This is a genomic window from Halomonas sp. NCCP-2165 (assembly GCF_023708045.1).
Taxonomy (GTDB): Bacteria; Pseudomonadota; Gammaproteobacteria; order Pseudomonadales; family Halomonadaceae; genus Bisbaumannia; species Bisbaumannia pacifica.
Genome location: NZ_BRCY01000016.1, coordinates 1 through 81,912, shown reverse-complemented (window position 1 = coordinate 81,912; position 81,912 = coordinate 1). Strand labels below are relative to the sequence as shown.

Sequence of the window (81,912 nt, the reverse complement as noted above, 5' to 3'; positions counted from 1 at the left end):
CCGCCAGGTACGCCACCAGGCCACCATCCCCCCCAGCAGGTGCAGGGCATGCAGCAGGGTCAGTAGATAGAAGTAGGCACCCACGGGGCTTGCCTGGAGGGTGATGCCCCCGGCGGTCAGCTGCCACCAGGCCAGCCCCTGCCCCGCCAGGAAGGTCAGGCTCAAGCCCCCGGCCCAGGCGAGCGAACGGCGCAGCCGCCCGGGTTGGCGGCGCCGCGCCGCCCCCCAGGCGCGCTGCCAGGCCAGGCTCGCGATCATCAGCAGCAGGGAGTTGGCCCACAGCACGCCGGGCAGGCGCAGCGACACCGTCTCGCCGGCCATCCCCAGGCGCATCAGGTAGGCGCTGACCGTCAGCGCAAACAGCGAGGTGGCCATCGCCAGGATCACCCCCAGGCCGACCCGCGCCGGGGTCGCCCCCGGCGGGGCCTGCCGCGCCGGCGCCCGGCCGGCCACCTGGGCCTCCCAGGGGCGAGCCCCCCAGGTGTGGCGAAACAGCCAGGCGCCGAGCAGCAGCATCATCAGGCTGATCAGGGCCAGGGAGGGAATCATCGCGGCGCCTCCTCGCCCCGAGCCTGGGGCGGCTGGTTCTGGGGCAGGAAGTCCCGGGACGCCCCCGGCACGCTGTAGTCGTAGGCCCAGCGGTAGACCACCGGCAGCCGTTCGCCGAAATTACCGTGCCGCGGCGGCGTATGCGGCGTCTGCCACTCCAGGGTGGTGGCGCCCCAGGGGTTGGGGTCGGCCCGCTCGCCGCGGCGCAGGCTCCAGGCCATATTGATCAGGAACAGCAGCTGCGCCGCCGCCACCACCAGGGCCGCCAGGGTGATCACCATGTTCAGGGTGATCACCGAGTCGGGAATGAAGGTACTCTCGCCATAGGCGTAGTAGCGCCGGGGCACCCCGGCGAAGCCCATGAAATGCATCGGGAAATAGACCACATAGGTGCCCAGGAAGGTGAGCCAGAAGTGCCACTTGGCCAGTCCCTGGTGAAACATCCGCCCGGTCACCTTGGGATACCAGTGATAGAGGCCGGCGAAGATCACCAGCACCGGCGCCACGGCCATCACCATATGGAAGTGCCCCACCACGAAGTAGGTATCCGAGAGCGGCACGTCCACGGTGACATTGCCCAGGAAGAGGCCGCTCAGGCCACCGTTGACGAAGGTGAAGAGGAAGCCGATGGCGAAGAGCATGGGCACCGTGAGGCGGATATTGCCCCGCCACAGGGTCAGCACCCAGTTGTAGACCTTGATCGCCGTGGGCACGGCGATGATCAGGGTAGTGGTGGCGAAGAGGAAGCCGAAATAGGGGCTCATGCCGCTGACGAACATATGGTGGGCCCAGACCACGAAGCTGAGCACGCCGATCAGGATCAGCGCCCAGACCATCATGCGGTAGCCGAAGATATTCTTGCGGGCGTGACAGGCGAGAATATCCGAGACGATGCCGAAGGCGGGCAGCGCGACGATATAGACCTCCGGGTGCCCGAAGAACCAGAACAGATGCTGGTAGAGCAGCGGGCTCCCGCCCTCGTGGGTGGAGGGGTCGCCCAGGTTGAGCATCGCCGGCATAAAGAAGCTGGACCCCAGCAGCAGGTCGCTGAGCAGCATCAGGACCGCCACCAGCAGGGCGGGAAAGGCCAGCAGCGCCAGCACCGTGGCCATGAAGATGCCCCAGATGGTCAGCGGCAGGCGCATCAGGGTCATGCCCCGGGTGCGCGCCTGGAGTACCGTGACCACGTAGTTGAGCCCGCCCATGGTGAAACCGGCGATAAACACGATCAGCGAGACCAGCATCAGCACGACACCGCCTTCCGCCCCCGGGGTGCCGGCACTGATCACCTGGGGGGGATAGAGGGTCCAGCCCCCGCCGGTGGGGCCACCGGGCACGAAGAAGCCCGCCACCAGGATCAGCACCGAGGCCAGGTAGAACCAGTAGCTGAGCATATTGAGAAAGGGAAAGGCCATGTCCCGGGCACCGATCATCAAGGGAATCAGGTAGTTGCCGAAGGCACCCAGGAGGAAGGCGGTCAGCAGATAGACCACCATGATCATGCCGTGCATGGTCACGTACTGCAGGTAGCTGCTCGGGTCGATCAGCGAGAAGGTGCCGGGAAACCCCAGCTGCAGGCGAATCAGGATCGACAGCACCAGGGCCACCAGGCCGATGGCGGTGGCCGTCAGGGCATACTGGACGGCGATCACCTTGGCATCCTGACTCCAGATGTACTTGCCGAGGAAGGTCCTGGGGTGGACCAGCTCCATCTCCTCGTCGAGCAGCGCCTCGCGACTCGGTTCGCCCATGGGTCACTCCTCCTCCGTCCCGGTGCCGAGGCGGGTGATATGCGCCACCACGTCCTCCACCGCCCGCCGATTCACCAGCATCTGGGCCATGTCCACCATCTGGTTGCCATAGGGGTCGTCGGCATGACGGCCGCGGATGCCCTCCCGAAAGTGCTCCAGCTGTCGGATCAGGTACCAGTCCGGCAGCCCCGCCAGGGGTGGCCCCCGGGTCGCCGCGACGCCCTCCCCCCGGGCGCCGTGACAATGCGCACAGGTGCGATACAGGCCGGCCCCGCGCCGCGGGTCGCCGGCCTCGGCGGGCGGCGAGATCGCCGGCTCGAAGGAGGCGATATAGGCCGCCACATCGCCGATGGCGGCCTCATCGGGCAGCTGCAGGGCGAAGGGGCGCATCTGCTGGCCCTGGGTATCCTCGGCATGGGTGCCCCGGGCGCCGCGGCGGAACAGCTCGAGCTGACGATGCAGGTAGTCGGGCGTCAAGCCCGCCAGGGGCGGCGCCTGGATGGCGGCGTTGCCCCCACCGCTGGCGCCATGGCAGGCGGCACAACTGGCGTAATGGGCCCGGCCCGCCTCGAGATCGGGGTTGGCCCGAGCCAGCCAGTCGGCCTGAGTCGGCAACTCGTCCCGCCAGGCCTCGAAGACCTCCGGCGCCACCACCTCGATGCGCGCGCGCATGGCGAAATGGGCGATGCCGCACAGCTCGGCGCAGACCACCTGATAGTCGCCCGGTTCGGTGGGAGTCAGCCAGAAGTGGGAGACCTGGCCCGGTACCAGATCCATCTTGGCGCGGAAGTTGGCCACCTGGAAGTTGTGCAGCACGTCCTTGGAGCGCAGCCGCAGTTGTACCGGCTGCCCCTGGGGCAACAACAGGCGTGGCTCCATCACCAGGCGATCATCGAGGCCGGCGGGATCCTCGCCGAGGCCGAAGGGATTGTCCGTCTCGAGGGCGCGGGGATCGACGCGCCCGAACTCGCCATCCTCGCCGGGCAGGCGGAAACTCCAGCGCCACTGCTGACCCACCACTTCCACCCGATGCGCCTCCTCGGGGGCCCGGACGAAATCGCCCCAGACCCAGAGCCCCGGGGCCAGCAGGGCGGCGATCCCCACGCCGGTGATCAGGGTCAGCCAGCCCTCCAGGCGCTTGTTCTCGGGGTCGAAGTCGGCGCGGCGACTCGCGCGGTGGCGATAACGCAGGATGACCCAGGCGAGGAAGAGATTGACCGCGACGAAGACCGCCCCGGTGACCAGGGCGGTGATCTGGATGGTGGTGTCCATGGCCCCCCAGTTGGAGGCCAACGGCGTCAGTTGCCAGGGCGAGACGAGATAGAAGAGCACCGACCCCAACGTCAGCAGGATCACGACCCAGGCGAGAATCATCGGCCTCTCCTCGGCCCGCCAACCCGCCGGGCCCGGCAACCACACCTCTGTCACTATAGTGAGGGGGCCTGAAAGCCGCCAATGATGCTAAATCAGCATGCCTGGGTAGAAGGACGGGGGAGCCAGCGCCGGATCAGTTCTGGCGTGAATACCATTGTGGGACCGCGGCCAAAGCCAGCCCTCACGAATCGCCAGCTAAAGCTAGCTCCTACAATGGCATGCCGGAGAGTGGCCATGTCGTGACTTCACGCTGATCTGCGAAGAACCTGACTTATTGGCCGCGGCGCTTGGTGCGGGCGGTGGCCTGGGCGGATAGAGGATCCTCCGGCCAGGGGTGCTTCGGGTAGCGACCGCGCATCTCCTTGCGCACCTCGAAGTAGCCGTGGCGCCAGAAGCTCGCCAGGTCATGGGTGGTCTGCAGGGGGCGACGGGCCGGCGACAGCGGCTGCACCAGCACCGGCACCCGCCCTTCCACCAGCCGTGGGGTCTCGGCCAGCCCGAACAGCTCCTGGAGCTTGACCGCCAGCAGCGGCGACTCGCCCCGGTAATCGAGGCGCACCCGGGAACCACTGGGCACCCTGAGGTGCGTCGGCGCCAGCTGCTCCAGGCGCTGGCGCAGGGACCAGTCGAGGCCCTCCAGCAGTAACTTGCCCAGGGGCAGGCGGTCTACCGCCTCCAGGCTGCGCACCCCCGCCAGGTGCGGCCCGAGCCAGGTCTCCAGCGCGGTCAGCAGGGTCGGCGTCGACCAGTCGGGCCAATCCGCCTCGGGCAATTCACGACGCAGCAAGGCCATCCGCGCCCGGAGCTGTTCGCCCTCTTCATCGAAGGCAAGTTGACCCCGCTCGCGCAGGGCCGAGAGCAGCGCCGCCTCCACCGCCTCGGCGGGCAGCCTGGCCAGGGGACGCCGCGCCAGGATCGCCTCGTCCAGGGCCTGGACCTCCTCCCCCACTAGGCGCCCGGCCTCGGCGTCCCAGCGGATCAGCGGTTGCCAGGTCGCGATCTCCGGGTACCAGGCCGCCAGGCGCGAGCGATCCAGGCTCAGGGCGCTGAAGATCCGCGCCCCTTCCGGCTTGCCGTCCAGGGAGAGGGCCACCAGGAGCTCGGCCTGGGCCAGGGGATGGGCGTCCGGCAGCCAGGCCTGGCTGCCGCCGGCCAGCTTGAAGCGCCCCGGCGCCAGCCTGACGGCCACCCGCTCCGGCCAGGCGAGGGCGGCCAGTTCTCCGAGGGGCCCGAGATCCGCGACCTCGAGGCCCACCCCGGCGATCCGCGCCAGGCGCCGCGCCTCCCGGTACCACTGGGCCTCGAGGCCCTGGGCCCGGGGGCCGGGCAGCCGGCTCAAGGCCGCGGCCAGGTCATCGGCCTCGAGGCCCGTCTCCAGGGCGGCGGCCAGCCAGCAGGCCAGGGGCCGGGCGTCGATCTCGGCGGCACGCACCAGCATCGCCGCCAGGCGCGGATGACAGGGCCAGCGTTCGGCGTCGCGTCCCAGGCCGGTCAGGTGGTGATCGGAATCCAGCAGCGCCAGGCGCCGGAGGGCCCTGCGCCCCGATGCCAGGGCGGCGGCGGGGGGCGGCGTCACCCAGGCCAGCGCCTCGACCTCGACAACGCCCCAGCGCGCCAGCTCGAAGGCCAGGGGCGCCAGGTCGGCCTGAAGCAGTTCCGGTTCGCCATGGGCCGGCAGGGCCTGCTCCGCCGCCCACAGCCGGTAGCAGGCCCCGGGCCCCTGGCGCGCCGCCCGCCCCCGGCGCTGCTCGGCGCTGGCCCGGTTGACCCGGCGAGTCACCAGTCGGCTCAATCCGGTGCGGGCCTGGAATTCCGGCACCCGCTCGAAGCCGGCATCGATGACGATGCGCACCCCGTCCACGGTAACGCTGGACTCCGCCAGGGCGGTAGAGAGCACCACCCGACGCCGCCCCTCGGGATCCCGGGCCAGGGCGCGACGCTGCTCGGCGAGCGGCAGGCGACCATGCAGCTCCAGGACCCGAGCCTCGAGGTCACCGAGCTCCCGGGCCAGGCGGCGAATCTCCGCCACCCCGGGCAGGAACACCAGCATGTCACCCTGATCGGTGGCCAGGGCCTCGCGGATCACCGCCGCCTGGTGGCGCTCGGGTCGCTCGCGGGAAGGCATGGCCCGGTAGTGGGTGGTGACCGGGTAGGTGCGCCCCGGACAGCGCAGCACCGGGGTTGCCTCCCCCAGCACGCCGAGCAGGGTGGCCTCGTCCAGGGTCGCCGACATCACCAGCAGGCGCAGCTCCTCGCGCAGCCCCGCCTGGGCATCCAGGCTCAGGGCGAGGCCCAGGTCGGCCTCCAGGCTGCGCTCGTGAAACTCGTCGAAGATCACCCCGGCCACCCCCTCGAGGCTCGGATCGGCCTGGAGCATGCGGGTCAAGACGCCCTGGGTGACCACCTCCAGGCGGGTTCCCGGACCCACCCGGGACTCGCCACGCATGCGGTACCCCACCGTCTCGCCGACCGCCTCGCCCAGGTTGGCGGCCAGCTGCGCCGCCGCCAGGCGCGCCGCCACCCGCCGCGGCTCCAGCAACAGCAGGCGTCCCTGTCGACACCAGTCGCTCTCGAGCAGCGCCAACGGTACCCGGGTGGTCTTGCCGGCGCCGGGCTCGGCGATCAACAGCGCCCGGGGGTGCGCCTCCAGGGTGGCCTGAATCTCGGGGAGCTGGCTATCGATGGGCAGGGAATCACGCATGGGAGTCTCGGGGTCCGGACGATGGCTGGGCCGCCAACGACCGCGGCCCGACGAGTCGCCGGGCCGCGGGGGAAAACATGGCGCCGTATCAGCCGCCCAGTTTACCGAAAATCGCCGCCAGATCGATGCGGTTCTCCTGGGCGCGCAGGTCGAGGAGCTGCTCGAGGCTCGCCAGGTGCTGACCGATGGCGCGACGCGCCCCCTCGGCATCGCCATCGCGCAGGCAGGCCAGCAGGGTGTCATGATCCCCGTCCAGGTAGCAGGAAGCCAGGCTCGGCTGCTTGTAGAGGGCGATCACGATGGAGGTGCGCAGGATCAGCTCGGAGAGCATCTTGCCGAGGATGCGATTGGGGGCGTGATCGGCCAGGTAGTGATGAATGGCCAGGGAGTGTTCGATGCGGGCGCTCTCGTCGCCCTCGGCATAGGCGGCCTTCTCGGCCTCCACATGGTTGGCCAGCACCGCACACTGCTCCGGTTCCAGGGCGCCGGCCAGCAGGGCCACCACCTCGCCCTCCACCAGGCGCCGGGCGGCGAAGATCTCGTGGGTCTCGTCGATATCCGGGGCGCAGACCCGCGCCACCTGATTGGGCTGCTGGGTAATCACATGGTAGGAAGCCAGCCGCGTCAGGGCCTTGCGCACCACCGAGCGGCTGACGCCGAAGATCTCGCCCAGGGCCACTTCCGGTAGGCGAGTGCCCGGGGGCAGCCGCTGGCTCAGCACCGCCTGGCGAATCATGTCGACGATATGCTGATCACTGATGCGTCCGCCCGCCTTGACCTCGGCGAGCATGGTCTCCTGCCATTGATTATTCATCGCTTGGCGCCCACTCCACTCCGTCTTGTTGGTATCCCAGCCTGCCCTTTCCGGTGGCGCAGTCACTGAACATCATTGCCTGCCCATAGTGTATACAAAAACCGGCAGCGTCACACCGGGGTCGCGGCTCCGGCGGCGCTTTTGACACCGCAGCCCTTGAGAATCACTCGACAGAGGAAATCGGTGGCCCGCTCATAGTCGGCGTCGGAGAGGCTCTCCTTGCCGGTGATGCCGAGGACCTGGGCCTCGAAATCGGCGTAGTGCTGGGTGGAGGACCAGATCAGGAAGATCAGCCAGACCGGATCCACCGGATCCATCAGGCCCCGCTCGGCCCACTGCTCGAAGACCCGGGCCCGGGCCTGGACCCAGTCGCGCAGCTCGCCGTGCAGGTACTCCTGGAGGAAAGGCGCGCCGCCGAGGATCTCCGCGGCGAACAGCCGGGAGCCCTGGGGGTGGCTGCGACTCAGCGCCATCTTGCTGCGGATAAAGGCCTCCAGCACCTCGGCGGGATCATCCTCGACGCGAATATCGTCGAGCATGGCGTTCCAGCGCCCCATCATCCGCTCCAGCAGGGTGACATAGAGCCGGCGCTTGCTACCCACGTAGTAGAGCACATTCGATTTCGGCAACCCGGCGGCCTCGGCGATGGCCTGAACACTGGCACCACGGTAGCCGTGGCAGGCGAAGACGCGCTCGGCGGCCTCGAGGATCAGCTGCTCGTTGCGGGTGCGGGTCGGCGTCGAATCGACGGAATTCATGGAGGTCATCACTTACCGCTCGGCTGCAAAGCCACAAGCTTGCCGTAGCCCCGGGCCCGGTGCAACGCCTTGGCCAAGGGCCTGGCCGATTAAAGTCCATGACGCTATTGCCTAGGGCCGGGGCTACTCTGGGGACAGGCACTTCGCAAAGACGCTGTGAACCCATCCTTGGGCGCTCGACTTTTTCGTCCCTGAAAAAGACGCTTTGCTACGACCTGCCCCCAGAGCCCCTCAGCCATTTAGACTTTTGTATATCCAAACCTCCCGTCATCAGAGTCATGACGGGTGAAATTTCCCCTTGCACTTTCGGCGGGGATCAGCCACGCTTTCTGAAAGTTGACCAATCGGTCAAGACAACGACAGACGATAACAACCAGCGGATACGCCAATGATCGACTTCTATCTCAATGGCCAACGCCAGAGCGGCGTCGAGGTGCCCCCTGACACCAGCGTCCTCGAGCTGCTGCGGACCCGACTCGGCAAGACCGGCACCAAGGAGGGCTGCGCCTCCGGTGACTGCGGCGCCTGCACCGTGACCATCGGCGAACCCAACGCCGACGGCGAGCTGGAGTATCGCACCGCCAACGCCTGCATCACCCCGGCTCACCAGCTCCAGGGCTGTCACCTGGTCACCGTGGAGGGCCTGGCCCGGGGCGACGCCCTGCACCCGGCCCAAGCGGCGATGGTGGAGTGCCACGCCAGCCAGTGCGGCTTCTGCACCCCGGGCATCGTGATGTCGCTGTTCACCCTCCACGAGACCCAGCGCCGCACCCCGGCGCCGCTGACCCAGGCACGCCTGGAGCAGGCCCTGGGCGGCAACCTGTGCCGCTGCACCGGCTACCGGCCGATCCGCGACGCCGCCCTGACCATGAGCGACTACCCGGACACCCACCCCAGCTGGGCCGACGATCCGGGCCTGGCCGTGGACGTGGGCAAGCAGCGCCAGGAAAGCCCCGCCGAACTGGCGTCTCAGGGCCACTTCAGCGCCCCCCGTGACCTGGCCGCGCTGCGCCGCCTCAAGGCCGAGCGTCCCCAGGCGCGCCTGGTGGCCGGGGCCACCGACCTGTGGCTGGAGACCACCCAGCAGCTCAAGGCCCTCGACGACCTGATCGATGTGCGCCGGGTCGCCGAGCTCAACGAGATCGAGGCCACCGACGACGGCTGGTGGATCGGCGCCGCCGTGCCCCTGTCGCGGCTCGAGCCCTTGCTGGAGGAGGCCTACCCCGCCTTCGCGCATCTGCTGCACCGCTTCGCCTCCCAGCAGATTCGCAACCGCGCCACCCTGGGCGGCAATATCGCCAACGCCTCGCCGATCGGCGACAGCCCCCCCGTGCTGCTGGCCCTGGAGGCGCGGCTCTTGCTGGATGGCCCCGATGGCGAGCGGGAACTGCCCCTGGGCGACTTCTTCCTCGACTACAAGAAGACCGCCCTGGCCGACCACGAATTTATCCGCAGCATCTTCCTGCCGCGCCCGACGGCGGAGCAGAATCTCAAGGTGTGGAAGCTGTCCAAACGTCGTGAGGACGATATCTCCGCGGTGCTGGCGGCCTTCGCCTGGCGCCTGGAGGAGGGCGTGATGCGCGACGTGCGCCTGGCCTTCGGCGGCATGGCGGCGATTCCCCGCCGGGTGCCGCGTACCGAGGCGGCCCTGGAGGGGCAGGCCCCCAGCCTCGAGGCCTTCGCCGCGGCCAAGGCGGCCCTCGACCAGGAGCTCTCGCCGATGAGCGACGTGCGCGGCAGCGCCGAGTACCGCAAGCTGGCCGCCGCCAACCTCCTCGAACGCCTGCGGCTGATGATCGACACCACCCACAACGACACCAAGGTGACCCTCGATGCGTACGCTCACTGAACTCGCCCCCGAGGCTTCCCAACAGGCCCCGAGCCCCCGGGCCGAGACCGGCAGCGGCGCCGCCGGCCAGTCCCGGATTCACGAGAGCGCCGTCAAGCACGTCACCGGCCGGGCCGCCTATATCGACGATATCCCCTGCCCCGCCGACACCCTGCACGTGGCACTGGGCCTGTCGCCGGTGGCCCATGGTCGCCTGACCCGCCTCGACCTGGAGCAGGTCAAGGCCGCCCCCGGGGTGGTCGATGTCATCACCATCGTCGACGTGCCCGGCCACACCGATATCGGCCCGGTCTTCCCCGGCGACCCGCTGTTCGTCGACGACGAGATCAGCTACGTGGGCCAGGTGATCTTCGCCGTGGCCGCCGAGAGCTATCAGGCCGCCCGCAAGGCGGTGCGCCTGGCCGAGGTGGAGATCGACGAGCAGCCGGCCAGCCTCGACCCGGTGGCCGCCGCCGAGCGCGGTGAGTTCGTGCGCCCCACCCATCACCACCAGAGCGGCGACTGGGAGCAGGCCCTGCGCGACGCCACCTACGTGCTGGAAGGCGAGCAGTTCGTCGGCGGCCAGGAGCACTTCTACCTGGAGGGCCAGGCCTGCCTGGTCACCCCCAGCGAGGACGAGGGGGTGGTGATCCACACCTCCAACCAGCACCCCAGCGAGACCCAGAAGCTGGTCGCCGAGGTGCTGGATATCCCCTTCCACGCGGTCACCGCCGAGATGCGCCGCATGGGCGGCGGCTTCGGTGGCAAGGAAACCCAGGCCTCGCCCTGGGCCTGCATCGCCGCGCTGATCGCCCGGCGCACCGGCCGCGCCGCCAAGCTGCGCCTGCCCCGGGCCGAGGACATGCGCGCCACCGGCAAGCGCCACCCCTTCCATAACCGCTACCGCCTGGGCATCGACGACCAGGGCGTGCTGGTCGGCGGCGAGATCACCGTGATCGGCGACTGCGGCTACTCGCCGGACCTCTCCGATGCGGTGGTCGATCGCGCCATGTTCCATTCCGACAATGCCTACTCCCTGGGCCAGGCCCGGGTCACCGGCCACCGGGCCAAGACCCACACCGCCTCCAATACCGCCTTCCGCGGTTTCGGCGGCCCCCAGGGGGTGATGATCATCGAGCAGGTGATGGACGATATCGCCCGGCATATCGGCGAGGACCCGCTGACGGTGCGCAAGCGCAACCTCTACCGTCCCGGCCGCGACGTCACCCACTACGGCCAGCGGGTCGAGCAGTTGCAGCTGCTGCATGACCTGATCGCCGAGCTCGAACAGAGCAGCGACTACTGGGCGCGCCGTCAGGCGATCAGCGACTTCAACCGCGAGAGCCCGATCATCAAGAAGGGCCTGGCGCTGACCCCGGTGAAATTCGGCATCTCCTTCACCGTCCAGCACCTCAACCAGGCCGGCGCCCTGCTCCACGTCTATACCGACGGCAGCGTGCAGATCAACCACGGCGGCACCGAGATGGGCCAGGGCCTGCACACCAAGGTGTGCCAGGTGGTGGCCCGGGAGCTGGGCCTGGACATCGAGCGGGTGCGCATCACCGCCACCCGCACCGACAAGGTGCCCAACACCTCCCCCACCGCGGCCTCCAGTGGCGCCGACCTCAACGGCCAGGCGGCCAAGGACGCGGCCTCGAAGCTGCGCGAGCGGCTCTTCGACTTCGCCGCCGAGCACTACCGCCTGGATCGCGACGGCATGCGCCTGGAGGCTGGCGCCCTGGTGGCCGGGCAAGGCGAGGCCGAGCGCCGCCTGCCCTGGGCGGAGCTGGTGCAGGCCGCCTACCTGGGTCGCGTCTCGCTCTCCGAGAAGGGCTTCTACGCCACCCCGCTGATCCACTACGACCGCAATACCGGCAAGGGCCGCCCCTTCTACTACTATGCCCACGGCGCCGCGGTCAGCGAAGTGGAGGTGGATACCCTGAGCGGCGAATACCAGGTCACCCGGGTGGATATCCTCCACGACGTGGGCGACTCCCTGAACCCGGCCATCGATATCGGCCAGGTCGAGGGCGCCTTTATCCAGGGCATGGGCTGGATGACCAGCGAGGAGCTGAAGTGGAACGACGCGGGTCGCCTGGTCTCCGACGGCCCCGCCACCTACAAGATCCCCGCCTTCGGCGACCTGCCGCCGGTGATGAACGTCAAGCTGCTGGAGGGTCACCCCAACTCCCAGGCCAGCATCTACCGCTCCAAGGCCGTCGGCGAGCCGCCTTTCATGCTGGGCATCTCGGTGTGGTCGGCGCTGCGCGACGCCCTGGCCAGCCTGGCCGACTATAAGGTCGCCCCGCAGCTCGACACCCCGGCGACCCCGGAGCGGGTGCTGATGGTGGCCCAGGCCCTGCGCGACGCCCAGGGAGCGGCCTGAGATGGGCGCCCTCTCCTGGCACCAGGCCCTGCATCGCCTCCAGCGGGAGGCGGTGCCCCATGCCCTGGCCAGCGTGGTGGGCGCCGCCGGCTCCACCCCGCGGGAGCCCGGCGCCAAGATGGTGATCACCCCTGAGGGCGTCCACGACACCCTGGGCGGCGGCACCTTCGAGTACCAGGTGATCGACGCCGCCCGCCGGGCCCTGGCCGCGGACGAGTGCGGCCCGCGCCTGGAGGCCTTCCCCCTGGGCGGGCGCTCCGGCCAGTGCTGCGGCGGTTATGTGCATGTGCTGATCGAGGTGTTCGGTGGCGCCGAGATGACGGTGGCGCTGTTCGGCGCCGGCCATGTGGGCCAGGCCCTGGTGGGGCTGCTGGCGCCGCTGCCCTGGCGGGTGCTGTGGCACGACAGCCGGGCAGATGCCTTCCCGGCCTGGGCCGCCGACCAGCCGCGCCTCGTGTGTCGCCACGCCCCGGACTCCACCGAGGCGGTGGCCGCCCTGCCCGCCGGCTGCCACGCCCTGGTGATGACCCATGACCACGGCGAGGACCGCGCCCTAGTGGACGACCTGCTGGCCCGGGCCGACTGCGCCTCCCTGGGGTTGATCGGCTCCGACAGCAAGTGGGCCAGCTTCAAGCGCCGCCTGGCGGACGCCGGCCACGGCCCCGAGGCCCTGGCCCGGGTGCGCTGCCCCATCGGCATTCCCGGCGCCAAGGGCAAGCTGCCCTACGAGATCGCCCTGGCGGTGAGTGCGGAACTCTTGACCCTCAAGCCGGAGACGGCCCAGCCGGATCGCCGCGGGGTGGCCCCCGAGGTGCTGCGCGACGCCTTCTCGCAACCCAAGACATCATGATCGACGGGTGGCTCGACCACCCGCCCCTGGAGAATCCCATGAGCCATGCCCAGACTCGGGTCCTGCGCGGCCCCTTGCTGAGCTTTATCAATGATCCCGGCGAGGGCGACAGCCCCGCCGAGGGCAGCGTCCTGCACCTGGAAGATGGCGCCCTGTGGCTGGAAGACGGCCGCATCCGCGCCGTCGGCGACTACCGGGAGCTGGCCCCCCAGTTGCCCGCGGACATCGAGGTGGTCGACTATTCCGGCAAGCTGATGATGCCGGGCTTTATCGACAGCCATGTGCACTATGCCCAGCTCGATATCATGGCCTCTTATGGTCGCCAGTTGCTCGACTGGCTCAACGACTACACCTTCCCGGAGGAGTGCCGCTTCGCCGAGCGCGCCCATGCCGAGGAGGTCGCCGACGCCTTCCTCACCGAGATGCTGCGCGCCGGCACCACCAGCGCCCAGGTCTTCTGCACCTCGCACCCCAACTCGGTGGAGGCCTTCTTCGGCGCCTCCCAGAAGCGCGGCCTGCGCATGCTGGCCGGCAAGGTGCTGATGGATCGTCACGCCCCGGAGGCCCTCACCGACACCGCCGAGGGCGGCATCGCCGACAGCGAGCGGCTGATCGCCGACTGGCACGGCAAGGGGCGCCTCGGCTATAGCCTGACCCCGCGCTTCGCCCCCACCTCCACCCCGGCGCAGTTGGACGCCACCGGCGGCATCCTGCGCAACGCCCCGGACCTGCACCTGCAGACCCACCTCTCGGAGAACAAGGGCGAGATCGCCTGGGTGGCGGAGCTCTTCCCGGAGTGCCGGGACTACCTGGCGGTCTACGAGCGCTTCGGCCTGGTGGGCCCGCGCAGCACCTTCGCCCACGGCATCCATCTGGATCAGGAGATGCGCAATCGCCTGGCCGCCGCCGGCGCCAATATCGCCTTCTGCCCCACCTCCAATCTCTTCCTGGGCAGCGGCCTCTTCGACCGCCAGGCCTGTCGCGACGCCGGCCTCAACACCACCCTGGCCAGCGACGTGGGCGGCGGCACCGACCTCTCGGGCCTGGCCACCCTCAAGGCCGCCTACCAGGTGGGTCAGCTGCTCGACCAGCCGATGACCGCCTGGCAGGGCTTCTACCGCCTGACCCTGGGCAACGCCCGGGCCCTGCACCTCGACCAGCATATCGGCAGCCTGCGCCCCGGCGCCGAGGCCGATATCGTGGTTCTAGACCCCGCCGCCACGCCGCTGCTGGCACGCCGCACCGCCCGCACCCAGAGCCTGGCGGAGACCCTCTTCGCGCTGATGATCCTCGGCGATGACCGCACGGTCCACGCCACCTGGGCCGGTGGGCAGTGCCTGCACCGGAGGGACGCCATCGTCTAGCACATCCCGAATTTTCCTGTTGCCTCGCGCTATTGGGCGGCCATGCCATGCATGGACCGCCCCTTTTTTATGAAGGATCGCCACGGCGCCACGTCGATACCGCGTTGAAGCGGCAAAAAGGCTTGACGGGGCCCCGGCTATCGGGAAGATAGCCACCACTCACCTATACCAATAAATTTTCGGCCCCGGCGGCGAGCCATCGGCGAGACACCCGATGACCGCACGCCTCGGCCGGTACGCATATACGCAGGGAGGAGTTCGCTCTTGCCCCTACCCCTTACCCCCTGGGAGGCGCCGCGCCTGCCTCGGGAGAGTGATCTCGATGCGCTGACCGAGTTGACGGCCCTGGCCGCCGAGCTCAGCGACCACCCCTGGGTGCTGCTGACGCGGCAAGCCGGCGCTACCGCGCTGCCGCTCGCCCGACATGGCCTCTCCCCCGAGCGGGCGTCACGCATCGCCCGTGCCCTGGTGCAGGACGACGCTGACGCCATCGAGGGCGTCGCCAGTCACCTCGGCGTCCGGCTACCGCGGAACTCGGGCCAGGTCGACACCCTCTGGGTGCTCTCCCCGGAACCGCGCCGGCTCGATGCACTGACCCGGCAACGCCTCGACGGCCTGGCACGGCTCGCCGCCGGCCTGCTGGACACCCACCAGCATCTGGAGGAGAGTCGCCGCGCCGCGTCCCGTCAGACCCAATTGCTGGAGGCGATCAAGCGCGCCTCCGCCACCGGCTTCTGCCTACTCAATGCGCACGGCGAGATCCTCGACCTCAACGAGGAGGCGGCCCGCTTCCTGGACCTGCCCCAGGAGGCGCTGATCGGCATCGATCCGGTCAGCCTGACCCTGGACAGCGAGGCCGAACGCATTCGGCGCCTGCTCGGCGCCTGCCTGGAACACGGGCTACGGGTGCGTGGCAATTGGCCGCTGCTGGCCAGCGACGGCGCCCTGAGGGTCGCCGAGGTGAGCGTGGAGCGCCTGCGCCTGAACGACGAGGCCTATTTGTTCTGCGTGATCGCCGACAAGACCCTGGAGCGCCTCGACGAGACCCTGCGCGACGCCAAGGCACATACCCTGCGCGAGGTGACCCTGGAGAACGCCCTGCCGGAGATCCTCTCCTCCATCGGCGGCGCCATCGACTATCATCGGCCCGGGGCCGGGGTGCTGATCACCCATGTCCACGATGGTGACCTGGATATCGAGTTCGCCTCGGCAGCGACGCTGCGGGGAGGCGACTGCCCCGCTCCCGAGGCGAATCAGCGCCAGCCGGCCTTCTATGACGAGACCACGACGCCCTTCACCACCGCGTCGGGCTGCTGCGCCGTCCAGGTCGACTACCGGGCCTGGTGGCGCTATCCGCTGCTCAGCGAGGATCGCCGGCGGGTGCTGGGCGATCTCTGGGTGCTGGTCGAGGAATCGGTGCGCCCCGGCCCCGCCGAGGATAACTTCCTGACCAGCCTGGCCCAGACCGCCGCCTTCGCCATGGAGCGCCAGGATCAGTTCGAGGCGCTGCGCGAGCGCGCCGAGGTGGACCCCCTCACCGGGCTGGCCAACCGCAGCCAACTGGCCGAGGCCCTGGAGGCGCCGCGGGGGACACGCCCACCGGCGCTGATCCTGATCGACCTGGATGACTTCAAGGCGGTCAACGATACCCATGGCCATCAGGCCGGGGATGCGCTCCTGGTCGCGGTCGCCGAGCGACTGCGCAACAGCCTGCGCGATGGCGACACCATCGCCCGCCTGGGCGGCGATGAATTCCTGGTGGTGATTCCCGGCACCAGCGCCGAAAACGCCCAGCAGATCGCCGACAAGCTGCTCGCGGCCCTGAGGCCCCCGGTGCCCTGGCAGGGCGAGACATTGAGGGTCACCCCCAGCCTGGGGGTGGTCCTGGCCGAGGCCGAGGAAACCACCGAGCGCATGATACAGCGGGTCGATGAGGCCATGTACCGGGCCAAGCGCACCGGCAAGGGGCGGGTCCACGCCGAGCTTCTTTAAGGTCGCAGATCAGCGTAAGGCCACGGCACGGCCAATCTCCGGCAAGCTCTCGTGGGCGTTTGGCCGTGCCGAGGGCGATAAACCTGCTTCAAGCCATCGCATCCAGTCGGGCCAGGAGCTCGCTACGCCGCGACTCGGGCATAAAGGCCGCCTCCAGGGCGTTGCGCGCCAGCCCCAGGAAGGTCGCCTCGTCCCAGCCGAAGGCCTGCCGGCAGGCCAGGTAGTTGTCCAGCACGCCACCGCCGAAGTAGGCGGGGTCATCGGAGTTCAGGGTCAGGGTGAGCCCCGCCTCGAGCAGTTGCGGCAGGGGCAGCTCGCCGAGCTCCCGAACCACCCGGAGGCGCAGGTTGGAGAGCGGGCAGACGGTCAGCGGAATCCGCTCGGCGGCCAGGCGCCGCATCAGCTCGGGGTCCTCGATGGCCCACACCCCGTGGTCGATACGACACACCTCGAGAAGATCCAGGGCCTCGCGGATATAGGCCGGCGGCCCCTCCTCGCCGGCATGGGCCACCCGCGGAAGGCCCAGTTCCTTGGCGCGGCGGAACACCGCCTCGAACTTGCTCGGCGGATGCCCCATCTCGGCGCTGTCCAGGCCCACCGCATCGATCAGCTCCCAGTAGGGGGAGGCCGCCTCCAGCACGTCCATGGCCTCCTCGGCGGGGCGGTCGCGCAGGAAGGCCAGGATCAGCCCCGTGGAGAGGCCCAGCTCCCGCTCGGCGTCGCGCATGGCCCGGTAGAGGCCCTCCACCGGCACCGCCAGGGGCAGGCCCCGGGCCAGATGGGCCTGGGGGTCGAAATGCAGGTCCACATGCACCACGCCCTCGGCATGGGCGCGGCGGAAGTAGGCCATGGCCAGCTCATGGAAGTCCTCGCGGCGCTGCAGCACGCCCATGCCCTGGTAGTAGAGGTCGAGGAAGGATTGCAGGTCGTCGAAATCGTAGGCGCGTCGTACCGCCTCCACGTCGGCATAGGGCAGGCGCACCCGGTTGCGCTCGGCCAGCTCGAACATCAGCTCGGGCTCCAGGGTGCCCTCGATATGCAGGTGCAGCTCGGCCTTGGGCAGACGGGTCAGGAAGTCTCGCATGGCCATCTCCTCGTTGGGCTTTGTCCTATCCTGCTAGATCTTGACCACCTGCGCAAAGCTTCTGCGTCAAACGCTTTCGAGGCGCCCCTCCACCAGGCGGTAGCCGCGCTCGATGCCGGGCAGCGGCGCGGCGTCCTGCCATTGATGGATCAGATAGAGCAGGCTGCGCCCCTCGAGCCAGGCATCCAGGCGCGCGGCGATGCGCGCCGCCATGGCCGCATCGACCCCGGCGAAGGGCTCGTCGAGGATCACGATACGGGCCCGCTCGCGCAGCAGCACCCGGGCCAGCGACAGGCGCCGCGCCTGGCCCCCCGAGAGCAGGCCACCACTCTCCCCGACCCGGGTCTGCAGGCCCTGGGGCAGGGTCGCGGCCCAGTCGTCCAGTTCCACCAGCGCCAACACCCGCCACAGCGCCGCCTCATCGGCGTCGGGGGCGGCCAGGCGCAGGTTGGCGGCCAGGCTGTCATCGAAGAGCTCCAGGCGCTGGGTCTGCCAGGCCAGGGCCTCCCGCCAGGCCGCCGGCGCCAGCTCGCCGAGGGGCGTTCCGGCGACGCACACCCGGCCGGCGCTTGGCGACAGCTGCCCGGCCACCAGCGCCGCCAGGCTCGACTTGCCGGCCCCGGAGGCCCCCAGCAGGGCGATGCGCTCGCCCGGGGCAAGGCGCAGGGTGACGTCGTGCAGTGCCGACGTCAGGGCCCCCGGGTAGCGTAGGCCGACCTTGTCCAGCGCGAGCTCCGGCACCTCGCGTCCCAGGGCCCGCTCGCCCCCCAGGGGTGCGGGTGGCGCCGCCTCCAGGGCATTGAGCCGCTCGGCGGCGGCCAGGCTGGCGCCAAACTGGGTAAAGGCCGCGGGCAGGGCCCCCAGGGCCTCGCCCATGGCCAGCAGCGCCAGGGGCATCATCACCATCACCGGTCCCGACAGCTGGCCGGCCTGAAACGCCGAGGTGCCTAGCCATAGCGCCAGCAGCGCCGTGCCGCCGACCACCAGGCCCACCAGGGCCGTGCCGAAGGCGCCGCGCAGCCCCAGCCGCCACTGATCGGCATAGAGCGCCGCCTCTTCGGCCTCCAGGCGCGTCCGCTGCCGCTCCAGGGTAGAGAAGGCGATCCACTCGGGGAGGCCCTGCAGGGTCTCCACCGCCTGCCCGCGCAACCGGTCGAGGCTGGCCACCCGGCGCCGGCTGGGGGCCAGCCCCCAGCGGGCCTGCCCCACCACCAACCAGCACCAGGCCAGCAGCAGGATCGACGCCACCCAGGCGCCGATCATGGGGGCGAAGAGCGCCAGGAAACCCGCCACCCCGAGGATCGCCAGCAGCGCCACCACGGGCGGGGCCAGCAGGCGCAGGTAGAGGCCGTCCAGGGTGTCGATATCGGCGGTCAGGCGATTAAGCCATTCGCTGGCCCGGCGCCGGGCCAGGGTCTGGCCATCGAGGCCGGCCAGTACCGCGAACAGGCGAGCGCGCAGATCCGCCAGCAGTCGCAGCACGCTGTCGTGGTTATAGAGGCGCTCCACATAGCGGGCCACGGTGCGGGCCACGGCGAAGAAGCGGATCCCGCCACCGGGGACATAGACATCCAGGCTGGCCGCCACCCCGGCGGCCAGCAGCATGCCGGTCAGGGCCGTGGCGGTAATAAACCAGCCGGATAGCGCCAGCAGGCCGATGGCCGAGCCCACCGTGACCAGCAGCAGCAAGGCGCCCAGTTCCAGGCGCCGACGGCGCCGCCCCAGCAACCGCAGCCAGGGCGCCAGGGTCCGGCGAAGCGAAGGGGTACTCATCACCGCCCTCCTCCCTCGTCCTGCGATATCGCGCCATCGTCCAGGCGAATCACCCGATCGGCCAGGGCCAGCAGGGCCGGTTGGTGCGACGCCACCACCAGGGTGCGTCCCTCGGCGGCCAGGGCCCGAAGGCCATGGATCACCGCCGCCTCGCTGTCGGCATCCAGGCTGGCGGTGGGTTCGTCCAGCAGCACCAGCGGCGCCCGGGAAAGAAAGACCCGGGCCAGGGCCAGGCGCTGCGCCTGGCCGCCGGATAGCCCGCTGCCACGCTCTCCCACCCGGGTCGCCAGCCCCTCCGGCAATTGCGCCAAGAGCTCGCCGAGGCCGGCCCACTGCAGCGCCTCGGTCATGGCCTTATCGGTGGCCTCGGGTGCCGCCAGGCGCAGGTTCTCCGCCAGGCTGCCCTGGAGGATCAGCGGTCGCTGATCCATCCAGGCCAGGGGCACGGCCTCGCGGCGCAGCTCGCCCTCGGCCGGGCCCATAAAGCCGGCCATCAGGCGCAGCAGGCTCGACTTGCCCGCCCCGGAAGGCCCGGCCAGGGCCAGGATCTCGCCCCGCCCCACGGCGAGATCCAGGGGACCGACCACCGGGCCCCGCCCGGGATAGGCGAGGCTCACGCCTTGCAGCTCGAGCAGATGATCGGCCCCGATCGGCGCCGACGGCGTGGCGCCCCGGGGCGGCGTCTCCTGCAGCAGGGCCACCAGCGACTCGGCGGCGCCCAGGGCCGCGGCGCGGTCGTGATAGTGCTGGGCCAGGCTGCGCAGCGGCTGGAAGAATTCCGGCGCCAGCAGCAGGATCAGCAGGCCGCTGAACAGCGTCAGCCGCGGCGAGGGGCCATAGTCGATATAGCCCAGCAACCCGAAGCCCACGTAGATGGCCACCACGGCGATGGCCACCGAGGCGAAGAACTCCAGCACCGCCGAGGAGAGGAAGGCCAGTCGCAGGGTCTTCATGCTGCGGCTCCGGTACTCGTCGGCGGCGACGTAGACCTCCTCGGTGGCGGCCCGGGTGCGATCGAAGAGCTGCAGGGTGGCGAGCCCCCGAACGCGGTCGAGGAAGTGGCCGGCCAGGCGGGTCACGGCGGCGAACTGCTCGCGGTTGAGCCGCTCGGCCCCCATCCCCACCAGGGCCATGAAGAGGGGAATCAGTGGCATGGCCAGCAGCAGGAAGAGCGCCGCCAGCCAGTCGAGCCAGAACACCACCGCCAACAGGGTCAACGGCAGCAGCAGCGCCAGGCGCAGTTGGGGGAGGAAGCGCGCGAAATAGCCGTCCAGGGCCTCGAGCTGCTCCACCAGTTGAGAGGCCAGGCCGGCGCTATGGCGCCCCGCCAGCCCCACCGGGCCCAGGGCGGTGAGATGATCGAGGAGCGCGGCCCGGGCTCGGCGGCGAATCGCCAGGCTGGCGGCCAGGGAGAGCGCCTCCTGGCCCCACTGGCAGAGGGCGCGAACCACCAATAGCGCCGCCACGGCCAGGAAGGCCGGCAGCAGCTCGGCCAGGGGACGATGCGCCACCAGCACGGCCGAGATCACCCAGGCCAGCAGCACCATCTGCGCTAGGGTCGCCAGGCCCACCCCAAGGCCCGCCAGGGTGGCCAGGCCCAGGCGCCGGCGCTCTCCCGCCGCCAGCCCGGCAAGCCAGCGGCGCGGCGTTAGCGTCTCCGACATGGGCTCAGTGATAGCCTTCACCCACCTTGACCTTGCCGCGGAAGACCCAGTAGCTCCAGGCGGTATAGGTCAACACGATGGGGATCACGAAGAGTACCCCGATCAGCAGGAAGAGCTGGGATTCCGGTGCCGAGGAGGCATCCCAGATGGTGTAGTCGGGGGGCACGATTACCGGCCACTTGCTGACCACCAGGCCCAGGTAGGTGAAGACATAGAGGCCCACGGTGGCCACGAAGGGCAGGCCCTCGCGGCGGCTGCGCACCGCCTGGTAGATCAGCACCGCACAGCCCAGGGCCAGCACCGGGAAGAGCCAGATCAGCTGGATATGGCCGAACCAGCGTTCCCAGACGTCGGGATTCACGAAGGGCGTCCACAGGCTGATGATCAAAAATACCGCCAGCACCAGGGCCAGCAGGGTCGGGGTGATGCGATAGGCCCAGGCCTGCACATGCCCTTCCGACTTCATGATCAGCCAGGTGGCGCCGAGCAGCGCATAGCCGGCCATCAGGCCGAACCCGGTCAGCACGCTGAAGGGGGTCAGCCAGTCCAGGGGACCGCCCACATAGACGAAGTCCTCCACGGCGAAGCCCTGGATATAGGCCCCCACCACGGCGCCCTGGGCGAAGGCGGCCACCGCCGAGCCCCAGGAGAAGGCGCGATTCCACCAATGGCGATTGGCCCGCGACTTGAAACGAAACTCGAAGGCCACGCCGCGGAAGATCAGTCCCGCCAGCAGCAGGAAGACGCCGATATAGAGGGCCGGCAGGAACACCGAATAGACCAGCGGGAAGGCTCCCAGCAGGCCGGCCCCGCCCAGTACCAGCCAGGTCTCGTTGCCGTCCCAGACCGGCGCCACCGAGTTCATCATCACGTCCCGGGCCGCCTCGTCCGGGGCGAAGGGAAAGAGGATCCCCAGCCCCAGATCGAAGCCATCCATCAGCACGTACATGATCACCCCGAAACCGATGATCACGGCCCAGATGATTGCCAGATCGATACCACCCATGCTCTCGTCTCCTTAGTGTTGCGTACCGGGGGCCGCGGCTCCGGGGCCATCGTCGAAGGGCGTATGGCTGGCCGACAGCGGACGCATGGGGCGTTCCACCTCGCCCTGGATCTCCTCGCCGTCCTGCATGCCCTGACGCACCACCCGGGTCAGGTAGTAGACCCCGGCCCAGAACACCACCGCATAGACCGCCGCATAGCCGATCAGGGTGAACAGCGCCATGCCCCCGGTCAGCGACGGGGTCAGCGCCTCGGCCTGGTTCATCAGGCCATAGACCAGCCAGGGGGCCCGGCCGGTCTCGGTGACGAACCAGCCCGCCAGCACGGCGACGAAGGGCGTCACGCTCATCAGCCGCAGCAGCTGCAGGAAGCCGCGATGCTCATAGAGGCGACCACCGCGACGCAGCCACAGGCCGGCCAGCGCCACCAGGATCATCAGCAGGCCCAGGCCCACCATGACCCGGAATGACCAGAACACCAGCCAGACCGGCGGCTGCTCCTCCGGGGCCACTTCGCTCAGCCCCGGCACCACCCCCTCGGGGTCGTGACGCAGGATGATGCTGGCCAGGTTGGGAATGCCGATCTCGACGGCATGGGTCTGGTTGGCCTGATCGGGAATCGCGAACAGCAGCAGGGGCACATGGCTCGAGGTCTCCCAGTTACCCTCCATGGCCGCCACCTTGGTGGGCTGATGTTCCAGGGTGTTGAGGCCATGGAAGTCGCCCACCACCGCCTGGGCCGGCGCCAGGACCAGCAGCAGCCACAGGCACATGGAGAGCGCCTTCTTGTTGGCTTCCACGTCACGCTTCTGCAGCAGGTACCAGGCGCTTACCCCGGCCACCACGAAGCCGCCGGTCAGGAAGGAGGCCAGCACCTTGTGGGAGAAGCGATAGGGGAAGGAAGGGTTGAAGATCGCCTCACTCCAGTCGACCACATGGAAGCGCCCGTCGATCAGCTCGACGCCGGCCGGCGTCTGCATCCAGCTATTGGCGGCGAGGATCCAGAAGGCCGAGATAAAGGTGCCGACGGCCACCATGATGGCGGCGAACAGATGCACGCCCTGGGGCACCTTGCCGCGGCCGAAGAGCAGCACCCCGAGGAAGCCGGCCTCCAGGAAGAAGGCGGTCACCACCTCATAGCTGAGCATGGGCCCGAGGAAGTTGGCCGAGGCCTGGGCGAAGTTGCTCCAGTTGGTGCCGAACTGGAAGGACATCACGATGCCCGACACCACCCCCATGCCGAAGACCACGGCGAAGACCTTGGTCCAGAACACCGCCAGGCGCTCCCAGGCGGGATTGGCACTCTTGTAGAAGAGGCCATGCAGCACGGCGATATAGGACGCCAGGCCGATGGTGAAGACCGGGAAGATGGCGTGAAAGGACACCACGAACGCGAACTGGAGTCGCGATAGCAGTAAGGGGTCGAGCTCCATGGTTGTCTCCCTGATGGCGACGTAAGCCGATGACGCTAATTGAGCCTAGTGACAAATTTCGGTTCGCGTCGTCGGCGAGCCTATTTGGATCTGCTTATGCTAGGCCCCTGAAGCATCAGGGGGAATGGACTGGCGCCCTCAAAGGTGTGTCCGGTTGCCGCAGTTGGCGGGGTTTCGGCTGTGGTCGATTGCCGCACGGCCCCTCGCGCACGCCGAAAAGGCGTGGCGGGGGCCTGCGACTCACCCAGGCGCCGGACCTGGGCAGGCGGATCTAGGCGGCGCCCAGCAGCCAGGCCAGGTAGCCCAGGTAGGCCACATAGATAGTCAGCAGGGTCGCCCCCTCGAGGCGATTGATGCGCCCGTCCCGGCCCCGCCAGCCGATGGCGAAGATGGCCATCAGCAGGGTCATGGCGGCCATCACCGGCCAGTCGCGCATGATCACCTCGCCGCCGGCATCGATGGGCGCAATCGCCCCCGCCAGGCCCACCACCCCCAGGGTATTGAAGAGGTTGGAGCCCACCACATTGCCCAGCACCAGGTCGTGCTCGCGCCGCCGCAGGGCGCTGACGGAGGCCGCCAGCTCCGGCAGGGAGGTGCCCACCGCGACGATGGTCAGGCCGATCACTAGATCGCTGACGCCGAGGCTCTCGGCGATCTCCACCGCGCCCCATACCAGCAGCCGCGAGCTGGCCACCAGCAGCACCAGGCCGATCAGGGTCCAGGTCAGGGCCTTGGGCAGGGCCATGGGGGCCTCGCTGAGCAGCTCCTCGGTCTCGTCGCCGAGGCTATCGGCCTGGCGCCCCTGCCACAGGCTGTAGCCGATAAACACCGCCAGCAGCCCCAGCAGCAGCCAGGCATCGCCATGCCCCACCGCCCCATCGCGCAGTTGCCACAGGGCCAGCAGGGTAATGGCGCCGAGGATCGGCAGTTCCCGGCGCAATACCCGGGAGTGCACCGCCAGCGGCGAAATCAACGCCACCAGGCCGAGAATCAGGCCGATATTGGCGATATTCGAGCCATAGGCGTTACCCAGGGCCAGGCCGGGGTTGCCCTGCCCCGCCGCCAGGGCCGAAACCGCCAGCTCCGGCGCCGAGGTGCCGAAGCCCAGCACCAGCATGCCGATCACCAACGGCGGTAACCCCAGGTGACGCGAGGTGGCCGCGGCCCCGGCCACGAACCGCTCGGCACTCCACACCAGTACCACCAGACCCAGCGCCACGGCGCCTAACCAAAGCAACATGATCTCTCCTTTCGCATTAGCGTTGGTTGTAGAACCCCGGCGACCTTGCATAATGGCAGCCAGAGCCCGACCACCCATTCAGGACGCCTACCGTGTCATCGCCGCCTTCGCCACAGGCCTCGACCAGCCAGGCCGCGCTCGACGAGCCGCGGCATGGTGCCACATTGCCGCCACGCCGGCTACGCGCCTGTCACGAGTGCGACTGGGTCGCGGCGCTGCCACCGCTGCGTGCCGGCGAAAAGGCCGATTGCCCGCGTTGCGGTCATACCCTGGTGCGCCGCCACTACCGCGCCGCCCAGCGCAGCCTGGCCCTGGCCATCGCCGCCCTGGTGGCGCTGGCGCTGGGCGTGAGCTTCCCCTTCGTCAGCTTTCAGGTCGGCGGCATCGGCAATCGCATCGAGCTGACCCAGACCGCCACCACCCTGATCGGCTTCCATCAGCCCCTGGTGGCGATCGTGGTGCTGTTGACCATCGTGGTGCTGCCGGCGGTCTACCTGCTCGGGGTCATCTGGCTGCAGAGCGGCCTGATGCGCGGCGCCCCCTGGCCGGGCAGTCGCGCCCTGGCACGCTCCCTGGATCACCTCAACCCCTGGATGATGGCCGACGTCTTTATCATCGGCGCCCTGGTCAGCCTGATTAAGATCGCCGGCATGGCGGAGGTCCAACTGGGCACCGCTTTCTGGGCCTTCTGCGCCTTCGCCGTGCTGCTGTTAATGACCACCCAGTCCATCGACGGCGACTGGATGTGGTTTACCCTGGCCGGCGAACCCCGCGCCCCGCACGGCACGCGCCCCGGCGAGCGGGCCGCCGCCCAGGGCCTCACCGGCTGCCCCACCTGTGGCCTGATCGGTCGCCTGGACGAGCGCGGGCGAGGCCAGTGCCGACGCTGCGGCGAGGGCCTGCGGGCCCGCCTGCCGCACAGCCAGCAACGCACCTGGGCGCTGCTGGCGGCGGCCTGCGTGATGTACCTTCCGGCCAATCTCTACCCCATCATGACCACCACCAGCCTGGGGCATAGTCAGCCCTCGACCATTATCGGCGGGGTGGTGGACCTGTGGCAGATGGGCTCCTGGCCGGTGGCCTCGGTGATCTTCGTCGCCAGCATCCTGGTACCGGTGGGCAAGGTCGTGGCCCTGGCCTGGCTCTGCCTGGTGGTGCGCCGCAGCGACGAACTGCATGCCTCGACGCGCACCCGACTCTATCGCCTGACCGAACTGATCGGCCGCTGGTCCATGGTCGACGTCTTCGTGGTGGCCATCCTGGTGGCCCTGATCCGTGCCGGCAGCCTGATGTCGATCACCCCCGGCCCCGCCGCCCTGGCCTTCGCCGGCGTGGTGGTGCTGACCATGCTGGCCGCCATGACCTTCGACCCCCGGTTGATCTGGGACGGCCCAAACCACTCGCGCCCCCAACATCTCGAGGAAGTTGCCCATGACCGCTAGCCCCCGCCAGGATGACACCCGTGCCCGGGTCAGCGCCCAGGCACGGATCTCGCCGATCTGGATCGTGCCCCTGGTGGCGGTGCTGATCGGCCTGTGGCTGATCTACGACAACTACAGCCGCCGTGGCCCCCAGATCACCCTGGAGATCCCCAATGCCGAGGGCATCGAGGCCGGCACCCTGATCAAGACCCGCAACGTGGATATCGGCCGGGTCGACCGGGTCGAGCTCTCCGATGACCTGGGCCATGCCGAGATCACCGCCCGCCTCTCTCCCGGCAGCGAGCGAATGCTGGTGGAGGACACCCGCTTCTGGGTGGTCAAGCCGCGGATCGGCCGCGAGGGCATCAGCGGGCTGAATACGGTGCTATCCGGGGCCTACCTGCAGCTGCAGCCCGGCAGCAGCGATGTCGCCCAGCGCCACTTCCGGGTCCTCGACCTGCCCCCGGCGTCGCCCGCGGATGCCGAGGGCCTGCGCATCATCCTGATCAGCCAGCTCGGCAACTCCCTGCGTATCGGCGACCCGGTCACCTACCAGGGCTATACCGTGGGCCGGGTGGAGAGCGCCGAGTTCGTCCCCGAGGCGCGACGCATGCGCCATCGCCTGTTTATCGAGAGTCCCTACGACAGCCTGGTCACCGACAGCACTCGCTTCTGGGCCGCCAGCGGCGTCGACCTGCGCCTCGACTCGGAAGGTTTCCGCGTCAACGTCGCCTCCCTGGAGTCGCTGCTCGGTGGCGGCGTCACCTTCGGCGTGCTCGAGGACCTGCCCCTGGGCAATGCGGTGGACGAAGATGCCACCTTTACCCTCTACCCGGACGAGGAGCACGCCCGCCAGGGCACCTTCAATCGCTACCTGGAGTATGTGCTGCTGGTGGATGACACCGTGCGCGGTCTCTCCCGGGGCGCCCCGGTGGAGTTCCGCGGGGTGCGTATCGGCACCGTGGCCGCGGTGCCCTGGCGCTTCAGCGCCCCCCAGCCCGAGGGGCGCCAGGGCTTCGCCATCCCGGTGCTGATCCGTATCGAGCCCCAGCGCCTGGGCCTGGAGGGCGAGCTCGACCTGGAGGAGTGGCGCCAGCGCTTCGAGCGCCTCTTCGGCCTGGGCCTTCGGGCCACCCTCAAGGCCGGCAACCTGCTGACCGGCGCGCTCTTCGTGGATATCAACTTCCATCAGGACAGCGAGCCCTATGCGGTCGAGGAGTTCGAGTCACGCCAGGTCTTTCCCACCATCTCGGGGGGCCTGGCGCAGATCGAGCAGAAGGTCTCGAGCCTGCTCGACAAGCTCAACGCCCTGGAGGTGGAACCCATTCTCGACGGCCTGGCCACGAACCTGGCCGGCACCGAGGCGCTGGTGGCGGAGGTCCGCGACCTCACCGAGCGGGTCGGCGCCCTGGTCGACAACCCCGAGACCCAGGCCCTGCCGGGCAACGTCAATCGTGCCCTGGAGGGCCTGCGGCAGACCCTCGAGGGTGTCTCGCCCCAGGGCGAGGGCTACCGGGAGCTGCTGCGCACCCTGGAGCGCTTCGAGCGGCTGATGCGCGATATGCAGCCGGTGATTCGCACCCTGGACGAGGATCCCCGGGCGCTGCTCTTCGACCGCGACGGCGGCGATCCTCGACTCGACACGCCGCGCCCTAACAAGGAGGTCTTATGCGACACCTGCTACTGCCCCTGCTGCTGTTCGCCCTGCTGGCCGGCTGCGCCAGCGGCGGCGCCCCGACCCAGCGCTATGCCCTGCCCGGCCCCGAACCGACAGCGACCGCCGGGGAGAGCCGGCTACTGATCGCCCCCTTGCAACTGGTGGAGTACCTCAATCAGGAGGGCATCGTCCTGCAGCTCGACGATATCAGCCGTCACCAGGCCCGGAAGCATCGCTGGATCGAGGCCCCGGGTCCGCACCTGGCCCGGGGGCTACGCGACCGCCTCGGCGAGCGCCTCCCCCGGACCCGGGTGACCCTGGCCCAGGGCGGCGATGCCTCGGCGCCGCGCCTGACGCTGACGGTAGAGCGCTTCGAGGGACGCTATGATGGAATGGCCATCGCCGACGGCAGTTGGCGCCTGGAGGACGCGGCGGGTCAGCCGCTGGCCCGGGGGCGCTTCCATGCCGAACGCCCCCTGGCCGATGATGGCTACCCGGCCCTGGTGCGTGCCCTCGGCGCGAGCTGGGACGCCGTGGCCGACCAGCTGGCGACGGCGCTGGCCCCATACCTCTCTGTCGACTCCTGAGGAGCCCCCCATGGACGAACATCGCCTCGGCGCCCTGCTGCAGGGCATCCGCGAGCTGTATCAGGAGCTGGAAGCGACCGAGGGGGTCGAGCCCGAGGCCCGCCGCCACGGCCTGAGCATGGCCCGGGTGCGACTCGCCACCCTGGGAGACGGCACGGCACTGCCCGCGGAGATCCACGCGGGCATCGAGCGCGCCCGCCGCCATCTCGCCGAGCTGGCCCTGGCGTTTTATCGCGAAGGCGGCTGTGACGACCTGGACGAGGCGGGCCGCCAGGCCTACCTGGACGAGCATGCCGAGCCGCTGACCCGACTGGATGGCATCGGCCCCACCCTGGCCCGGCGCCTCTTCGCGCATGGGCTGGTCACCCCGGAGCAGGTGCAGGCCAGCGACGAGGCCGCCCTGGCCGAGGTGCCCGGCCTCAATGCCGGCCACCGGGCACGGATCCTTAAATGAGCTCCATGAAGCGGGTACGCGCCTTAGGGCGTACTTCATCGATATTCCCAGTGTTCATGCCGAATTCTTGGCGGCTCTAGATCGTGGCTCCGTGATTAACCGAGTGAAAAGTGCCTGAGGTTGTCGATATCCGACGCCTGGTCGATCTGATCAAGCGACCCGGCCCCGAACGGCAAAGTGAGCAGGCTGGCATCGTCCCGCAGGCAGTGCCGTGGCGTGCCTGCTTCAAGATACTCCTGCCAGTAGCCATCGGTGCTGAGCAGCAACGTTTGGCCACGCTGCAGCAAGAAAACGTGGTGCTCGGGGGGACTAAAACGTTTGGCGTTCAGGCAACGAGTCAGTTGCTGTTTGTGCCGATCCTGCTCTTCGCTTGAGCCTGGGGGCGACAAACCGGGCTGCTGCGCCAGAATGTGAGGTGAGGTCAGCCATCGCGTCTCGGCTTGTAGCCGTAGGCCTACCCGGCAGTCACCGCAATGCCAGACTTGGGTCTCAAGCGTCACCAGGTCAAGGCTGACCATGCAGTAGCTGGCGATATCGCGGAGGAAGCCGTGCCGAAGCTGGGCCTGTTCTTGTTTGAGACGAGCATGAACCGTTGCCTGCGAGCGAGCAGATGCCTCGGCCAGCACTTGCAGTACGACATCGGCCCAATGCCGAGCCAGCTCGGCGCCTCGGGGGCCTTTCTCTGCGCCGTCGACCAACACCGCCAGGAGGTGCTGGTCTTGCCGCCCCACGGCCGCGGCATCGCTGTTGCTGCCACGCTCGCGGCCTTGCCGGCTGAACCAGCTGGCCCGCATCAGCCTCTCTCCCCGGCCAGGATCTCCAGACGCTCGAAGAGCAGCATTTCTCGATCCGGGTCTCCGGCCTGGCTCTGCACGGCATATCCAAAATCATCATTGCCGAGGAGCTCGCTGAGCTCGGCGGCAATGTAGGCCTGGAGTGCACTGTCGGCTGCTCGCACCTCATCGAGCAGCTCGGGGCGGCCATCCACCAGATTGAGGATGTCCTCGATGTCGTGGCTCGACAATGGATCACCCTCTCCGCGCCCCTTGTAGGCCTCCAGCTTGGTGGCAACGAACAGCGGCGGCGTGACCACGCGAATGGTGAGACCCCCGCCCAACGAGACGGGCTCTGCCGTTTGCAGCGCCTGGGGGTACCAGTGATTGCTGAAGCCGAGCACCTCGTCATGGTCCGGCATCAGGTCGACGCGCAGCTCCCCCAGCTTCATGGCGCAGATGGGCATCTCCTCGTCCAGTGAGGAGGGTTCCTTGAATCCCTTGGCATTCAGCGCGTCCTTGAAGCGCTGCAGATCGATATAGCTCATGACGCTGATGATCAGATCCACGTCGTCGGTGCTGCGCACCTGCTCGCGAGTGAACGCATCGGTCAGCAGCAGCCCGGTCGTGCAACCCCCGACGAAGGCCACTTGGTCACGAAGCTCGGCACCGAGAGCCTCGGCCACCTGGCGCAGCATGGCACGCTGATCGTCGAATAGGCTCATCCGTTACTCCAGATACTTTGCCAGCCGCTCGCTAGCGACCTTGCTCTCACGGGGATGGCCCAGTCGAATGGCATCGACCAGGGCCAGCATGGCATACAGCTCGCGGTCGCGACGCACTGCATAGGGCACACTCTTGAACAGCGGCTCGATGGCTTGGCCTTTGCTGTTGCCCCGGGCATCCGGCCACACCATCAGCAGCTCACCCGAGCTATACAGCTGGCCCTCTAGCACCGGCGCGGCGAAGGTCGTCGCGATTCCTCGGGTGATTTCGCCGGGCTTGGCCGGAAACACATAACGCACCCCATGAACGATGAAATGGAACAAGGCTCGGGTATTGGCGCGCGGCAGGCCTGTCCTGCGATCCTTGCGAATCAGGCCAACCTCCAGGCAGCGCTGAAGGGCCAGGCTCACCTGGCTCTTGCTGATCCCGGTTTCCTCGGCCAAGGCCCGCACGCTATAACGAGCCAGCAGCTGATCGTCATCGAGCCCAGACCAGCTCCCCTGGCGCAAGTTGCTGTCGACATCATCCAGCGCCCAGTCCCGCCAGTCATCGGGAAGCGCCTTTGATCCCTTACCGGCGTGCTTATCGGAGCCATGGCCTTCTCTGCTTCTCAGGGCCACCAGCTTCAAAAGCAAGCCAATATCTTGACCTTTCATATTCTCACCAATTCACTCTGTCCCGCGTCCTAGGACACGGGACAGAATTGATGCAACAGAATTTCAATGTCAAGAAAAATTGCGCAGCGCATACGAATTCGCTTATTGGCCTGGATAGCGCCGTCCGCCATTCCAGCTCACGCATGAGCACATCGCGGAAGGCATCGATTTCCTGCCGGCTTTCCAGGAGATCGCTTCATGGGTAACAGTAGCCTGCTGCCGCCCTACTGAGCGAGCCTGCAGCATCGAGGAGCTGCCCCCTTGGCTCTACCTGAAAGGGATCTCCACCGGCTGCTACCCGGAAGCCCCGGGGGCGCTGCTGGGCGACCAGGCCAACACGGTGTCACGGCAAGAGCCTCGCACTCTCGGGGCTTTTCTGTCATGATGCTGGCGCGGCCTATTTCGGTCCCTCCTGCCGCATCTGTCACCCGACGTTTCTTGCCCCGCCGCCCGGGACCCGCGCCGCCATTGCCGCGGCGGGTGGCGACGGGGTCGATGGAGTTTCCATGAGCTTTACCGATCTCGGCCTGCGTGCCGAATTGCTGCGTGCCGTCGAGGCACAGGGCTACACCACCCCGACCCCGATTCAGCGCCAGGCGATTCCCGCCGTGCTGGGCGGCGGCGACCTGCTGGCCAGCGCCCAGACCGGCACCGGCAAGACCGCCGGTTTCACCCTGCCGATGCTGCAGCGCCTGGCCGGCGGGCCGCGTCCCGGCAAGCGCCAGGTGCGTGCCCTGGTGCTGACCCCGACCCGGGAGCTGGCCGCCCAGGTCGGCGAGAGCGTGGCCGATTACGGTCGCCACCTGACCCTCAAGAGCCATGTGATCTTCGGCGGCGTCGGCCAGCAGCCCCAGGTAGACGCCATTCGCCCCGGCCTCGACGTGCTGGTGGCCACCCCGGGCCGCCTGCTCGACCTGCACCAGCAGAAGCACGTGGATCTCTCGCGCATCGAGATCCTGGTGCTGGACGAGGCCGACCGCATGCTCGACATGGGCTTTATCCACGACATCAAGAAGGTACTGAAGCTGCTGCCGGAGAAGCGCCAGAACCTGCTCTTCTCGGCGACCTTCTCCGACGAGATCCAGGCCCTGGCCCACAAGCTGCTGGATAACCCGGCCAAGATCGAGGTGGCACGGCGCAACACCACCGCCGAGACCGTCGATCAGGCGGTCTACCAGGTCGATCGCGAGCAGAAGCGCGAGCTGCTGGCTCACCTGATCACCCAGCATCAGTGGTACCAGGTACTGGTCTTCACCCGCACCAAGCACGGCGCCAACCGCCTCGCCGAGCAGCTCAGCAAGCAGGACATCCCGGCCATGGCCATCCATGGCAACAAGAGCCAGTCGGCCCGCACCAAGGCCCTGTCCGCCTTCAAGAGCGGCGAGCTGCAGGTGCTGGTGGCCACCGATATCGCCGCCCGCGGCCTGGATATCAGCGAGCTGCCCCATGTGGTCAACTTCGAGCTGCCCAACGTCGCCGAAGACTATGTGCACCGCATCGGCCGCACCGGCCGCGCCGGCAGCGAGGGCCAGGCGGTGTCGCTGGTCTGCGTCGATGAACACGGCCTGCTCAAGGGCATCGAGCGACTAATCAAGCGCGACCTGGACAAGCGCATCGAGCCCGGTTTCGAACCCGATCCCAATGCCAAGCCCGAGCCGATCGAGAATGGTCGTAATCGCGGTCGCGGCAATGGCGGCCGGGGCAATGGTGGCCGGAATAACGGCGGTCGGAATCAGGGCCAGCAACGCCGCCAGGGTGGCGAGGCGCGTCAATCCGGCAACCGCGATAACGACGTCGCCAAGCCCGCGCGTCGACGCCGCCCCCGGCGCTCGGCCCAGCAGGGCTAGGCGACCGGCCGAGCGTTATGCCGAACGACTGAACTCCCTGGCCAGCGGCAGCACCGCTGGCCAGATCTATTAGTTTGTGCGAATGTGAACTCTCGAATACCCCCTCATCGACCGGGGTGGAGGTGAGCGCCATGCTGAGCTTCTTCAAGGACAAGCCCCCCGAATGCTGGGTCATCAAGCAGGTCGACGACGACCTGCTTCACCTCTGTGGCCGCGGCCTGGCCACCGCCAGGGAGCGTCCCAAAAGGCTGCTGGCGAAGCTGCACGCCGGGAACTACCAGGGGCCCGTGAGCTTCGACAACAGCGGCCTGGTCCTGAATTCGCGACTCTTCGCGGCCCTGGTGCCGCTGGACGCGCTGCATATCGACGACCAGGACCGGGCCCGGTGGCGTGACCGCCTCTGGCGGGTATCCTGGGTCCCCCGACGCTGCTGGACCTACGAGGGTCGCCTCACCACCCAGGCCAGCGCCGCGGGCGGGCGCATCGGGCTGATCAGCGTCGAGGACGTGGCCAGCATCCGCGCCAAGGCCAGGCCACGAGCCACCGCGTCGCGACACAGCCTGCTTTATGGTCTCGAGCCCCTGGAAGGGGTGACCACGGAAAAAGGCGCCCAGCAGAGGCAGGCCGGCAATCGCTGGTCGGGCCCCGCCGCCGTGGGCGGCCGCGAACGACGAGACAGAAATGACCGCTGAACCGACTCAGCCATCCCGGGGACGCCTGATCGGCTTCCTCGCCCTGATGGTCCTGGTGGGCCTCAACCTGAGGCCCGCCCTCTCCTCCCTCTCACCGCTGCTCAACCGCATCCAGGTCGACACCGGCCTGTCGCCGCTGGGGATCGGCGCCCTGACCACCCTACCGGTCCTCTGCCTGGGTCTCTTCGCGCCCCTGGCCCCCTGGCTGGCCAAGCGCCTGGGCCCCGAGCGGGCCCTGTCGCTGGCCCTGCTGCTGCTGACCGGCGCCCTGCTGCTGCGTGCCAATTCGCTGACCCCGCTGCTGTTCCTGGGCACGCTAGGAGTCGGGGCGGCCATCGGCATCGCCGGCAGCCTGTTGCCGGCCCTGGTCAAGCGCGAACTGCCCAAGGGCGCCGACCTGATGACCGGCGTCTACACCATGGCCCTGTGTCTCGGCGGCGCCCTGGGCGCCGGCCTCGGCATCCCGCTCGCCGACTGGCTGGGGGACTGGCACCTGAGCCTCGCCAGCTGGGCGCTGCTGGCCGTCGCGGCCCTGGTCGCCTGGCGGTTGGGAATGCCCCACCCCAAGCCGCCGGCCCCGGGCAGCCTGCCCAAGGCCCCGCGGGTGCGCCTATGGCGCCATGGCCTGGCCTGGCAGGTCACGGCGCTGATGGGGAGCCAGTCGTCGCTGGCCTATATCGTCTTCGGCTGGCTGCCCGTGCTGCTCCAAAGACGCGGCCTGAGCGAGGGAGAGGCCGGCTGGCTGCTCGCCGGCTCGGTGATGGTGCAGTTGATCTCGGCGCTGGGTGCGCCCTGGCTGGCGCGCCTCCACCGCGACCAGCGTCCCGCCATGCTGGTGGTACTGGGGCTGACCACCGCCGGCTTCGTGATGCTGCTGCAGGCCCCCCTCTCCCAGCGCTGGCTGGGCGCCATCCTGCTCGGCCTCGGCCAGGGCGGCGCCTTCAGCCTGGCGCTGACCATGATCGTGCTGCGTAGCGGCGACTCGCGTTTGGCCGGCAAGCTTTCCGGGATGGCCCAGGGCTTCGGCTATACCCTGGCGGCCATGGGCCCCCTGGTCATCGGGCTGCTGCTGCAACTGGGCGCAGGCCTCACTAGTGTTACCGCCGTGCTGGTGGGTATCGCCGGCTTCGCCGCCGTCTTCGCCTGCCTGGCCGGACGCAACCGACGCCTGGAGTTCGACGCCGAGGGCTCCGTGATCACTCGGCGCTACGAGCGGCGGCGCTAGGCTGGCGCCACTCGTGGCGACGCTGGGCGGCCTGGCCCCGATCACGTATCATCGACCCGGCAAGGACGCTTACCCCTCGACGCCAGGAGTGTCATGACCACCGCCTCCCGACCACCCCTCAAGGCCGACCTGTTATTGCTTGGCGTGACCCTGCTGGCCGCCGCCGGCTGGATCTTCTCGAAGGAGGCACTCGACGGCCTGCCGCCGTTACTGTTTATCGGCAGCCGCTTCCTGCTGGCGGGACTCTTGCTGCTGCCCTTCGCCTGGCCCAGTCTCAGCAAACGCCGCCCGGCCCAATTCCGGGGCGCTGTGGGGGTCGGCCTGGTGTTCGCCGCCGCCATCGCCTTCTGGGTGCTGGGCCTGGCCCACGCTTCCCACCTGGGCGAAAGCGCCTTTATCAACAGCCTGGGGATCCTGCTGGTGCCGGTGATGGCACGCCTGCTGTTCGGTGACCGGCCGCCGAAGACCACCTGGATCGCCCTGCCGGTGGCGGTGGTGGGGCTGGCCTGCCTCTCCCTGGAGCGTGGCTTCCAGTTGGAGGCGAGCCAGTGGCTGTTCCTGGCGGCGGCCACCCTCTTCGCCCTGCTCTTCAACCTCAACTCGCGGGTGGTGCGCCAGCTCCCCGCCCTGCCCCTGACGGCCATCCAGCTGATCGTGGTGGGGCTGGTACTCACGGCCCTGTCGGCGCTTAGCGAGCCCTGGCCGAACCGCCTGGGCGGCGATACCCTGGCCTGGCTGGCCGCCAGCGTGCTGCTGGCCAGCACCCTGCGCTTCTTCCTGCAGGTCTATGCGCAGGGCCTGACCACCCCCAGCCATGCGGCGGTGATCATGATGCTGGAGGGGGTCTGGACCGCCATGCTGGCGGCCTTGTGGTTCGGCGAGACCATGACCGCCTGGCAGCTACTGGGCTGCGGGCTGATTTTTGCCGCCCTGTTGATCAACCGCTGGCGCTGGGTACGGGCGCTATGGCGCCGCTAGGGGGCGAGGCGCGGTGACGTCCCCCATCGAGGAGAGAACATGAGCAGAGTGCGTTATTCGGGGGACCTGATCGCCAGCCTGGAAGGGGTCGTCTGGCTGGGCCTGGCCTGGTCGGTGAGCCTCTCCCTGTGGCAGGGCACCCTGATGCCGAGCCTGACCGCACTCTGCCTGGCGGGCACCTGCCTGATCGTCGCCCTGGGGCACCGCCCACTGCGACTGATGCTGGGGCGCTACCGGATTCGCAAGCGGCGCACCGAGATGCTGATGCACCTGGTGGCCCTGCCGCTGCTCCTGGCGATGGCCCTGGCGATCCCCTTCGAGGCCCTGGTGACGCCCCTCAACGGCGACCAGCGGATGCTGCTGTTCAATGTGCTGGCCACCGCCGGCTGGCTGATGTTCCTGCTCACCATCCTCACCAAGTCGCTGATCTTCGAGGTGCGCCAGCGCCGGAGCGGCCGGCGCTAGGGCATCGTCGGTGCCTCGGCGATGATAGATCATGCTTGGGGCGCCTGCGGCGCCAATCGCTCGGCACAGCCGGAACGCCGGACCGCGAGCTCCCACAATAGGCTGGGTGGCCACTGATTTTGTAGGAGCGGGCTTTAGCCGGCGATAAGCAGTCGGCGAGTTACACCAGCTTCCAGTGCAGTCGCTCGCCGGCCATCAGCGGCACGATCACCTCGTCCCCATAGGGCAGGCTCTCGGGCAGGGTCCAGGTCTCGCGCTTGAGGGTGATGGTGCGCGCATTGCGCGCCAGGCCGTAGAAGTCCGGCCCATGATGGCTGGCGAAGCCCTCCAGGCGATCCAGGGCGCCGGCCTGCTCGAAGGCCGTGGCATAGAGCTCGATGGCCGCCGGTGCGGTGAAGGCCCCCGCGCAGCCGCAGGCGCTCTCCTTGGCGCCCTTGGCATGGGGCGCGCTGTCGGTGCCCAGGAAGAACTTGCGGCTACCGGAGCTGGCCGCCGAAAGCAGCGCCTCGCGATGGCTCTCGCGCTTGAGTACCGGCAGGCAGTAGTAGTGGGGACGGATACCGCCCACCAGCATCTGGTTGCGGTTGAAGAGCAGGTGATGGGCGGTAATGGTGGCGGCGATGGTCTTCGGCGCCGCCTCCACGAACTCCACCGCCTGACGGGTGGTGATGTGCTCGAATACCACCTTGAGGTCGGGGAAGCGGGCCAGCAGCGGCTTCATCACCTTCTCGATAAATACCGCCTCACGGTCGAAGATATCGATCTCGGCATGGGTCACCTCGCCATGCACCAGCAGCGGCAGTCCCAGGCGCTCCATGGCGGCGATGGCATCGGCGCACTTGTCGACGCTGGTCACGCCGGAATCGGAGTTGGTGGTGGCCCCGGCGGGATAGAGCTTGACGCCATGTACCTGGCCACTGGCCACGGCCCGCTCGATCTCCTCGGGCGAGGTGTTATCGGTCAGGTAGAGGGTCATCAAGGGCTCGAAGCTCACCCCTTCCGGCACCGCCGCGAGGATGCGCTGGCGGTAGGCCAGGGCCTGCTCGGTGGTGGTGACCGGCGGCTTGAGATTGGGCATGATGATGGCCCGGCCGAACTGCTGGGCACTGTAGGGCACCACCCGGTCGAGCACGGCGTCGTCGCGCACATGCAGATGCCAATCGTCGGGCTGGGTCAGGGTGATCTCGTTCACGGCATATCCTGTCAGGCTATAAAGTGGCGTCCCAGTATACCTTCCCGAGGGAGCTTTGCGGTGAATGCGCACGATTCGCCTCTGGTATTCCCGCTTCAGTCGGCTAAACTGGTTTGTCACTGACTCGCCACCCGGACGCCCGTCATGTCGATCCCGGCCCGCCCCTTCGCCCTGCTCTGCCTGCCACTGCTGCTGAGTCTGCCCCTCGCTGCCATGTCAGCCCAGGAGGAGGATGAGGCTAGCCTGCAGCTCGACAATGGCATGCAGGTGGATGGCGAGGAGATCGACTTCTATGACGGTTTCACCTCCGGCTTCCGGGTCGCCGCCGCCTACCTGGTCCCGCGCCTGCCGCGCTTCGAGATCGGTGCGGAATTCGCCTACCTCGAGAGCGAACAGCTACCCACCACCTATCAGGGCATGCCGGTGCAGCTCGACAGCACCAGCCTGCGAGGCGCCCTGATGGCGGGATTTCGCCTGGGTCAGCTAAGCCTCTACGGCAAGACCGGGCTCGCCGGCTGGCAGGCCGATATGGCGGGCAACCTGGGAGGCGACTGGCAACAGGACTCCCTGGATGGCACCGCCCAGACCTTCGGCCTGGGCGCCAGCGTGCAGCACAACGCCTGGCAGGGCCGGCTCGAATACGAATATATCGACGCCGACCGTCTCGACCACCTCAATATCACCAGTGCCCGCCTCAGCTACCGCTTCTAGTGGACGGCTGCCCTCAACTCCACCTCCTCCCGAGACGGGGACACCGCCGGTAACGCCCCAGGGGCCTCTCTCGACCTGTCGGCGTCAGACCGTTGAGCGGCCGATCGGGTACTGAACGCCCGGGCATTGATATTCAGGGCCTCGGCCTCGCCACGAAGCGACCGGGTCACCCCATGATAGCTCTGCATCTCGGCGGCACTCTCCTGGGTGGCCCGATCGATGGCATGGATCGACTGACCGACCTGCGTCACGCCTTCGCTCTGCTCGCGGGCGGCGGCGCTGATCTCCGCCATCAAGTCATTGACCCGATGACTGGCCTCGCGAATCCGCTGCATGGCCGCCTCGGTATCGCGGGTATGCTCCACGCCGGAGGCCACGCCCTTGCCCGCTTCGGCAATCAGCAGTTGTACCTTCTTGGCGGCATCGGCGGCCTGATTCGCCAGGCTACGCACCTCCCCTGCCACTACCGCGAACCCGCGCCCGTGCTCGCCGGCTCGGGCCGCCTCGACGGAGGCATTCAGCGCCAGGATATTGGTCTGGAAGGCGATATTGTCGATGGTCTCGACCACCAGCCCGAGCCCAGGAGCCCGGCCAGGGCCATGCCACCCAGCGGCCAAGCGACCAGGGCCGGCAATTGCGAGAACCAGGGGCTGGCAGCCGCGAGTGCCACGCCTACCGCGGCCAGAGAAAAGCTCATCAGCTTGCTCCGCAGCCCGCTCAATCGAGAGGGCTGCCACCACCCCAGCCACCCCTTGCGTCGCAGCTGGCCATGGTTAACCCGGTAGGCACAACGCCCCTCGCGCATCTCCCGGTAGAGGGCTTCGGCGCGCCGGGTCTGCGCTACGGAAACGAAGGTACGCAGGGAAGCGAAGCCCTCGATACGCCCGCCTTCCATCAACGGCACCACATGGGCATGCACCCAATAGTGGTCGCCATTCTTGCAACGGTTCTTGACGATGCCCTGCCAGCCCTGACCGCGCTTGAGCGTCGCCCACATGTCGGCGAACACCTCCGGCGGCATATCTGGATGGCGCACGATGTTATGGGGCGAGCCGATCAGCTCCTCGCGAGAGAAGCCGCTGATCCCGACGAAGGCCGGGTTGGCATAGGAGATCATGCCTCGGCGATCCGTGCGGGAGATCAGGAAGTCATCGGGCTCCAGGGGGTGATTACACTGGCTGACGTACCCATTGTTTCTCATGCTACCTACCTGGCTATTCTTGAGCGCTGGCGAAATCCCGTGGCAGGCCTCTGCCGCCGGGGGGTACAGGGGAGATTCACTCACTTCACCAGGCGGCCGTTGTTGTCGGAGTCGGTCCAGCACAGGAGAGGAATCAGGGTATTGTCACTATTTGGCTCCCAAGCCTACTTCACAAAAAGTAACGCAAAGTAACGATAAGCCCCCCCTGGCCAGGGGTTATTCCCGGCATGAAGCGCCCTGCCGCCCCTGCGACAATCTCCCCCGGGCGCGGATCCTGGCGACCTGCTAGAGTACTCGGCCCTACTCATCGCCGATGATGCCATGGTTACCTCGTTACGCCTCAATACGCTGATTCTCGTGACCCTGCTGATCCTGGGCGGCGCCTCCTGGTATGCCATGCAGCGCTTCGCCTCCCGCGATGGCATCGCCTGGCAGACCAGCGACACCCCCTGCGATCTTCGGCAGGCCCCCTGCCAGGCGACCCTCGCCGATGGCAGTCGGCTGCGCTTTGCCATCGACGGCGAGAAGCCGATTCGCGCCCTGACGCCGCTGACGCTGCGCGTGGAGAGCGATGCCGCCGAGGTGCGGCGCGTCCGCGTCGACTTCGAAGGCATCGGCATGGAGATGGGACTGCACCGCTTCCCGCTGGAGCGTACCGAGCCGGGTCACTTCGCCGGCCCGGCCCAGGTTGGCGTCTGTACCGAGGAGGTCATGCCCTGGCGAGCCAGGGTCAGGGTCGAGACCGAGGAGGGTTGGCAGGGAGCCTGGTTCGACTTCGAAGCGACACGCGGCCTGTAAGACGGCCAACGAGACCGGCCCCGCCAAGAGCGGGGCCGGTCGTGGTCAAGCGCCGGGGTGTCGGCAATGGCCGTTACGGCCTGCGATCGCTCACTCCCAGGCCGTCAGGGTCTTGGCCTTGTCCAGGTAGGACTGGCCGTGGGCCTTGACGGCCTCGCCATCCAGGCGTTCCGAGGCCAGGTGGACCTCCTCGAGCTCCATGGCCATCCCATCGACCTCCTCGGAGAGGGTCTGCAGGGCATTCTCCAGGGTGTAGGTCAGCTCATGGACCTGCCCCAGCTCCTCGTCGCTCAGGCTCTCCTGGGCCAGGAGGGCATCGAGGCGCCGATTGTATTCGGTGAAATTCGCCACCGCCGCCTCGAGGGTCTCGGCGGCTTCGCCCTGAAAGTGATCGACCCGCTCGGCCAGGGCCTCGCCCACCAGCCCGAAGGTCAGGGCCGCCAAAAACATAAAGTGCTTCATTGCAACTCCTCTTTGCCAATGAAAATGACTTGCATTTAGCAATCTATCAGCCGCCTGCCGTCCACACAAGCGTTTCGACCGTGGCGGATTGGCGCGGCCTTTCCGCCACACGGCAGGAGCTAGCTTTAGCTGGCGATTTACCCGACCTTATCGCCTACCCGAGCTTTTCGCCTGCTAAAGCAGGCTCTTACCATCCTGGGGTCTCGCCATCCTAGTAGGAGCTAGCTTTAGCTGGCGATTGCCTTGGAGTAGAAGCGGGCGTTAGCCGCGGTTTGTCACCTCGGCGATCGGGGGCGCTTCCCCATGCCGCCCTAGCCGAGCCCGTAGATGCTCCAGATACGAGAGCAGCGCCGGAATCACCAGCAGCACCAGCAGGGTGGAGAGCCCCAGGCCGAAGGCGATGGAGACCGCCATGGGGATCAGGAACTGGGCCTGCAGCGAGGTCTCGAAGAGCAGCGGCATCAGGCCACCGATGGTGGTCAGGGAGGTCAGCAGCACCGCCCTCACCCGCTGCACCACCGCCTCGTTGAGGGCGGCATCGATGGTCAGCCCCTGACGGCGCTGCTGACGATAGAAGGTCACCAGGATGATGGCGTTGTTGACCACGATGCCGGAGAGCCCGAAGAGGCCGAACAGCGACAGCACCGTCAGCTCGATGCCCAGCAGCCAGTGACCCAGCACCCCGCCCACCAGGGCGAAGGGAATGATCGCCATGACGATCAGCGGCAGGCTCCAGGAGGCGAAGACCCAGGCCAGCACCACATACATCAGCCCCAGGCCGACGATCAGGCCGGTGCGCATATCGGCCAGGGTCTCGCGCTGGTCGGCGGCGCGCCCCTCGAAGCTGTAGGCGATATGGAAGGTCCGGGCCAGCTCCGGCAGGGTCTCGCGGCTCAGGCTCGCCAGCACCTCCTGAGCGGAGGTCACGCCGCTATCCAGCTCTGCCCCCACCTGCACCGCCAGGCGCCCATCGGCATGCCGCAACGCCTCGAAGCCCTGGGCCGGCGACAGGGAGATCACCTGCGACAGCGGCACCAGCCGGCCATCCGGCACCTCGATGGCCAGCCGCGACAGGGTCGCCAGGCGTTCGCGCTGCGCCCGGGGCAGCATCACACGCACCTCCACCTCGTCGGCACCCTGCTGATAGACCTGCACCACCTGGCCGTCGAAGGCGGTGCGCAGCTGACGCCCCAGCTCGCTGGTGGTCAGCCCCAGGGCCTCGCCCTGGGCATTGACCCGGTAGATCAACTGCTCGCGGCCCCAGGGCATGTCGTCTTCGGTATCCAGTACCCCGGGCAGGCTGGCCAGCGCCTCGCGCAGCCGGTCGGCGGCATGCCGCAGGTCGAGGGCGTCGTCGCCGGTCAGGCGAATCTCCACGTCGCGGCCTGGCGGTCCGGCGGCCCGCTCGCTGATGGTCAGGGCCTCGAGGCCCGCCGGCATGGTGATGCGCTGCCGCCAGGCGCGGATCAGCTCGCTATTGCGCACCTCCCGGTCGTCCGGGGAGATCAGCTCGATCATGATCGAGCCCAGCTCATCGGCGCGCCGCCCGGTGCCCCCGGCCCCCAGGCTGGCCCCGTAGCGGGTCACCCGGGTGCGGATCAATCCGCCGCCGAGGTCGGCTTCAGCCGCCTCCAGGGTCGTCTCCAGGTGTGCGACGAAGCGCTCCACCCGCGCCGCCTCGGTCCCCGCCACGAAGCTGGCATTGGCATAGAGCACCGTGGGCTCCGGCGAGGGGAAGAAGGTAAAGCCGATGCGCCCCCCCGCCACCAGGCCGGCGGTGACCAGGGTCACCGCCAGAGCGGTGGCCAGGGTAGCGCCGCGGTGACGCAGGCTCAGCGCCGAGACGCGCCGGAAGGGCCCCTCGCGGAAGGCCTCGAAACGTGCCTCGAAGCCCTGGCGCAGGCGTTCCAGGCGGTGGCTCGGCGCCTCTCGGCGCGGGTCGAAGGCGTGACGCAGGTGCGCCGGCAGCACCACGAAGCACTCCAGCAGCGAGGCGATCAGCACGCAGATCATGATCACCGGAATATCGCCGAGGATATTGCCGATCACCCCACCCACCATCAGCAGCGGCATAAAGGCCGCCACCGTGGTCAGCGACGAGGCCACCACCGGCCACAGCATGCGCTTGGCGGCCCCCTCCGAGGCACTGCGCGGGGCCTCGCCCAGGCGGTAATGGGCATCGGCGTCCTCACCCACCACGATGGCGTCGTCGACGATCACCCCCAGCGCCATGATCAGGGCGAACAGCGACATCATGTTGATGGAGCCACCGATCCCCCAGAACACCAGCATGGCGGCCATGAAAGCGGTGGGAATCCCCACCGCGACCCAGGCGGCGACCCTCGCCGGCAGGAAGAAGTAGAGCAGCACGATCACCAGCACCAGGCCGCCCAGGCCGTTGCCGATCAGCAGCCAGATGCGCTCGGCGATCAGCTGCCAGCTCTCGTCATGCACCTTGAGATGCGCCGAGGGCGGCAGGCTCGGGCGCACCTCCTCGAGCCAGTCATCGAGAATGCGCGCCGCCGCCAGGGAGTTGCCCGCCTCGGCCCGCTGCAGTTGCAGCTCGACGGCGGGCTGGCCCTGGTGCGTCAGGCGCACCTGGCCGCGCCGCGGCTCCTGGCGAATGATGGCGATATCGCCCAGGCGCAGCCGCACCCGGTCGCCGCTGAGGATCGTCAGGTTCTCGAATTCTCGGGCGGCGCGGCGCTGTTCCACGGCGCGCAGCTCCCGGGCGCTGTCCTGCTGCCCCAGCAGCCCCGCCGGCAGGTCCCGGGACATGCCCTGGATACGCTCGACCACCTGCGCCAGGGACAGCCCCAGGGTCTGCAGTCGCTCGGCGGGCACCTCGACGCTGATCTGCTGCGCGGCGACCCCCTCCAGCTCGACCCGGTCGATGCCGCGTTGCAATAGCTGGGACTCGAAGCGCTGCGCCAGGGCCCGAAGCTCATCCTCGGCCAGGTCGCCATACAGCAGCAGGCGCGCCACCGGCTCGTAGCGGGCGACCCGGTTGACCCGGGGTCGCTCGGCGTCCGCCGGCAGGTTGGTGAAGCTCTCGACCTCCTGGCGCACGTCGTCCAGCGCCAATACCGGGTCGGTGCCCTCGACGAACTCCAGGGTGATGCTGGCCACCCCCTGGGTGGAGGTGGAGGTTATGCGCTTGAGGCCATCGATGCTGCGCAGTCGCTCTTCCAGGGGCAGGGTGATGCCCTGCTCCACGTCCTCCGCCGAGGCACCGCTCCACACCACCCGCACGCTGGCCACGTCAAGGGCGAAGGTCGGGAAGAACTGGATATTCATCCGCGACAGCCCCAGCACGCCGCCCACCAGCATCACCAGCATCACCAGGTTGGCGGCCACCCGATGATGGACGAAGAAACCGATCACCCCACGCCGCTTGCTCACGCCTCGGGCTCCTCGGGGGTATCGGGGGTATCGGGGGTATCTGCGGCATCGGCGACCTCGACCCGCAACCCCTGCATGGCATTGGGCAGGTGGGTGACCATGATGCGCTGACCGTCGGCCAGGGCCTCGCCGGTGACCAGGGCGAGCGGCTCGCCATCGGCGCCGCGGGCCTCGCCCAGGCGCTCCACGTCCAGGCGCACCAGGCGCCCCTCCTCCACCCGATACACCCGGTCGTTGCCGTGCAAGGCACCGTAGGGCAGCGCCAGGGCCCGGGGGTGGGTGGGGCGCGCCAGGGTCACCGTGATCAGGCTGCCGGGGCGCAGCCCGGGCGCGGCCTCACGCAGCGCCAGGATCGCCTCGCTGCCGCTGGCATCCCCCTCCCCGGCGAAGCCTATCAACTCGAAGCGCGCGCCATTGTCGGCCTCGGCCAGCAGCGTCTCGCCCCGGGACAGGGCCCCGAGCAGCTCGGCCTCGTGCTCACGGGGCAGGCGCGCCCGCAACTCCAGCCCCGCCTCGGGATAGAGCGATAGCAGGGTCGTTCCGCTTGCCACCCGGTCGCCGGGGGCCACCCGGACATCGCTGACGATGCCATCGAAGGGCGCGGTGACTCGGGCGCGCTCGGCGTCCCGGCGCACCGCCGCCAGGTTGGCCTCGGCGCGTGCCAGCCGCGCCTCCAGGCTGGCGCGGCGCGCGGGGTGTTCGGCGATGGCATTCTCGCGGGTGGTCAGGGTCAGTCGAGCCCGGGACAGGGCGTCCCGGGCGCCGTCCAGATCCGCCCGGGACGCCAGGTTGCGTTCCACCAGGCTGCGGGTACGCTCCAGTTGGCGGGCGGCGGTATCGCGGATCTCCTGCTCCCGGGCCAGGGCCGCCCGGTCGCTGGCCAGACGCAGCGCCTCGTTGGCCAACTGCGCCTCCAGGTCGGCCACCTCGGCGGCGGCCTGCGCCAGCAGCGGCGCGATATCCGCCTCCTCCAGGGCCACCAGCAGGTCGCCCTCGGCCACCCGCTGCCCCTCGCGCACCGGGCGCTCGGCGATATGAGCGGTCAGCGAGGCGGTCAGGGTGACCCGCTGCGGCGCCACCAGCTCGCCGAACAGCGGCAGGATCGGCACCTCCTCCCCCAGCCGCACCTCCTGCACCGCGATGCGCCAGCTGCGCTCCTGACTCGCCGCCGGGGGCGGCTCGGGGCGCGTCAGGCGCAGTGCCACGAAGCCCGCGATGCCGATCGCCAGGATCATCAGGGGAAGGAGTCGCTTGAGGGTCATGAGTCCGCCGTCGCCGTCTTCGAACCAGGGTCACCACTATACAACCCTTGGACAGCATATCGATATAACAGCGACAAACGGTCCCGTTTTACCCCATCACCGCCATTTTATCGCCTGCTGAAGCAGGCTCCCTCCACCCCGACAAGCCTTCTCACTCTGGTCCGTTCTGGGTCTCCTTCAAACATACGAGCTGGCTGTAGCCGGCGATTTGCGCCACCTCCACGGACATATTTTGGTAATATTCACCGCCCTTTTATAATCAATAAGCAAGATAATGACGCAGAGAACTTCTTCCCAAACGCCGGCGCTATTGCACAGCTGGCTGAAATTCCTCGTGATTCTCACCCTGCTGACCCTGACGCTGCGGCTGCTGGGCGGCGCCTGGATGGTCCCCGAGGCTCTCTGGCCCCGTGCCTGGTGGTGGGGCCTGCGTTTCGACCTGGCGATCTCCGCCCTGCTTTCCGGCCTTACCGTACTGGGCTTGTGGCTACCCAGTCGCCTGGGGCTGACGCCGCCGCGCCGCGGCTGGCTGGTCCCCGCCACCATCTTGCTGCTCGCCGCTCATCTCGGCGACTGGCTCTACTGGCAGGAGACCGGTCGTCATATCGGCTACGAGGCCGCCGAGCTCTTCAACTCCGCCGGCAGCGCGACCCAGATGCTGGTTCTGCACTGGCCCTGGCTGCTGGCGATTGCCGCGGCGACCGCGCTGATCGCCCGCCTGGCCTGGATCCCCAGCGGGCGGCCGGGGCGCGGCCTGCACCTCGAGCTGTCGCTGCTGGCGGTGGTAATCCTCAGCGTTCTGCTGGTGCGGGGCAGCGTCACTCAATTGCCCCAGGGCCCCCATGACGCCATGCGCCTGGCGGACGCCGGGGAAGCCACGGCCGCCCTCAACGGCGCCTATGCCGCCCTCTATGGCCTGCAGAGCGGCCACGGTGGCCTGCGCCAGTTGCCCATGACGTGGCTCGATGGCGAGGCGGCCCGCGACGAGGTGGCCCGGCTCTATGCCGATCGCCAGCCCCTGCCGTCAGCCACCACCGCGGAGCCCGTGAACCTGATCGTGGTCCTGCTGGAGAGCTGGTCCAGCGCGCATATGCGCCCGCTGGAAGACGGCACCCCGGTGACCCCGAATTTCGATGCCATCGCCGCGCAAAGCCTGGCCGGCCGCGAGCTGGTCTCCGGCGGCATGCGCACCACCGAGGGCATGTTCGCGGTCTTCTGCAGCTACCAGAATCCCCTAGGCCAGACCCTGGCCAAGACCGCCCAGGCCCTGGACGACCATGGCTGTCTGCCGGAGCGGCTGCGCGACGCCGGCTGGGATACCGCCTTCTTCCAGGGCTCCCACGAGAACACCAGCGGCGTGGGCGCCTATGCCCAGTCGCTGGGCTTCGAACTGAGTCAGGGCAAGGCCGATATCGACATCCGCCGCCATGACGAGAACGCCTGGGGCGTCTACGACGGCGACCTCTACCGCCATGTGCTGGCCCGCCTGCCCTCGCTCGACGAGCCGATGATGGTGGGCATCAATACCAACACCACCCACGATATCCAGCTTTATGAGGGCGCGCCGCGGCTGACCACCGGCGAGACGCAACTCGATATAGAGCGCAATGTACTTCACCTCGCGGACCAGGAGCTTGGCGATTTCGTCGCCGCCTTGGAGGCCCGGGAGTGGGAGCACCCCTGGGCGCTGCTGCTGGTCTCCGACCATACGGCCCGGGTGCACGGTAGCGCCCTGGAGCGGGCCCTGCTGCCCTTCGCCCTCTATATGCCGGAGCGGGTCTCCGCCGGAGAGCCCGGGCGCATCGCCCACCAACGCGACCTGGCCCCGACCCTGGCCGAGTTGGTAGGCCAGCCGCTGCCCCATGCCATGGGGCATTCGCTGTTCGACGACGAGGCGCCACAGATCGCCGACTTCTTCCTCAACGGCACCCTGCACTGGTTCGAAGGCACGGAGCGCCTGGTGGAGATCCCCCTGGCCGACCCGACCCAGGCACGCTGCCACGACTGGCGGGCATCTCCGGAGCTGGCGAGCCCCCTGCCCTGTGGCGAGGTGGATCGAACCGCCATCCGCCAGGCTTATGGCCTGACCCAGCAGGCCCAGGCGCGACTGTTCACCGGCGAGGCCCTGGCACTGGTACCCTGACAACTCGGTGATAAAGCATAATATCCCCCTCAGGGTATATTATGCTATTATCCTTCATAGAGGATATATAACTCACTATCCGCCATGAAGGATAACGATGAAGATCACCTCGCCGGAAATGCTGGCCCAATCCCTGAAAAATGCGCGGCGGGATCGCCACCTGACCCAGCAGGCAACCGCCGAGCTGATCGGCATCAAGCAGGCGACGGTATCCAGCATCGAGAATCATCCCGAGCGGAGCCGTATCGAGACCCTGTTCAAACTGCTCTCGGCCCTCGAGCTTGAGCTGCACCTCAGCGAACGCGCCTCGGCAGACGACGCCACATCGGACGATCACTCCTGGGACCAGGAGTGGTAGGCCATGGCTAGGCTTATCGTGGCGCTCAATGGCATCGAAGTCGGCGTACTGTCACTGTCGCAATCCGGCGCCATGGCATTCGAATACCTCGCGGAGTGGGTCAATCGCCCTGGGGCTCGCGCCATCTCCTTATCGCTGCCACTGACGACAACGCCCTATCGTGGCTCGGTTGTCTATAACTTCTTCGATAACTTGCTGCCGGATGCCGAGGCAATTCGCGCCAGGATGCAGGCACGTTTCGGGATCGCGACGCGGCATCCCTTCGACCTCTTGGCTAGCATAGGTCGCGATTGCATCGGGGCCATCCAGTTGTACCCCGAAGGCCAGGTCATTCCCGACGTCAAGACCCTCACCGCCGAGCCCTTGGATGATCACGCCATCGAGGCCTTGCTAGCCGGTTATCAGGATGCCCCCCTGGGCATGGCTCGGGATGCGGATTTCCGCATTTCCCTGGCTGGTGCCCAGGAGAAGACCGCCTTGCTATGGCATCAGGGCAGGTGGCAGCGTCCTGCCGGGAGCACGCCCACCAGCCATATCCTCAAGCTGCCGATCGGGTTTCTCGAGCACAGCAATATCGATCTTCGCCAGAGCGGTGAAAATGAGTGGCTTTGCCTCCGGCTCCTTGAGGCCTTCGGACTCCCCGTCGCCCGGGTGGAGCTGGCGAGTTTCGGGGCACAACGAACCCTCGTGGTCCAGCGCTTCGATCGACGCTGGTCGCAAGACGGCTCCTGGTTGATGCGCCTGCCCCAGGAAGACATCTGCCAGGCGTTGGGAGTCGCCCCCGCGCTGAAGTACGAAAGCGATGGCGGGCCCGGCATCGAGGCCGTCATGAAATTGCTGCTCGGCTCGCAGCAAGCACGCCAGGACCGGGAGGCTTTCTTCAAGACCCAGGTCATCTTCTGGCTATTGGCAGCGATCGATGGCCATGCCAAGAACTTCAGCCTTTTCCTCGAGCCCGGCAGCGCCTATCGCATGACGCCACTCTACGACGTGATTTCCGCGCATCCCCTGATGGCGCAAGGGAGCATCGCCGCCGAAAGAGCCAAGATGGCCATGGCCTTGAAAGGCAAGAATCGCCATTACCGCTGGGCCAGGATGGCACCGCGGCACTTCCTCAGCACCGCTCGCCAAGTTGGCTTCTCGACCGACCGGGCATCGGCCATCCTGCGGGAAGTTGCCGAACGCACCGAGCCGGTCATTGCCGAAGTGGCCAACCAACTGCCCGAGGAGTTTCCCGCAGCCATCAGTGAGCCAATTTTCGAGGGCATGCGGCAGCAGGCCACCAGAATCGCCGGCTAAAGCCAGCTCCCACTATGCAGGTAATGCCACTGGTGTTGTGGGAACCCGCGTCAGCGGGCGATGATAGGGCAAGGCCAATTCAAGGAGCGAGCCATGACCCAGGGTCACGCCAGCGAGTCAGGAATCCCGGTAGGCATCAGCGCCTGCCTGATGGGCGACCAGGTCCGCTACAACGGCGGTCACAAGCGTTCCCGTTACTGCCTGGAGGTCCTCGGTGAGCGCTTCGCCTTCGAGCCCTTCTGCCCGGAACTGGCGGCGGGCCTCGGCGTGCCCCGGGTGCCGATACGCCTGATGGGTAAGCTCGGCGAGCGGCCCCGGGTCGTCGGCACCGAGGACACCAGTCGCGACGTCACCGAAGACCTGGACCGGGTCAGCGAGCGCTTTATCGCCGGCCACCGCCACCTGCGTGGCTTTATCCTGATGAAGGGCTCGCCCAGCTGCGGCCTGGAGCGGGTCAAGGTCTACCACTTCAATGGCATGCCCAGCCACGCCGACTCCGGCGCCTTCGTCCGCGCCCTCAAGGAGCATTTCCCCGAGCTGCCCCTGGAAGAGGAGGCGCGCCTCAACGACCCGGTGCTGCGGGAGAACTTTATCACCCGGGTCTACGCCTTCGATGACTGGAAGCGCCGGGTGGAGGCCGAGCCGAGCTACCATGCCCTGCTGCAGTTCCATAGCCGCCAGAAGCTGCTGCTGATGGCCCACCATGTGGGGAGCTATCGGGAGCTGGGGCGCTATCTGGCCGAAGCCCACCGGGAACCGCTGGACGACGCCATGGCCCATTACCTGCGCCTCTTCATGGCAGCGCTGAGTCGCCGCGCCACCCGCAAGACCCACACCAACGTCCTCACCCATGTGCTGGGCTACCTGAAGCAGTGCCTGGATGGCCCCAGCCGCCAGGACCTGCTCCAGGCCATCGAGGAGTACCGCCTGGGCCAGGTCAACCTGGTGGTGCCGTTGCGCCTACTCACCCACTACGTCAAGCGCCACGGTTCCGACTATATCCGTACCCAGACCTACCTGGATCCGCACCCCTATGAGCTGGGGCTGCGCAATACCATCTGACCATGCCCCAGAAACGCCAAGGGCCCGGCGTTTCGCCGGGCCCTTGGATGAAGCGATATAATCGCTCGAGTTGTCGCCTCAACGCACCCAGTGGATGCCGTCGCGAACCACCCTGGCCGGGTTCCCCGCCGCGATGGCTCCCGCCGGAACGTCGCGGGTGACGATACTTCCCAGCCCCACCACGGCGTCGCGACCGATGCTGACACCCTTGAGCACCGTGACCTCGTCGGCCAACCAGACATGGTCGTCGATATGGATCGAGCGGGGGGCATTGATGCAGCGATCCCCCTCGAGGATATCGTGGCCATCTCCGGTCATGACCTTCACGTTTCGCGACAGCATGCCATCGGCGCCGATGATCAGCCGAGTACCGCTGCCCCGAGCGCTGAGATAGCAGTCGCCGCCGATCACGGTGCCCTCTCCTATCGAGAGGTGGTTGTCATCGCCCCGCAGTTCCAGCAAGACACCTCGCAGGTTGGCGCCGGGCGCGATACTCAGGGTATTCCCGCGTCCCTTGATATGAATCCGGCAGTCGCGAACCCGTGCATCCCGCGCGACCTCGAGCCGATTATGCGCATCGATACGCAGCCGATTCCTCAGCCGCAGCCTCCATCCCAGTCTCGTCACGCCGCTGATCCGCTCCGATGATTGTCCCTTGTTCTCGGGTGCCACCGGGCACCCCGCGCCCCACGGCATGATACAGCAGGCCGGCGGCATGCATCGATCCGGGGTCGTAGAGATTGCGTCCGTCGATGACCACCGGCAGCCGGAGCCGCTCCCTGAGCCAGTCGCCATCGAGGGTGCGAAACTCCTTCCACTCCGTGCAGATCACCAGGGCATCGGCCCCGGCTACCGCCTGACCACGGTCCGCGACCAGGGCCAGGTCGGCGCGTTCGCCGTAGAGGCGTCGACACTCCGGCATGGCCACCGGATCATAGGCTCGCACGCGAGCACCGGCCGCCCATAGTGCCTCCATCAGGGTGCGACTGGGCGCCTCGCGCATGTCGTCGGTATTGGGCTTGAAGGCCAGCCCCCAGAGGGCAATGGTCTTGCCCGCCAGGGCCCCACCGAGGGCCCGCGAGAGCTTGGCGAACAGGGTCCGTTTCTGGCGATGGTTCACCCCCTCCACCGCCTGAAGCAGCCGCGCCGGGTAGTCGACGCCCTCGGCGGTGTGAACCAGGGCCCTCACGTCCTTAGGAAAGCAGGAGCCGCCATAACCACACCCCGGATAGATGAAGTGATAACCGATGCGAGGATCGCTGCCGATGCCGCGACGCACCTGCTCCACATCGGCGCCCAGGCGCTCGGCGAGGTTGGCGATCTCGTTGATAAAGCTGATCTTAGTGGCGAGCATGGCGTTAGCGGCATACTTGGTCAGTTCGGCGTCCCTCACCCCCATGAAGATCAGCTTCTCCTGCAGGCGGATATAGGGGGCATAGCATTCGCGCATCAGCGCCTCGACCCGAGGCGAGTCGGCCCCCACCACGATACGCGGCGCGTGAGTGAAGTCCTCGATGGCCGAGCCTTCCTTGAGAAACTCCGGGTTCGAGCAGACATCGAACTCGATGGCCTCGCCCCGGGCCTCCAGGGCCGCGCGAATCGCCGCGGCGACGCGATCGGCGCTACCGACCGGCACCGTCGACTTGTTGATCACCACCTTGTCATCGGTCATGCGCTCGCCGATGCCCTGCGCCACCGTCAGTACCTGGCTCAGGTCGGCACTGCCATCGGCCGCGGAGGGGGTCCCTACGGCGATAAATAGCAAGCACCCAAATTCCACGGCGACATCCAGGTTGGCGGTAAAGGCCAGGCGTCCCGCCTTGAGGTTGCCGCGGATCATGGGCTCCAGGCCCGGCTCATGAATGGGCACTTCGCCATCGCGCAGCCGGGCGATCCGTGCCTTGTCCACGTCCATGCACAATACCTCGTGCCCAACGTCCGCCAGGCAGGCCGCCGTCACCAGGCCCACATAGCCGCTGCCAAATACCGTGATCTTCATGCGCTTGCCTCCTGAAACCGAGGGTGTCAGGAGTAACAGCCGGGGATGACCGTTCGAAGACAGTAAGCGGGTCAGCGGCTCTCATGGCCATGACAGCGCCAGCGCGCGGCCACGACAAGAACGCTCAGCGACGCCAGCGCCAGGGCGAGCCAGCCCAGCGCGGCGACCAGCTCGTGGAAGCCCGCGGGAGGCGTCCGGGGACTGGCGGCCATGCCATGCTCGGCCAGCTTGAGACCGCCATAAAGCAGAAGTGCCAGTAGGGTCAGCGCCCAGATCGACCCCAGCCGTGCCAGGAATCGGGCCAGGGCTCCAGGTGGCCTGGCCAACCGAGGCCTTTTATCTCTTGTCGCGGTGCGCTTCGCCCCGGTGCCGGCACGCTGCCGCGGCTTGCTGGCGGTTCTCCGTAGCACCCGCCCACCGAAGGCCCAGCGGCCGGTGCGATACAACACCCAACCAACGCTGAACAGCACCGAGAAGAGCAGCCCGCCCATGATCAGGAAATAAAGCATGGCGGCTACGTCTGGTCCGATAGAGGGGACTCGGCCTCATCGATCAATAACAGGAACTGGGGCAGTATGGTGCATTCCTCGAAGCGTTCGACGAAGGACGCATCGATGGCCACCGGCTCGACCAGGGCCTCGCGAATCTTCTCGGCCAGGCTGGCGGGGCCATGCTCAGCGACCAGTCGACGCTGCTTACCACTCAACACCTCGCGAATTCCTCCCGGCACATCGGTAGCGACGCATTGGGTTCCCAGCGCCAAAGCCTCGATCAGAACCAACCCTAGCCCTTCAAAATGGGAGCTCAGCACAAATGCGCTGGCCCTTGCTACCCAAGGATAGGGATTACTCTGCTGTCCCAGGAAATGCACGTGATCCCGAAGACCCAAGCGCTCGGCCTGGGCCTCCAGGCGCCCTCGCTCCGAGCCATCCCCGATGATGACTAATGGAGCCGTGACACCCTGCTGCCGGGCCAGGTAGTAGGCTTCAATAAGAACCCGCTGCCCTTTCTCGGGCACTAGGCGCGCCACATGCACCAGGTAAGGTCGATCGAAAGCCGGAACGGGTGTCTCATTGCCTAATCGACGAATATCATCAATAGGTACCGCGTTATATATGACCCTGAGGTCGGCGAGCATCACGCCATAATCTTCCAGATGATGACGTAACCCATCAGCAATACCCTGGGAGACGCAGATAACTCGCTTGCCCTCAAACAATTTTCTCGTCAGCCAGCGACTCTCGCGCTCGCGGTTTTCATAGACCCCCGTGACTGCCTCGACCATCTGCCAACAGCGGGAATCATAAAAGTTCCAGAGCAGCTCGAAGGCCCCCTGCCCACGGATCAGGATCAGGTCGAAGCGACCATCGGCGGCCTCCAATTGATGCAGAAAATCCTTGAATCGGCGACTGACCACAAACCCCGGCCAGACACTGCTGGAGCCGGGCACGACGAAGCGAAGTAAGGTGCGACTAAGGATGTAATAGGCCAACCCCAGGGGAGTCTTGCGCGACTCACGCTCAAGATTACGGCAATGCACCCGCACCCTCGGATCAAGTTCCAGCTCAGGCTGTCCCTTGAAAATCAACAAGTGAACCTCGTGACCCTCCCGAACCATAGCGTTCGCCAAGACCACGGTGGCCTTCTCGATACCTCCCATACCAAGCCGACGCAGCACCATCAAGATGCGCTTGGGGCTCTGATGCTTAGCGCTATTGTTCAAAGGTACTCCTTACTTGCCGACCAAAAAACGTTGCTGATTCACCGGCTTGCCAACGCCAAATATGGGTAACGATGCCTCCAAGGATGATGTTGAACAAGAAAACACCTGTCCAAAAGCCCATGAAGGACTCGAACAAGTTAATGATAAACCAAAAAACAGAAAAGCCGATGAAAAACAACATCATATCCCCAGGCATGACGCCGGCCTGCCAAGCACGATAGCTACCCCAGAGCAACCAGACACTCAGGCCGAGAAAAACCATTCCCCCCAGAAGGCCATAACTCACCAGGATCTCCAGGATGCTGTTATGGAGATGCCCGAATCGAGCACGAATCGTATCGGGCAACCAATCAGTCTGCTGAATCACCAAGCTACGGGCGTTTTCTCCCCACCCCACCAAAGGGCGCTCGGCGATCCACTCAGTGGCTGCAACCCAGGTATGAATGCGAATACCCACACTGGAATAAGGAACATCCTCGAGCTCACCCTCCATCAGAGCACTCACGGTTTGGCGCTCACTGGCGATACGATTCGCAACGGTTTCTTCAAAACCGATACCAATGACAGTGATAACGCCCAACCCCGCCACCAGTACTGAGACCATTCGCCAGGGCGAATGCCATCGTTCACCAGCCCGATACCTGCATGCCAGCCAGACAATCACCATACCAATCAAGCCGAAAGTGGCTCCCAGCCAGGCAGCTCGAGTCTGAGTAATGATCAGCCCTAAGACGCAAGCCAGGGTACCGGCCACCCACAGTACGCCCCGAAGCCAACGCCATGCTCCTGGCTCCATCAAGCGCCCCGCAAAGGCCAGCAAGCCCAACAGCCCCGCTCCAAAATACATGGCAGCATGCTGGGCATTGTAGATGGCAAAATCGACCCGATTGCCACTGAGGCCATGAAGCCAGTCCTGACGTGACTCTGGCGAGACTAGAGTGGCCAGCAGCACCCCTAGTAGGGCCAGCCCCCAGATTCGCAAGGTATAGCGCGTATTTCCAGCCAGCCACCAAGCAACTGCGACAAAAGTAAATAGCTTGGCCAGCCTATCTAGCTTCGGATTATCGGGCATCCACTCTGGATGATGCAGCATGCCGAGCCCCCAGCTAAGCAGTTGCACCAGGAGGGCACCCAGCAGTAACCATAGAGGAACGCTGCCTCGAACGGCCTTCCCCCAGCGCAGGATGGCCAATAGCCCAACCAATGCCAATAGCGTGCCAAGCAATTCGGATTGTGAGGGTAAAATCAGACGCGTGGCAGCATGCAACCCCAAGACCAGCAGGCCAAGCGACGCCAGAATGGTCGGGCAGCCCCAGGCGGGGCGCGGTAGTGTACGGCTAAAAGGTTTCATTGTGGTTGTATCGGATCATCTGGGGGGCCAAAAAAGAGGATGCCCGACATCAGGCCGGGCATCCTTTAGAAGATTACCGAAATGCTTAGGGTTTGACCATGGCGGCAATCACCGGCCGCCGAGGAGACGCTGCCAACAGGTCACATAGCTCACCGCTATGCTGGAAACCACTGACACCCCGCTTGAGGGCCTCACAGGCGCGTTCGCTTTCCAACCCGCGCTCGGCCTGACATAGCTCCTCAAGCAGTTCCTCCAATACCTGGCGGGGCAACCGCTCCTCCTCGGCCCGCAGGATCTTGGGGTGCGGGGTGCCGATCACGTTGTCGCCGATCAACAATTCCTCGTAGAGCTTCTCGCCGGGGCGCAGGCCATTGAAGACGATCTCGATATCACCCTCCGGGTGCTTATCGTCCTTCACCTCCAGGCCGGTGAGCTGGATCATCCGCCGCGCCAGGTCGTGGATCTTCACCGGCTCGCCCATATCCAGCACGAAGACATCGCCCCCCTCGGCCATGGAGCCGGCCTGGATCACCAGCAGGGCCGCCTCGGGGATGGTCATGAAATAGCGGGTAATCTCGGGGTGGGTCACCGTAACCGGCCCTCCCTCGGCGATCTGCCGGCGGAACAGCGGCACCACCGAGCCGCTGGAGCCCAGCACGTTACCGAAGCGCACCATGGAGAAGATCGTCTCGCCGTCGCGGGTCGCCAGGTCCTGCAACACCAGCTCGGCCATACGCTTGGTGGCCCCCATCACATTGGTGGGCCGCACAGCCTTGTCGGTGGAGATCAGCACGCAGCGCTCGACGCCCAGGGCCGCGGCGCTCTCCGCCACCACCCGGGTGCCATGCACGTTATTGCGCACCCCCTCCAGCACATTGTGCTCGACGATGGGCACATGCTTGTAGGCCGCCGCATGGTAGAGGGTCTGGACGCCATAGCGGCGCATCACCGCCTCGACTCGACTGCGGTCGCAGACGCTGCCCAGCAGGGCATAGATCGGGAAGCTCTCCCGCATCTCCGCCTTCAGGGCCTCCAGCTCTTGGTCGATGGCATAGAGCCCATATTCGCTGATCTCGAACAGCACCAGGGCCATGGGCCCTCCCCGCATCACCTGACGACACAGCTCGCTGCCGATGGAGCCGCCGGCCCCGGTGACCATTACCACCTTGCCGCGGATGCTGGCATCGAGCAGCTCCTCCCGGGGCGGCACCGGATCGCGCCCCAGCAAGTCCTCCAACTCCACCTCGCGCAGTTGGTCGACGCTCGCCTCACCGGAGACGATCTCCGGCATGGAGGGCACCGTCTGCACATGGACAGCGGTATCGGCCAGCTTATCCAGGGCCTGCTTGCGCTGGGCCTTGGTGGCCGTCGGCATGGCCAACAGCACTCGAGTCACGCCGAGCTGCTCGGCCACCGGCGAGAAGGTCTCGGGGTTGTACACCCGGATGCCTTTGATGGTGCTGTCCCACAGGCTCGGCTCATCATCGAGGAAGGCGGCGATGTAGAACTCACGGCTATTGGACAGGGCCAGGGCGAGCTGCGCCCCCGCCCCGCCGGCGCCATAGATGGCCACGGCCTCCTTCTGGGTATAATGCTTGATCAGCCACTGATAGTAGCTACGCACCAGTACCCGGGCGCCGCCCACATATACCAGGGTAACCAGGGCAAAGTTCACCGGGATCGAACGCGGGAACTGCTGCCACTGATAGAAGAAAGCCGCCGCCCACATGATCAAGGCTAGCAACACCGACCCCTTGACCACCGCCCATAGCGCCTGGGGCCCCATAAAGCGTACCACCGCCCGGTAGAGCCCCAGCCGGGCGAAGATAAAAACCCCCACCGGTGGCACCACCAGGAACAGCCACCAGAAGGGCTCGATATAGCGCTCCGGCCACCACTCGGCGAAGCGCAACGCGTAGGCCGACCACAGAGCCAACGGCAAGGCGACCAGATCCGCGCCCACCATGATCAGCCGCTTCTTCCCCCGGCTGAGCTGAGCAACAGAGCGGTGCATGCGTCCCGGTTGATTCATCACAAGTTCCTATTTGTTCGCGTCAGACCCATACGTTATCCGTGTGAATCTGCTCCAAGATTAACTGCTGTATAAAAGCCAGCACTGCCAACAGAAGATGACCCCATAACACATTCAACTATCAGGACTCACAGAAAAAGGCAGCCCAGCTAAACAAAACCAGGCTTCGAGAAGAGAGATCGAGCAGCCTGCCTTATAATATAGTCAGAAAATAAAATAAATAATGAAAAAATAAAGCTAAAAGCCATCAACCCTTCTAACAAGCAACCAATCGAGTAGACCAAAAAAACACCAAGCGACAATCTAGATTTATTAAGAAAGAGAAACAGGAGCGAAAAAAACCAAAACAAAACAAGCATGGAAAACCTAAGAAAGTCCTCACCAAAAGCAGAAAAGAGGACTCCCCTCTCAAGAACACTCATCATCAAACCTAAAAAACTAAAACCTTCAAGCTCTTCAATACTTTTCAGGCTCACAGCCGAAGCAGAGCCGAACCTAACAGGATCAATAAAAAAGAAAAACTTGTGGAAAATCGACCCAGAAAACACTAGAAAAAGAATAGAGAAAGAAAATAAAAAAACAAACTTTTTAAGCTTTGAGAGCAAAGACCACTTCATGGAAAATAAAAAAATCAACACCAAGCCAAGAAAGCAACCAGTACTGAGAAATGAATAAAAGAAAGACAAGAATATGAATTTAAAAGACTGCTGCCGCCAGAAAAAATGTGCCACAACGACATAAATTGCAACCATTGTCAAAACAGAGCGGTAACTAAAAAAAGCGGGGAGGAAAAATACAGACATAGAAATAAACCTCACTCGCCAGGGGACTTTCAAGAAGGCCAAAACTGGAAGAACATAAACAACAAGCAAGATACCTTGAACAAATGAAAATTCAGAAAAACTATAAAAAGGAAACACCAGAAAATATCGTATCTTATGAATAATCTCTAAGCTCCCCAAATCAGCACCAACCGCCACCGAGTTGATTTGGCTAAAAAAACCATCAACATCTTCGGAGAACATCCCTCCGCCGAAAAAAGAGTTACCCATAAGAAAGGCCGCCAAAGCCAAAAGAAATGCAAAAAAGCAGACAACCCCTTTTTTCTCATAGGAAAAGCTCACAAAACAACCCTCTCAACCACAGAAATTACATTTTTCAACGCACGACCTTTATACAAAAAATCAAGCTCCCTATCCTTTTCAAACTCTTTAAAAATTGCACCCCTTAACTGCTCCGGGTGTACAACACCAGTAGACATCCCTATTTTTTCATATGACTCAAGAGTTGAGAAAACAGTCTTCTCTATCGAAACTAGGCCAAGACCCATAGCCTTACCTTCAACACCAACAGTACTAATAGCTGTGACAACCACATCTGTTCTTGAAAGGCGATCAATTAGGCTTTCCTTCGGATCAGACAGCTTGCAGAAAGGGTAAGCCGAATAGTCATACTCCTGACTAGGATGCGGTCTAAAATAGACATCAACAACCCCTTCGGACGCCAACCTATTAAGTTCATCACGAATAGCACATTCAATACCTTGAACAGCATTTCTTAAGTCAAGATAAGGATGTTTTTCTGGCAACTCACAGTCTGCAAGAAGTACTCTTGGCACACCTAAATCATTAGGGATCCACCTTGCCAACTTTAATGGGTCAAAAACGGGCGACCCTGTCACCTTGACAACATCAACATCAACACAAGTTTTTGAGAGCAACTCACCCTTAACAAAATCATTTAATACACAGATTCGATCTGCAAGCCCAAAATCAGCAACATCAGAAACTCCACCTCGAATCCAGAGGTTATCGTTAACACATACACTGGGCAAACATAGTTCTTTTGCCACAATCAATGCAGCCCGCTCTGCCCTAGGAGCATTAGTTGTAATAACAGCATCAACGTGAAGTTCATCAATAATCTTTCGAAGAGAGGCAACAGGCAAAAACGCCGCTCGGCCTTTCTTGCGATACAGCTCATATGCTTCGCCCTCATCCTTCAACTGATTCACCAGATCAAAAAAGGACGAACCTAGATATGCTACCGTTTCCTCTCGTGGCACCACACCGTTCTCTGGAACATCCACAGCCAACTGCTGCCCGTAGGCTTGAATATCTGAAGAGCGGGTAAACGCAAAGTCCCGAAACCCCAGGCTCGGTATCCCCTGCTCCCGCATATATGAGCCCGCCGATGTCAATGCAAGCACGGTAACGCGGTACCGCAGCGAGAGTTCAGCATAGAGCGGCGCCAACACTTTCATATGGCCGCCGCCATAACACACCATCAGAATATGCTTCATCGGTCCATAAACTCTCTACACCAGTACTCAAACGCCATCAATGCCCGAATCTCACGGGTGTTATTCTCACGCTCCTCGCAGTGCTCAACCAATAGCTGTTCAACATAATCATAGTCAAACAAACCGCGGGACCGGGTGCGCTTACTTAGTAGCAAGTCCTCACACAATGGCCGAATTTCCTTTTTGAACCAGTCACCAACCGGAACGGTGAACATCTGCTTCTTGCGGTAGGCCAGCCCATCACCAATTAGGCCAGACACAGCTTTCTTATAAAAATATTTGGTTTCACCCTGGCTCAGCTTCAGCTCACCGGGCATTGAAAATGCATGTTCGATAAGGCGATAATCCAGAAAAGGAGCCCGATTCTCAATCGATACCGCCATCCCCATCCGGTCCGGCTTGACCAGATTATTTCCTGACAGCAATAGCTCGGTATCTACAAACAGGGTCTGGTTGATTCTCCCCATATGCCGGGAGCGTTCCAGTTCCTTCCCTACAACCGCCAACACCGAAAACTCAGGGTCCAACTGCGCTCGCACATTATCAGAAAGAAGCCGCTCAAGGCCCCGGTTATCGAACAGGCTGATATTATCTATATAGCGCCGGCCGAATTCGTCGTCACTGTAGAATTCCACCTCGTCACTGCTAAAAAAATTTTTGTATTTATCATATCCTGCGTACAGTTCATCCGCCCCATCCCCCGTAAGAACCATCTTCACATCTTGGGAGGCCAGTTCAGCGACCTTATAGGTTGGAAGGAACGACACATCACCGTGGGGTTGATCACAGTGGTAGATGGCCATCGGCCAGAGAGACAGTAGATTGGGCTGCACAATTTCCAGTTTATGAAGGGTGTTAAACCGTGTAGCAGCCTCTTGTGCATAAGGCGATTCATCGTACTTCGGGTCATCAAAACCGATGCTATATGTTCGCACGGGCTGGTTCATATGCTTGCTCATGAGCCCAACCACAGTGGACGAGTCCACGCCACCAGACAGGAAGGCACCAAAGGGCACATCTGCCCGAAGCCGGATGCGCACGGAGTCATCCAGCAATTCGTTGAACTCCTCAATCCACTGGGTCTCTGATTTCTGCTCTAGCTGAATGCGAGACAGATCCCACCAGCATTTCTCCCGGATTCCGGAGTGATCACACCGCAGATAATGTCCCGGCTTAACATGCCTCACTCTGTCAAATAGAGTGAATGGCTGGGGCACGTAGTTCAGGCCGAAAAACAGGTTCATGGCGGTATGATCCAGGCCTGGCTTGGCCGGCAACAGACTAAGGATCGCCTTGATTTCAGAACCAAATACCAGAGCGGAGTCATCACAATGATAGTACAGCGGCTTTTCACCGACGCGATCACGAAACAGGAACAATGCCTCTTCCCGGGCATCGTATATAGCAATGGCGAACATGCCGTTAAGCTGACTCAGGCCGCCGATGCCCTCTTTTTCGTACAGCCTGAGGATCACCTCAGTATCGCAGTGTGTACGGCATTCCCAGGGTGAGCCCTTTAAATCACCGGAAATTTCCACGTGATTAAAAATCTCACCATTCTGGACCACTACCACTTTGCCATCGTCTGAAATAAACGGCTGGCTGCCATGTTCCAGATCGAGAATGGACAACCGTTGATTTCCCAGAGCTACCCCATGCTCTGGCTTATGCCAGATTCCCCGGGAGTCCGGGCCTCTGTGGCGTATGGAGTCACCCATAGCGATCAGCTGGGAATCTTGGTAACGGACACTGTCAAATCCGTAGTACCCAAAAATGCCACACATTCTAGTTACCACCTTTGGTAAGAACTTGCTTCACAGTCAGCACAATAATCTTGATATCAAAACTCAGAGAGTAGGAGCGAACATACTCGGCATCCAGCTCATAGCGCTGCTTCCAGGTCGCATCCGAGCGCAATTTTGCCTGGGCTAACCCGGTAATCCCTGGCAACACACTGTTCCGAATATCCCATTGCTCCTGAGTATACTCTGACCTCTGCCCCAGTACGTTAGGCCGTGGCCCCACGAGGCTCATGTCACCCTTCAGGACGTTGATTAATTGCGGCAACTCATCAATGCTGGTTTTGCGCAAAAACTGACCGATTTTCGTTATACGCGGATCATTCGTCTGAGTACTGTGGCTGCCCAGCTGTTCGGAATTCACCACCATACTTCGGAACTTGTAGATATTGAACGGCTTTCCATGAAGGCCAACCCTCACCTGCCGAAAAAGAGCCGGACCACCATCACGGCGAATCAGTAACGGAATTACGATGAACACTGGCGAAAATACAAGAAGAGCCATCACAGACATCACAATGTCGAACGATCGTTTCACAGCTTACCCACCACTTTTTTCACCCCAGCCTGGAATTCCAGGTGTTTGGCATTGAGGGAATCGGCATCCATTTTTAGCAATGCCTTACGCTCTTCCATCAGGCGCTCAAGCTCAGTCCGGAATGAGAAACCATCATTAAGCGCTTCTACGCTGTCGGCACCGGCATGAAATGCACGTGAGAGGATCACACCAGACGAACCAAGCCGAACGTGCTCCGCCATCACCAACTCGCCCGGCACATCACCTTGGCCAATACGGGCGATACCACCAAAACCACAGGGCTTCTCAACATTCCTGAGGCTTTGCTCTATCAGGCCGGAAGCGACCGGCTCAAACATGAACTGAAGCCCTAGATCCAGATGCAGATCATTCAACCCGATGTGAAGTTCATCCACACAGTACAGCGCTGCTATCGAACCGATCTGGTCCAGAGCACTTCCAGTTTCAACCAGTGGCATAAAGCGAACTCTCCCATCAATACAGCGCCCAAACTCCAGCACCTCCTCGGCCGAATGAAACATAGGCTGCATAATGATATCGGCGCCCGCTTTGATCGCCTCGTCAACCTCCTTTTCGGTGCCCTCATGCAGGGGGTTCAACCGCACCAGCAATTCGGCGCTTGTAAGCGCTGCTTTCACACGGGCCACATCGTTAATACTATGACGGCTAATTACTGTATTGAGATGCCCTTGCCGATCCACCTTGCCATGAATCTCAAGGTCAACGAAGATCCGGGTAACCCCGGCCTGTTCAGCAGCCCGAGCAACCTCCGGAGATCTTGTGATGTATAAGTAATTAAACATTCTTAACTTATCCTAAAAATCCGTGTTCGCAAGCCATGGTGACAGAACGCAGATGCCACCAAAGCCAGCCCTCCCGAAAATACCGTGATCATCACGGAGAACCACACCCCGGGAATAGCCGACAATAATAACCAGTGCCCGGTTGCCACCAGCAGGTTCACAACTAGCACGCCAACGATAAATCGTACTGAGTGAGTATCTCTCCACAAACCTGCGCCCGGGAAACTACGCCCGAGAACCACGGCATAGAGAACTGCCAGAGCACCATAGGTTACTGTGAGGGCGATCATGATCGCCTGCAATGAGTTACCTTCACCGGCTTTAAGCACCAGAAACAACACGATACCGCCCAGCACGTTCATTACCAACGGAATCTGTGTTTTACGGGCAGCGTTAAAAACCGCCGTCATAAACGTAACCACCCCCTGAAATAGAACGCAAAACAGCCCGACACCCACTATTTGTGTCACCTCCTGCATGGCCTCAGGCGGCAAGCCACGGCCATAGACAGCCTGCGCGTACCCTTGTCTACCAATAAATAGTGTTACAACCGCAACCGTACCCAACACAAAGACTGTCTGCAAACCATAGGAAATCAGCCTCGCGAAGGTTTCACGATTCTCGCTATAGGCTTCAGAGAGCCGGGGCAGTAACACCACTCCCAGAAAAGAGACACACAGCAACAATGGCAGCTCGATCAGCCTCATGGCATAGCTGAACATGGCAACACCGCCCTCACCCACCATTGAGGCATAGGCACGTGCGACAACAGGATAGATAAACAGGATCCCACCAGATAACATAGCCTGCCAGTACCGCCGAACGAGGTCGCCGGAAATCAACCAAGGGTGAAGAGACTCAATGGGGTGAAAACCTGGCCGAACGGCGAGCAGCTGGCTAGCGTACCGGAGCGCACCCGCCGCGAGAACGCTCAATACGATAAATGTCACGTTGAATGATTCTTGTCGGATTGCGATCGACAAACCGGCAATCAGAACCACATTAAAGAAAAAGGTTCCAAAGCTGGGTACTGCAAATTTCTCCTGTGCCTGAAGCAGTGCCGTCGTCACTCCGGTAAGCACAAAAATTGGTAACAATAGAACCACAGCTGACACCCCTTTCTTCGCCACCTCTTCAATTTGCCCGGTATATCCGGGTGCCAGAAGTTCAACGAGAAAAGAAGATTTCCAAGTCAACAAGCCCGCGACGATCAGAAAAAACAAGAAAATGACAGTTGAACTTTGATAGGCTAAGGTTCGCGAGCTCGCCTTCTCAGAAGTAAAGCTTGGAACGAGTGCAGCTGTAAGAGCCCCTCCCACCAAAATATTTATCAAAACGTCCGGTAAGGTAAGTATCGTAACCGTTACATCAGCTCGCCAACTAGCGCCGTAGCCATCGGCGATAACAATTTCACGAAAAAAGCCAAGCAACCGCCCGAGCAACAGACCAAGATTGATGATAATGGAAGAATATAGGATATTTTTAAGCACAGCCGGCTTCAGCTCCCGACCTCTTGCTACTATATTTGACCATTGTTTCAGCGATAGCAAAATCAACCGCTTCATCAATATCAAGTGAGCGCTCTCTGGGCATCACGCTAGCTAGCACTACTGGAGTAAATAGCGTATTCGCGTATTTTACGGTACTAACCGGCACTACATAAACCGCCCCATTCAAGCGATACTCCTTTAAATAATCTTGCGAACGTTTGTTAGATAGCGCAATCCCTTCCAGCTCGCTTGATTCGCTCAACGTACCAACCCAAGCTGTGGGGTGATCCACCTCGCAGACAGTAACAACCGTATGCTTACTTCCCGAATTGTAGTAGCATGCCACCGCACCTTCAATATCATTTGCTATCCTCAGCGGCGATGTCGGTTGAAGAAGCACAACCGTTGTAGCATACATACCTTTGGATTCTTCAGAATTTATTACATCCAGAACCACATCCGCTGTGGTGGCTTCATCGGTGGCGAGTGCATCAGGGCGGCGGTGAAACGTAACACCTTGCGATTCATACTGGCTAGCGATGGAAAGTATTTCTTTATCATCACTAGTCACGATAATTCGGCCTTTAACCTTTGCATTTATTGCCGCCTCAATGGCCCAGCATATCAGGGGCTTCCCTGCCAACGGCAAGATATTCTTCCGTGGCAAACGTTTGCTCCCACCACGAGCAGGAATGATGATTAATGTTTCTGACAGATTTTTTTTAGTCATGCAGCAACCCCGCCACGTCCATCTGCGCTTTTCGAAAATCATCCATACGCCCGATATCCAGCCAGTACTCGTGAATGGGGAACATATTCACATGGCGCTGCTGGGCAATTTCCTGTTTCAGTAGCGTCGGCATATCTATATGCTGGCTTTTTGGAACACGCTGCACAAGCTCAGAAGCCAGGAGGTAAACACCAGCATTAACAAAGAAACGCTGCACTGGCTTTTCTACCATCGAAGTAATGTGGCGTCCCTGACTCTGAATAACGCCGTAGGGCACCTGGTACTCGTACTCACGCACACACATGGTTGCACTAGCTGGATGTTCCTGATGAAACTGCAAGAGGTTCTGAAAGTTAAGCGAGGTCAGCAAGTCTCCGTTCATCATAAACAAAGGTAGATCTATTTCATCTTTGGGTAACAGACCCAGTGCTCCACCCGTACCTAGAGGCTCCTCTTCATGGATGTACTGAATAGAAACACCCCAGTCGCCACCATCCCTAAAGTGCTCGCGAATCACCTCAGGCATATAGTGTGTTGAGATATAAAAACGGTGAAACCCCGCCCGCACAAAATTTTCAATAATCAATTGAAGGATCGGTTTATCACCAACCTTGAGCATCGGCTTGGGGCAGTCATTGGTCAGTGGTCGTAACCGTGTACCAAAGCCACCGGCCATCAGGAAGACAGGGTTATCCAGTGTTTTCTGGTTCAATAGGTCATGCAAATTCTCGAGCCCAACGATTCGCTTGTCTTCATCGACAACCGGTAACTGCAGTATCTGCTGCTGCTCCATCAGTTGAAGCAGCCTGTCACGACTCCAATCGGGGCTGGCCACACGAGGGTTGGGGTTCATTACCTCATCGACCGCAGAAGTCATCGATAGATGACGTATCAGAGCGCGCCTGATATCTCCATCGGTCAGAGTGCCCAGCAACCTGCGTTGTTCATCGGCCACTAGCACTATACGTAGAGCCGCGCGATCCAGAACTTCGATGGCAGTATCCAAAGAGGTTCCTGGCGCTACCAGTGCCGCTTCCCACTGCTTCATAGGGTTGCTCCTGCTCATATACTATCCTGTCATTTCAACGGCTTCGGGTGCCGCGGCGGCTGCCCGGTCTGTTGATGGCAAGCAGGAATATCCCGTATGACGACGGTACCTGCCCCCACCACGGCATCAGCCCCCACCGTGACACCCTGAATCAAGGTTGCACCAGGGCCAATATGCGCCCTCTCTTCCACTGTCACGCAGCCAGAGATCACCACACCAGGGGCTAGATGAGCATGCGAGCCGATGCGACCATCATGATCAAGGCGTACTGCCGTGTTTAGAATAGTGTCGTCACCAATATGACTATCGGCCTGCACGATGCTGCCTGCCATGACCTGTGCACCATGCCCCAAGCTAACGCCTGTACCCAGCACAGCGGTGGGGTGTACCAGCGTGGCAAAGCGATATCCTTTTTTCACAAAGTGTTCATGCAATCTCCTGCGCAGCCAGTTGCCAGGCATACTGCCTACGCCGTTGGCCAGCTCAAGAGTGTCAGGTGGATAGTTCAAAATTTCGTCGTCACCACCCAGCACAGGTAAACCACGCCAGCCCGTCATATCATTTGACGCCAGCTGAGGATCACAGACCCCTAATACCTGACGATTTAATGCTAGTAGAATATCCAGCACTACCTTAGCGTGCCCACCAGCCCCCAACAGAATCACCGGAAGTGTCACAGGGCGTCACCTGGCTGATACTGGCGTGTAGCTGTATCGCCCAACCGATCCCAGTAAGCGATGGCGGTGCCACCTTTTCCAGAGCGGGCCGTCGCCATATTTGCCTCAGTGAAGCTTTCACCCTCAGCAATTGAAGCCACCGCCACGAGATCTTGGCGGGCGGCCTTACGGGTATTCCACTCGCTAGGCTGTGGCACTTTCTGTCCATCCCCAAGTGCCAGGCTGATTGCGCGAATCTCTGCCACCATCCGGCATAACTCATCTGGCTCCAGGGAAGCTCGGTGGTCAGGGCCAGGTAAGTTTCTATCGAGGGTAAAGTGCTTCTCAATTATGGTGGCGCCTCGAGCGACGGCCGCTACGGGAATCAGGGTCCCTTGAGTATGGTCAGAATAACCCACCGGCAATTGGAAGGCATGTGCCAACGTATCCATTGCCTTCAGGTTGACCTCCTCCATGGGAGTCGGGTACTGCGAGGTGCAGTGCAGGAGGCTTACCTGGCCGTGCAATGCGGTACGTTGCTCGGCCTGGCTCCAGCTTTGCCATGCGGCATCAAGCGAACCAGGCGGCTCGTCATGTGCCAATGCATGGCAGACTACTGCCAAAGCCTGCTCCACCTCCGCCAGGGTAGCCATGCCGGTTGAGATTACCAACGGTTTGCCGGTGCGAGCGAAGTGCCAGAGCAGAGAACTATTAGTGATTTCCCCGGATGGCACCTTGTAGATTGGCAGGTTCAATGTTTCCAGAAACGCTAAGCTTTGCCGATCAAACGCGGTAGACAGAAATTCGATGCCGCGTCGATGTGCGTGGGCCTGAAGTGGTTCATGCCATGCCAACGGTAACTCCAACGCTTCCAGCATTGCCAGCTGACTCTCGCTGGCATCGGTGGTCTGCTGCTGATAGGCCGCTTTTGGCGCACCGACCGCGGCAAGGCGCTTGGCATTGAAGGTCTGAAACTTGACCGCATCGGCACCAGCATCGGCGGCGGCATCCACGAGCTCAAAGGCGCGCTGGCGATCTCCATTGTGGTTGACGCCAGCCTCGGCGATGATCAGAACAGACATAATCAGCGGATTTCCTTAAGTATCATGAAGGCCTCTGCCGCGGGACAATTAGCTTGGGCTCCGCGCAAAATAGCCAATGCTCGTAAACATTCGTTACTCCGGGGGAAAGGAAAAGCACCCATTTCGCCCTCATAGAGGGCCATGATATTCAGCTTCCGCTCAAGATAGCCTTCGATATTTATATAGAGATTGGGTCGGAAGCCCGGGTCATCAGGACGAATACCAAAGTCTGTCTCCGATAGCGTTTCATAAGCATAGATCGATCGTACAAACGGCGACCGGAATGTTTTGCTGGCCGAAACAACAGCATCAAACACCGATGCATGGTCGCTATGTACATCGTTACGATATGGAATAAACAAGGTATCCGGCTTGAGCTGATGGATTACCTCAGCCACCGAACCAACAAGTTTTCCTTTTCCTAGTGTGTCCAGACTTGCGGCTGGCAGCTCACACTTATAAACACCATCAAAACCGTATTCTTCGGCGACTTGGTCAATTTCTCTTTCGCGCTTTTTCCTCTGAGACTCTGAAAACCCCTGGACATTCTCAATGGACGTAACGATTAACCAATGGACGTTAGCGCCTTTGGCTTTCAGTTTCAGGAGAGTACCTCCACACCCTAAGGTTTCATCATCCGGGTGTGGAGCAACGACCAGTATTGTTGGCGATCCTTTTGTCATAAATACTCACCCTTCACGAGACTTAAACTAGGATTTATCTCTTCCAACCAAATTGCACTATTCCCACCACATTTGACGAGAACCCGTCCGAGCTGGACCTCCAACACTTTTCCAGGCTCGAAATTTAGTGGAAATGTTTCATCCGGCATACTAGTCTTCCATACCTTTATCACCCCCTCTTTAGCTGATTGGTATTCAGCACCTGGGTATGGGTGGTGCAATGCTCTAACCAAGCTATGAATAGCAAGGGCATCCATTCGCCAGTCAATGATACCATCAGCCGGGCTGCGTTTTCTCCAGTAGGTTGCCTGAGTGTGGTCTTGAGGTTGAAATTTTGCGCCACCCCGAGCCAGTGCGGGGGTGAATTCTTCTATCTGCGCCAAGGCCGTTTGGGTGATTTTCTGGTAAAGTGTACTAGCATTATCTACTGGAGAGATGGGTATGGGTTTCTGGGAAATAATCGGCCCCGAATCGGCCCCTTCATCCATCTGAAAAAATGTGGAAGCCGTTTCATTCAATCCCAGTGCTAGAGCCCAAATAATCGGATGTCGCCCTCGATTCTTAGGCAAAGCCGCTGGGTGAAAGCCGATCACCCCTCTAGGCGCAGCCGACAACAACTCCGTTCCTAACAGTGAGCTCCATCCAAAACAGAACACAATGTCAGCACTGACAGCCCTGATAAACACTGTCGCCGCTTGCTGATTTTCATAAAAATGAACAATACCTGGATCTGCTTTCGCCTCCGCCACACAACCTGACAGATCATAAAAGTCGGAATTAAAAGATGAGGCCTGCTTCGTGATAACGCCGGCGACGGTGCAGATACCCGCCAACTCTAACTCAAATAGCTTCTGAAGGGCCAGGCCACTAAATTCAACGCAGCCAATAAAACATATTCTCATGGTAATTCCAAGTCATGGAAAGCTTTGAAGATGATTTTCTGTCCGGAAACACTCTTCAGAGACTTAATGATCTTTTCAGCTACGTTTCCATCTCCGTATGGATTAGCAGCTTGAGTGCACTTCTGACGGTGGGCGGGTGATAGCGCTGTTTTCAATGCCCGACGAATAGCTTCCAAACCATCCTCAGACTGAACAACGCTTTCGGGTTTTAGCCGACCTCTCTGCCGGATACCGATATCCACTGTCGGCACCCCCATAGCCGGTGCCTCGAGAAGTCCGCTGGATGAATTTCCAACAACAGCTCCACAAACCTTCATAAGACTCAGATAGCGGATCTGGCCAAGAGATGTAGTGAGCAGGACACTTTCCGGATGCTTTTTTGCGAAACTTTGCATCACTGGAATAAGTTCACGTCCATGGGTATCTGCATTCGGAAAGGTCAATACAACTTTAACATCTGGCAGCAACTCCTCCAGCGCTGTCAAAAGATCCCGCAACGATTCAATTCCCCCACCCTCTTTCAGGGTGACCGGATGATATGTTACGAGAAGTGGAAGCTCACCCAGTTTGAAGTTCAGCGAATGCTCTAGCTGTGTTTGATCAAGCAGCTTAAGACGACGGATGTTCTCAATCGCCGGCGCCCCGACATTGAAAACCCGATCTGGCTGTTCACCAAGCTGAATGACCCGATTGCGATACCTTTCTGTACTTGTGAAATGCAGCTGGGCCATCTTGGTGATGGCATGACGGATAGCCTCATCAATCAAGCCTTCAGTGAGTTCGCCTCCGTGAATATGAGCCAGCGGAACTTGCATGACCATGGCTGTCTGTGCAATAGCCAAAGCTTCAAACCGGTCTCCCAAGACGACCAGCCAGTCAGGGCGCAAGCGATCCAGGGCATCCGCAAAGCCAATGGCTCCCACCCCCATGGATTTGGCAATACCCACACCTGTTCCCGAAGAAAGCAGCATCTCTACCCGGGCATCAATCGTAAAACCATCCTGCTCAATCGCAGCAACGGTCTCACCAAATTCTGGCGAGAGGTGCATACCGCTGACAATGAGCTGGAGCTCCAATGACTTGTCTTTTTCAATTTCCTTCATTAACCAATACAGCAGGCCGTACTCAGCCCGCGTGCCAGTAAACACCGCAATACGTTGCACTAGGCCGCCCCCCCACTACCTTCAATACGAATTCCGCTGGGAAGGTTTACTACTCGCTCCTCCAGCCACAAGGCATTGGCTAGGTTACCTGCCGGCGCACTGGTATACATGGGTAGGCGGTTCATTAGCTGCCAGATGGGGCGAGTCATCACCCCTTGGTCATTAGTGACCTTGAGCAGCTTATCCCGCTGTGCGCGGTCGCTACAGATTACCGCATTGAGCCAGTAGTTACTGCGGCAGCCGTCTGGCTCGGTCACGAAGGTCAGCCCACTGCCTGCCAAGCAGCGCGCGTAGTTATCAGCCAACTGTCGCTTTTCCGCGATGAATGCCTCCAACTGCTCGAGCTGGGCGCACCCCAGAGCCGCATTGAGATTGGGCAACCGGTAGTTGTACCCAAGCTCATCATGCACATATTCATAGGTGTGCGGCTGCTTGGCTGTAGTGGTCAGGTGCTTGGCTCGCTTGGCTAGCGCCTCACTGGCTAGAATCATGCCTCCGCCTCCGGTGGTGATCACCTTGTTGCCGTTAAAGCTAAGCGTGCCTAGTACGCCGAAGGTGCCAGTATGCCGACCGTGGTACGTACTGCCCAGCGACTCGGCTGCGTCTTCCACCAGTGCAATACCCCACTCTTCGCATATACGCACCAGGCCTCCAAGGTCCGCCGGGTGACCGAAGGTATGCATTGGCAGGCAGGCACGTATCGCCGCATGATCATTGCGACTGCGGCACTGCCCCTGATCGTCGCGATAGGCATGCTCATCCAGCCAAGCTGCCAATGCTGTGGGCGACAACCCTAGAGTATGGTGATCCACGTCGACGAAGATCGGTATGGCGCCACAGTAGGCAATGGCATTGCAGGTGGCCACGAAGGTCAACGGCTGGGTGATAACATAGTCACCCGGCACAACCCCGACCAGCCGCAGCGCCAGATGCAGAGCAGCCGTACCGTTGACCGTGGCTACCGCTCCAGGGCTTCCTGTGTAGGTTGCCATATCCTGCTCAAATCGGTCGACAAAAGCCCCTACGCTCGACACGAAGGTCGAATCAATGGTATCAACTACATAACCCTTTTCGTTGCCCCGGAACACAGGAGCATGTAAAGGGATAAAATCGTTTGTCCGGTAGTGATTCCGTATAAATTCTATAAGCTGATGGCCCACGGGCGCCTCACATTTTACTGTCGAGATATTTACCAGTTTCTTTATGCCCGAAATCCGGAATCATTCGGAAGAACAGTTCGACAAGCCCCCCCTTGGTCCAAGCTAGGTCCTGCTTCATTCCTAGAACACGAGATTCAAACTCTGTCAGCAGAGCTTCGTCAAAGACTGGATCATTCTTGATGATGCCAAGATTGACGAAGCGATCCATGTCTAGGACTTCTTTATCGGTAAAGAACTCCTCAAAGTCCTTTTCGCCAGTAGTATCGCTGCTAGTGAAGAGGCATGGCCACTCCCCCTGTTCCGGAAGCGTTTTCACTAATGCCCTGGCTTCATCTTCATCGTTGCACAACACAGGCTCATAGCCTTTTTCTTTGAGAAACTTTACCGCTATATCGGCAAATGAAATCAGATGCAACTCCTCGCTCAGCTTCGGGAAAAAGATATCGCGATTGTCACCAAAGATACAGGACATCAGGCATAGTTCACCGGACTCCTTGGGGGTCACAAAATAACGGCGTACATCGTTGGGGGCGACAATTGGCTGACGCTTTTCCAGACGCTGGTTGAAACCATGCAGCAGTGAGCCATCCGAGAACGCCACATTGGCAAAACGGGCAGTGGAAATATCTATCTTCAGGCTTTGGCGCATCAGGAACATCTCCATGATGCGCTTCGAAGCACCCATCATATTAACGGGGTTTGCAGCCTTATCTGTAGATACACAAAAATACTTCTTGGCGCCAGCCTTAACGGCCTGTCGTAGCGTCTTGTCCGTATTGAATACGTTGACATCAATCATGCGCATTAGCGTATAAGGGTCTTTCTCACTGCGCACATGCTTCAGCGCGGACAGATTCAGGATATAGTCGTATCCACCATCCGCTTTAAAGAAGGCATCGTATTCAACTGAACCAATATCAAGCGCGAAAGTGCGAAAATCACCGGGGATGTATCCGAAGCTGCTGCGGATATCGCGCACCAGCTCTACCAGATTATTTTCGCTGATATCGACAACGTGAAGCTTGCCAGGGTTACGCTTGAAGATTTCTTTAGTGACTGCTTGGCCTATGGAACCAGCACCGCCAAGCACTAGGAAGCGAGATTGGCCGACAACCTCAGAAAGCTTTTCCTCACTATTGCAAATATCGGAAGAAAACAGCTCTTTCTCTCGACCAATCAGCTTAAGAATTGAGCTCATAATTAAATCCATAGATTTAGCTTCTTGGAAATGTAAGCAAAGGCATTAGATAGGCAATCTGCACTAAGCTTAGTACGAAAAGTTGTTAACACGTAGGCAGCACAACCTTTCCCAGTAGCAGTGGACACCCCATCAAGCTGGGAAAATGCATGAAAGCCATCACACCGCAAGAATGCCCGTCAGCTAAGTTTCATCCAGCGCGGCTTTCTTCTGTTCCGCCGGATGCCACCCTTAAAATGTGCCTCCCCTTTCTGGCAATTCAAGGCGATATGGCGAACCCTAGCAAGGTATCGGCGACCTGGACCATAGTGGATTTTGCAAGCGCCTTCACGGAGAGCCACACCCAGGGACAATGGAACTTACCCTCCACAGATCAATGCTGGCAGGCCGTTCAATGCTGGCAGGCCGTTCAATGCTGGCAGGCCGTCGGCAAGCTTTTTGGCAATTAATTCGGCTGAGCTGCTGCAGTCGCAGATCATTGGCGCCTCTGACGCTTCATCCCCTTCCTGGCGGAAGCTCATCACGACACCTACCGTTTTCAAGCCCGGCCACTTATAGCTAGGTTCCTGATACTCATGAGTAAAGTCCCTGGCAGGGGAGCCTCCTAGCGCCCCCGATTCTTCTCATCAGTGACATAGGCATCCCCTTCAAAGTTGACCACCTCGGCCATGAGGAACGCTGCCTCGAAGACATCGGCCAAGGCTGGCTGATTGTCCTTCACCAAAAGGAGGTAATCCGGTGGTAAGTGCCTGATCTAAAGTTTTCATGTAGTATCCATGTCAGGATCAGGGAAAACGCATGAAAACTGTCACACCGCGAGAATGTCCGCCAGATAGGTCTCATCCAGCGCAGTTTTCTTCTGATTCCGCCGGATTCCGCCCTTGAAATGCAGGGAAAACGCATGAAAAAACTTACACCGCGAGAATGTCCGCCAGGTAGGTCTCATCCAGCGCGGCTTTCTTCTGCTTCCGCCGGATTCCGCCTTTGAAACGCTTCTCCCCCTTGAGGTAATTCAGCGCGATATGACGGATCCTGGCGAGGTTTTCCGCCGCCTGACCGCGGTGGATTTTGCAGGCATCTTCACGCAGCGCTACGTCCAGCGACCAATGAAGTTTATTTTCGACAAACCAGTGCTGGCGAGCCGCTTCGGCGAGCTTCTTGGCGCTCAGATCGGCAGAGCTGATGTAGTAACGGATCATCGGGGCTTCTGGCACCTCATCGCCTTCCTGGCGAAAGCTCATCACCACACCCACCGTTTTCATCCCAGACCACTCGTAGCTAACTTCCTGAAACTCATCGGTTATTTCGCTGACAATGTGGTAGCGCGTCTCTTGCCGACCCCGATTCCTCTCATCCGTGATATAGGCGTCACCCGTGAAGCTGGCCAGCTTGGCCATGGGAAACGCAGCCTCGAAGGCGTCAGCCAAGGCAGGCTGATTGTCCTTCACGGACAGTAGGTAATCGGCGCCCTTCTGCAGCACCTTTGTGGCGATCTTCTTCTGGCAACCCATGGCATCGATCGTCACCAGGCAGCCTTGCAGATTGAGAAGCTTTAGCAACTCGGGAATCGCCGTAATCTCGTTGGATTTCTCCACCGTCTTGACCTGCCCCAGCACCACACCATTCGCCGCGCTGAAGGCACTGACCATGTGGATTGCACCTTTGTCTTTTCCTCGGCAGTAGGATCCACGCAGTGTCTTACCATCGATGGCCACCACCGCGCCCTCCGTCACATCGTGGCAAGCCTTCATCCACTCGGCAAACGCGCTTTGCAGTTGCTCGGCATTCACCAGGGCCATCACCCTGGCCAAGGTGTCATGGCTGGGCACACCAGCCTCAAAATCACCGTACTGGCGGAGAAAGTCGAGCTTCGCGTGGCCAAAGTCTTCGATTTCGTCCCAACCCTCTGCACCACAGATCACCGCACAGTCCGTCAGGAACAGGATGTCCGACAGCTGATGCTGCACTTTCCATGCCTGGCGGAAATCGGGAACGATCGATAAATGGTGCATAAGGGACGGTGTCAGCATCGGGTCATCCATGAGGAAAAGCCGTTAGATGACCACATTAGGTTCTACTGGTAAAGCGCTACGACCCCCGTCGTAGAGCGGTTTTTCATGCGTTTTCCCTACCTGGTGGGTTTACACATCTAGCCATCATGGCCTCTACCGCGCCTTCCTTCACGTCATGGCAGGCCTTCATCCATTCGGCAAACGCGCTTTGCAGTTGCTCGGCGTTCACCAGGGCCACGCCCTGCCCAAGGTGCCATGGCTGGGCACGCCAGCCTCAAAATCACCGTATTGGCGCAGAAATCGAGTTTCGCGTGGCCAAAGTCTTCGATTTCGTCCCAACCCTCTGCACCACAGATCACCGCACAGACCGTCAGGAGTAGAATATTCGATAATTGCAGGAATCAGCGATTTGCTTGCTTGCCTGCAATCTTGCAGAGCCGCCCTGCACTTTTGCAGGTTCGAAGAAACTCGATTTCGGCGGACTTTGAAAAAATGCAGAAAATGGCATTTCGTCTGAGACCCTGCAATCTTGCGGATCCATCTGCAAAATTGCAGGGTCACGGATCGCTAACTCACTGATTTCCCTAGCAACTAGCAATAATGGAAAGGTTGTCACACTTTCATTAAGCGCTCTTCTCATGACGGTAGCTACGTAGGCTAGCAGCAAAGTGCGAAAGAAACACCAGCATTACACCGAGCATGCCACCCAAGACAAGAGAAAGCGCAAGAATCAGCGCCTTACGTGGCTCGCTCGCTGCAACCGGAGAGTAAGCATATTCCGCAACGTCCACGAGTCGTTCAACAGGGCTATTGTGCTCATTCCCAGCGCTTTCTAAGCCCACTCCAGTTTCGATCTGTAAAAGCGCATCTTGGTATTGCGCTAGCTCTCTTTCAATTCGAAGTATATCCGAGCTTCTGAGCTGCTGATCCAATGATGCCCGCAAAACGGCGTGCTCTACTTCCAGTGCCTGCAGGCCACGATAGTACTCGGGCGGAGAAAGCTGTTGCGTTATTACAGGCTCATCGATTCCCAATCGACGTGCTATCGCAATAGCCTGCTCTAGCTCGAACAGCTGCTGCATCCGCTCGGACTGCAATTGTGCCACTTGATAATCCAGCAGTGATTCAAGCCGGGCCACCTCGGCCTCAATTTCGCCAACAAGAATTTGAATGCGCTCTGACCATAACGCTTCGGCCGTATCATTTACATAGGCATTAAGCAGCTCAGCACCCGGCTCACCTTCGTGATAGCGGTATGTCACCGCCATTCTATAGTTCCCATTGCGGTCGGCATTCAGCCCGCTAACACTCATTCGCTCACTGAACAGGCGGCGAAGGTCGCCATACTGGGAAATATTAGATGTGAAGCCTTCCTCACTCCCCTCCAGAAATCTCTCAAAATTGCTATAGCTGGAAAGTCGATTGACCAGATCCTGATATAGATCTTCAGATACTATCCACGATACCGGGTAATTGATGGCTTCACCCTCAGCCTCCTGTTCGCGCTGTTCCCTTTCGACAAATCCAGCCGCTGGTAACAGGCGATTAATATCGGCGAAGTGGCTATCTGGAGCTGGCATAGCCCTGAAGCTTGTTTCATAGGTGGAGGGGGTTATCGCCAAATAGGAAAAGGCGGCAATGACGGCAACAGCCACGCTGCCAACGATCCAGTACCAGCCTTCTATCAGCATCAGTGCCAGGTCGCGCAGGTCGATTTCGTCGTCGTTTCGATTGGGAGCGTATTCAGGAGTGCTCATCGAGCAAGCCGTCCTCTTTGGCAGGTGGCAGGGCGTTCAGGCACGCTACCGCCCGGGGATTACACCGGACGCGTTCCCATGCCCTAAAACAGTCATAGATACCGAAGGCAGCCACAGCGGTGCCGGCGCAAGGAATGATCCAGGCAGGGCTCGATCAGCCTCGGTTCGGGGCGCCGCCTTGGTTTACTCAAGCCGATGGGCCCACGGTATCGTTTTCATTGTGAGCGAGTATTCTACGCCAACGCCCGCCTGGCCTCCACGGTGAATCGCCAAGGGAATCCATAGCTTCCGCCATTTTACTCGCCCTGCCCAGCCGTGATATAGCGACACCCCGTGAAGCAATGTCTACCTTCAGCACCTCAAGGAAATATCCATCGCACTATCCCCTTGGGGATATCGCCAGGCCAGCGCCCGGGGTGCTCCACTGGCGTCACCACACCTCAACAACAGCTCTCTACAAAAACAAGGTGAACGCAATGGACAAGGCGACCTCCCATCCGCGTGGGCATGGCCTGCGCGCCGACAGCGGCCTGCGCCGCGGCTTGATCTTCCTGGCAGTGGTCCTGGTAGCCAGCTTGAGCGGCCACTGGCTGGCCGCCGAGGGGCACTACGGGGCCTATGTACTGCTGCCCACCCTGGTGGTGATCAGCATGGCGCTGATCACCCAACGCACCCTGGAGGCGCTGCTGGCCGGGGCCCTGAGCGGCTTTCTCCTGCTCTCCCCCACCACCGCCGTGCAGGAGATGGCGGTCACCGGCCTCACGGTGATGCAGGACCCCACCATGGGCTGGATCATCCTGGTCTGCGGCCTGCTGGGCAGCCTGATCGGCCTGCTGCAGTTCGCCCGGGGCACCGAGGCCTTTAGCCGCAGCGCCGGGCGCTACCTGACGACCCGCCGCGGCGCCATGCTGGGCAGCACGGGCCTGGGCGCGCTGATCTTTATCGACGACTATCTCAATGCCATGACCGTCTCGGCGGCCATGAAGCGGCTCTTCGACAAGCTGAAGATCTCCCGCTCCATGCTGGCCTATATCGTCGATTCCACGGCGGCGCCCATCTGCCTGCTGATCCCCTTCTCCACCTGGGCCATCTACCTGGCCGGCCTGCTGGAGAGCAACCGGGTGGCCGAGTCCGGCCAGGGCTTCGCCTACTACCTGGGGCTGGTGCCCTACCTCTTCTACCCCTGGGTGGCGCTGGTCCTGGTGATCCTGGTGGCCCTGGGGGTGGTGCCGGTGCTGGGCCGCATGAAGGCCGCCGAGCGGGGCGAGGAGGTACGGCTGGACGATGACGCCCTGGCCCAGCAGGAGGAAACCTGCACCCGCCGCCCGCCGCGGTTGATCAACTTCCTGCTGCCGGTAGCCACCCTGCTGCTGGCCACCTGGTGGTTCGATATCGATGCGCTGATCGGGGTGGGCTTCGCCCTGCTGGTGACCCTGGCGCTCTACGTGGCCCAGGGTATCGCCCCGCTGAACCGCCTCTTCGATGAGCTCCTGGCCGGCTTCCAGCAGATGCTGCTGCCGCTGGGCATCGTCTTCGCCGCCTTTATGCTGCAGTCGGTGAACGAGTCCCTGGGCCTCACCGAGACGCTGATCGGCTGGGTGGAGCCGCTGATGCGCAGCGCCTGGCTGCCGGGTATCACCTTCCTGGTGCTGGCGGGGCTCGCCTTCGCCACCGGCTCCTTCTGGGGCGTCTATGCCATCGCCTTCCCCATCGTGATCCCGCTGGCCCAGGCCACCGACGCCTCCCTGCCGCTGACCCTCGGCGCCATGATCTCCGCCGGTGCCTTCGGCTCCCATGCCTGTTTCTTCGGCGACTCCACGGTGCTCAGCGCCCGGGGCTGCGGCATCACCCCCATGCAACACGCCCTGACCCAGTTGCCCTATGTGCTGCTGGCGGCCGGGGTTAGCGCCAGCCTGTTCTTCCTGCTCGGCTAAACCACAACACCCACAAGGAGACTCCCCATGCGCCGTACCGCCTTCGCCTTTCACGAACACTGCCTGTGGCATGACGGTGGCCCCTGCTCGGTGTTTCCCGCCCCCGGTGGCCATGTGCAACCCGCCGGTGCCGCCGAGCACCCGGAGACCAAGCGCCGCCTGCGCAACCTGCTGGAGGTGACCGGGCTGATGGACGAGCTGGTGCCGATCAAGGGCGCCCCCGCCGAGGAGGCCGACCTGCTGCGCTTCCATACCCGTGACTACCTCGACCGCCTGGCGGCCATGAGCGAGCAGGGCTTCGGCGATGCCGGCGAGTGTGCGCCCCTGCGCAAGGACAGCTACGCGATCGCCAAACGCTCCACCGGCCAGGCCATCGCCGCCATGGACGCCGTGCTGCGCGGCGACTGCGACAACGCCTATGCCCTGTGCCGGCCGCCGGGCCACCATGCCGAGCGCGACCGGGGCCGCGGCTTCTGTCTGCTGGGCAATATCCCGGTGGCGGTGATGACCATGATGGAACGCCACGGTGTCCGTCGGGTGGCGGTGCTCGACTGGGACGTTCACCACGGCAACGGCACCCAGCAGGCCTTCTGGGAAAGCGACGAGGTGCTGGCCATCTCGCTGCACCACGATAGCAACTACCCGGTGGACAGCGGCGGCCTGGCGGAGCGCGGCGAAGGGGCCGGCTTCGGCCATACCCTCAATGTGCCGCTGCCCGCCGGTAGCGGCATCGGCGCCTACCAGGCCTGCCTGGAGCGGGTGGTGATCCCGGCACTGGAGCGCTTCCGGCCGGAGCTGATCGTGGTGGCCTGCGGTTTTGATGCCAGCGCCATGGACCCGCTGGGCTGCATGCTGCTCAATAGCACCGCCTTCGGGCGTATGACCGAGCAGTTGGTGGCCGTCGCCGAGCGGCTCTGCCAGGGGCGCCTGGTGATGGTGCACGAGGGCGGCTACTCGGAAGGCTATGTGCCCTTCTGCGGCCATGCGGTGATACAGGCGCTCTCCGGCAGCACGATCGCCGCCCGGGACCCCGCCAATGACGAGATCGCCCGCTGGGGCGGCCAGGGCCTCGAGCCCCACCAGGCCGAGCTGATCGGCCGCGCCGCCGACCTGGTGGGGGAGATTCGCGGGCCGCGGTGAGGTGGTTTGGTGTTGTGGTATATCGGGGCGCCTACGGCGCCCATCGCCGACTGAAGTCAGCTCCTACGGTGGAGATTGCCACCAGGTGGGAGCCTGCTTCAGCAGGCGATTGGGGCGGTTAGCGAGCGCTCAGATCGCCGAGAGAGGGGTGCCCTGGGGGTCCAGGCCACCATGCTATGCTAGGTTCATCGCTCTACCCCACCTCCAGATCGTCGCTTTCGATCACTTGGCCCTCTGTCGGAGTCAGTCGTCCTCCATGGCATCGCCTCCTTCCCTTCCCCCCGCCAGCCTGGTGCCCATGGCCCGGCTGGCGGACCAGGTCCGCTCCCCGGAGTTTCTGACCGGCCTCGGCCAGGCCCTGGAGGCCTACTTCCCGGGCATCAGCCAGGTGGTCTTTCATTTCGCGGCCCGGGGTCGCCCCACGGTGCTGGCCCATAACCTCAGCGCCGACCTGGAGCGCCGGGTGCTGGCCCCCTATGTGGAGCGCATGTACCTGCTCGACCCCTGCTATCGCCACTGGCAGACCGAACGCCGCGGCGGCCTGGCCAGCCTGGATGAGCTGGCCCCGGCGGGCTTTCGCCACAGCGACTACTACGCCACCTACTATCGGGACCTGGGGCTCTACGACGAGGCGTCGGCCTTCTTTCCCCTGGACGACGGCGACTGCCTGTCGCTCTCCTTCGGTTTCTATCGCCGCAATCACACGCCCAGCCAAGGCGAGCTGCTGGCCACCCTCGACTACCTCTTTCCGCTGCTCGAGGCGCTGATCCGCCAGTTCTGGCTGGCCAGCAGCCTGCACCTGCCCACCCCGGACGAGTCGCCCAGCCTGCTGCACAGCTTCGGCCAGGGAGTGCTCAGCGAGCGGGAGCGCCAGGTCGCCTGGCTGATCCTGCGCGGCCATACCGGCCCGGAGATCGCCACCGAGCTCGGCATCACCCCCGGCACCGTCAAGAATCACCGCAAGCGGCTCTACGCCAAGCTGAATATCGGCAGCCAGGCGGAGCTGTTCCGGCAATTCATGCTCTTCCAGCACCGCGAGAGCCTGGGATAGGCACCTTCCTGGCTCAGCACCTGGCCTGAGAGCCGTCGAGCATTGGTATCTGGAGCAAGAGTATGCGGCTCGTTTCTTGACTACCTGATGGCCGGAATAAGCGGAATCGCCGAATCGCCTGCTGAAGCAGGCTCCTACCACCCCAGTGGCAACCTCCACCCCGTAGGAGCTGGCTCCCCACACCCCGTAGGAGCTGGCTTTAGCCGGCGATAGCCCCAGATCGCCTGCTGAAGCAGGGTCCTACCACCCCAGTGGCAACCTGCACCCCGTAGGAGCTGGCTCCCCACACCCCGTAGGAGCTGGCTTTAGCCGGCGATCTCTTACTAAGCTATTGGCCAGCTTAATAGGAGAAAAGGTCATGGAACGACCCCACGGTGACGCGCTTCGGCTGGGGCGGCACTCCATGGTTGGTGGCCATTATCTTGTCACAGCTGTCACCAGAGACCGGGAGGCCCTTTTTCTCGAGCCCGCCGCCGCGCGCCTGGCCTGCCGCAGCTTCTACGCGGCCAGCGTTGCCTGCCACGCGGATACTCTAAGCTTCGTGGTCATGCCGGATCATATCCACTGGTTGCTCATCGTACAGGGTGAACTTTCGAAAGCGGTGCAGCGCTACAAGGCTCAAGTGAGCCATGGATTGGGGCAACCGGTATGGCAGCGTGGCTTCCACGATCGGGCGATTCGCAATGAGGCGGACCTGATGCCCGCGGCTCGCTATCTGGTGGCCAACCCACTGCGTGCCGGCCTGGTGAAAAACATCGGTGATTACCCCTATTGGAATGCCATTTGGTTATAGGAGCTTCTCCCTACTCTGTAGGAGCTAGCTTTAGCTGCGGTCCGACGCTTCGGCGATAGCCTTGTAGGAACCGACTTTAGCCGCGGTCCAACGTCTCGACGATTTGATACCTCAGCAACCGCCCCAATCGCCTGCTGAAGCAGGCTCCTACCACCCCAGTGGCAACCTGCACCCCGTAGGAGCTGGCTCCCCACACCCCGTAGGAGCTGGCTTTAGCCGGCGATAGCCCCAGATCGCCTGCTGAAGCAGGGTCCTACCACCCCAGTGGCTAACTGTGTAAACCCACCAGGTTGTTCACGGAAAGACCTAGCCGGCTAACCGGAGGATGGTAATCCAAGCTGGCATGCGGTCGATGCCAGTTGTACTGGTGAAGCCAAACCAGCAGATACCGGCCCCGCTGTTCCGAGCTGTCATAGGATCGCGCATAGGCCCATTCGCGCAGGGCGGTTTGAATAAACCGCTCTGCCTTGCCGTTGGTGCGTGGGCGATAGGGGCGGGTACGCTTGCGCTTCAGCCCCAGTCGCCGGCATAGGCGGCGGAAGGCCCGGGATCGGTAGCAGGCACCGTTGTCGGTTAGCACGCGTGTGAAGCGAACCCCCAGCCCCCGGTAGTACCGCACGGTCTCCAGCA

At 63.4% G+C, this 81,912-nt stretch carries 71 protein-coding genes and 1 pseudogene; 26 read left to right on the top strand and 46 right to left on the bottom strand.

Annotated features, from left to right (window positions below; genetic code table 11):
- The 6 genes from NFU04_RS10235 to NFU04_RS10210 form a co-directional block, all read right to left on the bottom strand.
- Positions 1 to 549: cytochrome oxidase subunit III (locus tag NFU04_RS10235; RefSeq protein WP_251309337.1), on the bottom strand; the 549-nt coding region annotated here is incomplete at its 3' end.
- Complete coding sequence (locus NFU04_RS10230; protein ID WP_251309336.1) at positions 546 to 2,300, bottom strand: cytochrome c oxidase subunit I; 1,755 nt, start codon at positions 2,298 to 2,300, stop codon at positions 546 to 548. The genes NFU04_RS10230 and NFU04_RS10235, both read right to left, overlap by 4 nt.
- 3 nt (positions 2,301 to 2,303) lie before the next feature.
- Positions 2,304 to 3,674: a c-type cytochrome gene (locus NFU04_RS10225; protein ID WP_251309335.1), complete on the bottom strand. Its 1,371-nt coding sequence runs from the start codon at positions 3,672 to 3,674 to the stop codon at positions 2,304 to 2,306.
- Positions 3,675 to 3,945: 271 nt separating this feature from the next.
- A complete protein-coding gene (hrpB, locus tag NFU04_RS10220; protein ID WP_251309334.1) occupies positions 3,946 to 6,375 on the bottom strand; it encodes an ATP-dependent helicase HrpB in 2,430 nt (809 codons plus the stop codon).
- A gap of 88 nt (positions 6,376 to 6,463) precedes the next feature.
- Complete coding sequence (locus tag NFU04_RS10215) at positions 6,464 to 7,189, bottom strand: GntR family transcriptional regulator (RefSeq protein ID WP_251309333.1); 726 nt, start codon at positions 7,187 to 7,189, stop codon at positions 6,464 to 6,466.
- Positions 7,190 to 7,299: 110 nt separating this feature from the next.
- Positions 7,300 to 7,956, bottom strand: a complete 657-nt coding sequence (locus NFU04_RS10210) for a TetR/AcrR family transcriptional regulator (protein WP_251309332.1) — start codon at positions 7,954 to 7,956, stop codon at positions 7,300 to 7,302.
- Positions 7,957 to 8,335: 379 nt separating this feature from the next.
- Here NFU04_RS10210 and xdhA point away from each other — a divergent pair, with 379 nt between their 5' ends.
- From xdhA to NFU04_RS10185, 5 genes are all read left to right on the top strand, one after another.
- Complete coding sequence (gene xdhA / locus NFU04_RS10205; protein WP_251309331.1) at positions 8,336 to 9,796, top strand: xanthine dehydrogenase small subunit; 1,461 nt, start codon at positions 8,336 to 8,338, stop codon at positions 9,794 to 9,796.
- Positions 9,780 to 12,161, top strand: coding sequence for a xanthine dehydrogenase molybdopterin binding subunit (gene xdhB, locus NFU04_RS10200; RefSeq protein ID WP_251309330.1), 2,382 nt, complete (start codon positions 9,780 to 9,782; stop codon positions 12,159 to 12,161). Before xdhA ends, xdhB begins: the two co-directional genes overlap by 17 nt.
- A 1-nt stretch (position 12,162) precedes the next feature.
- Complete coding sequence (gene xdhC / locus NFU04_RS10195) at positions 12,163 to 13,011, top strand: xanthine dehydrogenase accessory protein XdhC (RefSeq protein ID WP_251309329.1); 849 nt, start codon at positions 12,163 to 12,165, stop codon at positions 13,009 to 13,011.
- Between the two features lie 38 nt (positions 13,012 to 13,049).
- Positions 13,050 to 14,375 carry a guanine deaminase gene (gene guaD / locus NFU04_RS10190; protein WP_251309328.1) on the top strand — a complete coding sequence of 442 codons (1,326 nt, stop codon included), beginning with the start codon at positions 13,050 to 13,052 and terminating at the stop codon, positions 14,373 to 14,375.
- Between the two features lie 264 nt (positions 14,376 to 14,639).
- Entirely contained in the window at positions 14,640 to 16,367 is a 1,728-nt protein-coding gene (locus NFU04_RS10185) for a GGDEF domain-containing protein (protein ID WP_251309327.1), read from the top strand.
- An 88-nt stretch (positions 16,368 to 16,455) separates the two neighbouring features.
- Here the strand turns inward: NFU04_RS10185 and NFU04_RS10180 are convergent, their stop codons facing one another.
- The 6 genes from NFU04_RS10180 to NFU04_RS10155 all read right to left on the bottom strand — a co-directional run bounded on the left by NFU04_RS10180 (position 16,456) and on the right by NFU04_RS10155 (position 24,565).
- Complete coding sequence (locus NFU04_RS10180; protein ID WP_251309326.1) at positions 16,456 to 17,451, bottom strand: adenosine deaminase; 996 nt, start codon at positions 17,449 to 17,451, stop codon at positions 16,456 to 16,458.
- 66 nt (positions 17,452 to 17,517) lie between these two features.
- Positions 17,518 to 19,224: a thiol reductant ABC exporter subunit CydC gene (gene cydC / locus NFU04_RS10175; RefSeq protein WP_251309325.1), complete on the bottom strand. Its 1,707-nt coding sequence runs from the start codon at positions 19,222 to 19,224 to the stop codon at positions 17,518 to 17,520.
- Positions 19,224 to 20,888, bottom strand: a complete 1,665-nt coding sequence (cydD, locus tag NFU04_RS10170) for a thiol reductant ABC exporter subunit CydD (protein WP_251309324.1) — start codon at positions 20,886 to 20,888, stop codon at positions 19,224 to 19,226. Before cydD ends, cydC begins: the two co-directional genes overlap by 1 nt.
- A 4-nt stretch (positions 20,889 to 20,892) precedes the next feature.
- The gene (cydB, locus tag NFU04_RS10165; RefSeq protein WP_251309323.1) at positions 20,893 to 21,894 is read right to left on the bottom strand and encodes a cytochrome d ubiquinol oxidase subunit II; all 1,002 of its coding nucleotides are present in this window, start codon (positions 21,892 to 21,894) and stop codon (positions 20,893 to 20,895) included.
- A 12-nt stretch (positions 21,895 to 21,906) separates the two neighbouring features.
- The gene (locus NFU04_RS10160; protein ID WP_251309322.1) at positions 21,907 to 23,325 is read right to left on the bottom strand and encodes a cytochrome ubiquinol oxidase subunit I; all 1,419 of its coding nucleotides are present in this window, start codon (positions 23,323 to 23,325) and stop codon (positions 21,907 to 21,909) included.
- Between the two features lie 271 nt (positions 23,326 to 23,596).
- Positions 23,597 to 24,565: a calcium/sodium antiporter gene (locus NFU04_RS10155; RefSeq protein WP_251309321.1), complete on the bottom strand. Its 969-nt coding sequence runs from the start codon at positions 24,563 to 24,565 to the stop codon at positions 23,597 to 23,599.
- Between the two features lie 164 nt (positions 24,566 to 24,729).
- Between NFU04_RS10155 and NFU04_RS10150 the strand changes: the two genes are divergently transcribed.
- Genes NFU04_RS10150 through NFU04_RS10135 form a run of 4 tightly spaced genes read left to right on the top strand, consistent with a single transcriptional unit; the run spans position 24,730 to position 28,684 of the window.
- Positions 24,730 to 26,007 (top strand): paraquat-inducible protein A, encoded by a 1,278-nt coding sequence (locus tag NFU04_RS10150; protein ID WP_251309341.1) that lies wholly within the window; start codon positions 24,730 to 24,732, stop codon positions 26,005 to 26,007.
- The gene (gene pqiB, locus NFU04_RS10145; RefSeq protein WP_251309320.1) at positions 25,997 to 27,787 is read left to right on the top strand and encodes an intermembrane transport protein PqiB; all 1,791 of its coding nucleotides are present in this window, start codon (positions 25,997 to 25,999) and stop codon (positions 27,785 to 27,787) included. The genes NFU04_RS10150 and pqiB overlap by 11 nt, the downstream gene beginning before the upstream one ends.
- Positions 27,670 to 28,230: a PqiC family protein gene (locus tag NFU04_RS10140; protein ID WP_251309340.1), complete on the top strand. Its 561-nt coding sequence runs from the start codon at positions 27,670 to 27,672 to the stop codon at positions 28,228 to 28,230. Before pqiB ends, NFU04_RS10140 begins: the two co-directional genes overlap by 118 nt.
- Before the next feature lie 10 nt (positions 28,231 to 28,240).
- Entirely contained in the window at positions 28,241 to 28,684 is a 444-nt protein-coding gene (locus NFU04_RS10135) for a helix-hairpin-helix domain-containing protein (RefSeq protein ID WP_251309319.1), read from the top strand.
- Between the two features lie 95 nt (positions 28,685 to 28,779).
- On the opposite strand, the gene NFU04_RS10130 is transcribed toward NFU04_RS10135, so the two are convergent.
- Genes NFU04_RS10130 through NFU04_RS10120 form a run of 3 tightly spaced genes read right to left on the bottom strand, consistent with a single transcriptional unit; the run spans position 28,780 to position 30,839 of the window.
- On the bottom strand, positions 28,780 to 29,478 hold the full coding sequence (locus NFU04_RS10130; protein WP_251309318.1) for a protein phosphatase 2C domain-containing protein: 699 nt from the start codon (positions 29,476 to 29,478) through the stop codon (positions 28,780 to 28,782).
- Positions 29,478 to 30,182, bottom strand: coding sequence for a hypothetical protein (locus NFU04_RS10125; protein WP_251309317.1), 705 nt, complete (start codon positions 30,180 to 30,182; stop codon positions 29,478 to 29,480). Before NFU04_RS10125 ends, NFU04_RS10130 begins: the two co-directional genes overlap by 1 nt.
- 3 nt (positions 30,183 to 30,185) lie before the next feature.
- Positions 30,186 to 30,839 (bottom strand): MarR family transcriptional regulator, encoded by a 654-nt coding sequence (locus NFU04_RS10120; RefSeq protein WP_251309316.1) that lies wholly within the window; start codon positions 30,837 to 30,839, stop codon positions 30,186 to 30,188.
- Between the two features lie 204 nt (positions 30,840 to 31,043).
- Here NFU04_RS10120 and NFU04_RS10115 point away from each other — a divergent pair.
- The 6 genes and pseudogenes from NFU04_RS10115 to NFU04_RS10090 all read left to right on the top strand — a co-directional run.
- Positions 31,044 to 31,188: pseudogene (locus NFU04_RS10115) on the top strand (IS256 family transposase); the annotation flags it as partial.
- 157 nt (positions 31,189 to 31,345) lie between these two features.
- Entirely contained in the window at positions 31,346 to 32,686 is a 1,341-nt protein-coding gene (locus NFU04_RS10110) for a DEAD/DEAH box helicase (RefSeq protein WP_251309315.1), read from the top strand.
- A gap of 131 nt (positions 32,687 to 32,817) precedes the next feature.
- Positions 32,818 to 33,378 carry a hypothetical protein gene (locus NFU04_RS10105; protein WP_251309314.1) on the top strand — a complete coding sequence of 187 codons (561 nt, stop codon included), beginning with the start codon at positions 32,818 to 32,820 and terminating at the stop codon, positions 33,376 to 33,378.
- Positions 33,368 to 34,603, top strand: a complete 1,236-nt coding sequence (locus NFU04_RS10100) for an MFS transporter (RefSeq protein WP_251309313.1) — start codon at positions 33,368 to 33,370, stop codon at positions 34,601 to 34,603. The genes NFU04_RS10105 and NFU04_RS10100 overlap by 11 nt, the downstream gene beginning before the upstream one ends.
- Positions 34,604 to 34,696: 93 nt before the next feature.
- Positions 34,697 to 35,581: a DMT family transporter gene (locus tag NFU04_RS10095; protein WP_251309312.1), complete on the top strand. Its 885-nt coding sequence runs from the start codon at positions 34,697 to 34,699 to the stop codon at positions 35,579 to 35,581.
- A 39-nt stretch (positions 35,582 to 35,620) separates the two neighbouring features.
- Positions 35,621 to 36,046: a hypothetical protein gene (locus NFU04_RS10090; protein ID WP_251309311.1), complete on the top strand. Its 426-nt coding sequence runs from the start codon at positions 35,621 to 35,623 to the stop codon at positions 36,044 to 36,046.
- A gap of 160 nt (positions 36,047 to 36,206) precedes the next feature.
- Here the strand turns inward: NFU04_RS10090 and pyrC are convergent, their stop codons facing one another.
- Positions 36,207 to 37,238: a dihydroorotase gene (gene pyrC / locus NFU04_RS10085; RefSeq protein ID WP_251309310.1), complete on the bottom strand. Its 1,032-nt coding sequence runs from the start codon at positions 37,236 to 37,238 to the stop codon at positions 36,207 to 36,209.
- Positions 37,239 to 37,382: 144 nt separating this feature from the next.
- Between pyrC and NFU04_RS10080 the strand changes: the two genes are divergently transcribed.
- On the top strand, positions 37,383 to 37,949 hold the full coding sequence (locus NFU04_RS10080; RefSeq protein ID WP_251309309.1) for an outer membrane protein: 567 nt from the start codon (positions 37,383 to 37,385) through the stop codon (positions 37,947 to 37,949).
- Here NFU04_RS10080 and NFU04_RS10075 read toward each other — a convergent pair.
- Positions 37,946 to 38,518, bottom strand: coding sequence for a methyl-accepting chemotaxis protein (locus tag NFU04_RS10075; RefSeq protein ID WP_285835140.1), 573 nt, complete (start codon positions 38,516 to 38,518; stop codon positions 37,946 to 37,948). The genes NFU04_RS10080 and NFU04_RS10075 overlap by 4 nt on opposite strands.
- Positions 38,467 to 39,150 carry a PAS domain-containing protein gene (locus tag NFU04_RS10070; RefSeq protein WP_285835139.1) on the bottom strand — a complete coding sequence of 228 codons (684 nt, stop codon included), beginning with the start codon at positions 39,148 to 39,150 and terminating at the stop codon, positions 38,467 to 38,469. Before NFU04_RS10070 ends, NFU04_RS10075 begins: the two co-directional genes overlap by 52 nt.
- 321 nt (positions 39,151 to 39,471) lie before the next feature.
- Here NFU04_RS10070 and NFU04_RS10065 point away from each other — a divergent pair, with 321 nt between their 5' ends.
- On the top strand, positions 39,472 to 39,948 hold the full coding sequence (locus NFU04_RS10065; RefSeq protein WP_251309308.1) for a hypothetical protein: 477 nt from the start codon (positions 39,472 to 39,474) through the stop codon (positions 39,946 to 39,948).
- 90 nt (positions 39,949 to 40,038) lie between these two features.
- Here the strand turns inward: NFU04_RS10065 and NFU04_RS10060 are convergent, their stop codons facing one another.
- From NFU04_RS10060 to NFU04_RS10050, 3 genes are all read right to left on the bottom strand, one after another.
- On the bottom strand, positions 40,039 to 40,410 hold the full coding sequence (locus NFU04_RS10060; protein WP_251309307.1) for a DUF6746 family protein: 372 nt from the start codon (positions 40,408 to 40,410) through the stop codon (positions 40,039 to 40,041).
- A gap of 261 nt (positions 40,411 to 40,671) precedes the next feature.
- Positions 40,672 to 43,812, bottom strand: a complete 3,141-nt coding sequence (locus NFU04_RS10055; RefSeq protein WP_251309306.1) for an efflux RND transporter permease subunit — start codon at positions 43,810 to 43,812, stop codon at positions 40,672 to 40,674.
- Entirely contained in the window at positions 43,809 to 45,074 is a 1,266-nt protein-coding gene (locus NFU04_RS10050) for an efflux RND transporter periplasmic adaptor subunit (protein ID WP_251309305.1), read from the bottom strand. The genes NFU04_RS10055 and NFU04_RS10050 overlap by 4 nt, the downstream gene beginning before the upstream one ends.
- A gap of 334 nt (positions 45,075 to 45,408) precedes the next feature.
- On the opposite strand from NFU04_RS10050, the gene NFU04_RS10045 reads away from it, so the two are divergent.
- From NFU04_RS10045 to NFU04_RS10030, 4 genes are all read left to right on the top strand, one after another.
- Positions 45,409 to 47,217 (top strand): LTA synthase family protein, encoded by a 1,809-nt coding sequence (locus NFU04_RS10045; RefSeq protein ID WP_251309304.1) that lies wholly within the window; start codon positions 45,409 to 45,411, stop codon positions 47,215 to 47,217.
- A 97-nt stretch (positions 47,218 to 47,314) separates the two neighbouring features.
- Positions 47,315 to 47,575, top strand: a complete 261-nt coding sequence (locus tag NFU04_RS10040; RefSeq protein ID WP_251309303.1) for a helix-turn-helix domain-containing protein — start codon at positions 47,315 to 47,317, stop codon at positions 47,573 to 47,575.
- 3 nt (positions 47,576 to 47,578) lie between these two features.
- Positions 47,579 to 48,874 (top strand): type II toxin-antitoxin system HipA family toxin, encoded by a 1,296-nt coding sequence (locus NFU04_RS10035; protein ID WP_251309302.1) that lies wholly within the window; start codon positions 47,579 to 47,581, stop codon positions 48,872 to 48,874.
- Between the two features lie 93 nt (positions 48,875 to 48,967).
- Entirely contained in the window at positions 48,968 to 49,936 is a 969-nt protein-coding gene (locus tag NFU04_RS10030) for a YbgA family protein (RefSeq protein ID WP_251309301.1), read from the top strand.
- A 78-nt stretch (positions 49,937 to 50,014) separates the two neighbouring features.
- On the opposite strand, the gene NFU04_RS10025 is transcribed toward NFU04_RS10030, so the two are convergent.
- The 21 genes from NFU04_RS10025 to NFU04_RS09925 form a co-directional block, all read right to left on the bottom strand.
- Entirely contained in the window at positions 50,015 to 50,398 is a 384-nt protein-coding gene (locus NFU04_RS10025) for an acyltransferase (RefSeq protein WP_251309342.1), read from the bottom strand.
- A gap of 106 nt (positions 50,399 to 50,504) precedes the next feature.
- Positions 50,505 to 51,935 carry a UDP-glucose dehydrogenase family protein gene (locus NFU04_RS10020; protein WP_251309300.1) on the bottom strand — a complete coding sequence of 477 codons (1,431 nt, stop codon included), beginning with the start codon at positions 51,933 to 51,935 and terminating at the stop codon, positions 50,505 to 50,507.
- A gap of 71 nt (positions 51,936 to 52,006) precedes the next feature.
- Positions 52,007 to 52,444 (bottom strand): hypothetical protein, encoded by a 438-nt coding sequence (locus NFU04_RS10015; RefSeq protein ID WP_251309299.1) that lies wholly within the window; start codon positions 52,442 to 52,444, stop codon positions 52,007 to 52,009.
- 5 nt (positions 52,445 to 52,449) lie between these two features.
- The gene (locus tag NFU04_RS10010) at positions 52,450 to 53,658 is read right to left on the bottom strand and encodes a glycosyltransferase (protein WP_251309298.1); all 1,209 of its coding nucleotides are present in this window, start codon (positions 53,656 to 53,658) and stop codon (positions 52,450 to 52,452) included.
- Positions 53,648 to 55,009 carry an O-antigen ligase family protein gene (locus NFU04_RS10005; protein WP_251309297.1) on the bottom strand — a complete coding sequence of 454 codons (1,362 nt, stop codon included), beginning with the start codon at positions 55,007 to 55,009 and terminating at the stop codon, positions 53,648 to 53,650. Before NFU04_RS10005 ends, NFU04_RS10010 begins: the two co-directional genes overlap by 11 nt.
- An 85-nt stretch (positions 55,010 to 55,094) precedes the next feature.
- The gene (locus NFU04_RS10000) at positions 55,095 to 57,041 is read right to left on the bottom strand and encodes a nucleoside-diphosphate sugar epimerase/dehydratase (RefSeq protein WP_251309296.1); all 1,947 of its coding nucleotides are present in this window, start codon (positions 57,039 to 57,041) and stop codon (positions 55,095 to 55,097) included.
- A 149-nt stretch (positions 57,042 to 57,190) separates the two neighbouring features.
- Positions 57,191 to 58,165, bottom strand: coding sequence for a hypothetical protein (locus tag NFU04_RS09995; protein ID WP_251309295.1), 975 nt, complete (start codon positions 58,163 to 58,165; stop codon positions 57,191 to 57,193).
- Positions 58,162 to 59,343, bottom strand: a complete 1,182-nt coding sequence (locus NFU04_RS09990; protein WP_251309294.1) for a hypothetical protein — start codon at positions 59,341 to 59,343, stop codon at positions 58,162 to 58,164. Before NFU04_RS09990 ends, NFU04_RS09995 begins: the two co-directional genes overlap by 4 nt.
- Entirely contained in the window at positions 59,340 to 61,127 is a 1,788-nt protein-coding gene (gene asnB, locus NFU04_RS09985) for an asparagine synthase (glutamine-hydrolyzing) (protein WP_251309293.1), read from the bottom strand. The genes NFU04_RS09990 and asnB overlap by 4 nt, the downstream gene beginning before the upstream one ends.
- Position 61,128: 1 nt before the next feature.
- A complete protein-coding gene (locus NFU04_RS09980; protein ID WP_251309292.1) occupies positions 61,129 to 61,680 on the bottom strand; it encodes a sugar transferase in 552 nt (183 codons plus the stop codon).
- Complete coding sequence (locus tag NFU04_RS09975; protein WP_251309291.1) at positions 61,677 to 62,483, bottom strand: aldolase/citrate lyase family protein; 807 nt, start codon at positions 62,481 to 62,483, stop codon at positions 61,677 to 61,679. The genes NFU04_RS09980 and NFU04_RS09975 overlap by 4 nt, the downstream gene beginning before the upstream one ends.
- 2 nt (positions 62,484 to 62,485) lie before the next feature.
- Entirely contained in the window at positions 62,486 to 63,973 is a 1,488-nt protein-coding gene (murJ, locus tag NFU04_RS09970; RefSeq protein ID WP_251309290.1) for a murein biosynthesis integral membrane protein MurJ, read from the bottom strand.
- Positions 63,966 to 64,703, bottom strand: a complete 738-nt coding sequence (locus tag NFU04_RS09965) for an acylneuraminate cytidylyltransferase family protein (protein ID WP_251309289.1) — start codon at positions 64,701 to 64,703, stop codon at positions 63,966 to 63,968. The genes murJ and NFU04_RS09965 overlap by 8 nt, the downstream gene beginning before the upstream one ends.
- Entirely contained in the window at positions 64,696 to 65,751 is a 1,056-nt protein-coding gene (locus NFU04_RS09960) for a nucleotidyltransferase family protein (RefSeq protein WP_251309288.1), read from the bottom strand. The genes NFU04_RS09965 and NFU04_RS09960 overlap by 8 nt, the downstream gene beginning before the upstream one ends.
- A 29-nt stretch (positions 65,752 to 65,780) precedes the next feature.
- A complete protein-coding gene (locus tag NFU04_RS09955) occupies positions 65,781 to 66,428 on the bottom strand; it encodes an acetyltransferase (RefSeq protein ID WP_251309287.1) in 648 nt (215 codons plus the stop codon).
- A complete protein-coding gene (gene neuB / locus NFU04_RS09950; RefSeq protein WP_285835138.1) occupies positions 66,425 to 67,489 on the bottom strand; it encodes an N-acetylneuraminate synthase in 1,065 nt (354 codons plus the stop codon). The genes NFU04_RS09955 and neuB overlap by 4 nt, the downstream gene beginning before the upstream one ends.
- A 2-nt stretch (positions 67,490 to 67,491) precedes the next feature.
- Positions 67,492 to 68,172 (bottom strand): PIG-L deacetylase family protein, encoded by a 681-nt coding sequence (locus tag NFU04_RS09945; RefSeq protein ID WP_251309286.1) that lies wholly within the window; start codon positions 68,170 to 68,172, stop codon positions 67,492 to 67,494.
- Complete coding sequence (locus tag NFU04_RS09940) at positions 68,169 to 69,074, bottom strand: formyltransferase family protein (RefSeq protein WP_251309285.1); 906 nt, start codon at positions 69,072 to 69,074, stop codon at positions 68,169 to 68,171. The genes NFU04_RS09945 and NFU04_RS09940 overlap by 4 nt, the downstream gene beginning before the upstream one ends.
- A complete protein-coding gene (gene neuC / locus NFU04_RS09935) occupies positions 69,071 to 70,237 on the bottom strand; it encodes a UDP-N-acetylglucosamine 2-epimerase (RefSeq protein WP_251309284.1) in 1,167 nt (388 codons plus the stop codon). The genes NFU04_RS09940 and neuC overlap by 4 nt, the downstream gene beginning before the upstream one ends.
- Positions 70,237 to 71,397, bottom strand: coding sequence for a LegC family aminotransferase (locus NFU04_RS09930; RefSeq protein ID WP_251309283.1), 1,161 nt, complete (start codon positions 71,395 to 71,397; stop codon positions 70,237 to 70,239). The genes neuC and NFU04_RS09930 overlap by 1 nt, the downstream gene beginning before the upstream one ends.
- A gap of 7 nt (positions 71,398 to 71,404) precedes the next feature.
- The gene (locus tag NFU04_RS09925) at positions 71,405 to 72,595 is read right to left on the bottom strand and encodes a UDP-N-acetylglucosamine 4,6-dehydratase (protein WP_251309282.1); all 1,191 of its coding nucleotides are present in this window, start codon (positions 72,593 to 72,595) and stop codon (positions 71,405 to 71,407) included.
- 149 nt (positions 72,596 to 72,744) lie between these two features.
- Here NFU04_RS09925 and NFU04_RS09920 point away from each other — a divergent pair, with 149 nt between their 5' ends.
- Positions 72,745 to 73,044: a hypothetical protein gene (locus NFU04_RS09920; RefSeq protein ID WP_251309281.1), complete on the top strand. Its 300-nt coding sequence runs from the start codon at positions 72,745 to 72,747 to the stop codon at positions 73,042 to 73,044.
- Positions 73,045 to 73,506: 462 nt separating this feature from the next.
- On the opposite strand, the gene NFU04_RS09915 is transcribed toward NFU04_RS09920, so the two are convergent.
- The 3 genes from NFU04_RS09915 to NFU04_RS09905 all read right to left on the bottom strand — a co-directional run bounded on the left by NFU04_RS09915 (position 73,507) and on the right by NFU04_RS09905 (position 76,364).
- Positions 73,507 to 74,625 carry an ISAs1 family transposase gene (locus NFU04_RS09915; RefSeq protein WP_251309280.1) on the bottom strand — a complete coding sequence of 373 codons (1,119 nt, stop codon included), beginning with the start codon at positions 74,623 to 74,625 and terminating at the stop codon, positions 73,507 to 73,509.
- 155 nt (positions 74,626 to 74,780) lie between these two features.
- Positions 74,781 to 74,990 carry a transposase family protein gene (locus tag NFU04_RS09910; RefSeq protein ID WP_459382082.1) on the bottom strand — a complete coding sequence of 70 codons (210 nt, stop codon included), beginning with the start codon at positions 74,988 to 74,990 and terminating at the stop codon, positions 74,781 to 74,783.
- A gap of 240 nt (positions 74,991 to 75,230) precedes the next feature.
- Positions 75,231 to 76,364: a Wzz/FepE/Etk N-terminal domain-containing protein gene (locus NFU04_RS09905; RefSeq protein ID WP_251309279.1), complete on the bottom strand. Its 1,134-nt coding sequence runs from the start codon at positions 76,362 to 76,364 to the stop codon at positions 75,231 to 75,233.
- A 476-nt stretch (positions 76,365 to 76,840) separates the two neighbouring features.
- Here NFU04_RS09905 and NFU04_RS09900 point away from each other — a divergent pair, with 476 nt between their 5' ends.
- The 4 genes from NFU04_RS09900 to NFU04_RS09885 all read left to right on the top strand — a co-directional run bounded on the left by NFU04_RS09900 (position 76,841) and on the right by NFU04_RS09885 (position 81,282).
- On the top strand, positions 76,841 to 78,298 hold the full coding sequence (locus NFU04_RS09900) for a Na+/H+ antiporter NhaC family protein (protein WP_251309278.1): 1,458 nt from the start codon (positions 76,841 to 76,843) through the stop codon (positions 78,296 to 78,298).
- A gap of 27 nt (positions 78,299 to 78,325) precedes the next feature.
- Positions 78,326 to 79,438: a class II histone deacetylase gene (locus NFU04_RS09895; RefSeq protein WP_251309277.1), complete on the top strand. Its 1,113-nt coding sequence runs from the start codon at positions 78,326 to 78,328 to the stop codon at positions 79,436 to 79,438.
- 256 nt (positions 79,439 to 79,694) lie between these two features.
- Entirely contained in the window at positions 79,695 to 80,489 is a 795-nt protein-coding gene (locus NFU04_RS09890; RefSeq protein ID WP_251309276.1) for a helix-turn-helix transcriptional regulator, read from the top strand.
- A gap of 358 nt (positions 80,490 to 80,847) precedes the next feature.
- Complete coding sequence (locus NFU04_RS09885; protein ID WP_251309275.1) at positions 80,848 to 81,282, top strand: REP-associated tyrosine transposase; 435 nt, start codon at positions 80,848 to 80,850, stop codon at positions 81,280 to 81,282.
- Between the two features lie 268 nt (positions 81,283 to 81,550).
- On the opposite strand, the gene NFU04_RS09880 is transcribed toward NFU04_RS09885, so the two are convergent.
- Positions 81,551 to 81,912, bottom strand: a 362-nt coding sequence (locus NFU04_RS09880) for an integrase core domain-containing protein (protein ID WP_251309274.1), incomplete at its 5' end; no start/stop codon positions are given.

Coding starts and splice junctions, on each gene's coding strand:
- NFU04_RS10230 (WP_251309336.1), bottom strand. CDS start 2,300: ATGGGCGAACCGAGTCGCGAGGCGCTGCTCGACGAGGAGATGGAGCTG.
- NFU04_RS10225 (WP_251309335.1), bottom strand. CDS start 3,674: ATGATTCTCGCCTGGGTCGTGATCCTGCTGACGTTGGGGTCGGTGCTC.
- hrpB (WP_251309334.1), bottom strand. CDS start 6,375: ATGCGTGATTCCCTGCCCATCGATAGCCAGCTCCCCGAGATTCAGGCC.
- NFU04_RS10215 (WP_251309333.1), bottom strand. CDS start 7,189: ATGAATAATCAATGGCAGGAGACCATGCTCGCCGAGGTCAAGGCGGGC.
- NFU04_RS10210 (WP_251309332.1), bottom strand. CDS start 7,956: ATGACCTCCATGAATTCCGTCGATTCGACGCCGACCCGCACCCGCAAC.
- xdhA (WP_251309331.1), top strand. CDS start 8,336: ATGATCGACTTCTATCTCAATGGCCAACGCCAGAGCGGCGTCGAGGTG.
- xdhB (WP_251309330.1), top strand. CDS start 9,780: ATGCGTACGCTCACTGAACTCGCCCCCGAGGCTTCCCAACAGGCCCCG.
- xdhC (WP_251309329.1), top strand. CDS start 12,163: ATGGGCGCCCTCTCCTGGCACCAGGCCCTGCATCGCCTCCAGCGGGAG.
- guaD (WP_251309328.1), top strand. CDS start 13,050: ATGAGCCATGCCCAGACTCGGGTCCTGCGCGGCCCCTTGCTGAGCTTT.
- NFU04_RS10180 (WP_251309326.1), bottom strand. CDS start 17,451: ATGCGAGACTTCCTGACCCGTCTGCCCAAGGCCGAGCTGCACCTGCAT.
- cydC (WP_251309325.1), bottom strand. CDS start 19,224: ATGAGTACCCCTTCGCTTCGCCGGACCCTGGCGCCCTGGCTGCGGTTG.
- cydD (WP_251309324.1), bottom strand. CDS start 20,888: ATGTCGGAGACGCTAACGCCGCGCCGCTGGCTTGCCGGGCTGGCGGCG.
- cydB (WP_251309323.1), bottom strand. CDS start 21,894: ATGGGTGGTATCGATCTGGCAATCATCTGGGCCGTGATCATCGGTTTC.
- NFU04_RS10160 (WP_251309322.1), bottom strand. CDS start 23,325: ATGGAGCTCGACCCCTTACTGCTATCGCGACTCCAGTTCGCGTTCGTG.
- NFU04_RS10155 (WP_251309321.1), bottom strand. CDS start 24,565: ATGTTGCTTTGGTTAGGCGCCGTGGCGCTGGGTCTGGTGGTACTGGTG.
- pqiB (WP_251309320.1), top strand. CDS start 25,997: ATGACCGCTAGCCCCCGCCAGGATGACACCCGTGCCCGGGTCAGCGCC.
- NFU04_RS10135 (WP_251309319.1), top strand. CDS start 28,241: ATGGACGAACATCGCCTCGGCGCCCTGCTGCAGGGCATCCGCGAGCTG.
- NFU04_RS10130 (WP_251309318.1), bottom strand. CDS start 29,478: ATGCGGGCCAGCTGGTTCAGCCGGCAAGGCCGCGAGCGTGGCAGCAAC.
- NFU04_RS10125 (WP_251309317.1), bottom strand. CDS start 30,182: ATGAGCCTATTCGACGATCAGCGTGCCATGCTGCGCCAGGTGGCCGAG.
- NFU04_RS10120 (WP_251309316.1), bottom strand. CDS start 30,839: ATGAAAGGTCAAGATATTGGCTTGCTTTTGAAGCTGGTGGCCCTGAGA.
- NFU04_RS10110 (WP_251309315.1), top strand. CDS start 31,346: ATGAGCTTTACCGATCTCGGCCTGCGTGCCGAATTGCTGCGTGCCGTC.
- NFU04_RS10105 (WP_251309314.1), top strand. CDS start 32,818: ATGCTGAGCTTCTTCAAGGACAAGCCCCCCGAATGCTGGGTCATCAAG.
- NFU04_RS10100 (WP_251309313.1), top strand. CDS start 33,368: ATGACCGCTGAACCGACTCAGCCATCCCGGGGACGCCTGATCGGCTTC.
- NFU04_RS10095 (WP_251309312.1), top strand. CDS start 34,697: ATGACCACCGCCTCCCGACCACCCCTCAAGGCCGACCTGTTATTGCTT.
- NFU04_RS10090 (WP_251309311.1), top strand. CDS start 35,621: ATGAGCAGAGTGCGTTATTCGGGGGACCTGATCGCCAGCCTGGAAGGG.
- NFU04_RS10080 (WP_251309309.1), top strand. CDS start 37,383: ATGTCGATCCCGGCCCGCCCCTTCGCCCTGCTCTGCCTGCCACTGCTG.
- NFU04_RS10070 (WP_285835139.1), bottom strand. CDS start 39,150: ATGAGAAACAATGGGTACGTCAGCCAGTGTAATCACCCCCTGGAGCCC.
- NFU04_RS10065 (WP_251309308.1), top strand. CDS start 39,472: ATGGTTACCTCGTTACGCCTCAATACGCTGATTCTCGTGACCCTGCTG.
- NFU04_RS10060 (WP_251309307.1), bottom strand. CDS start 40,410: ATGAAGCACTTTATGTTTTTGGCGGCCCTGACCTTCGGGCTGGTGGGC.
- NFU04_RS10050 (WP_251309305.1), bottom strand. CDS start 45,074: ATGACCCTCAAGCGACTCCTTCCCCTGATGATCCTGGCGATCGGCATC.
- NFU04_RS10040 (WP_251309303.1), top strand. CDS start 47,315: ATGAAGATCACCTCGCCGGAAATGCTGGCCCAATCCCTGAAAAATGCG.
- NFU04_RS10035 (WP_251309302.1), top strand. CDS start 47,579: ATGGCTAGGCTTATCGTGGCGCTCAATGGCATCGAAGTCGGCGTACTG.
- NFU04_RS10030 (WP_251309301.1), top strand. CDS start 48,968: ATGACCCAGGGTCACGCCAGCGAGTCAGGAATCCCGGTAGGCATCAGC.
- NFU04_RS10020 (WP_251309300.1), bottom strand. CDS start 51,935: ATGAAGATCACGGTATTTGGCAGCGGCTATGTGGGCCTGGTGACGGCG.
- NFU04_RS10015 (WP_251309299.1), bottom strand. CDS start 52,444: ATGCTTTATTTCCTGATCATGGGCGGGCTGCTCTTCTCGGTGCTGTTC.
- NFU04_RS10005 (WP_251309297.1), bottom strand. CDS start 55,009: ATGAAACCTTTTAGCCGTACACTACCGCGCCCCGCCTGGGGCTGCCCG.
- NFU04_RS10000 (WP_251309296.1), bottom strand. CDS start 57,041: ATGAATCAACCGGGACGCATGCACCGCTCTGTTGCTCAGCTCAGCCGG.
- NFU04_RS09990 (WP_251309294.1), bottom strand. CDS start 59,343: ATGAAGCATATTCTGATGGTGTGTTATGGCGGCGGCCATATGAAAGTG.
- asnB (WP_251309293.1), bottom strand. CDS start 61,127: ATGTGTGGCATTTTTGGGTACTACGGATTTGACAGTGTCCGTTACCAA.
- NFU04_RS09975 (WP_251309291.1), bottom strand. CDS start 62,483: ATGTTTAATTACTTATACATCACAAGATCTCCGGAGGTTGCTCGGGCT.
- NFU04_RS09965 (WP_251309289.1), bottom strand. CDS start 64,703: ATGACTAAAAAAAATCTGTCAGAAACATTAATCATCATTCCTGCTCGT.
- NFU04_RS09960 (WP_251309288.1), bottom strand. CDS start 65,751: ATGAAGCAGTGGGAAGCGGCACTGGTAGCGCCAGGAACCTCTTTGGAT.
- neuB (WP_285835138.1), bottom strand. CDS start 67,489: ATGTCTGTTCTGATCATCGCCGAGGCTGGCGTCAACCACAATGGAGAT.
- NFU04_RS09945 (WP_251309286.1), bottom strand. CDS start 68,172: ATGACAAAAGGATCGCCAACAATACTGGTCGTTGCTCCACACCCGGAT.
- NFU04_RS09940 (WP_251309285.1), bottom strand. CDS start 69,074: ATGAGAATATGTTTTATTGGCTGCGTTGAATTTAGTGGCCTGGCCCTT.
- NFU04_RS09925 (WP_251309282.1), bottom strand. CDS start 72,595: ATGAGCTCAATTCTTAAGCTGATTGGTCGAGAGAAAGAGCTGTTTTCT.
- NFU04_RS09920 (WP_251309281.1), top strand. CDS start 72,745: ATGAAAGCCATCACACCGCAAGAATGCCCGTCAGCTAAGTTTCATCCA.
- NFU04_RS09915 (WP_251309280.1), bottom strand. CDS start 74,625: ATGCTGACACCGTCCCTTATGCACCATTTATCGATCGTTCCCGATTTC.
- NFU04_RS09905 (WP_251309279.1), bottom strand. CDS start 76,364: ATGAGCACTCCTGAATACGCTCCCAATCGAAACGACGACGAAATCGAC.
- NFU04_RS09900 (WP_251309278.1), top strand. CDS start 76,841: ATGGACAAGGCGACCTCCCATCCGCGTGGGCATGGCCTGCGCGCCGAC.
- NFU04_RS09895 (WP_251309277.1), top strand. CDS start 78,326: ATGCGCCGTACCGCCTTCGCCTTTCACGAACACTGCCTGTGGCATGAC.
- NFU04_RS09890 (WP_251309276.1), top strand. CDS start 79,695: ATGGCATCGCCTCCTTCCCTTCCCCCCGCCAGCCTGGTGCCCATGGCC.
- NFU04_RS09885 (WP_251309275.1), top strand. CDS start 80,848: ATGGAACGACCCCACGGTGACGCGCTTCGGCTGGGGCGGCACTCCATG.